At 68.3% G+C, this 113,588-nt stretch carries 113 protein-coding genes, 3 tRNA genes and 1 other RNA gene (1 of these 117 running past the window's edge); 57 read left to right on the top strand and 60 right to left on the bottom strand.

Annotated features, from left to right (window positions below; all coding sequences use genetic code 11):
- Both ABGB18_RS30870 and ABGB18_RS30865 read right to left on the bottom strand, forming a co-directional pair.
- A protein-coding gene (locus tag ABGB18_RS30870; protein WP_347699139.1) for a TetR/AcrR family transcriptional regulator crosses the window boundary here: on the bottom strand, positions 1–82 show its beginning. 515 nt of this gene lie to the left of the window's left edge; only the first 82 of its 597 coding nucleotides appear in the window; it begins with the start codon at positions 80–82; the stop codon falls past the left edge of the window.
- On the bottom strand, positions 79–594 hold the full coding sequence (locus tag ABGB18_RS30865; protein ID WP_347699138.1) for a GNAT family N-acetyltransferase: 516 nt from the start codon (positions 592–594) through the stop codon (positions 79–81). The genes ABGB18_RS30870 and ABGB18_RS30865 overlap by 4 nt, the downstream gene beginning before the upstream one ends.
- A gap of 58 nt (positions 595–652) precedes the next feature.
- Between ABGB18_RS30865 and ABGB18_RS30860 the strand changes: the two genes are divergently transcribed.
- The 4 genes from ABGB18_RS30860 (at position 653) to ABGB18_RS30845 (ending at position 4,031) form a co-directional block, all read left to right on the top strand.
- Positions 653–1,114, top strand: coding sequence for a helix-turn-helix domain-containing protein (locus ABGB18_RS30860; RefSeq protein ID WP_347699137.1), 462 nt, complete (start codon positions 653–655; stop codon positions 1,112–1,114).
- 42 nt (positions 1,115–1,156) lie between these two features.
- Positions 1,157–1,960, top strand: a complete 804-nt coding sequence (locus ABGB18_RS30855; protein ID WP_347699136.1) for an SURF1 family protein — start codon at positions 1,157–1,159, stop codon at positions 1,958–1,960.
- Positions 1,961–1,970: 10 nt separating this feature from the next.
- Positions 1,971–2,720 carry a tyrosine-protein phosphatase gene (locus tag ABGB18_RS30850; RefSeq protein WP_347699135.1) on the top strand — a complete coding sequence of 250 codons (750 nt, stop codon included), beginning with the start codon at positions 1,971–1,973 and terminating at the stop codon, positions 2,718–2,720.
- A 114-nt stretch (positions 2,721–2,834) separates the two neighbouring features.
- Positions 2,835–4,031, top strand: a complete 1,197-nt coding sequence (locus tag ABGB18_RS30845) for an amidohydrolase family protein (RefSeq protein WP_347699134.1) — start codon at positions 2,835–2,837, stop codon at positions 4,029–4,031.
- A 52-nt stretch (positions 4,032–4,083) separates the two neighbouring features.
- On the opposite strand, the gene ABGB18_RS30840 is transcribed toward ABGB18_RS30845, so the two are convergent.
- From ABGB18_RS30840 to ABGB18_RS30825, 4 genes are all read right to left on the bottom strand, one after another.
- On the bottom strand, positions 4,084–4,431 hold the full coding sequence (locus ABGB18_RS30840; protein WP_347699133.1) for a YkvA family protein: 348 nt from the start codon (positions 4,429–4,431) through the stop codon (positions 4,084–4,086).
- Positions 4,432–4,494: 63 nt separating this feature from the next.
- Entirely contained in the window at positions 4,495–5,916 is a 1,422-nt protein-coding gene (locus ABGB18_RS30835; RefSeq protein WP_347699132.1) for an amidase, read from the bottom strand.
- A gap of 23 nt (positions 5,917–5,939) precedes the next feature.
- Positions 5,940–6,899 (bottom strand): LLM class F420-dependent oxidoreductase, encoded by a 960-nt coding sequence (locus ABGB18_RS30830; RefSeq protein ID WP_347699131.1) that lies wholly within the window; start codon positions 6,897–6,899, stop codon positions 5,940–5,942.
- A 61-nt stretch (positions 6,900–6,960) separates the two neighbouring features.
- Entirely contained in the window at positions 6,961–7,629 is a 669-nt protein-coding gene (locus ABGB18_RS30825; protein ID WP_347699130.1) for a TetR family transcriptional regulator, read from the bottom strand.
- A gap of 175 nt (positions 7,630–7,804) precedes the next feature.
- Here ABGB18_RS30825 and ABGB18_RS30820 point away from each other — a divergent pair, with 175 nt between their 5' ends.
- On the top strand, positions 7,805–8,680 hold the full coding sequence (locus ABGB18_RS30820; RefSeq protein WP_347699129.1) for a hypothetical protein: 876 nt from the start codon (positions 7,805–7,807) through the stop codon (positions 8,678–8,680).
- A 190-nt stretch (positions 8,681–8,870) separates the two neighbouring features.
- Here the strand turns inward: ABGB18_RS30820 and ABGB18_RS30815 are convergent, their stop codons facing one another.
- The 5 genes from ABGB18_RS30815 to ABGB18_RS30795 form a co-directional block, all read right to left on the bottom strand.
- The gene (locus ABGB18_RS30815) at positions 8,871–9,929 is read right to left on the bottom strand and encodes an aspartate-semialdehyde dehydrogenase (protein WP_347699128.1); all 1,059 of its coding nucleotides are present in this window, start codon (positions 9,927–9,929) and stop codon (positions 8,871–8,873) included.
- Complete coding sequence (locus ABGB18_RS30810) at positions 9,926–11,200, bottom strand: aspartate kinase (RefSeq protein ID WP_347699127.1); 1,275 nt, start codon at positions 11,198–11,200, stop codon at positions 9,926–9,928. Before ABGB18_RS30810 ends, ABGB18_RS30815 begins: the two co-directional genes overlap by 4 nt.
- Before the next feature lie 86 nt (positions 11,201–11,286).
- On the bottom strand, positions 11,287–11,817 hold the full coding sequence (locus tag ABGB18_RS30805) for a DUF5063 domain-containing protein (protein ID WP_347699126.1): 531 nt from the start codon (positions 11,815–11,817) through the stop codon (positions 11,287–11,289).
- Positions 11,810–12,409 (bottom strand): recombination mediator RecR, encoded by a 600-nt coding sequence (gene recR / locus ABGB18_RS30800; protein WP_347699125.1) that lies wholly within the window; start codon positions 12,407–12,409, stop codon positions 11,810–11,812. Before recR ends, ABGB18_RS30805 begins: the two co-directional genes overlap by 8 nt.
- Before the next feature lie 2 nt (positions 12,410–12,411).
- On the bottom strand, positions 12,412–12,762 hold the full coding sequence (locus ABGB18_RS30795; RefSeq protein WP_347699124.1) for a YbaB/EbfC family nucleoid-associated protein: 351 nt from the start codon (positions 12,760–12,762) through the stop codon (positions 12,412–12,414).
- Positions 12,763–13,402: 640 nt separating this feature from the next.
- On the opposite strand from ABGB18_RS30795, the gene ABGB18_RS30790 reads away from it, so the two are divergent.
- Positions 13,403–14,839 (top strand): GAF domain-containing protein, encoded by a 1,437-nt coding sequence (locus ABGB18_RS30790; protein ID WP_347699123.1) that lies wholly within the window; start codon positions 13,403–13,405, stop codon positions 14,837–14,839.
- Positions 14,840–15,172: 333 nt separating this feature from the next.
- Here the strand turns inward: ABGB18_RS30790 and ABGB18_RS30785 are convergent, their stop codons facing one another.
- Together ABGB18_RS30785 and ffs are read right to left on the bottom strand one after the other, a co-directional pair.
- Complete coding sequence (locus ABGB18_RS30785) at positions 15,173–17,602, bottom strand: DNA polymerase III subunit gamma and tau (protein ID WP_347699122.1); 2,430 nt, start codon at positions 17,600–17,602, stop codon at positions 15,173–15,175.
- 31 nt (positions 17,603–17,633) lie between these two features.
- Positions 17,634–17,729, bottom strand: an RNA gene (ffs, locus tag ABGB18_RS30780) — signal recognition particle sRNA small type.
- A 98-nt stretch (positions 17,730–17,827) separates the two neighbouring features.
- Between ffs and ABGB18_RS30775 the strand changes: the two genes are divergently transcribed.
- A tRNA-Ser gene (locus tag ABGB18_RS30775) sits at positions 17,828–17,912 on the top strand.
- Between the two features lie 585 nt (positions 17,913–18,497).
- Here the strand turns inward: ABGB18_RS30775 and ABGB18_RS30770 are convergent.
- On the bottom strand, positions 18,498–19,538 hold the full coding sequence (locus ABGB18_RS30770; RefSeq protein ID WP_347699121.1) for a hypothetical protein: 1,041 nt from the start codon (positions 19,536–19,538) through the stop codon (positions 18,498–18,500).
- Positions 19,539–19,827: 289 nt separating this feature from the next.
- A complete protein-coding gene (locus ABGB18_RS30765) occupies positions 19,828–20,697 on the bottom strand; it encodes a hypothetical protein (RefSeq protein WP_347699120.1) in 870 nt (289 codons plus the stop codon).
- A 638-nt stretch (positions 20,698–21,335) separates the two neighbouring features.
- On the opposite strand from ABGB18_RS30765, the gene ABGB18_RS30760 reads away from it, so the two are divergent.
- Both ABGB18_RS30760 and ABGB18_RS30755 read left to right on the top strand, forming a co-directional pair.
- Positions 21,336–21,923, top strand: coding sequence for a helix-turn-helix domain-containing protein (locus ABGB18_RS30760; protein WP_347699119.1), 588 nt, complete (start codon positions 21,336–21,338; stop codon positions 21,921–21,923).
- 20 nt (positions 21,924–21,943) lie between these two features.
- On the top strand, positions 21,944–22,141 hold the full coding sequence (locus ABGB18_RS30755; RefSeq protein WP_347699118.1) for a hypothetical protein: 198 nt from the start codon (positions 21,944–21,946) through the stop codon (positions 22,139–22,141).
- A 189-nt stretch (positions 22,142–22,330) separates the two neighbouring features.
- On the opposite strand, the gene ABGB18_RS30750 is transcribed toward ABGB18_RS30755, so the two are convergent.
- A complete protein-coding gene (locus ABGB18_RS30750; RefSeq protein WP_347699117.1) occupies positions 22,331–22,972 on the bottom strand; it encodes a LysE family translocator in 642 nt (213 codons plus the stop codon).
- Positions 22,973–23,079: 107 nt separating this feature from the next.
- On the opposite strand from ABGB18_RS30750, the gene ABGB18_RS30745 reads away from it, so the two are divergent.
- Both ABGB18_RS30745 and ABGB18_RS30740 read left to right on the top strand, forming a co-directional pair.
- A complete protein-coding gene (locus ABGB18_RS30745) occupies positions 23,080–24,015 on the top strand; it encodes a neutral zinc metallopeptidase (RefSeq protein ID WP_347699116.1) in 936 nt (311 codons plus the stop codon).
- 90 nt (positions 24,016–24,105) lie between these two features.
- A complete protein-coding gene (locus ABGB18_RS30740; RefSeq protein ID WP_242374543.1) occupies positions 24,106–24,402 on the top strand; it encodes a type II toxin-antitoxin system VapB family antitoxin in 297 nt (98 codons plus the stop codon).
- 134 nt (positions 24,403–24,536) lie between these two features.
- Here the strand turns inward: ABGB18_RS30740 and ABGB18_RS30735 are convergent.
- The 4 genes from ABGB18_RS30735 to ABGB18_RS30720 all read right to left on the bottom strand — a co-directional run bounded on the left by ABGB18_RS30735 (position 24,537) and on the right by ABGB18_RS30720 (position 26,138).
- A tRNA-Ser gene (locus ABGB18_RS30735) sits at positions 24,537–24,626 on the bottom strand.
- A 10-nt stretch (positions 24,627–24,636) separates the two neighbouring features.
- A complete protein-coding gene (gene tadA, locus ABGB18_RS30730; RefSeq protein WP_347699115.1) occupies positions 24,637–25,092 on the bottom strand; it encodes a tRNA adenosine(34) deaminase TadA in 456 nt (151 codons plus the stop codon).
- A 42-nt stretch (positions 25,093–25,134) separates the two neighbouring features.
- Positions 25,135–25,611 (bottom strand): tRNA adenosine deaminase-associated protein, encoded by a 477-nt coding sequence (locus tag ABGB18_RS30725; RefSeq protein ID WP_347699114.1) that lies wholly within the window; start codon positions 25,609–25,611, stop codon positions 25,135–25,137.
- 17 nt (positions 25,612–25,628) lie between these two features.
- Complete coding sequence (locus ABGB18_RS30720; RefSeq protein ID WP_347699224.1) at positions 25,629–26,138, bottom strand: tRNA adenosine deaminase-associated protein; 510 nt, start codon at positions 26,136–26,138, stop codon at positions 25,629–25,631.
- Positions 26,139–26,309: 171 nt separating this feature from the next.
- On the opposite strand from ABGB18_RS30720, the gene upp reads away from it, so the two are divergent.
- The 7 genes from upp (at position 26,310) to ABGB18_RS30685 (ending at position 30,776) form a co-directional block, all read left to right on the top strand.
- Positions 26,310–26,948, top strand: coding sequence for a uracil phosphoribosyltransferase (gene upp / locus ABGB18_RS30715; protein ID WP_347699113.1), 639 nt, complete (start codon positions 26,310–26,312; stop codon positions 26,946–26,948).
- Between the two features lie 138 nt (positions 26,949–27,086).
- The gene (locus ABGB18_RS30710; RefSeq protein ID WP_347699112.1) at positions 27,087–27,311 is read left to right on the top strand and encodes a hypothetical protein; all 225 of its coding nucleotides are present in this window, start codon (positions 27,087–27,089) and stop codon (positions 27,309–27,311) included.
- Positions 27,312–27,404: 93 nt separating this feature from the next.
- Positions 27,405–27,563, top strand: a complete 159-nt coding sequence (locus ABGB18_RS30705) for a hypothetical protein (RefSeq protein WP_176993414.1) — start codon at positions 27,405–27,407, stop codon at positions 27,561–27,563.
- Positions 27,560–28,093: a PH domain-containing protein gene (locus tag ABGB18_RS30700; RefSeq protein WP_347699111.1), complete on the top strand. Its 534-nt coding sequence runs from the start codon at positions 27,560–27,562 to the stop codon at positions 28,091–28,093. The genes ABGB18_RS30705 and ABGB18_RS30700 overlap by 4 nt, the downstream gene beginning before the upstream one ends.
- A gap of 96 nt (positions 28,094–28,189) precedes the next feature.
- The gene (locus ABGB18_RS30695; RefSeq protein WP_347699110.1) at positions 28,190–29,533 is read left to right on the top strand and encodes a helix-turn-helix transcriptional regulator; all 1,344 of its coding nucleotides are present in this window, start codon (positions 28,190–28,192) and stop codon (positions 29,531–29,533) included.
- A 101-nt stretch (positions 29,534–29,634) separates the two neighbouring features.
- Positions 29,635–30,309: a FadR/GntR family transcriptional regulator gene (locus ABGB18_RS30690; RefSeq protein WP_347699109.1), complete on the top strand. Its 675-nt coding sequence runs from the start codon at positions 29,635–29,637 to the stop codon at positions 30,307–30,309.
- 8 nt (positions 30,310–30,317) lie between these two features.
- Entirely contained in the window at positions 30,318–30,776 is a 459-nt protein-coding gene (locus tag ABGB18_RS30685) for a MarR family transcriptional regulator (protein ID WP_347699108.1), read from the top strand.
- Here the strand turns inward: ABGB18_RS30685 and dnaN (ABGB18_RS30680) are convergent.
- The 3 genes from dnaN (ABGB18_RS30680) to ABGB18_RS30670 form a co-directional block, all read right to left on the bottom strand.
- Positions 30,754–31,851, bottom strand: a complete 1,098-nt coding sequence (dnaN, locus tag ABGB18_RS30680; protein ID WP_347699107.1) for a DNA polymerase III subunit beta — start codon at positions 31,849–31,851, stop codon at positions 30,754–30,756. The genes ABGB18_RS30685 and dnaN (ABGB18_RS30680) overlap by 23 nt on opposite strands.
- A gap of 81 nt (positions 31,852–31,932) precedes the next feature.
- Complete coding sequence (locus ABGB18_RS30675; protein ID WP_347699106.1) at positions 31,933–32,583, bottom strand: response regulator transcription factor; 651 nt, start codon at positions 32,581–32,583, stop codon at positions 31,933–31,935.
- Positions 32,580–34,013, bottom strand: coding sequence for a histidine kinase (locus ABGB18_RS30670; protein WP_347699105.1), 1,434 nt, complete (start codon positions 34,011–34,013; stop codon positions 32,580–32,582). The genes ABGB18_RS30675 and ABGB18_RS30670 overlap by 4 nt, the downstream gene beginning before the upstream one ends.
- A gap of 109 nt (positions 34,014–34,122) precedes the next feature.
- Between ABGB18_RS30670 and ABGB18_RS30665 the strand changes: the two genes are divergently transcribed.
- Positions 34,123–35,028 carry an ABC transporter ATP-binding protein gene (locus ABGB18_RS30665; protein WP_347699104.1) on the top strand — a complete coding sequence of 302 codons (906 nt, stop codon included), beginning with the start codon at positions 34,123–34,125 and terminating at the stop codon, positions 35,026–35,028.
- Positions 35,025–35,759: an ABC transporter permease gene (locus ABGB18_RS30660; RefSeq protein ID WP_347699103.1), complete on the top strand. Its 735-nt coding sequence runs from the start codon at positions 35,025–35,027 to the stop codon at positions 35,757–35,759. The genes ABGB18_RS30665 and ABGB18_RS30660 overlap by 4 nt, the downstream gene beginning before the upstream one ends.
- A 2-nt stretch (positions 35,760–35,761) precedes the next feature.
- On the opposite strand, the gene ABGB18_RS30655 is transcribed toward ABGB18_RS30660, so the two are convergent.
- Complete coding sequence (locus ABGB18_RS30655; RefSeq protein ID WP_347699102.1) at positions 35,762–36,676, bottom strand: SMP-30/gluconolactonase/LRE family protein; 915 nt, start codon at positions 36,674–36,676, stop codon at positions 35,762–35,764.
- Positions 36,677–36,732: 56 nt separating this feature from the next.
- On the opposite strand from ABGB18_RS30655, the gene ABGB18_RS30650 reads away from it, so the two are divergent.
- The gene (locus tag ABGB18_RS30650) at positions 36,733–37,164 is read left to right on the top strand and encodes an Lrp/AsnC family transcriptional regulator (protein WP_347699101.1); all 432 of its coding nucleotides are present in this window, start codon (positions 36,733–36,735) and stop codon (positions 37,162–37,164) included.
- A gap of 9 nt (positions 37,165–37,173) precedes the next feature.
- Complete coding sequence (soxR, locus tag ABGB18_RS30645; RefSeq protein WP_347699100.1) at positions 37,174–37,668, top strand: redox-sensitive transcriptional activator SoxR; 495 nt, start codon at positions 37,174–37,176, stop codon at positions 37,666–37,668.
- Between the two features lie 78 nt (positions 37,669–37,746).
- Here the strand turns inward: soxR and ABGB18_RS30640 are convergent, their stop codons facing one another.
- Positions 37,747–38,205 (bottom strand): universal stress protein, encoded by a 459-nt coding sequence (locus ABGB18_RS30640; RefSeq protein ID WP_347699099.1) that lies wholly within the window; start codon positions 38,203–38,205, stop codon positions 37,747–37,749.
- A 318-nt stretch (positions 38,206–38,523) separates the two neighbouring features.
- Here ABGB18_RS30640 and ABGB18_RS30635 point away from each other — a divergent pair, with 318 nt between their 5' ends.
- The 5 genes from ABGB18_RS30635 to ABGB18_RS30615 all read left to right on the top strand — a co-directional run bounded on the left by ABGB18_RS30635 (position 38,524) and on the right by ABGB18_RS30615 (position 42,326).
- Complete coding sequence (locus ABGB18_RS30635) at positions 38,524–38,892, top strand: YciI family protein (protein ID WP_347699098.1); 369 nt, start codon at positions 38,524–38,526, stop codon at positions 38,890–38,892.
- 11 nt (positions 38,893–38,903) lie between these two features.
- Entirely contained in the window at positions 38,904–40,154 is a 1,251-nt protein-coding gene (locus ABGB18_RS30630) for a DUF6596 domain-containing protein (RefSeq protein ID WP_347699097.1), read from the top strand.
- 82 nt (positions 40,155–40,236) lie between these two features.
- On the top strand, positions 40,237–40,827 hold the full coding sequence (locus ABGB18_RS30625; protein WP_347699096.1) for a hypothetical protein: 591 nt from the start codon (positions 40,237–40,239) through the stop codon (positions 40,825–40,827).
- 274 nt (positions 40,828–41,101) lie between these two features.
- The gene (locus ABGB18_RS30620) at positions 41,102–41,539 is read left to right on the top strand and encodes a hypothetical protein (protein ID WP_347699095.1); all 438 of its coding nucleotides are present in this window, start codon (positions 41,102–41,104) and stop codon (positions 41,537–41,539) included.
- 355 nt (positions 41,540–41,894) lie between these two features.
- Positions 41,895–42,326, top strand: a complete 432-nt coding sequence (locus tag ABGB18_RS30615; protein ID WP_347699094.1) for a MarR family winged helix-turn-helix transcriptional regulator — start codon at positions 41,895–41,897, stop codon at positions 42,324–42,326.
- Positions 42,327–42,415: 89 nt separating this feature from the next.
- Here ABGB18_RS30615 and ABGB18_RS30610 read toward each other — a convergent pair whose 3' ends face one another.
- The 3 genes from ABGB18_RS30610 to dnaB form a co-directional block, all read right to left on the bottom strand.
- Entirely contained in the window at positions 42,416–42,577 is a 162-nt protein-coding gene (locus ABGB18_RS30610; RefSeq protein ID WP_347699093.1) for a hypothetical protein, read from the bottom strand.
- 56 nt (positions 42,578–42,633) lie between these two features.
- Positions 42,634–43,947, bottom strand: a complete 1,314-nt coding sequence (locus tag ABGB18_RS30605) for a TnsA-like heteromeric transposase endonuclease subunit (RefSeq protein WP_347699092.1) — start codon at positions 43,945–43,947, stop codon at positions 42,634–42,636.
- Positions 43,948–44,167: 220 nt separating this feature from the next.
- Positions 44,168–45,523 carry a replicative DNA helicase gene (dnaB, locus tag ABGB18_RS30600; RefSeq protein ID WP_347699091.1) on the bottom strand — a complete coding sequence of 452 codons (1,356 nt, stop codon included), beginning with the start codon at positions 45,521–45,523 and terminating at the stop codon, positions 44,168–44,170.
- Between the two features lie 284 nt (positions 45,524–45,807).
- Between dnaB and ABGB18_RS30595 the strand changes: the two genes are divergently transcribed.
- Together ABGB18_RS30595 and ABGB18_RS30590 are read left to right on the top strand one after the other, a co-directional pair.
- Positions 45,808–47,109, top strand: a complete 1,302-nt coding sequence (locus tag ABGB18_RS30595; RefSeq protein WP_347699090.1) for an MATE family efflux transporter — start codon at positions 45,808–45,810, stop codon at positions 47,107–47,109.
- Positions 47,110–47,287: 178 nt separating this feature from the next.
- Positions 47,288–48,766: an amino acid permease gene (locus ABGB18_RS30590; protein ID WP_347699089.1), complete on the top strand. Its 1,479-nt coding sequence runs from the start codon at positions 47,288–47,290 to the stop codon at positions 48,764–48,766.
- Here the strand turns inward: ABGB18_RS30590 and ABGB18_RS30585 are convergent.
- The 7 genes from ABGB18_RS30585 to rpsF all read right to left on the bottom strand — a co-directional run bounded on the left by ABGB18_RS30585 (position 48,763) and on the right by rpsF (position 53,556).
- A complete protein-coding gene (locus tag ABGB18_RS30585) occupies positions 48,763–49,506 on the bottom strand; it encodes an amino acid ABC transporter ATP-binding protein (protein ID WP_347699088.1) in 744 nt (247 codons plus the stop codon). The two genes, ABGB18_RS30590 and ABGB18_RS30585, sit on opposite strands and share 4 nt — an antisense overlap.
- Before the next feature lie 175 nt (positions 49,507–49,681).
- Positions 49,682–50,554, bottom strand: a complete 873-nt coding sequence (locus tag ABGB18_RS30580) for an amino acid ABC transporter permease (RefSeq protein ID WP_347699087.1) — start codon at positions 50,552–50,554, stop codon at positions 49,682–49,684.
- Positions 50,555–50,591: 37 nt separating this feature from the next.
- Positions 50,592–51,455, bottom strand: coding sequence for an ABC transporter substrate-binding protein (locus tag ABGB18_RS30575; protein ID WP_347699086.1), 864 nt, complete (start codon positions 51,453–51,455; stop codon positions 50,592–50,594).
- Positions 51,456–51,860: 405 nt separating this feature from the next.
- Positions 51,861–52,307, bottom strand: a complete 447-nt coding sequence (gene rplI, locus ABGB18_RS30570; RefSeq protein WP_090937737.1) for a 50S ribosomal protein L9 — start codon at positions 52,305–52,307, stop codon at positions 51,861–51,863.
- A 14-nt stretch (positions 52,308–52,321) separates the two neighbouring features.
- Positions 52,322–52,558: a 30S ribosomal protein S18 gene (gene rpsR, locus ABGB18_RS30565; protein ID WP_020543048.1), complete on the bottom strand. Its 237-nt coding sequence runs from the start codon at positions 52,556–52,558 to the stop codon at positions 52,322–52,324.
- A 63-nt stretch (positions 52,559–52,621) separates the two neighbouring features.
- The gene (locus ABGB18_RS30560; protein ID WP_347699085.1) at positions 52,622–53,188 is read right to left on the bottom strand and encodes a single-stranded DNA-binding protein; all 567 of its coding nucleotides are present in this window, start codon (positions 53,186–53,188) and stop codon (positions 52,622–52,624) included.
- Between the two features lie 77 nt (positions 53,189–53,265).
- Complete coding sequence (rpsF, locus tag ABGB18_RS30555) at positions 53,266–53,556, bottom strand: 30S ribosomal protein S6 (protein WP_026214314.1); 291 nt, start codon at positions 53,554–53,556, stop codon at positions 53,266–53,268.
- A 200-nt stretch (positions 53,557–53,756) separates the two neighbouring features.
- Between rpsF and ABGB18_RS30550 the strand changes: the two genes are divergently transcribed.
- Positions 53,757–54,065: a hypothetical protein gene (locus tag ABGB18_RS30550; RefSeq protein WP_347699084.1), complete on the top strand. Its 309-nt coding sequence runs from the start codon at positions 53,757–53,759 to the stop codon at positions 54,063–54,065.
- 49 nt (positions 54,066–54,114) lie between these two features.
- Here the strand turns inward: ABGB18_RS30550 and ABGB18_RS30545 are convergent, their stop codons facing one another.
- Complete coding sequence (locus ABGB18_RS30545; RefSeq protein WP_347699083.1) at positions 54,115–54,291, bottom strand: hypothetical protein; 177 nt, start codon at positions 54,289–54,291, stop codon at positions 54,115–54,117.
- 75 nt (positions 54,292–54,366) lie between these two features.
- Here ABGB18_RS30545 and ABGB18_RS30540 point away from each other — a divergent pair, with 75 nt between their 5' ends.
- A complete protein-coding gene (locus ABGB18_RS30540; protein WP_347699082.1) occupies positions 54,367–55,110 on the top strand; it encodes a deoxyribonuclease IV in 744 nt (247 codons plus the stop codon).
- A 139-nt stretch (positions 55,111–55,249) separates the two neighbouring features.
- Here the strand turns inward: ABGB18_RS30540 and ABGB18_RS30535 are convergent, their stop codons facing one another.
- The 4 genes from ABGB18_RS30535 to ABGB18_RS30520 all read right to left on the bottom strand — a co-directional run bounded on the left by ABGB18_RS30535 (position 55,250) and on the right by ABGB18_RS30520 (position 60,744).
- Entirely contained in the window at positions 55,250–56,314 is a 1,065-nt protein-coding gene (locus tag ABGB18_RS30535) for a mannosyltransferase family protein (protein ID WP_347699081.1), read from the bottom strand.
- Positions 56,311–57,633 carry a glycosyltransferase 87 family protein gene (locus ABGB18_RS30530; RefSeq protein WP_347699080.1) on the bottom strand — a complete coding sequence of 441 codons (1,323 nt, stop codon included), beginning with the start codon at positions 57,631–57,633 and terminating at the stop codon, positions 56,311–56,313. Before ABGB18_RS30530 ends, ABGB18_RS30535 begins: the two co-directional genes overlap by 4 nt.
- Positions 57,630–60,209 (bottom strand): transglycosylase domain-containing protein, encoded by a 2,580-nt coding sequence (locus tag ABGB18_RS30525; protein WP_347699079.1) that lies wholly within the window; start codon positions 60,207–60,209, stop codon positions 57,630–57,632. The genes ABGB18_RS30530 and ABGB18_RS30525 overlap by 4 nt, the downstream gene beginning before the upstream one ends.
- Before the next feature lie 148 nt (positions 60,210–60,357).
- On the bottom strand, positions 60,358–60,744 hold the full coding sequence (locus tag ABGB18_RS30520; RefSeq protein ID WP_347699078.1) for a DUF5318 family protein: 387 nt from the start codon (positions 60,742–60,744) through the stop codon (positions 60,358–60,360).
- A gap of 133 nt (positions 60,745–60,877) precedes the next feature.
- Between ABGB18_RS30520 and ABGB18_RS30515 the strand changes: the two genes are divergently transcribed.
- Both ABGB18_RS30515 and ABGB18_RS30510 read left to right on the top strand, forming a co-directional pair.
- The gene (locus ABGB18_RS30515; RefSeq protein WP_347699223.1) at positions 60,878–61,462 is read left to right on the top strand and encodes a PadR family transcriptional regulator; all 585 of its coding nucleotides are present in this window, start codon (positions 60,878–60,880) and stop codon (positions 61,460–61,462) included.
- Positions 61,463–61,475: 13 nt separating this feature from the next.
- Positions 61,476–62,555 carry an inositol-3-phosphate synthase gene (locus ABGB18_RS30510; RefSeq protein ID WP_347699077.1) on the top strand — a complete coding sequence of 360 codons (1,080 nt, stop codon included), beginning with the start codon at positions 61,476–61,478 and terminating at the stop codon, positions 62,553–62,555.
- A 183-nt stretch (positions 62,556–62,738) separates the two neighbouring features.
- Here the strand turns inward: ABGB18_RS30510 and idi are convergent, their stop codons facing one another.
- Positions 62,739–63,323, bottom strand: a complete 585-nt coding sequence (gene idi / locus ABGB18_RS30505; RefSeq protein ID WP_347699076.1) for an isopentenyl-diphosphate Delta-isomerase — start codon at positions 63,321–63,323, stop codon at positions 62,739–62,741.
- Positions 63,324–63,428: 105 nt separating this feature from the next.
- On the opposite strand from idi, the gene ABGB18_RS30500 reads away from it, so the two are divergent.
- On the top strand, positions 63,429–64,718 hold the full coding sequence (locus ABGB18_RS30500; protein ID WP_347699075.1) for an MFS transporter: 1,290 nt from the start codon (positions 63,429–63,431) through the stop codon (positions 64,716–64,718).
- Here ABGB18_RS30500 and ABGB18_RS30495 read toward each other — a convergent pair.
- On the bottom strand, positions 64,698–66,176 hold the full coding sequence (locus ABGB18_RS30495) for a CCA tRNA nucleotidyltransferase (protein ID WP_347699074.1): 1,479 nt from the start codon (positions 66,174–66,176) through the stop codon (positions 64,698–64,700). The two genes, ABGB18_RS30500 and ABGB18_RS30495, sit on opposite strands and share 21 nt — an antisense overlap.
- Positions 66,177–66,256: 80 nt before the next feature.
- Here ABGB18_RS30495 and ABGB18_RS30490 point away from each other — a divergent pair, with 80 nt between their 5' ends.
- The 8 genes from ABGB18_RS30490 to trxA all read left to right on the top strand — a co-directional run bounded on the left by ABGB18_RS30490 (position 66,257) and on the right by trxA (position 75,219).
- The gene (locus tag ABGB18_RS30490) at positions 66,257–66,781 is read left to right on the top strand and encodes a YbaK/EbsC family protein (RefSeq protein WP_347699073.1); all 525 of its coding nucleotides are present in this window, start codon (positions 66,257–66,259) and stop codon (positions 66,779–66,781) included.
- Between the two features lie 50 nt (positions 66,782–66,831).
- Positions 66,832–68,937, top strand: a complete 2,106-nt coding sequence (locus tag ABGB18_RS30485; protein WP_347699072.1) for a DUF6049 family protein — start codon at positions 66,832–66,834, stop codon at positions 68,935–68,937.
- Positions 68,934–70,541, top strand: a complete 1,608-nt coding sequence (gene murJ / locus ABGB18_RS30480; protein ID WP_347699071.1) for a murein biosynthesis integral membrane protein MurJ — start codon at positions 68,934–68,936, stop codon at positions 70,539–70,541. Before ABGB18_RS30485 ends, murJ begins: the two co-directional genes overlap by 4 nt.
- Positions 70,542–70,707: 166 nt before the next feature.
- A complete protein-coding gene (locus ABGB18_RS30475) occupies positions 70,708–72,237 on the top strand; it encodes a protein kinase family protein (protein ID WP_347699070.1) in 1,530 nt (509 codons plus the stop codon).
- A gap of 15 nt (positions 72,238–72,252) precedes the next feature.
- On the top strand, positions 72,253–72,888 hold the full coding sequence (sigM, locus tag ABGB18_RS30470; protein WP_347699069.1) for an RNA polymerase sigma factor SigM: 636 nt from the start codon (positions 72,253–72,255) through the stop codon (positions 72,886–72,888).
- Positions 72,878–73,801, top strand: coding sequence for a hypothetical protein (locus tag ABGB18_RS30465; protein ID WP_347699068.1), 924 nt, complete (start codon positions 72,878–72,880; stop codon positions 73,799–73,801). The genes sigM and ABGB18_RS30465 overlap by 11 nt, the downstream gene beginning before the upstream one ends.
- 160 nt (positions 73,802–73,961) lie before the next feature.
- Positions 73,962–74,894 (top strand): thioredoxin-disulfide reductase, encoded by a 933-nt coding sequence (gene trxB, locus ABGB18_RS30460; protein ID WP_347699067.1) that lies wholly within the window; start codon positions 73,962–73,964, stop codon positions 74,892–74,894.
- Positions 74,895–74,904: 10 nt separating this feature from the next.
- A complete protein-coding gene (gene trxA / locus ABGB18_RS30455) occupies positions 74,905–75,219 on the top strand; it encodes a thioredoxin (protein WP_347699066.1) in 315 nt (104 codons plus the stop codon).
- 116 nt (positions 75,220–75,335) lie between these two features.
- Here the strand turns inward: trxA and ABGB18_RS30450 are convergent, their stop codons facing one another.
- A complete protein-coding gene (locus ABGB18_RS30450; RefSeq protein ID WP_347699065.1) occupies positions 75,336–75,953 on the bottom strand; it encodes a GNAT family N-acetyltransferase in 618 nt (205 codons plus the stop codon).
- Positions 75,954–76,222: 269 nt separating this feature from the next.
- Here ABGB18_RS30450 and ABGB18_RS30445 point away from each other — a divergent pair, with 269 nt between their 5' ends.
- Positions 76,223–77,455, top strand: coding sequence for a PLP-dependent aminotransferase family protein (locus ABGB18_RS30445; protein ID WP_347699222.1), 1,233 nt, complete (start codon positions 76,223–76,225; stop codon positions 77,453–77,455).
- Between the two features lie 146 nt (positions 77,456–77,601).
- Positions 77,602–78,561: a D-alanine--D-alanine ligase gene (locus ABGB18_RS30440; protein WP_347699064.1), complete on the top strand. Its 960-nt coding sequence runs from the start codon at positions 77,602–77,604 to the stop codon at positions 78,559–78,561.
- Positions 78,562–78,723: 162 nt separating this feature from the next.
- On the opposite strand, the gene ABGB18_RS30435 is transcribed toward ABGB18_RS30440, so the two are convergent.
- Entirely contained in the window at positions 78,724–79,974 is a 1,251-nt protein-coding gene (locus ABGB18_RS30435) for an SUKH-4 family immunity protein (protein WP_347699063.1), read from the bottom strand.
- Between the two features lie 276 nt (positions 79,975–80,250).
- Between ABGB18_RS30435 and ABGB18_RS30430 the strand changes: the two genes are divergently transcribed.
- Positions 80,251–81,282 (top strand): beta-eliminating lyase-related protein, encoded by a 1,032-nt coding sequence (locus tag ABGB18_RS30430; RefSeq protein ID WP_347699221.1) that lies wholly within the window; start codon positions 80,251–80,253, stop codon positions 81,280–81,282.
- Positions 81,283–82,218: 936 nt separating this feature from the next.
- Here ABGB18_RS30430 and ABGB18_RS30425 read toward each other — a convergent pair.
- The 8 genes from ABGB18_RS30425 to rpmH all read right to left on the bottom strand — a co-directional run bounded on the left by ABGB18_RS30425 (position 82,219) and on the right by rpmH (position 88,762).
- On the bottom strand, positions 82,219–83,181 hold the full coding sequence (locus ABGB18_RS30425; protein ID WP_347699062.1) for a ParB/RepB/Spo0J family partition protein: 963 nt from the start codon (positions 83,179–83,181) through the stop codon (positions 82,219–82,221).
- 866 nt (positions 83,182–84,047) lie between these two features.
- A complete protein-coding gene (locus ABGB18_RS30420; protein WP_347699220.1) occupies positions 84,048–84,974 on the bottom strand; it encodes a ParA family protein in 927 nt (308 codons plus the stop codon).
- Positions 84,975–85,111: 137 nt separating this feature from the next.
- On the bottom strand, positions 85,112–85,783 hold the full coding sequence (rsmG, locus tag ABGB18_RS30415; protein WP_347699061.1) for a 16S rRNA (guanine(527)-N(7))-methyltransferase RsmG: 672 nt from the start codon (positions 85,781–85,783) through the stop codon (positions 85,112–85,114).
- Between the two features lie 674 nt (positions 85,784–86,457).
- Positions 86,458–86,946: a R3H domain-containing nucleic acid-binding protein gene (locus tag ABGB18_RS30410; RefSeq protein WP_347699219.1), complete on the bottom strand. Its 489-nt coding sequence runs from the start codon at positions 86,944–86,946 to the stop codon at positions 86,458–86,460.
- 20 nt (positions 86,947–86,966) lie between these two features.
- A complete protein-coding gene (yidC, locus tag ABGB18_RS30405; protein ID WP_347699060.1) occupies positions 86,967–87,917 on the bottom strand; it encodes a membrane protein insertase YidC in 951 nt (316 codons plus the stop codon).
- A gap of 4 nt (positions 87,918–87,921) precedes the next feature.
- Positions 87,922–88,203, bottom strand: coding sequence for a membrane protein insertion efficiency factor YidD (gene yidD / locus ABGB18_RS30400; RefSeq protein ID WP_347699059.1), 282 nt, complete (start codon positions 88,201–88,203; stop codon positions 87,922–87,924).
- Entirely contained in the window at positions 88,200–88,562 is a 363-nt protein-coding gene (rnpA, locus tag ABGB18_RS30395; protein ID WP_347699058.1) for a ribonuclease P protein component, read from the bottom strand. The genes yidD and rnpA overlap by 4 nt, the downstream gene beginning before the upstream one ends.
- Positions 88,563–88,624: 62 nt before the next feature.
- Entirely contained in the window at positions 88,625–88,762 is a 138-nt protein-coding gene (rpmH, locus tag ABGB18_RS30390) for a 50S ribosomal protein L34 (RefSeq protein ID WP_020547366.1), read from the bottom strand.
- A 446-nt stretch (positions 88,763–89,208) separates the two neighbouring features.
- Between rpmH and dnaA the strand changes: the two genes are divergently transcribed.
- The 9 genes from dnaA (at position 89,209) to ABGB18_RS30345 (ending at position 100,939) form a co-directional block, all read left to right on the top strand.
- Positions 89,209–90,795, top strand: coding sequence for a chromosomal replication initiator protein DnaA (gene dnaA / locus ABGB18_RS30385; protein WP_347699218.1), 1,587 nt, complete (start codon positions 89,209–89,211; stop codon positions 90,793–90,795).
- A 523-nt stretch (positions 90,796–91,318) separates the two neighbouring features.
- The gene (dnaN, locus tag ABGB18_RS30380) at positions 91,319–92,458 is read left to right on the top strand and encodes a DNA polymerase III subunit beta (protein WP_347699057.1); all 1,140 of its coding nucleotides are present in this window, start codon (positions 91,319–91,321) and stop codon (positions 92,456–92,458) included.
- A gap of 49 nt (positions 92,459–92,507) precedes the next feature.
- Positions 92,508–93,452, top strand: a complete 945-nt coding sequence (gene gnd / locus ABGB18_RS30375; RefSeq protein WP_347699056.1) for a phosphogluconate dehydrogenase (NAD(+)-dependent, decarboxylating) — start codon at positions 92,508–92,510, stop codon at positions 93,450–93,452.
- Between the two features lie 77 nt (positions 93,453–93,529).
- Positions 93,530–94,774, top strand: a complete 1,245-nt coding sequence (gene recF / locus ABGB18_RS30370) for a DNA replication/repair protein RecF (RefSeq protein ID WP_347699055.1) — start codon at positions 93,530–93,532, stop codon at positions 94,772–94,774.
- Positions 94,764–95,264: a DciA family protein gene (locus ABGB18_RS30365; protein WP_347699054.1), complete on the top strand. Its 501-nt coding sequence runs from the start codon at positions 94,764–94,766 to the stop codon at positions 95,262–95,264. Before recF ends, ABGB18_RS30365 begins: the two co-directional genes overlap by 11 nt.
- Before the next feature lie 303 nt (positions 95,265–95,567).
- Positions 95,568–97,511: a DNA topoisomerase (ATP-hydrolyzing) subunit B gene (gene gyrB / locus ABGB18_RS30360; protein WP_347699053.1), complete on the top strand. Its 1,944-nt coding sequence runs from the start codon at positions 95,568–95,570 to the stop codon at positions 97,509–97,511.
- A gap of 21 nt (positions 97,512–97,532) precedes the next feature.
- A complete protein-coding gene (gene gyrA, locus ABGB18_RS30355) occupies positions 97,533–100,031 on the top strand; it encodes a DNA gyrase subunit A (RefSeq protein ID WP_347699052.1) in 2,499 nt (832 codons plus the stop codon).
- A gap of 3 nt (positions 100,032–100,034) precedes the next feature.
- The gene (locus ABGB18_RS30350; protein ID WP_347699051.1) at positions 100,035–100,736 is read left to right on the top strand and encodes a DUF3566 domain-containing protein; all 702 of its coding nucleotides are present in this window, start codon (positions 100,035–100,037) and stop codon (positions 100,734–100,736) included.
- Positions 100,737–100,865: 129 nt separating this feature from the next.
- Positions 100,866–100,939, top strand: a tRNA-Ile gene (locus tag ABGB18_RS30345).
- A gap of 256 nt (positions 100,940–101,195) precedes the next feature.
- Here the strand turns inward: ABGB18_RS30345 and ABGB18_RS30340 are convergent.
- From ABGB18_RS30340 to ABGB18_RS30325, 4 genes are all read right to left on the bottom strand, one after another.
- Positions 101,196–101,999, bottom strand: coding sequence for an integrase (locus ABGB18_RS30340; RefSeq protein WP_347699050.1), 804 nt, complete (start codon positions 101,997–101,999; stop codon positions 101,196–101,198).
- An 822-nt stretch (positions 102,000–102,821) separates the two neighbouring features.
- Complete coding sequence (locus ABGB18_RS30335) at positions 102,822–103,424, bottom strand: response regulator transcription factor (RefSeq protein WP_347699049.1); 603 nt, start codon at positions 103,422–103,424, stop codon at positions 102,822–102,824.
- Positions 103,425–103,442: 18 nt separating this feature from the next.
- Positions 103,443–104,507 (bottom strand): histidine kinase, encoded by a 1,065-nt coding sequence (locus ABGB18_RS30330; RefSeq protein WP_347699048.1) that lies wholly within the window; start codon positions 104,505–104,507, stop codon positions 103,443–103,445.
- A 173-nt stretch (positions 104,508–104,680) separates the two neighbouring features.
- Positions 104,681–104,818, bottom strand: coding sequence for a hypothetical protein (locus ABGB18_RS30325; RefSeq protein ID WP_347699047.1), 138 nt, complete (start codon positions 104,816–104,818; stop codon positions 104,681–104,683).
- 162 nt (positions 104,819–104,980) lie between these two features.
- Here ABGB18_RS30325 and ABGB18_RS30320 point away from each other — a divergent pair, with 162 nt between their 5' ends.
- The 3 genes from ABGB18_RS30320 (at position 104,981) to ABGB18_RS30310 (ending at position 107,706) form a co-directional block, all read left to right on the top strand.
- A complete protein-coding gene (locus ABGB18_RS30320) occupies positions 104,981–105,865 on the top strand; it encodes an ABC transporter ATP-binding protein (RefSeq protein WP_347699217.1) in 885 nt (294 codons plus the stop codon).
- A gap of 63 nt (positions 105,866–105,928) precedes the next feature.
- The gene (locus tag ABGB18_RS30315) at positions 105,929–106,648 is read left to right on the top strand and encodes an ABC transporter permease (protein ID WP_347699046.1); all 720 of its coding nucleotides are present in this window, start codon (positions 105,929–105,931) and stop codon (positions 106,646–106,648) included.
- A gap of 326 nt (positions 106,649–106,974) precedes the next feature.
- Positions 106,975–107,706, top strand: coding sequence for a type II CAAX endopeptidase family protein (locus ABGB18_RS30310; RefSeq protein ID WP_347699045.1), 732 nt, complete (start codon positions 106,975–106,977; stop codon positions 107,704–107,706).
- A 498-nt stretch (positions 107,707–108,204) separates the two neighbouring features.
- Here ABGB18_RS30310 and ABGB18_RS30305 read toward each other — a convergent pair whose 3' ends face one another.
- The 4 genes from ABGB18_RS30305 to ABGB18_RS30290 form a co-directional block, all read right to left on the bottom strand.
- Entirely contained in the window at positions 108,205–109,758 is a 1,554-nt protein-coding gene (locus ABGB18_RS30305) for an alpha/beta hydrolase (protein ID WP_347699044.1), read from the bottom strand.
- Positions 109,759–110,148: 390 nt separating this feature from the next.
- Positions 110,149–110,541 (bottom strand): ester cyclase, encoded by a 393-nt coding sequence (locus ABGB18_RS30300; protein WP_347699043.1) that lies wholly within the window; start codon positions 110,539–110,541, stop codon positions 110,149–110,151.
- Positions 110,542–110,843: 302 nt separating this feature from the next.
- A complete protein-coding gene (locus ABGB18_RS30295; protein WP_347699042.1) occupies positions 110,844–111,731 on the bottom strand; it encodes an SDR family oxidoreductase in 888 nt (295 codons plus the stop codon).
- 797 nt (positions 111,732–112,528) lie between these two features.
- On the bottom strand, positions 112,529–113,134 hold the full coding sequence (locus ABGB18_RS30290; RefSeq protein WP_347699041.1) for a TetR/AcrR family transcriptional regulator: 606 nt from the start codon (positions 113,132–113,134) through the stop codon (positions 112,529–112,531).
- Positions 113,135–113,588: the final 454 nt, after the last annotated feature.

Genomic DNA, 113,588 nt, shown 5'->3' with positions numbered 1-113,588 from the left:
ACACCCCGTCCTGGCTGAACCGGCGGAGGGCGCCCTCGATGATGCGGGTCCGGCCGTCGCGTCCGTTCTTGACACTCTTCACGCTGTCAATGGTGTGCCACCAGAACGTTGTTCCGCAAATAACCCGGCGCGATCGATCATAGCGGTCACCTCGACCGTCCCGGAATCGACCTTCATCTCGGCGTCCGGCCAGAGCCGGCGGATGAGCCGGAGCACCCGGCGGTTCTCCCCCATGACGTCCATGCCCACAGTCCTCGCACCCCGTACGGCGGCCCTGAGCAGCAGCATCTCGACCAGCTCCGGCCCGAGCCCGAACCCCTGCCACCTGTCGGCCACCACCACGGCGATCTCCACGTCGGAGCACTGGCCCAGGTAGCTCATGGCGTGCCCGACGATCTCGCCGCCCGCGGCGGTCGCGACCAGCGCGTCACGGCTCTCGTCCACCGCGATCAGGGTGTGCACCAGCCCGGTCGCGGGGGCGCCGAAGCCGGTGAAGAAGCGCAGCGTCTGCGTCTGCAGCGACAGCCCTGCCAGGAAGCGCCTGATCCGTTCCACGTCGTCCGGACACGCCGGGCGGATCTGAGTTCCATGCATAGACTCAGGTTGCCCGTCATACCTGAGTCTGTCAATGGAACTCAGGTATAATGCTGAGATGAGCGTGTCCTTCCGGGTGGACAATTGTTCGATCGAGCGCACCCTCGACATCGTCGGCGAGAAGTGGACCTTCCTGGTGCTGCGCGAGGCGTTCAGTGGCGTGCGGCGCTTCGCCGACATGCAGGCGATGACCGGCGCCCCCCGCCAGGTGCTCAGCGCCCGCCTGGCCCGGCTGGTCGACGAGGGCCTGCTGCGCAAGGAGCCCTACCGCGAGCCCGGACAACGGCAGCGTGACGAATACCGGCTCACCGAGAAGGGCCGCGACCTCTATCCGCTGCTGGTGGCGCTCATGCAATGGGGCGACAAATACCTGTCCGACGAGGACGGCCCACCGGTCCTGCTGACCCATCGCGACTGCGGCGCGCTCATCGAGCTGCGCTTCCGGTGCGCGGACGGCCACGAGGTGGGCGGCCCCCGCGAGGTGACCCCGCTGCCGGGCGCCGGCCTCAAGACCGCCTAGGCGTTTCCAGGGGCACGGGGTCGGGTGCCTACCCTTGAAGGCGTGTACCGGTTCCTGCTGACGCCCAGATGGCTCGCGCTCCACGTCGTGGTGCTGCTGGTCATCCCCGCTTTCGTGCTGCTAGGGCGGTGGCAGTTCGGCCGTTTCGAGGAGCGCTCGGCCAACAGCGGCCTGGTCACCGCCAACATCGAGGCCGCGCCGGTACCGCTCGACACGCTCGCGGCCCCCGGGCGGCCGGTCCGGCAGGAGGACCGGTTCCGTACGGTCCGGGTGACGGGCACGTACGACCCGGCGCACGCCGTCGTCGTACGCCGGCGCCCCCAGGAGGGCCGCGCCGGCTACTACGTCCTGACCCCGCTCGTCACCGGCCCCGGCACCGCCGTCATCGTCAACCGGGGCTGGGTCAAGGCGGGCGCCACCGCCGACGCGGCGCCCGAGGTGCCCGCTCCCCCCACCGGCCAGGTAACTGTCACCGGGCGGCTACGGTTCAGCGAGACCGAGGACAACAGCGGGATCCGCGACCGCCCCGGGCTGCCGCCCGGCCAGGTGCTGCTGATCAACGCCGACCAGCTCGCGCAGGGGCTGCCGTACCGGCTGGTGGGCGGCTACGTCGAGCTGACCGAGCAGCAGCCGCGACCCGCGGTCGCGCCGGAGCCGGTGCCCGAGCCCGACGTGGGCCCGGGAGGCGGGCTCAACCTGGCCTACGGAGTGCAGTGGTGGCTGTTCATCGGGATCGCCGTCGGCGGGTGGATCCTGCTCATCCGGCGCGAGGTGGCCGAGCGGAAGACCGGCGGCACGTCGAGCGGCGCGCCCACGGATCAGGAGGCCGGGGCCGCCGCCAATTAAGGTGTTGAGGGTGATCCGCCACATTGAGTTCACCAACCTCTGCAACTTTCGCGACGTAGGTGGATATGCCGCCAGGGACGGGCGCACGGTCCGGTGGCAGCGGCTCTACCGTGCCGACTCCCTGGGCTGGCTGGCCGGCGACGACCTGCCGGCCTTCCACGCGCTGCGCGTGCGCACCGTCATCGACCTGCGGCACCCGTACGAGGTCGAGCGGGCCGGGCGGGTCCCGGAAACCGAGGGGCAGCTCTACCACAACCTGCCGATCGAGGGCCGGCGGTGGGACGTCTCCGCCTTCAGCGAGGCGGACGGCGTCGCGAGATACCTGGCCGACCGCTACCTGGAGGTGACCGAGGACGGCATCGACAACCTCAGGACCGCCCTGGAGACGATCTCCCGGGCCGACAGCTCCCCCGTGGTCATCCACTGCGCGGCCGGCAAGGACCGCACCGGGCTGCTCACCGCGCTGATCCTGTCGCTGGTGGGCGTGGGCGAGCACGACATCATCGCGGACTACGCGCTCACCGAGCTGGCCTTCGATCGCTTCGTCGCCGACTGGCGCAGGCGGCATCCCGGCGCGTCCCTGTGGCCCGGGTTCGGCCTCGCGCCCGCCGAGGCCATGCGGTTCTTCCTCACCGACCTCACGCTTCGGCACGGCTCGATCGAGAAATACGTCACAGACGTCCTGAACGTCTCCCCCGCGACCATCACCGAACTCCGCGGCCACCTGCTGACCGAACCGGTCTCGAAGGAGCAGTCATAAGCGTTTCGCGGCCCGGCCCACCCCTGCCTGGGGTCCCCGGTTGGAAGATCTCGGATACCCAACGGATACGTCGCAGCTTGTTCGACGTTATCCCGCCGTCGTACGGTTACACGCGTGACTACGCCGCTGCTCCCCGACCCTGACCCGAGGCGGCGCGACTACGTGATCATCTCCGCCGACGATCACCTGATCGAGCCCCCCGACCTCTTCGAAGGCCGGCTGCCGGAGAAATACGCCGAGGTCGCGCCCAAGGTCGTGGAGACGGAGGCCGGTCACCAGGTCTGGCGCTACGGCGGGGCCACCTATCCGTGCGCCGGCATCGACGTCGGCGCCGGGCTGCCGCGCGAGCAATGGACGCTGGAGCCGATCAGGTTCGAGCACATGCGCCCCGGCTGCCACGACATCGAGGCCCGGGTCCGCGACATGGACGTGGCCGGCATCTGGGCCGCGCTCTGCTTCCCCGGCATGCTGGCCGGGCAGTCCGGCATGCCGTTCGCCAGGACCCGCGACCAGGAGCTGGGTCTGGCCCTGGTCAAGGCGTGGAACGACTGGCACATCGACGTCTGGGCGGGGACCTATCCCGAGCGCGTCATCGGCCTGCAGCTCCCGTGGCTGCCCGATCCCGACGTCGCCGCCAAGGAGATCCGCGCCAACGCGGCCCGGGGCTTCAAGGCCGTCGTCTTCCCGGAGTTCCCGACCCGGCTCCGGCTGCCGTCGATCCACTCTGGCCACTGGGACCCGTTCTTCGCCGCCTGCGAGGAGACCGGCACCGTCGTCGCGCTCCACGCGGGGGACTCGTCGTGGTCGCCCGTGCCCTCACCCGACACACCCATCGAGGCGATCACCACGCTGATGCCGACCAGCGCCATGTTCGCCTGCGCCGACTGGCTCTGGTCGGGACTGCCGCTGCGCTTCCCCGCGCTGCGCATCCTCATCGTCGAGGGCGGCGTGGGCTGGCTGCCGATGCTGGCCGAGCGCGCCGACTACGCTCTCGACCACCCGGTGGCGGGCGAGGCCGCCTGGGAAGGCGGGCTCAAGCCCAGCGAGGTGCTGCGCCGCAACTTCTTCTTCGGCACGCTCGACGACCACGCCCTGTCCGGGGTGCGGCTGGCGGTCGGGCTGGACCACGTGCTGCAGGAGAGCGGCTATCCGCACTCCGACTCGACCTGGCCGGACACCCAGCAGTCCGTGGCACGCAACCTCGGCACGCTGCCGCCCGCCGACATCGCCAGGGTCGCCTACGGCAACGCGGCCCGCCTGTTCGGCCACCCGCTGCCCTCACGCGCCTGGCTGCGGATGGAGGAGATCTAGGCGGGCCTCCCCGGCGCGGCCCGGCGGAGGCCCGGCGGAGGCCCGGCGCGGGCTAGGCGTCCCCGAGGCTGCCCTGGATGATCTTGCGCTCGTGCTCGACGTAGCGCCCGCTCTCGCCGAGCAGCGTTCCCAGCAGCCACAGGAACACGCCGAAGTCATCGGCGACGCCGATCACCATCAGGAAGTCCGGTACGACGTCGATCGGCGACAGGATGTAGACCACACCGAGGCCGAGCAGGGCCAGCCGGCCCTTGCCCAGGCCCGAGTACTGGCCGCGCATGACCGCACCCACCATGCGCGGGACAGCCTTGACCCTCGTCATCAGGCCCGGCGATCCGGGCCTGGTCACCTCGCGATAGGTGCGCCACGCCGCCGCTGCCCGTGCTGCCTTAGCCATCATGAGATCCCCTTACCCCCGGCTCTCACGACATAACGCGTCGGCGGGGTCACGAGTTCCCGGCGGTCAGCCCATCGCCAGGTGCTGGAACGGCCTGGCGCGCTCGACCTGCGCCGCCACCCTGACCAGCAGGTCCTCCCTGCCGAAGGCGGCGACGAGCTGCACGCCGACCGGCAGCCCCGCCTCGGTGGTGTGCAGCGGCAGCGAGATGGCGGGCTGGCCGGTGGCGTTGACCGTCGAGGTGAAGGACACGGCGTGCGCGATCCTGCCGAACGCCACACCGAGGTCGTCGGGCGGGATCCAGCCGAGCCGGAACGGTTCGACCCCCAACGACGGCATCAGCAGCAGGTCGTGGCCCGCGCTCCACCACGCGGCCAGGCGGCGCCGGAACCCGTCGAGCCACTGGATGTCCAGAATGTGCTCGGAGGCGCTGCGCCGGCGGGCCGCGGCCACCATGGCGGCGTTGCGCGGCTCGAGCTCCGCCGGCTCGACGGTCCGGCCGCGCAGCTCGCCCAGGCTGTCGACCTGCGCGGCGAGGTTGGCGGCGACGACGGCGCCGTAGCGCGCCGGAAACCCGGACTCGCCGAGCGCCGCAGGGCCGCCCGGCGTCACGTCGTGGCCGAGCGCCTCCAGCAGAGCGGCGGCCCTGGTGACGGCCTCGGTCACCACGGGCACCGCCGGCACGTCGCCCCGGGGGTGCGCGGTGACGAACCCGATCCGCAGCCGCCCCGGGTCCGCTCCCACCTCGGCGGCCAGCGGGCCCGGCAGCGCGGGAGCGTCGTAGGGATCGCCCGGCCGCAGGCCCGCCACGACGTCGAGCGCCGCCGCCGTGTCGCGTACGGTCCGGCTGATGAACCCCGGGGCCGACATCCCGCTCCAGCCCTCGCCCAGGTCCGGCCCCATGCTCACGCGGCCGCGCGTCGGCTTGAGCCCCACCAGGCCGCACATGGAGGCCGGGATGCGGATCGAGCCGCCCCCGTCGCTGGCGGTGGCCAGCGCCACCATCCCGGCCGCCACCGCCGCCGCGGAGCCGCCACTCGACCCGCCCGCCGAGTACTCCGGATCGTACGGATTGCGCGTCGGCCCGAACGCCAGCGGCTCCGTGGTGATCGTGCTGCCGAACTCGGGGGTGTTCGTCCGCCCCAGGATGACGAACCCGGCCTGGCGCAGCAGCTCGACGCCGTAACCGTCCGCCGCGGCGGCGTCGAGCCCGTCGCGGACGTTCGAGCCCGCGCTGTACGGCTCACCCGCCTGCCGCCACCCGAGATCCTTCAGCAGGATCGGCACCCCGCGGAAGGGCGCGTCCACCGGGATGTCGTCGATCTCGGCCAGCGCCCGCTCGAAGCGGCGGAAGATGACCGAGTTCAGCTCGCCGTCGCGGGCCTCGATGGCGGCGATCGCGGCCTCGGCCGGCTCGCGGGCCGACACCTGCCCGTCTCTGACCGCCCGCGCCTGCGCCACCGCGTCCAGACTCAGAAAGTCGTCCATACGCGCCTTCCTCTGCTCGGGGGCTACGCTCGCGGCGCCAGCTCCCGTACGGCCTGATCGATGGGCACCCCGCCGCCCGGGATGGGTGCGAGGACGGGTGTGTCGAGCCCATTGTCGACGTACTGCTGAATCCTGGCCCGGCAGGTGGCCGCGTCGCCGTGCACGATCAGGGCGTCCACCACCTCATCCGGGATGGCCTTGAGGGCCGCGGGGCGGTCGCCGGCCGCCCACGCCTCGTGCATCGGCCGCAGCACCTCGCCGCGTCCCAGCCAGTCGTGGAAGGCGGCGTAGACGGGCACGGTCAGGTAACTGGCCAGCATCCACCTGCCCAGCTCGCGAACTTTGTCGGTGTCCTCGCTCACGCAGACGAACAGGCGGGCGATCAGCTCGGTGTCCGGTCCGATCTCGGCGCGCACCTGGCGGACGTCCTCGGGCGAGAGCCAGTTGGTGATGGCCCCGTCTGCCTCCGCGGCGGCCAGGCGCAGCATCCGGGGACGCAGCGCGGCCAGCACGATCCTCGGCGGGATCTTGGGCGCCCGCTCCAGCTTGAAACCCTTGATCTCGAACGTCTCGTAGGTCTCCGAGACCTTCTCCCCGGCCAGCGCCTTCCTCAGGAAACGCAGCGTGTCGCGGGTGCGCGCGTACGGCTTGTCGAACGTGCCGGCGTTCCACCGCTCGACGATCGCCGGCGAGGACGCGCCGATGCCCAGCACGAACCGCTCCGGCGCGAGGTCGGCCAGCGTGGCCGCGGACATGGCCAGCAATCCCGGGCCGCGCGTCGAGACCGGCACGATGGCGCTGCCCAGCCTGATCCCCGGCGCCCACTGCGTGGCCATGGCCAGTGGGGTGAACCCGTCGGCCCCGTTGACCTCGGCGGACCAGGCGTCGGTGTAGCCCAGGCCGGGCAACTCCGCGATCAACTCCTGCGACCTCGACAACGAGCGGTCGTAGAAGGGGATGGTCATGCCCCAGTTCTGCGTCATTCACGGCCTCCAGCTCTTCCGCGGCAAGCCCCGCTACCGTACCAACCGCTCGGTATGTCCCCTAGGCACGTAGCTCGTGAACGGCCGCGATGAAGTCCTTCGTGATCCCCCGCAGCCCCGGCAGATGGGACAAGCCGACCAGACGGTCCACCAGCGGCACCGTGACCTCGATCAACCGGTACGTACGGGCACAGCCCGGCGAGGTGTCGTGCACCCAGAACAGCACGATGCCCATGGACAACAGCCAGAGCAGCTCGGGCAGCTCCTCCCGCAACTCGGAGTTCATGCGGTCGCGCGAACCCTCGACGACCTGGCGGTATATGGCGATGGAGGCTTCGCGGGCGGGCGACGACTGGGCGCTGAAGGGGCTCAGCGGGTTGGTCGGCTCGGCCGCGTGCTTGAAGAACTTCACGGCGAACTCGTGATATGGCTCGGAAACGCGTACCCACTCGCGCAGCACCCCGTCCAGCCGGGCCGCGAACGACGACTCGGTGGCCAGCAGGTCTCGACAGGCCGCCTCGTGCTCGGCCTGCGCACGGTCGTAGTACGCCTGTATCAAGGTCTCCTTGCTCTCGAAGTAGTAGTAGGCGTTGCCCACTGACACCCCGGCCTCGGCGGCGATGGCGCGCATGGTGGTCGCGTCGAAGCCGCGCTCCCTGAACAGTCGCAATGCCGTCTCGACGATGACCTCTCGGGTGCTCTCCGATCCGCGGTTTCGGGCTTCGGACACGTTCGTCACTTTACGTCGTGGACGCGCGTTAGGTCATGGAGCCGCACGGTGATCACCGCCACAAGGCAAAGTTGCACCTGCGGCATGAGTTATCTCCTGTGAAAGGTGGGATTGTCGTTTCAGGCGGAAGGGCTATTTTCCGCGAAAAGGCAACGACATGTGGATACGTGGAACAGTGCGCCCCTTCGTGGTCGCACTGCTCGGCATAGAGATCACCATATTTGCCCTGACCTCGGCGGCTTCGGCCGACACCCGCCCCGAAGGGGAGCCGACGCCGAGCGACCTGCACCTGGACAGGTTCCCCGGCTGGCAGTACGCGCCGGAGCCGATGCGGGAGGGCGCCTGGACCATGTACGAGACGTACGGCATGGAGCCGGAGTCGGCACCGTTCTGGGCGCTCCAGCAGGCCCTGGACAACATGGAGGACATCGGGCTGCGACCGACCCGGCCGTGGTCGTCGAGGCCCTGGCACGACGACGTGATCGACGAACGTCCTTACCTGAGCTTCCGCCACCACCCCCCAAGGCGGACGAGAGCCGCCAGATCCACCACAAGCCCCGTTCACCTCGGGGTGGCGGTCATGCCCAAGGTGCGGCCGCCCATGGCTCAGCGGCGCCCTGAGGTCGATCTGGCGCGTGTCACGCCCAGGCGGGCCGCCATGCACATGTCCCACACCACGGCGGCCGGCTGGCTGAGGAGCGCTGGACTGCGTACGACGTCGACCGGCAACTGCGCGAGCCGGCACATGCACCACTGCACCTCGCTCGACTCGGTACGCACGGGCACGATCATCCAGGCCATCGAGTTGAAACGGGCCAGCCGTTGTCCGATCATGGTCACCGGAGGCACGGAGGCGGGGCACGCGCCCGGCCAGTTCAGCCACGGCAACGGCTACAAGCTCGACATCAGCCACAACGACTGCATCGATCGGCATATCAAGAAAAATCACGACAGAGTCGGGACCCGCAGCGACGGCTCCCCGCTCTACCGCTCCGCCTCGGGCACCACGTTCGCCGACGAGAGCGACCACTGGGACATCCTCTTCCGGTGACAGAGCCCGCCGCCAGGGCGCCGAACCGGCCCCGGCGCGGCCCGCCCCACCAGCCGCACACGATGTCCGGCACGGACCGCACAACCCGGCCGCACACGATGTCCGGCACGGACCGCGCCACCCGGCCAACGTGATGTGACGCCGCACCCGACGTACGGCGCCACACCGGCGACGGCTGCCGCTCAAGCCATCAGAACTCGGCAGCGATCAGCTCGGCGATCTCCGCCGCGTTGAGCGCCGCGCCCTTGCGCAGGTTGTCACCGCACACGAACAGATCGAGCGTGTTCGGGAAGTCGATCGCCTGCCGCACGCGGCCCACGTAGGTCGGGTCGGTGCCCACCACGTCCAGCGGCGTCGGGAACACGCCGTTGGCCGGGTCGTCCACGAGGACCACCGTCGGCGCCGCCTCCAGGACGCGGTGCGCGTCGGCGACCGTGATCTCGCGCTCGAACCGGGCGTGCACGGCCAGCGAGTGCGTCGTGATCACCGGCACGCGGACGCAGGTCGCGGAGACCTTCAGGTCCGGGATGCCGAGGATCTTGCGCGACTCGTTGCGGAGCTTGAGCTCCTCGGAGGCCCAGCCGCCGTCCTTGAGCGAGCCGGCCCACGGCACCACGTTGAACGCGATGGGCGCGGGGAACGGCGACTCCTCGGGCAGCTTGTTGGCCAGCACCTTGCGCACGTCGCCGGCCGCCTGCGCGATCGTACGGTCGCCCGCCAGAGCCTCGACCTCGTCGTAGAGCCGCGCCGAGCCCGCCACGCCGGCGCCCGAGACCGCCTGGTAGGAGGCCACGACCAGCTCCGTCAGCGTGAACTCGGCGTGCAGCGCGCCCATGGCCGCCATCATCGACAGCGTCGTGCAGTTGGGGGTCGAGATGATGCCCCGCGGCCGGTCGCGCGCGTCGAGCGGGTTGACCTCGGGCACGACCAGCGGCACGTCGGGCTCCATCCGGAACGTGCCGGACTTGTCGATCACGATCGCGCCGCGCTCGGCCGCGATCGGCACCCAGACGGCCGACACCTCGTCGGGCACGTCGAAGATGGCCACATCGATGCCGTCGAACACCTCGGGCGCGAGAGCCTGCACCACGACGTCCTGGCCGCGCACCTTGAGGACCTTGCCCGCCGAGCGCTGGGAGGCGACGAGACGGATCTCGCCCCAGATGTCCTCGCGCGTCGAGACGATGTCCCGCATGACGGTGCCGACGGCGCCGGTGGCGCCGATCAGGGCGAGACTGGGCCTGCTCATCGTCCGGAACCTCCATAAACCACGGCTTCGACCTGGTCGGCGTCGAGATCGAAGGCGCGGTGGGCGGCCGCCACGGCCGCGTCGACGCCGTCCTGCCCGACGACCACTGAGATGCGGATCTCCGAGGTGGAGATCATCTCGATGTTGACCCCCGCGTCGGCGAGAGCCGCGAAGAACGTCGCCGTGACGCCGGGGTGCGAGCGCATGCCCGCGCCGACCAGCGACACCTTCCCGATCTGGTCGTCGAAGAGCAACGACTCGTAGGCGATGTCGCCCTGGATCTTCTTCAGCGCCGCCAGCGCGGTCGGGCTGTCAGCCGTGGGCAGCGTGAAGGAGATGTCGGTGCGGCCGGTGGCCGCGGCCGACACGTTCTGCACGATCATGTCGATGTTGATCTCGGCGTCGGCCAGCGTTTTGAAGATCGAGGCAGCCTCGCCGACCTTGTCGGGCACCCCGACAACAGTGATCTTGGCCTCGCTCCGGTCGTGCGCGACGCCGGAGATGATCGGCTGCTCCATCTCGGTTCCTTCGCTGTAAGGGTCGGAGACGACCCATGTGCCTTCCTTGGTGCTGAACGAACTGCGCACGTGAATCGGCAGGTCGAACCGGCGCGCGTATTCGACGCACCGCAGATGCAGGATCTTGGAGCCGCAGGCCGCCATCTCCATCATCTCGTCATAGGAGATCCTGGGGATCTTACGGGCCGCGGTCACGATGCGCGGGTCGGCGGTGAAGATGCCGTCCACGTCGGTGTAGATCTCGCAGACGTCGGCCTCCAGGGCCGCCGCGAGCGCCACCGCCGTTGTGTCGGAGCCGCCCCGGCCCAGTGTGGTGATGTCCTTCGTGTCCTGCGAGACGCCCTGGAACCCGGCCACGATCGCGATGTGGGCCTGGTCGATCGCCTCGCGGATGCGGCTGGGCGTCACGTCGATGATGCGCGCCTTGCCGTGCGTCGAGTTGGTGATCACACCTGCCTGTGATCCGGTGAACGAGCGGGCCTCGTGGCCCAGGTTGGCGATGGCCATCGCCAACAGGGCCATCGAGATGCGCTCGCCCGAGGTCAGCAGCATGTCGAGCTCGCGGCCCGGAGGCAGCGGCGACACCTGCTCGGCCAAGTCGAGCAGCTCGTCCGTCGTGTCGCCCATGGCGGAGACGATCACGACCACGTCGTTGCCGGCTTTTTTCGTCGCGACGATCCGCTGCGCGACCCGCTTGATGCAGGACGCGTCGGCGACGGACGAACCACCGTACTTTTGCACAACGAGCGCCACGAGAGTCTCCCGGTCTGGACTATGAGCTGTAAGTCTATCGGGGGCCTCTCATGGGCCTGATGGTTTGTACCAGTATGTGGAACTGGTCAGACGGTGGTGGTCTCCTCTGCCACGTCGAGCCGCGAGTGGGCGGCCAGGGCCTGCAACGCGCGCATCGCGGCGCCGGCGTGATTGCCCCAGGTGTTGAAGTAGGAGTATTGCCACCACCACAGCGCCTCGTACGGACGGCCCGCGTGGTAGTGACGCAGCCCGTGGATGAGGTCGGCGGCGACCGCGGTCAGGTCGTCCGACAGCCGGTAGGGCGTGACGCCGGTGTCCTTGTAGGGGTCGAACACCTCGGCGTAGTCGTCGACCGCCTCCAGCCGCTCGGCCAGGGCGGTGCGCACGCCGTCGATGTCCGGGTCCTCACTCATGGGCGGCTCGTTGTTTCCGGCCAGGATCACGTCCTGGTTCGCACCGAGCTTGGCACCGGCCAGGCTCACCTGGGCGACCTCCACCAGCAGGAGCGACCAGATGGCGTCGCCGCCCTCGCCGCCCGCGACCCTGGTCAGGCCGTCCACGTAGTCTTGCGCGTGCCCGGAGATCTCTTCCGCCAGCGCGCTCCACTGGTCAGACATCCAGCAGCCTCCGTCCTTCGAACGCGCGGCCCAAGGTCACCTCGTCGGCGTATTCGAGGTCACCGCCCACAGGCAGACCGCTGGCCAGTCGTGTCACTTTCACACCCATCGGCTTGACCAGACGGGCAAGGTAGGTCGCCGTCGCCTCGCCTTCGAGGTTGGGGTCGGTGGCGAGGATGAGCTCGGTGACCCGGCCGTCGGCCAGGCGCGTCATGAGCTCCCGAATGCGCAGGTCGTCGGGCCCGACGCCGTCGATCGGGCTGATCGCGCCGCCGAGCACGTGATAGGTGCCGCGGAACTCGCGCGTCCTCTCGATCGCCACGACGTCCTTGGACTCCTCCACGACACAGATCACATGCGTGTCGCGGCGCGGGTCGCGGCAGATGCGGCACTCCTCCTCGGAGGCCACGTTGCCGCACACCCGGCAGAAGCGGACCTTCTCCTTGACCTCAAGCAGCGCGTGGGCCAGCCGCTTGACGTCCGCAGGATCGGCCGCGAGCAGGTGGAACGCGATCCGCTGCGCGCTCTTGGGACCGACGCCGGGTAGCAGGCCCAGCTCGTCGATCAGGTTTTGGACGACCCCTTCGTACATGCCTAGAACCCTGGCAACTGTCCGAGGCCGCCGCCACCCAATCCCTGAGCCAGCGGGCCGAGTTTTTCCTGCTGCAGGTCGGCGGCCGCGCGCACGGCGTCGCGGACAGCCGCGATCACCAGGTCGGCGATCGTCTCGGCGGTGTCCTGTGCGTCGCCGGCGTCGATCACGCTCGGGTCGATCCTGAGCTCGAGCAACTCGCCCGAGCCGTTGACGACGGCCGTGACCAGGCCGCCGCCCGAGGAGCCCTCGATCTGCGCGTCGTTGAGCTCCTGCTGGGCGCTCACAAGCTGCTGCTGCATGAGCTGAGCCTGCTCCAGCAGCTGCTGCAGGTTGACATCCCCTGGGTTCACCGTCGTGCGCTCCTCGTGGCTCCGCGTTCTTGACTGCCACGAGCCTACGGTGTTTGGGCGGCGTCATGTACTGGGGCGTCCCCATGTTTCGCCCTTGGGCCCCTGTTCTGAGCGTGTACCGCATTGTCGTCCGTCGTCGCGGCCGGGGCTCGGTCGCCGTCCCCGGCGGTCGTCTTTGCTGTTACGTGGCCTGTTCTTGAGCCGCCGTTCAGTCCGGTCCGTGTTCGTGCAGGCCCGGTCCGCCGCCGTACGGACCGAATCCGTCATCCGTTCAGGTCAGCCCCACCAGCCCGTTCAGGTCAGCCCCGTCGCCTGTTCAGGTCCGTCCCCCACAGCCGCTCAGACCCTCAGACGTTCAGAAGGGACCCACTGCTCAGACCAGGCTCAGCCGTCGATCCCTCACCAACAGGTCCGGACGGCGGTTGTTTCTGGCCGGGTCTCGGCCCCCCTCCAGTGTCCGAGACCCGGCCAATCACGTCGGACGGAGCGGCCGCACCACGCCGACGTGTTGAGCCAGCACGCTAGCGATCCGAACGTTGCACACAGGTTGCGCTCATTCAAACACCCTCTGCAATCCCCCCGAATCGGTTGCGCGGGCCGCCGACACGACGGATGCTCTTAGCGACTACTTGGAGTGACGATGAGTTACCCCCACCTCGACGCGTACTCCCGACTGCTGCGCGAAGCGCACGAAGCCGCCGCAACCGGTCGGAGCTGGTCAGAGCCACCCCGCCGGCTGATCACAGCCTCCTGGCAGCGTTCGTTGGCGGCAGGAATCGATCCGGAGATCAAGAGCGCGCCGTTGGTCTACGGCCGATCCCAGCTCAAGGACATCCGCGCCACTCATCCGTTGCGGCCCCTGCTGCCGCTGCTCACCCAGGCCCTGTCCGGTGTGGCCAAGGAGACCGGTAACGTGATGATCGTCACAGATTGTGACGGATGCGTGTTGTGGCGGGAAGGCTGCCCCGCGAGCGTGCGCCGCGCCGACCAGATCGGTCTGGCCGCCGGGCACCACTGGGCCGAGCGCAGCGTCGGCACCAACGGCATGGGCACCGCCCTCGCCGCGAACCGTCCCGTTCACGTCTACTCCGAAGAGCACCTCATGCGCGCGCTGCACCTCTGGTCGTGCAGCGCCGCTCCGATCACCGACCCGGACTCGGGCCGCATCATCGGCTGCGTCGACGTCAGCGGCCGGGCCCACACCCTGCACCCGGCCACCGTCGCACTGGTCGCCACCACCGCCAAGCTCGCGGAGACCCAGCTCGCGCTGCGGATGCACGAGCGCGACGAGCGCCTGCGCCACCGCTTCGACTCCCTGCGCGGCGGTCCCGGCGTGCTGCTGTCGGCCACCGGGCGGGTCATCTCCGGCGACCCGGCGGGCGACCTGGGCGGCCGCGTCCACCTCGGCGAGCAGCCGCAGCGCGTCCCCGGCCGGCGCATGATCCTCAGGGACGGCACCGCGGCCCTGCTCGAACCCTTCTCGGACGGCTTCCTCCTGCGCCACACCCCCTCCACCACGGCCCCGACCCTGACCTTGTCGTTCCTCGGCGTGGGCGCGCCCTCGGCCACCTTCGGCGACGCCGACCGGCCCCTCTCACCCCGGCACGCCGAGATCCTCGCGCTCCTGGCCCTGCACCCACACGGGCTGACGGCCGAACAGCTCACGTTCCACCTGTACGGGGACGACGGCAACCCGGTGACGATCCGGGCCGAGATCCATCGGCTGCGGGGGCAGCTCGGGGACGCCATCGCGGCGAAGCCGTACCGGCTGACCTGCCCGGTCGAGGCCGACTTCCTGGAGCTGCGCCGTCACCTGGCGGCGGGGGACCCGCGGTCGCTGGCCCGCGCGTACACCGGGCCGCTGCTGGTGCGCTCGGAGTCCCCGGAGATCCGGCGGGAACGCCACGAGCTGGAGGCCCAGGTCCGGGCCTGCTTGCTGCGGCGGGGGGCGCCGGAGGATTTGTGGGCGTACGCACAGACCCTCAACGGCCGCGACGACTACGAGGTCCTGGAACGCCTCACCGCCCTGTCCCCCACCGACCCCCGAGCCGCCGTCGCCCGTGCGCGTCTGATCTAAAACCTCTAAAACCTTTACGAACCCCACCATTTTTTACGGCAGAGCACGGGAGGGCGCGCTCCCCGCCGTCGCCCTTTCCGGCCCTCACTTCAACGGCCCTCGGCCGCGCAGGTCGAGACCGCGACGTCGCAACCTTGCCCCCCTGGTTGGCATCCCCTGACCACCACGACCGACGCCGACCAGCACACCTGGGACGGCGTCCGCATGCACGACCGGAAAGCATGCACGACCGGAAAGCGAGCACCGCCGAGGAAGCGTGCACGACCGGGAACCCCACACCACCGGGAACCATGCACCGTCGAGGACTCTGCACAAGGCTGGGGCGGGGGCTGGTTACATGTGGTCGATTTCGCCGATTACCTTGGCGCCTAGTTCTCGCTCCAGCAGGGCCATGCCGGAGATCGAGTCCACGTCGGCGTCCTGGTCGTTCAAGGGGTCGACGTCGTCCGAATCGGGGCCCTTGTCGCGGCCGGGGACCTTGTCCGGCCAGGCCGTGGTGCCACTGCGGGCGGCCGGGACGCGGGGACCCGCCTGTGCGGCGGCCTGGGCCGCGGATCGAGCGGCGGCGAGTCCCGAACTCACGGACCCCCCGCCCACCGGTGAACCCCCCGAACCTCCCGCCGCTGGGGCCGCCGGCGAACCGGCCGCGGAACCGCCGGTTTGCTGGACGGCGCTCACCGTGTGCGTGGGGTCCGGGGTGGGCGGGGAGCCTGGGTGGAGGTCGTCGGGGGCGGCCGGCCAGGACTCGTCGGTGGTCTGGGATCCAGGGGGTTGGCCGGGGTCCTGAGCGTCCTGGCCGTCGTCGTGGGATGTGCCGTGTGAAGAGGTGCGTCCCTGAGGGGCCGACGTGGGCTGCTGTGCGCCTGCCGTTCCTTGGGGGCTGGTCGAGCCCTGAGGGCCGGTCGGTCCCTGGCCGTGGCCCGCCGCCGCGGGACCGGCCGCCGCCTGGCCCCCCTGTGGGGTGCTGTGGGAGCGTGCGGGGCCTCGGGAGGCTTGCGAGGCCGGAGCCGGGGAGCCGCCGACGACCGCCTCGACCCGCCACGTGCCGCCGAGCACGTCGCCGAGCGCGGCGGCCACCACGGCGTCCTTGCCGCCGCCCGTGAAGTTCTTCATCGCGCCGACCTGGGTGAAGCCGAGCGTGACCAGTTTGCCTTCCACGCCCACCACCTGGGCGTTGGTGCTCACGTTGGCCCACACCACGATGCTGCGCTGCTTGAGCGCGGCCAGCACGGCGGGCCACTGCGACTGCATGGCCCCCGCCCCGCCAGCTACTGGAGCCCCCGTTGAGTCCTGGGCGCCGCCCGCGCTGGAAGGCGCCTGGGGAGCGGGCTGCGTGCCGCCTCCTTCCTGAGGAGCGCCCGTGGACGTGGAGGGCGAGGGCGGCGGGGAGCCGGGGCGGGCCGGTTCGGGCCAGTCGTCCGTGGACGGCGTGGCGACGGCCGCGCCGGTGGATCCCGACGCTGACCCACCGGCGGCCGCTTCGGCCGGAGAGCCAGGGCGGGACGGGCCGCTCGCCATGCCGGGACGAGGCGTCACGACCGGAGACACGGCGGAGGGGGCGGCGGCCGGAGCGGGCGCGGCGGCGCGGGCGGCCATCTGGGCGACGGCGCCACCGCGTTCGAGGCGTTCGAGGCGGGCCAGCAGGGCGTCCTCGCCCTGCGAGGCGCCTGGGAGCAGCACCCGGGCGCACATCAGCTCCAGGAGCAGGCGCGGCGAGGTGGCGCCGCGCATCTCGGTGAGACCGGCGTTGAAGACCTCGGCCGCCCGGGTGAGCTCGGCGGGGCCCATCGAGGCCGCCTGCTGGACGAGGCGCTCCAGCTCGTCGGCCGGGCGGTCGAGCAGGCCGCTGGACGCCGCCTCGGGAACGTTGGCCAGGATCACCAGGTCACGGAAGCGTTCGAGCAGGTCGGAGGCGAATCGGCGGGGGTCGTGGCCGCCCTCGATGACCCGGTTGACCGCGTGGAAGACCTGGCCGCCGTCTCTGGCCGCGAACGCGTTGACGACCTCGTCCAGCAGGTCGCCATCGGTGTAGCCGAGCAGGGAGACGGCCTTGGCGTAGGTGATGCCGTCGTCCTCGGCTCCCGCGAGGAGCTGGTCGAGGATGGAGAGGGAGTCACGGGCGGAGCCGGCCCCGGCGCGTACGACCAGGGGGAGGGCATTCGGCTCGAAGGGCACGCTCTCCGAAGTGAGGATCTCCTCCAGCAGCGCCTTGAGCGTGGCGGGCGGCATCAGCCTGAACGGGTAGTGGTGCGTACGCGACTTGATGGTGCCGATGACCTTTTCCGGCTCGGTCGTCGCGAAGATGAACTTCAGGTGCGGCGGGGGCTCCTCGACGAGCTTGAGCAGCGCGTTGAACCCCTCGCGGGTCACCATGTGCGCCTCGTCGATGATGTAGATCTTGTAGCGCGCGGAGACGGGGGCGAAGAAGGCGCGTTCGCGCAGGTCTCGGGCGTCGTCCACACCACCGTGCGAGGCGGCGTCGATCTCGATCACATCGAGGTGGCCGGGACCGGTCGGGGCCAGCGCGACACACGACTCGCAGACGCCACAGGGGTCGGGCGTCGGGCCCTGCTCGCAGTTGAGGGAGCGCGCCAGGATGCGGGCGCTGGAGGTCTTTCCACAACCCCTGGGGCCACTGAACAGGTAGGCATGGTTGATGCGGCCCGTGCGCAACGCCTGCCGCAACGGGTCAGTGACGTGTTCCTGTCCCTTGACCTCGGCGAAGGTCCCGGGCCGGTACCTGCGGTAAAGCGCAAGGCTCATGCGACCATCCCGCCTGCGAGGGGGCTCCCAACGAAGAGACCCCCCGCACACCCGCCAGAGCCCGCTTATCCTTGCTGCCTTCCGGCCCTGGGGAGGTTCACAGGATGACGCCGCGCGAGGGGTCCCTGCACAGTCTAGCCGGACCCGGCAGTGCTCGCTCCACCCCCGGAAACCTCGCGGAAAACGTGGTCCGCACACTCCCGGAAGTCCGGTAAGCTCGTCGGCGGAGGATTCGCCTAGTGGCCGAGGGCGCACGCTTGGAAAGCGTGTATAGGGCAACCTATCAGGGGTTCAAATCCCCTATCCTCCGCGCCTGGTTGAGGCAGAAATGACAAAGGGGCCGACCCCATCCAAGTCGGCCCCTTTGTCGTGACCAGCCTCAGTTCGGCTCTCAGTTTGCGTTTCGAGGGCCTCCTGCCTCCCCGATGAGACCGGACCGCCGACCTGCTTGGCCACGGTCTGCAGATCCCGTTGTCACTGGCTCGTCATGCGGCCACCCCTCGCGGCGGCTCGCACCTGCCCGTAGTCCGCCGGCAAGTCGTCTGTGATTCGTGCAGCGCGATCGGTCGCGGTCTTTCTGCAGTTGGCGTGCCTCGGTGTGTCCTGTCTGCTGTTCCTCTTGGCGCTTTCGGAGCAGTGCGATGAGCTGGGCCGGGGGCCGACGGTGTGGCGGCCCCCGGCGCAGCTCGACTCCCTTGGGCGTCGTGAAACATGACACAAAAGCCCAGGAAAGCGACCTTGATCGCTCGGCTGCGGCGATGGAACGCTCAACCGACGTGCCCGAAAATCTCGCGCCATGGCGTCCTGCCTGGGTTTCGACCGCAACCCCAGGCTGCGGATCCGGCGCCATCGGCGCGCCTTGACCGACCCGACGTCTCAAGTCCTTGAGCGGTGTTCATCGGTTCAGGAAATCGACGCGGTCCCTGATGTCGGCGTATTCGTTCTCCGCGTCTTCGCGGATCGCTTCGGGGGTTCTGCCTTCGCGTCGTTCGAGTTGCGTCTCGGCGATGCGGATGATCTCGAGTTGGGGCGCGGCGTCCTCGTCGGGCACTCCCGACATGACGGCCTCGAAGGGACCGAGGCCGGCGGCGAGCAGGTAGAGCAAGTCGCACAGGTCCTTGGCCACCGGACCGATGTAGCCTTCGCTCTCGAACAGGACCACCGGTTGCCGCTCGACCGGAAGCCCCTCATGGACCAGCCAGAAGGCGACCAGCCCGCCGCTGCCGTCCATCCCGAACACGCGGAACTCCCGGTTGGCGTCGTCATCGTCTGTCGCGGACCCGACCGCCTCCGGATCGAAGTGGTCGAACACCTCGAAGTTGAGTTCACCGAGCCCGGCGGCGTACTGGTGGGCGTGCAGTGCCCGCAGGGCCGCCGGGAATTGTTCGTCGGCGTCAGGGGCCGGCCAGGCCGGAATCGCGCGGGCGGCCGGCGTCGCCACCCTCAGGAGTTCCGGGTCGTCTGCGTCGCATTCGTTGAGAGTCAGCAGATACCAGATGAAACGGCCGTCGTCGTAGTACCGCACCTCGAACGTGCTCCGGTCGTCACGATGCAGTACGTGGACCACGTTCCCGTACTCCGCGACCTTGCTCTCCAGCGCCCGTGCGCGCGCCTCCGGCTCGGGCAGCGCGACCGTGAGGCCGTCCCGCACCGTCCCTGGGTAGCACTCCTCGATGTAGACCTTGGTGACGTAGCCGATCACCGGGCCGCGGCCGCGCACCCGGGGGGAGGGGTAGCAGCCGGGGACCCGCACGGTGGCCTGGTAACCGAGCGACCATCCCTGCTCGGGTACGCCCATGCCGTCCCAGCCGTCCCTGTCGGGGAACATCGGTGGCGGGCGGAGACCATGGGTCCGGTGTAACTCGATCAGCCGTGGATCGTCGGTGCGGCAGCCGAGCAGGTCGTTGAGGAGGGCGAAGGGCGGCGAGTTGAGCACAGCGGGATCGTAGGGCCCGGCTGTCCCCGCAGTGCAGCGGAGCTGCAGGAGCGGCTGGCAGCTTCGTGGCGCCCGCACCTGCCATGACCGGGTCCCAAGAGCGGCACATCGGCTGCAGTGCATCGATTGCGTTTGACGCACTGGGCCGAGGCGCTCTGCGGCCGGGTCCGATGGTACGGCGAAGTCGCCGCTGACCTGCACTATCGTTGAGCTGAGTCCGGCACACTGTTCCTGTGCCGGACTCAGCCCACGACCGCGGGCCGCGGCGTAACGGAGCTCGGCCGGTTTCCTAGCTCTTGCTCCAGATCGACGCGATGACGCCGTCCTCGGAGCTCAGGATCTGCGGCGTGTAACCGAGCGCCTTCATCTGGGCCGCCTTGACCGTGTAGGTCAGCTTGGACAGGTTCAGGTACTCCTTCAGGCCGGTCGAGCTGCCCTTGGCCCACACAGTGGTGTAGAGCTTGCCGGGCTCGACGGCCATGAGAACCGGGCGCAGGCCCAGCTTCGCCTTGTCCAGCAGTTCCTTGCCGCGCTCCTGCACGGTCTGGCCCAGCGTCACCTGGACGGTGCCCGCGACGCCGCCGGCCACCCAGACGGCCGCGTAGAGAGGCTTCTCGACCGTGCCGTACACGTCCAGCGACGAGAGGCTGTAACCGGCGCCGGCGAGCTCGGTGTTGACCTTCGTGAAGGTCTCCTTGCTCATGCTCAGCTGGGACTTGGCCAGTTGCGTGGTCTTCTCGAAGACCACGCCGAAGACCGCGCCCGGGCCGGAACCGGTGCCGGAGATCAGCTTGGGCTGGAAGCCCGCCGCCGCCTGCTCCTGGATGCGCTTGGGCAGGTCCATGACCGACAGGCCCTGCAGGACGTTCACCTTGCGGGCGGCGTCCTTGATCCACACGGTCATGTACTGCGGGTTGGCCGCGTTCGTCACGTTCAGTGCCGCGGGGACGTAGCCCTTGCCCCCCAGGTCCTTGACACGCTGGATCAGCTTCGAGCCGCTGAGCGCGTCGAGGGAGAGCCAGTCCAGCGGCTGGTTCTGCACGGTCTGGGCGGTCGTGGCGGGCTGTGCGGCCATCGCCGGGGAGGCAAGGGCCAGCAGGGGCACGGTAGCGGTCGCCACGGCGGCGGTAAGGACGGCCACCTTCTTCGCGTTGCTCATGCTCCTCCTCAAGGAGTTAGGGATTACCCCAATCTGGGGCAAGTGGGGACCATAACAGAGCATGAGTACGTGACAACCTTTAGTTACCGAGATCGTGACAAGGCTGTGTCAAAGCTCCCGACTGACGGGGAAGGCGACCTCTGCCGAGGAACGGGCGGATACCTACGTGGCCGCCGGATCCGACCTGGGCGCGCTCAAGGTCCCCACTCCGCGCGAGCCAAGCGGCAGGCGGCGCCATGCAATGTGCCAGGCACCAGGGCGTTAGGGCCCGGAAGGTGACGCTTGAGGGCGCGGACGAGTGGCGCCCACCTGCGCCCGCCCGGCTGTCGAGGTGGCGCAGGATCGGATGCGTGACGATCAGGTCCGCACGTTTCTAGCCGTGGTGCGGTGCCTTGTTCAGAACGGCGAAGTGTGGGCGGCGATGCCGCATCTGGGGCTCCAGGACGGCGACGGGTACCTCGCGATGACGCAGTCGAGCGGAGAGCCTCCTTCAGCATTGAGAGAACGACGAACCGGTGCTGCCAGCCCGGGCTTTTCTCAGTCGGTATGAGCCACGTGATGCCACCCGAGCCAGATGCGAAGGGAAGTTTGCGCAAATAATATTGCGCAAACTTTCTTTCGCATCTAGGGTGGTCGGTATGCAGCCGCCGGAAAAGACCCATCACGTCACCGACATCGACACCCTCAAGGCGCTGGGCCACCCGCTGCGCATCAAGCTCTACACCGCCCTCTATGTGGCGGGCACGGCCACGGCCTCGCAGTTGGCCGACCAGGTGGACGAGGCGGTTTCCCTGGTCAGCTACCACCTGCGCAAGCTGGCCGCGCACGGCATCATCGAGGAGGCCCCCACCCGGGGAGACGCGAGGGAGCGCTGGTGGCAGGCCACCTCCACCGTGATCAGCACCAGAGACCAGGACTGGCGTGACGCCCCCGAGCGCACGGCCGTGCACACCGCGGTATCGCGCGAGTACGCCCGCCAGCGCACCGAAATGTACGAGAGCTACCTCGACGCCAAGCCCGCCTGGGGTGACGAGTGGCGCAACGTGGCCTTCAGCTCCGGCTATCTGCTGTCCCTGACGGCCGGGGAGCTCGGCGAGCTCCGCGACGAGCTCAACGAACTTCTGGGCAAGTGGCGGGAGCGCGGCAACGCGGCCCGCGAGGCGGGCGAGACGGACGGCCGCGAGAACGTCGCCGTCAACACGTACGGCTTCCCGTTCCGCACCTGACGACCCCTGAGGAAGAGAAGATGATGTATCCCGACGCGTACCTGTACGTCGAGCGGGCACGCGCCCGCGAACTACGTGCCGAGGCGCGACGCCGCCGTCTGGCCCGCGCTCTGAGCCCGCCCCGTGCCCGCGAAGCCTGGCGCACCCGCCTCGGCTGGCTCCTGGTGGAGACGGGCCTGCGGCTGGTGCAGCGCCGCACGCCCGTCGCACACTCGTAGAACGCCAGCGAAGGGGACCCCTCGCCCAGGCCGCACTTCACCAAACCGGGGTGGTCCTGCTCGATCTCGCAGCCCAGCCCCTCGCCATAGAACTTCCTGGCGCGGTCGACATCCCTGACGCCGAGCATGATGGTGCTCACATGACCGCCTACGCGGCCGCCCGGCTGAGCTGACCCCGGCCCCCAACTGTCAGGGGGTCACGATGGCCTTGGATCGGTCAGTGGCCATGATGACGGCGAAGCTGCCGAGGATCGTGCCCGTGACGTACCGCTGGATGCGCACCCAGCCGGGGCGTCGGGCCAGGAAGGCCGCCAGGCTGCCGGCCGTGATCACGATCAGGGCGTTGACCAGCGTGCCGACGGCGATTTGGACGGAGCCGAGCGCGAGGCTCTGCAGCAGTACGTGGCCCATCGACGGATCGATGAACTGCGGGAGCAGCGACAGGTACAGGATGGCGATCTTGGGATTCAGCAGGCAGGTCAGCAGACCCATGGAGAAGAGCTTGCCGGGCCCCTCCACCGGGAGCTCGCGGGGCTGGAAGGCCGACGCGCCGCCGGGCTTGACGGCGTTCCAGGCCAGCCAGAGCAAATATGCGGCACCGGCCAGCTTGAGCCCGGTGTACGCGGCCGGCACGTACGCGAAGACGGCCGTCAGCCCGAGGCAGGTCGCGGTCAGGTAGGTGGTGAAACCCAGGAAGACGCCCGTGAGGGAGATCAGCCCGGAGCGGCGGCCCTGCGTGACCGAGCGCGAGATTAAATAGATCATGTTCGGCCCGGGGGTGAGGACCATGCCCAGCGACACCAGCGCGATGCCGATCAGTCCAACCGTCATACGGGCAGATTAGCCAACATATCTCCAAAAAGGTATTTATATACACACCTTCTGCCACATTGAGTAATCAACCAGCTACAGGGGAGAACTGCGTCGGGGGGGACCGGATGCAGTTCGACGACGACGCGCCACTCGACCCGTCGCAGGTGGAGGACGTACGGGCCGGAGGTTCGCAACCACGCGGCGGCGGCCCGATGCCGGGCGGCGGCTGCATGCTGCCCATCGGCGGACGGGGCGGCGGGTGCTTGATGGTGCTTCTGGCGGTGGCCACCCTGTTCCTGTTCGGGCTCATCCCCACGCCGTTCACCGGGGAGCAGGGCGGCGGACGGCAACCGAGCCCGCCACCGGCGCCCTCCCCGGGCGGCAACCTCGCCGCACGCTGCCGCACCGGTGCCGACGCCGACCAGTCGGAGGACTGCCGCGTCGTCGGCACCGTCAACAGCATCCAGTCCTACTGGCGCCAGGCATTCGAGCAGAACGGCGACAGGACCTACACGCCGGCCAAAACCGTGCTGTTCTCCCAGGCGGTCAACAGCGGCTGCGGCTTCGCCGACTCCGCCGCCGGCCCGTTCTACTGCCCCGCCGACCAGAAGGTCTATCTGGACCTGACCTTCTTCAACACGTTGCAGCGCGACTTCGGCGCCAAGGTCGGGCCGTTCGCCCAGGCGTACGTGATCGCCCACGAGTACGGCCACCACATCCAGAACCAGCTCGGCACCATGGAGAAAATCGGCGGCAACAGGCCGGGCGCCACCGGCTCGTCGGTGCGCCTCGAACTCCAGGCCGACTGCTACGCCGGGGTCTGGGCGCACAACGCGGTCAAGACCGGCTTCTACCAGGAGCCGTTCACCAAGGACGACATCGACCAGGCGTTGAGCGCCGCCGCGGCGGTCGGAGACGACACCATCCAGCGGCGCACCCGGGGCCGCGTCACTCCCGACAGCTTCACGCACGGCACGTCGGAGCAGCGGGAGCGGTGGCTCAGCATCGGGTACGGCAGCGGCGACCCCCAGCGGTGCGACACCTTCTCCGGCGATATCTGACCTCATTCCGGCGGCATCGCGCGACTGTCTGAGCTGCGTCGACGCGTCGTAACAGCGCAAGGAATCGGATTCTCTCCTAAAATCGGGTGGGTGATCTTCAAGCTTGTCGGCGACGGACGTCCTTATCCCGACCACGGTCTGACGCACCGAGAGTGGGCGCAGATCCCGCCACGGCAGGTCCGGCTCGACTCGTTGATCACCACGAAGGCCATGCTGGACCTGCACTCCCTGCTCGCCGCGGACTCCACGTTCTACGGGGATCTCTTCCCGCACGTGGTGCAGTGGCAGGGCGAGCTCTATCTGGAGGACGGCCTGCACCGCGCGTTGCGCGCGGCCCTGCAGCAACGCTCGATCCTGCACGCCAGGGTCCTGGAGCTGCCCAACTGAGACGGCGAAGAGGAGTCGCCCGCCCGGGAACGACAACCTCGGCGTGATCCGCTGGCCCGGCGGCGGATCCGCCACAGAACCCTGGGCTGACCCGCGACACGCGAAAGGGGCCCTCAGAGGGCCCCTTTGGCGGATGGCGGTGGTGGTGGGATTTGAACCCACGGATGAGTTGCCCCATCACACGCTTTCGAGGCGTGCGCCCTCGGCCACTAGGCGACACCACCGCGAATGAGCTTACCGGATCCGCCGAGTGGCGAAGAACCGCTTTAGTACGCCCGCGCACTCTTCGGCGAGCACTCCCATGACGACCTCGGGCCGATGGTTGAGCCGCCGATCCCGTACGACGTCCCACAACGACCCCACGGCCCCGCCCTTCTCGTCCACGGCGCCGTACACCACACGCTCCACCCTGGCCAGCACCGCGGCACCCGCGCACATCGTGCACGGCTCCAGCGTCACCACCAGCGTGCACCCGCTCAGCCGCCACTGCCCGCGCCGCGCGGCCGCCCGCCGCAGCGCCAGCACCTCGGCGTGGGCGGTCGGGTCGGCGGTTGACTCGCGGTCGTTGCCCGCCGCGGCCAGCACGTCACCGAGCGGGTCGAGCACCACCGCGCCCACGGGGATCTCGCCCCTCTCGCCCGCCGCGACGGCCTCCGCCAGGGCCAGGCGCATGGCCTCCTCATGGGTCACCGCACGACCTCGTGGATCACCGCGCGACCCGCTCCCGGCCGGTCACCGCAGCCGGTCGAGCTCGTCCGCGAACGACAGCCGCTCGGCGATCACCGACAGGATGTCGGCGGGCAGCAGGCCCTCCTCCATGCTCAGCTCCAGCAGCTCCTCCGAGCTCACCCCCAGATCGCTGAGCAGGTCGAAGTCCCCGGCCGGGCGCACGCCCAGCCCGTTGCTCTCCTTGTCCGGCGCCACCCCGGCGAACTCGGCGAACAGCTCGCCCAGGCTGTCGGACAGGATGGCGTGCGCGTCGGAGAGGAACACGCGCGGCTCTTCCACGCCCCGATAGCGGGCGATGGCGAACCACTCGTCCTCGACCTCGACACAGAGCAGGGCCAGCTCATCGCCCGACAGGCTCAGGGCCTCCGTGACCGCGTCGCCCAAGTCGTCCACGATCTCGGCACCGCCCAGATCGACCTCGGCGCCGCTCCAACCATCAGAGGTCCTGACAAAAGCCGCAGTGAAGGTGTTGGACGCCATGTCCGCGCTCCAGGGGGTCAGCCGAAGACCGATTCAATGGCACGTTCGAACGGCTCGGAGAAGCCGAGCCGCGCGGCGATGCTGGACAACACGTCCTCGGGCAGGAGATCGATGTCGCCGGAAAGGATGCCCAGCTCCATCTCATCCAACCCGAGATCTGCGAAGATGGACAGATCTCCGGCTGGGAGCACGGTCTCCTCGTCCTGGAGGATCTCGTCGAGCTCCTCCTCGTCGGGAACCGGAACGTCGAGGTAGTGGAGGACCTGCCGCGCGAGCGGGAAGTCCCAGGAGGCGGCGATGTCGGACAGGAAGACGTCCACCCGATCGCCCAGGACCCGCAGTGCCACGAAGAACTCATCGCCCACGGCGACCAGCCCAATCGTGCCGCTCTGACTCGGCTGCTGGCGCAGGGCATGGATGAGCCCCTGCAGGTCGGACGTGAGCGCGACAGGAAGCAGCGCCGCATCCCAGCAGTCGTCCTCGCGATAGACCACGATGGCGAAGTCGAGAGCCTCTTCGTCTGTCATCGCCATCCCCACCCGACCTCTGACACGACAGATATCACCAGCACCCAATAGTTCCAGAACCGGCCACGAGGCGTGTGCCTCTCCGGCCAAATTGTGATCAAAACCAATGACGTGAGGCGCCGGCGGCGGGGTCTGCACGTCCATGTCCCCCACAAGATAGCGTTGTCCCTTATGGAAACCCTCGTCGTCGACCATCCGCTCGTGGCCCACAAGCTGACCACACTGCGCGATGTCCGTACCGACTCCCCCACCTTCCGCAGGCTCGCGGACGAGTTGGTGACGCTGCTGGCGTACGAGGCCACCCGCGACGTGCGGGTCACCGACGTCACCGTCGAGACGCCCGTCGCTCCCGCCCACGGAGTGCGGCTGGCCAAGCCGCACCCGCTGGTCGTGCCCATCCTGCGGGCGGGGCTCGGCATGCTCGACGGCATGACCAGGCTGCTGCCCACGGCCGAGGTCGGCTTCCTCGGCATGATCCGGGACGAGAACACGCTGCAGGCTGAGACATACGCCACACGCCTGCCGGAGGACCTGTCCGGGCGGCAGTGCTTCGTGGTCGACCCGATGCTGGCCACCGGCGGCACGCTGGCGGCGGCGGTGAGCTACCTGTTCGACCGGGGGGCCGTGGACGTCACGGCCATCTGCCTGCTGGCCGCTCCAGAGGGGCTGGCCCACATGGACAAGGTGTTCGCCAACTCGGGCAGGCCGATCCGCGTGGTGACCGCGGCGCTCGACGAGCGGCTCAATGAGAGCGGTTACATCGTCCCCGGCCTCGGCGACGCAGGAGACCGCCTTTACGGCGTCGTCTGAAAAGTCCCGTTTTCCGTCACGCAGAGTCCCGACTCCGTTACATAATGTGGTTGGGTGGGTACGAAAAGCCGGGAAGGCAACTTCCGCATGCGCGTGGGGGAGCACGATGAGCGACATGCCCAGTGCCGAGGTGTCGTGGTGAGCGATCACATTGAGGCCGATCCGACTCCGTACGCGGAGGTGGAGTCGGCGCTGTGCGACGAGTTCGCCGGCGTCCACTCCTCGACCACGGTAACGCGCTGTGTCGAGGCTGCTCACTACGGCGCGCTGGAAGTCACCGGCTACGCCCATCCGAGCCTCGTCGAACGCATCGCGCGCAAGCATCTTCACGTCCTGGCTCTGGTGGCCAGCGAACGTGGCTAACCAAGATCATAACTAACCCGCCAAAGCCACCTTTACCCCGGCACAGGGGTGGGTAATGTATACGGCGGGTGGAGTGGGTACACGGAGGCGACAGTGCAGGTCAAAAAAGTCCTCACATGGGGTGGTATCGCATTTGTGGCGTACTTCCTGCTCGCACGACCAGCCGATGCCGCTGACGCGGTGAGAGGGGCGTTCGACACGATGTTCAACGCGGCCGACTCTCTGGCCCAATTCGTCAACAACCTCGCATGAGACTTGTGACCCACGGGGACTCTGCCCCGTCGTCGGTCAACCGCTACCTCCTCCCGCACGAACAGCAAGTCATCATGGTTCGTCGGCATCCCGCCATCCTGCTGCGTCCGGTCGCCGAGGTCTTCGGCGGCCTGATCCTCGCCGGGCTGCTCAGCAAGTTCTTCGGTGGAGGCGAGACGGGCGGCACGGCGCTCGTCGTCGTCTGGTGGTTGTGGTTGCTGCTGCTGATCCGTTTCGTTTGGAAAGTCGCGGAGTGGTCGGTCGATTACTTTGTGGTGACGTCCAAGCGAATGTTGCTGACCACGGGGCTGATCACGCGCAAGGTCGCGATGATGCCCCTGGGCAAGGTCACCGACATGAGTTTCCAAAGATCTCTGCTTGGGCGCATGCTCGGTTACGGTGAGTTCATCCTGGAGTCGGCCGGTCAGGATCAGGCCCTCTCCAACGTCGAGTACATTCCGTACCCCGAGACGCTCTACCTTGAGGTCTGTCAGATGCTTTTCCCCGGCAAGGACGACGGGGACGATTAATCTTCGCGTGGGGAATTCTTCACGCGGGGATACCAGATTCGGCTACTTCATGCAATCATTGCGTGTTGTTGACCCTTCCCCGCCTTGAGAGATGAGATGCCGAGTCAGGGAACCATCGGTGACCGCGTCCGTGGATTGCGGCTGAACAGGCGGATGTCCCAGGCCCAACTGGCCGGACCCGACCTGTCAGACAGTTATGTCTCGCTCATAGAGTCGGGCAAGCGCACGCCGACTCCTGTTGTCGCGCGGCTCTTGGCCGAACGCCTTGGTTGCACGACTGAGTTCCTCCTGCACGGAATCGAACCGCGACAGCGCATCGACACAGAGCTCGGGCTGCGTCATGCGGAGCTTGAGCTCCAGCACGGCGACCCGGCGATCGCCGCCGACCGGTTCACGGAGATCGTGAAGGCGGCCGACGAGGAAAACGCCATGCTGACCGCGCACGCCCGGTTCGGCAGGGCCCGCGCCCTGGAGGCCCAGGGCCGGCTCGGGCAGGCGGTGGAGGCGTTCGAGCGCCTGCGCAGGGAGGCGGCGGCGCACCCCGAGCGCCTGGCCGACCTGCCGCTCACCATCGCGCTGAGCCGCTGCTACCAGCGGGCGGGCGACCGCCTGCGCGCACGCGACCTGGCCTCCTCCGCCCTGGAGCAGGCCGAGCGGCTGTCGATCACGCAGGGTGAGGTCGCCGTCGACCTGGCCGCCGCGCTCGTCGAGGCGCGGGGCAAGCAGGAAGGCGACTCTCCCGAGCTCGACTACGTCAAGCGGGTGCTGGACACCGCTGACGTCCCACCGGTTGTGGACCGTTCCGGGGAGATTCACGCGTTGTGGCACGCGAGCGCCGCCGCCGCGGCCGGGGAGGACTCGGCGCTGGCTGTTCGCCTTGCTGACGACGCGATCATGGCAGGCCGCTCGACGCGGCTCGCTCTCCAACTCGCCCGGACCGCCATGCACTGGGCCAGGCTGGCCACCGCACCGATCGACGAGGCCGAGCGGCTCGTCGCGGCCGCCTCCCGGGCGTTCGCGGTCCTGCCGGCAACGGCCCGCGAGCACAGCGAGAGCCTGACCGTGCACGCGCGGGTGCGGTTGCGGGCCGGCGACCCGGTGCGCTCGGCGGCGCTGGCCGAGGCGGCGGTGGAGCTGTCCTCCGACCGCCTGGGCACGACGTCCGCCGAGGCCCGCCTGGTGCTGGCCATCGTCGCACTCGACCGCGGCGAGGACGCCACCACGCACCTGCACACCGCCTACGAGCTGCTCGACACGCTCGACCGGCCGGTGTTCGGGTCCGATCGGCAGGCCGCCCGTTGCTGGCGTGAGCTGGGCGACCTCTACGGCCGGATCGAGGCCAAGACCCAGCAGGCAGCCGCCTACCGAAAGGCCCTCGAAGCCGCCGGAGTCCGCTCCGCCATGGCCGGGGTGACGGTGAACGCTACAGTTAACAACTGAAACCTCCGGGGGCTCCAGATTTGGCTTTTCGAGTCTGGAATAATTAGGGTCTACCAGTCATTGACTCATAGGATGATTGGTTTCCCCGGAGGAGGCGGACTGTGAGTCTGCGTACGGCGCAGCGGGCTTCGCTTGTCGACCAGGTGATCGATCAGCTCAAGGAGCAGATCACATCAGGGTCGTGGCGAATGAACGGCAAGATCCCGACTGAGACGGTGCTCGCGGAGCAACTCGGAGTGGGTCGCAACACCGTTCGCGAGGCCGTACGCGCGCTCACGCACGCCGGACTGCTTGAGTGCCGTCAGGGGGACGGCACTTACGTCCGCGCGACCAGCGAGCTCTCCGGGGCCATGCTCAGGCGGCTGCGGCAGGCCGAGCAGCTCGAGATCCTCGAAGTACGCCGTGCGCTCGAGGTGGAGTCCGCCCGCCTGGCCGCCACCCGGCGTACCGACGACGACATCAAGCGCATCGAGGCGGCGCTGGCCGAGCGGGAGCGGGCCTGGGAGATGGACGACCCCGACTTCTTCGTCGAAGCCGACCTGGCCTTCCACATGGCCGTCGCGCACGCCACCCACAACCTGGTGCTCATCGACCTGTTCGAGGACTTCTCGGCGGCACTGCGGGCCAGCATCACCGCGGCCGGGACGTCGTTGAACAAGAGCTACATCCCGCACGACGCGATCGCCCGGGCCATCGCGGCCGGTGACGCGGCGGCGGCGGAGCGGGCCGGGCACGCCTGCATGGAGCACATCCTCATCGCCCTCACGGAGTCCTGACCAGCCGGATGAGCAGAAGCCGGCGCAAGCAGGAGGCGCCCGATCTCGGCATCCTGGCCAGCCGGACCCTTTTCGCGCTGCAGCGCGAGCTGTTCGCCGAGCTGGCCAGGCAGGGGCATCCCGGGCTGGGCCCGCGACACGGGGCGGTGCTGGCGTATCTGGACGAGGCCGGCAGCAGGGCCACCGACCTGGCGACGCGGTCGGGCCGGCACAAGCAGGTGATCGGCACGCTGGTGGACGAGCTGGTCGAGCTCGGTTACGTGGAACGCCGGCCGGACCCGGCCGACCGCCGGGCCAAGCTGGTCGTGCCCACCCCGCGGGGTCTCGATCACATGGCCAGGTCGGACGCCATCATCGCCGAAATGGAGGCGGATCACGCGCAGGCCGTGGGCGAGCCCGCCTACGCCGAGTTCAAGAGCGTCTTCAAGCTGGTCGCCGACCGGATCAGCTCTGGCGGAGAGACATGACCAGGTAGCGGAAGGCGGGCTGGGCGTCGCCCGGCACGTCCTGGATGAGCGCGGGCCGGGTGGGCGACTCCATGTTGATCCTGGCCAGCTCGCTCTCGATGCCCGTCAGCCCGTCGAGCAGGAACTGTGACTGGAAGGCTATCTGGATGTCGTCGCCGCGCAGCTCGCACGGGACCACCTCGGCGCCGCGCCCGATGTCGCCGCCGCCCGCCTGGATCAGCACCTGCCCCTGGCTGAAGGACAGCCGGATCGCGGTGTTGCGCTCGGCCACCAGGGCCACCCGCTTGATCGCGTTGACGAACGGCGTCACCGCCACGTCTGCCCTGATCGACCACTCCGCGGTCAGCCTGGCGCGGTAGTCGATGAACTGCTCGTCGAGCAGCCGCACCGTGGTGCTGCGCCCCACGCTCTCGAACCCGGCCACCCCGTCGCCCATCGCGACCGACACCTCGCCGCCGCGCAACGACTTGGCCACCTCCACCAGCACCCGCGCCGGGACCATGGCGGAGACGGCGAGGCCGGGCTCGGCCGGGCGCCAGACGAAGTCACGGGCGGCGATGCGGTAGCGATCGGTGGCCGCCATCGCCACGGACTCGCCCTCCACGTCGAACCTGATGCCGGTGAGCATGGGCAGCGTGTCGTCGCGGCTGGCCGCGGGCGCGACCTGTCCGACCGCGGAGGCGAACACGCCGCCGCCGACGGCGCCGATGCTCGGCGGCATCGTGGGCATGGTCGGGAAGTCCTCGACCGGCATCGTGATCAGGCCGAACTCAGCGCTCCCGCACGTCAGCACCGCCTCCGGCCCCTCCGTGACGATCTCCACGTCCTCGGCTGGCAGGCTCCGGCTGATCTCGGCCAGCAGCCGGCCGGGGATCAGCACCCGCCCCTCCTCGGCCACGTCGGCGTCGATGTCGGCCCGTGCGGACACGTCGTAGTCGAACGCCGACAGGCTCAGCTCGTCGCCGGCCTCCAGCAGCAGTCCGGACAGGACGGGCGTCACAGGGCGGCTGGGCAGCGCTCGGGCAGCCCACGCCACCGCATCTGCCAGAACATCGCGGTTAACCCGGATTTTCACCTGTTACCACCCCTTCGTCGCGCCGTGCCTCTACGAAAATAGCCGGTACGACCGACAACTACCGGCAGTCGGGGCAGGTGGCTAGCGGCTGTTGAGGTAGGTGAGCACAGCCAGCACGCGGCGGTTGTCGTCGTCGGAGGGGGCCAGGCCGAGCTTGGCGAAGATGGAGGCCGTGTGCTTGGCCACGGCGCTCTCGCTGAGGTAGAGCCGCTGGGAGATCCCCGCGTTGGACCGCCCCTCGGCCATGGCCTCCAGCACCTCGCGCTCGCGCGGGGTGAGCGCGGCCAGCGGCTCGTTTCTGGCGTTGCTGGCCAGCAGCTTGGCGATCACTTCGGGGTCCATGACGGTGCCGCCCTCGGCGACCCGGCGTACGGCGTCGATGAACTGCGTGGCGTTGAAGACCCGGTCCTTGAGCAGGTAGCCGATCGCGCCCGAGCCGTCGGCCAGCAACTCGCGGGCGTAGAGCTGCTCCACGTGCTGGGACAGGACCAGGATCGGCAGCCCCGGCACCTGCTCCCTGGCCGCGAGCGCGGCCTGCAGGCCCTCGTCGGTGAACGTGGGTGGCAGCCGCACGTCCACGATCGAGACGTCGGGCCGCAGCTCCAGCAGCCCTTTGAGCAGCTCGGGACCGGACTCCACGGCGGCGACGACCGTGAAGCCGCGGGCCTGCAGCAGGTGGACCAGCCCGTCGCGCAGCAGGTAGAGATCCTCCGCGATGAGCACCCGGCTCAACCGAACCTCCACGGCCTGACCGGCGCCGGCTGCGGCGTCCCGCACCCCACGTTGTAGGTGGCGGGAATGCGGATGGCCATGAAGTGCATGAAGCCCCCAAGCCCGATCATGAAAAGGATCGTCGGCCACTGCAGGAACTCGGGCAGGTGCAGGGCGAGGAACCAGGACTTCTCCTCGTCTCCGGAGATCTTGAGGAGGCCCGCCACGATACCCTGCGGGAACGTCGGGCACCAGGCGGTGGCCCACAGCGCGATGACCGCGAACAGCTTCCAGCGCGGCAGCGAGGGCCCGCTTTTCGACGTGCGCTCCGGCAGCGCCCGGGGCAGGTCCATGGTCACCGTGGTGGGGCCGCCCGGCGGGCTGTTCAGGGCGAGCACCCCGTCGAAGGCGGCCAGCCGCCGCTCGATGCCGGACAGGCCGCTGCCCTTGGCCGGGTCGGCGCCGCCCATGCCGTCGTCGGTGACCGTGACGCGCAGGTCGGCGCCGCTCGTACTGATGTCGACCGTCGCCGTGCGCGCGTCTCCGTGCCGAGCGGCGTTCGAGAGCAGCTCGCTGACCGCGAAGTAGGCCGCCGCCTCCACCGGCGCCTCCAGCCGGCGCGGCAGGTCGACCGTCACGCTGACCTGCATCGCGCTGTCGATCGCCAGCGCGCGGACGGCGTCGGCGAGCCCGCGCTCGGCCAGCACCGGCGGGTGGATGCCGCGGATGACCCTGCGCAGCTCCGTCAGCGTCTCGGACGAGGACTCCCTGGCCTTGACCAACAGCGCCTTGGCCGCGGCGGGATCGTCGTCGACGAGCGCCTCGACCGCGCCGAGCGTCATGCCGATCGCCACCAGCCTGGCCTGCGCGCCGTCGTGCAGGTCGCGCTCGATCCTGCGCATCTCGGCCGCCTGGGAGTCCGCCGCCAGGTTGCGCGTACGCCTGAGGTGGCTCACCTGCCCGGCCAGCCGGCTGGCGGCGGTGGCGCCGAGCAGCCAGTTGCTCCAGATCGCGTAAGCGCGCAGGCCGAGCCCGGGCGCCAGGATGAACGCGGGCATCAGCAGCGGCTTCACCACCGGTTCGAGCAGCAGCCAGAGACCGTCGCGCCAGGTCGCCGGGTCGGTGAGCAGCCACTTCCACCGGTCGTTCCAGGCCGGCACCCGCGGGGTCCGGTAGAGGGTGCGGTCGGAGCGGTACATGCCGTCCGGCTGCGGCACCGGGGGCGGCGGTGCCGGCAGGTACGGGGCCTCGATGGGCACGTCCGTCCACGCCCGCATCCACCGCCTGTTGAGCTCGGCGAACCTCCTGATCAGCCGGACCAGCGGCGGGAAGAGGAAGACCAGGCCCATGGCGAACGACAGGAACATCATGGGCACCGCGACGATGATCGCGGGGACCTCGACGACGAGCAGGGCGAGCAGCGCGGCGACCTGACCGAACCTTCGGAGCATGTATTCAGTCTGCGGCAGGGCCCGCGGCCCAGTCACTGCACCTAGGTACACCCTTGCTGGGCATCTATCGATATTCCAGGATAGATCGTCCTTTTCTAGCATCCATATTGTGAAAATTATCGAAGTCAGGAATCTGCGCAAGCAGTATCCGGACCACCTGGCGGTCGACGACGTGTCGTTCGACGTGGCGGAGGGTGAGATCTTCGGCATCCTCGGGCCGAACGGCGCCGGCAAGACCACCACCGTGGAATGCGTGGCGGGGTTGCGCGTGCCGGACGCCGGCACCGTACGGGTGGCCGGGCTGGACCCGCGAACCGACCGTGACCGCCTGCGTCGCGTGCTCGGCATGCAACTGCAGAGCGCGACGCTGCCCGACAAGATCAAGGTATGGGAGGCCATGGACCTCTTCGCCTCCTACTATCCCGACCCCGCGGACTGGTCCGAACTGCTCGACCGGGTCGGGCTCACCGGCAAGCGCGGCACCTCCTTCATGAAGCTCTCCGGAGGGCAGCGGCAGCGGTTGTCCGTGGCGCTGGCGCTGGTGGGCCGGCCGCGGGTCGCGGTGCTGGACGAGTTGACCACCGGGCTCGACCCGCAGGCCCGCAGGGACACCTGGGAGCTGGTCGAGCAGGTGCGCGACTCGGGCGTGACGATCGTCCTGGTCACCCACTTCATGGAGGAGGCCGAGCGGCTCTGCGACCGGCTGGCCATCATCGACGCCGGCAAGGTGGTCGCCACCGACTCGCCCGCCGGGCTCATCGCGCAGGTGGGCGCGGAGCAGCGGATCTGGTTCCGGCCGTCGGCGCCGGTCACGGACGACGTGCTGCTGGCGCTCCCCGAGGTGCGCGACGTCGGCAGGAACGGCGCCCGGATCGTGGTGAGCGGCTCGGGCAACCTCGTTCCCGCGCTCGTCCTTGCCCTGGCCCGGCACGAGGTCGTGCCCATGGACCTGCGGATCGAGCAGGCCACCCTCGACGACGCGTTCCTCGCCCTGACCGGGAGGCAGTTCTCATGACGAAGATCCTCTACGTAGAGCTCAAGCTGCACCTGCGCCAGTGGCCGGTCTTGATGTTCGCCATCGGGCTGCCGGTCGCGCTGCTGCTCGGGCTCGGCCTCTCCGTGCCGTCCATGACCCGGCTCAACGAGGCGTCCGGGGAGCGGCCGCTGGACACGCAGATGCCGAGCGCGATGGTGCTCCTGGCGCTGCTGACGCTCGGCTGCAGCGTGCTGCCGGCGGTGCTGTCCACGTACCGCGACCAGGGGGTGCTCCGGCGGATGTCCACCACGCCGGTGCATCCGGCGCGGCTGCTGGCCGCGCAGCTCCTGATCTACCTGGGCATCGCGATGGTGACCACGGCGCTGTTGATCGGGACGGGCTCGCTGGTGTTCGGCACGCAGGCGCCGCGGCAGTGGGTGGGGTTCGTGCTGGTGCTCCTCCTCGGCACGGCCGCGTTGCTGGCGATCGGGCTGGTGATCGGCGCGCTGGCGGCCAACGGCAGGGTCGCCCAGGCCGTCGGCTCGGCGGTGATGTTCCCGCTGATGTTCGTCGGAGGGGTGTGGATACCGCGCGAGGCCATGCCGGACGTGCTGGGCGCCATCAGCGACTTCTCCGTCGCCGGGCCGTTCACGCAGGCGCTCAGGGACACCTGGGCGGGGCACGCGCCGCAGCTCCCGCACCTGGCGGTGATGGCCGCCGGGCTGGCGATCTTCGGTGGGCTGGCCGCGCGGTTCTTCCGGTGGGAGTGAGGCTAGCGGCGGGCCCAGACGGGGCGGGCGCCGGTCACGTTGAGCATCAGAGAGTAGAGCGAGGACGTGGCCGTGATGAACATCCGGTTGCGCTTCGGCCCGCCGAACACCAGGTTGGCCACCGACTCGGGCAGCTTGAGCCGGCCGATCAGGGTGCCGTCCGGGTCGTGGCAGAGCACCGCCCGGCCGGCCGCGGCCCACACCCGGCCGGTGTCGTCGAGCCGCAGACCGTCGAAATTGTCCTGGTCGGTGCCCGCGGCGAAGACCTTGCCGCCCGACAGCACGCCGCCCTCGCCCACGTCGAACACGCGCAGGTGCCGCGCCCGCGTGTCAGCGACGTAGAGCCGCCGCTCGTCGAGAGAGAAGGCCAGGCCGTTGGGCCGGACGAAGTCGTCGGCCACGACGCGGACCTCGCCCGTCACCGGGTCGGCGCGATAGACGTGGCAGCCGTCGATCTCCTGCTCGGCGGCGACGCCCTCGTAGTTGCTGAGGATGCCGTAGGGCGGATCGGTGAACCAGACGGAGCCGTCGGAGTGCACGACCGCGTCGTTGGGGCTGTTGAAGCGCTTGCCCTGCCAGCGGTCGGCGATCACCGTGATCGAGCCGTCGTGCTCGGTGCGGGTGACGCGGCGGGCGCCCTGCTCGCAGGTGATCAACCGACCCTGGCCGTCGAGGGTGTTGCCGTTGGAGTAGCCGGACGGCTGACGGAACGGCCCCACCGCGCCGGTCATCTCGTCCCAGCGCAACATGCGCTCGTTGGGGATGTCGCTCCAGACCAGGAAGCGGCCCGCCGGGAAGTAGACCGGGCCCTCGGCCCAGCGGGCGCCGGCGTGCAGGCGCTCGATGTTGTCGTCGCCGCCGATCGCGGCGAACCGCTCGTCGAGCACCTCGAACTCAGTGGGGATCATCTCCGTCATATCGATCACCATACGCCGTTCTGCATGTGGTGCATATGACCGGATAGGATTTGGCTGTGGATGATGTCGACAGGATGCTGATCGGTCTGCTCCAGGAGGACGCGACCCGGCCGTACGCGGACCTGGGCAGGGCGGTGGGGCTGTCCGGCGGGGCGGCGCACGAGCGGGTGCGCAAGCTGCGCGAGCGCGGGGTGATCCGGCGCACCACGATCGAGGTGGACCAGGCGGCGCTCGGGCGCGAGGTGACGGCATACGTGCTGGTCGACGGGGACACGTGGATGGGCGACAGCGGGGACCGGCTGGCGGCGATCCCGGAGGTCGAGGAGGCCCACGTCATCGCGGGGCCCGCGTCGGTGCTGCTCAAGGTCCGTACGGCGGGCACGAGCGAGTTGCAGGACGTGCTGCGCCAGGTGTTCGGCGTGGAGGGCGTGTCGGGCACGAAGACCATCGTGGTGCTGGAGACGTTCTTCGAGCGATTCCTCAAGTAATCTCAAGGTATGACCGTGGTCGCGTGGAACACCAAGGAGCTGACCGTCGGGCAGCTCGCCGAGCGGAGCGGGGTCGCCGTCTCCGCCCTGCACTTCTACGAGGCCAAGGGCCTCATCAAGAGCCGGCGCACGGCCGGCAACCAGCGCCGCTACAGCCGCGACAGCCTGCGCAGGGTCGCCTTCATCCGGCTCTCCCAGCGCATCGGCATCCCGCTGAAGACCATCAAGGAGGCTTTGACCGAGCTGCCGGACGAGCGCACGCCCACCCGGGACGACTGGGCCCGCCTGTCGGGTGCCTGGCGCAGCGAGCTGGACGACCGGATCGAGCAGCTCATGCGGCTGCGCGACGATCTGACCGACTGCATCGGGTGCGGCTGCCTGTCGCTGGAGTCGTGCCCGGTGGCCAACCCGCGCGACCGGCTGGGTGAGGCGGGGCCGGGTGCGCGACGGCTCGACACCCGGCTGTGCCCGACCCGGGAGCCCTGCGCCCCCGCTGCCTCCTGACGGCTACCGTCCTCCCCTGCGCCCCCGCTGCCTGCTTGCGGCTCCCGTCCTCCCCTGGCACCCCCCGTCGTCCGGCGGCTACGCCTTCTCGGGTGCCTTGGTGGGCGGGACGATGAGGGTGGGGCGGTGCGCGTGGTGCAGCACGTGGTTCGACACGCTGCCGAGCAGCACCGACCTGACCCCGGCCAGGCCGCGCGAGCCGGTGACGATCAGCGTGGCGTCGATCTCGTCCGCCACGTCCACGATGGTCTTCCAGATGGACTCGTTGTCGGCCACCGCCCGGAAGGTGACGTCGGAGATCCCCGACGCCAGCGCCAGCTCGGCACCCTCCTTGGCGTGCTGCTCAGCCTGGGAACGCGCCTCATCCTCGGTGTCCGGGGAGATGCCCGCCGCAGCGATCGGATATTTCCTGAACTGCACCAGCAGCGGCTCCCACACCGTGATCACAACGGTGGGTTCGGCCGAAAGATGCTTGGCGGCGAACTCGATCGCGGCGCGCGAGTCGGCCGAGCCGTCATAGGCGACAAGGATGGTCATGGCGTTTCTCCACTTCGGTCAGTCATGCGATAGAGCGCCGACGCGATCACCCGCCATTCCGTACGCCGATGTCTGCTTGGTCACACCCTCGGCGGCAGGGCCGTGATGACGAGCAGCACGCCGCCGGCCCGCCCCGGGTGCGTTCGGTCACCGCGTGTGGTGTTGCATGGAAAGAGCCTCCTGTTGACCCGGTCGAGTGCCGTCACAACGGGGTCGGAGCCGAACTGGCGGTTCTCGGCATGTCGAGGGCGGCTTTCCCGCTCCGACTCCTCCATGAGGGACGCCGCCCGGGCATCTCACGAGCTGAGGAGAAACACGATGAAATTCCTGCTGATCATGCAGATGAACACGGAGGTCTGGGAGGCCCTGACGGAGGAGGAGCGCCAGGAGGTGATGAGCGGCCACGGGGAGTTCATGAAGAGCATCCAGGAGTCAGGCGAGATGATCAGCACCCACGCGCTCGCCGACTCGTCCAACAGCGCGAGCGTACGCGGGACCGGCGGCGCGCCCGCCGTCACGGACGGCCCCTACCTGGAGTCCAAGGAGTACATGGGGGGCTACTACATGGTCGACTGCGAGAGCCGGGAGCGGGCGATCGAGCTGGCCAAGATGATCCCCGACACCCGGGTCGCCGGGATGGGCGTGGAGGTGCGGCCGGTCATGTTCTCGGCCGGACAGGACATGTGAGCGCTCATCCCGTGAGCACACGTACACCCCTCGAGGACCTGCTGCGCGCTCTCGCGCCGCGGGTCCTCGGCCTGCTCGTCCGCCGGCACGGACAGTTCGGCCAGTGCGAGGACGCGGTGCAGGAGGCGCTGCTGGCCGCCGCCGTACAGTGGCCGGAGCAGGGCACGCCGGACGATCCGGCGGCCTGGCTCATCACCGTGGCCGACCGCCGCCTCACCGACCTGTGGCGCAGCGAGGGAGCGCGGCGGCGGCGCGAGGAGACGGCCGCGGCGCGGGTGCCCGCGGACGAGCTCGTGGTCCGCTCGCCCGGCGAGGACGAGGGGGTCCGGCACCACGACGACACGCTGGCGCTGCTGTTCCTGTGCTGCCATCCGGCCGTCTCCCCCGCCTCGCAGCTCGCGCTCACCCTGCGCGCGGTCGGCGGGCTGAGCACCGCGGAGATCGCGCACGCCTTCCTGGTGCCGGAGTCGACCTTGGCCCAGCGCATCAGCCGGGCCAAGCAGGCGATCAGGAGCAGCGGGGCGACGTTCGAACCGCCCGTGGGGCCACAGCGCGCCGAGCGGCTCCGGGTGGTGCTGCACGTGCTGTACCTGATCTTCAACGAGGGCTACACCGCGACCTCCGGGCCCGACCTGCAGCGTACGGACCTCGCGGCCGAGGCGCTGCGGCTGACCCGGCAGGTCCACCGGCTGCTTCCGGACGACGGCGAGGTGGCCGGGCTGCTGGCGCTGATGCTGCTCACCGACGCCCGCCGCCCGGCCCGCACCACCCGGGACGGCGCCATGGTGCCCCTGACCGAGCAGGATCGCGGCCTGTGGGACCGGGCGGCGATCCAGGCGGGCACCGAACTGATCACGCGGACGATGGCCCGCTCGGCGCTGGGGCCGTACCAGTTGCAGGCGGCGATCGCCGCCGTGCACGCCTCAGCGCCCAGCACCGAGAACACGGACTGGCGGGAGATCCTCATCCTGTACAAGATCCTCGACCGGATCGCGCCCAACCCGATGGTGACGCTCAACCGCGCGGTCGCCACCGCCATGGTGCACGGGCCCCGGGCCGGGCTCGACCTGCTGGAGACGCTGGCGGCGGACAAGCGGGTGGCCGGGCACCACCGGGTCGCCGCGGTGCGCGCGCACCTGCTGGAGCGGTCCGGCGAGCACGCCGCGGCCCAGGAGTGCTATCTGGCGGCGGCGCGCCGGACTTACAGCATCCCGGAGCGTCGCTACCTCGAGTCCCGGGCCGCCCGGCTGGGAGGCACCTGAGCCGCTGGCAGGGTCGCCTCAGGGCAGGAGTAAGGGGCGCCCCTGATGTCCGGGGCAGGCCGGTGAGGCCAGCATCTGATCCATGAAGATCGCCCGCTTCGCGGCCGTGGCCGCGCCGCTTCTCATGCTCGCGTACGGAGTCATCAGACTGGCCGGCAGGATGGACGGCGTGTACGGCCCCGGCCTGGACTGGCAGGCCGCCCACCTGGCGAACCTGGCCGGCCTGGTGCTGCTCGTGTTCCTGGTGCTGGGCATCCGCCGCCTCCTTGCCCCCGGCGTGGGCAGGACGGCCGTCGTCGCCGTCACGCTGGTCGGGGCGGCCACGTCGATCGTGCAGTTCGTGGCCGACATCGCCTGGGGGCTGCTCGCGGCCGACAAGGCCGGGATGAGCGAGTTCAGCCGGCATTTCCGCGCGCTGCCCGGCGTGGATCTCGCCTTCTACCAGGTGGGGCCGCAACTGCTGTACGTCGGTGTGATAGCGCTCACCGGGATGCTGGCCTACCGGAGACTGCTGCCCTGGTGGTGCGTGGGCGTGGTGGTCGTGAGCAGCCTGCTGCCGGTGGTCACGCTGGACCTGCTCCCGGTGGCCGGCGCGGGCTACCTGGTGGCCCTGCTGCCGCTGCGGCAGCGGCTCGGCACGCAGGCGCCGGCGCTCGCCACCCAGCGCGCGTGATCCCGGATGGGCGGTGCCCGCCGCCCCACCGGCCGCGCGGCCACCTGACCGGCCGGCAGCACAGCCGGCTCGGGGGGCAGGTGGAACCGCGGCGTGGGAACGGATGTAGGAACTCAAAGTTCCCGGACAGCTGAGGAGCGCTGACCAGGTAAGAGGGTCGTCGTCTCACGACTTGGCCACCGATGTCGTCTCAACTGGACGAGATTTCCCTCAAACCTGGCCGCGATCGCATGCTGAGCAATGAGCATGAAGGGATCCTAGAGACCAGATCGACATGCGTGACAACTACTCGTTGCGTTCGATGTCAGAAGCCGGCATCCCGCCAGCGGCAGTGTCGGCGCTCAGGATGGCGGGGGCTCCGGCCGCCGGCCCGCCGGAGTGGCCAGCTCCGACGGACCATCTGCTCCAGCACACGCTGCGCGTCTTCGGCGGTCATACCAGCGATGACCGCCAGTTCCTCCGCCGGGTAAGGTTCGCCGCCGTGACGCTCGATCACCGCGCGAATGGCCCCGAAGACGACAAGATCGTGAGTCTCGGAGAAGAGCGGGGCTATGCCGAGGCAGTGGCCGAGAGCGAAGCGAGCCCGATCTCAGCGCACGCGTCGTCATGTTCGGGTATGCCTCCACTGACTGCGATCGCACCGACCACGGCATCGCCGCGCCGGATCAGCCGAGAACCCGCGCCCGCAATGATGGGCACGCCTGCTACCTGATCCATCTGGGCGAACAGTGCAGGCCACGCCTGCTGCAAACGCACCAACTCGCTGCCGTCACGATGGAACAGTGCCACGCTGGACGCCTTCGCCGGGGCAATTCGAGCCGACAGCGGCGGGGCGCCGTCCATGCGATCGACAAGCAGCAAGTGCCCGCCGCCGTCGGCAATCGCGACCGTGACTCGCGCACCGAGTCCAGCGGCATGCTCGCGTACGCGGGCACCTACGGCCCGAGCTTCCTCTGAAGTGAGTGACATGGCTCCACCTTTCAAATCTCTTGGGTCAACCAAGCTTGGTTGACCCAAGAATAGCCGTATTCGTGGGGCGAACCAAGAGTTTGGCTAGACTTCCATGCATGGAGCCGGAGGAAACACCCACACGCCTGCGTAGCAAACCGACCTGGCTCATCAGCAAGGCTGCCCGACAAGCACAGCGGTTCATCGGCGAAGCGATGGCCTCCGTCGACGGTCGCGCCTACCACTTCGCGATCCTCGCCGCGCTCGACGAGTTCGGTCCGGATAGCCAGGTGCGGATCGGCCAACGGTGCGGAATCGACCAGAGCGACATGCACGCCATGCTCAAGGAGCTGACTGAGCAAGGCCACGTTGCGCGCACCCCGGACCCCCATGACCGACGCCGCAACCTGATCACCGTGACCCGATCGGGCCGACGACGGCTCAAAGAACTGGACTCGGCACTCTCAACTGTCCAAGACAACCTGCTCAAAGCCTTGTCGGCCGCCGAACGGGACCATCTCGCCGCACTACTCACCCGCGTTCTCGCGTAGAACGACAAAATCGGGTGCGTCAATGTAACCCTTCTGCCGCTTGTCGATCAGTCGCGGACATCCTCGTATAAGAATGATGCGCAATCTGTTCAAGCTGCTTGCTCGCCAGCGAGGACGAGGAACAGTTCGACGGCGTCGTGGTAGGCGAGGGTGATCATCGCCGACAGCGGTTCTGGGCGCTGGGCTTGCTCGTGGCCTTGCTCGTGGAGAGAGTGGATGAACGCCAGCCTCTTCATGGTGGTCGCGCTCAACGCCGCTGCCAGGGTCGCTCTCCAAGCCGTTTTGACCCTCGGTTCTCGGCCGCACTCTACTGATCGCCTGCGACAGTTTTCGACGCGTTTTCGGAGGTCACGGCGAGTTGAGCGGCCTGGCTCGCAGAGCCTCGAGGACGGGAAGGAATACCCACCTCGCGGGCAAGAGAGTAGAGCGCCCCGGCGCTGACACCGAGCTCCGCTGCAATCTCGGCGAATGGTCGGCGGTGGACGAGGTATTGCTGAGCGACCCAGTCCGGATCTGCTGCGATCGGGGGCCGCCCGGCTCTGATCGGGATACCAGCTTCGGTGAGCAGTGCGGAGATGACACGTTTCGGGAAGCCGGAGAACGCGGCGATGATCTTGATCGACTTTCGTTCAGTGATGTAGAGCTGCTGGAGTCGATCTGCGGGCAACGACTCGCGTGCCTGAGCCATGCGCAAGTGAGCGCTCCATGGTGCCTTCGGCGGTAACGGTCCGGCAGGTGCAGGAGACTGCTCCAACACTCGTCTCACATGGTCGACCGTGGTGCCCAGCCGCTCAGCGGCCGCGCTTGTGGTGAGATCTCCGCTTCGGACGAGCGCGTGCAAGAGATCAAGATCCAACACCTTGTCGTCGTCGGCCGGGAGCGCGATCGCCGAAGCAGGCGGCTCCCAGGTCAAGGGCTCGTCAGCGATGCCGGATCTGTGCAGGAACTCGTCACCGTGGTGGCGTAGCTGCTGGAGGAGCTCTGGAGTGAGGTCAAGGACGAAGGTGGCGTAAGCGGCCCTGTCGGGTGCCCCGGCGATGGCGTAGGCGGACGGGGCACTTGCTGGATCGCTGCCGGTGAGGAGGTGGAACAGAAACCGGCGGGCGTGACGGTGACGCTGGGAGATCCCCGGGAGGGTCAGAGCCTCTGCGCAAATGCGTAACCATGCCTCTCGCGGCAGGAGCTGGGAGTAGTCCAGGTGGCGACGGCGGGTGTAGTCGATGGGGCTTAGGTGACTCGGCTTGACGTCTACCACGAGCGGCGCCTCCCCAGCCGTGGGGATGAGCAAGTAGTCCGGGACGTGTCGGCACCAGGCGCCGTCTATCTGCGCCTTGAGCAGGAACGGCTGGGCGACGATCTTCCGTACGCCACGGTCGAAATCGGCATAGATCAGCCGGGCAAGTTCGAGGCGCGACTCGTAGATCACGTGATCATGATTGGTGGCGCACCAGTAGGTTCCCGAGTAGTGCTTCTGCCCGGCATGCCAGCGAAAGCTCCGCCAGGGCGCGACCGCGCTCCATACGTCTGCGGGCATCTCTGCCCAGGCGCAGTCCTCCTCCGTACGCCCGTCTTCCATACGGAGACTGACCAGCGCGCTGTCGACCTCAGCGTCAACCGCCACGACCCTCTCCCCAGCAGACCAAGGATCACGAATCGCACTAAATCGACCACATAGAGTGACCTAATTATGGACCGACCGTACAATCCAGCGACTACTGCGCCAAGAGGGGCGAACGACAAAGCTGATAGCTATGCCGTCTCAGCATGACGGCCAACTGGCCAGACGGTGGCCTTGGCCACTGAGATTTGGCCAAGATCGATGAGAACCTACAACGGAACTTCTAGTGCTGGGCCATGTCCACGAAGCGGCTGTAGTGGCCCTGGAACGCGACCGTCACCGTGGCGGTGGGACCGTTACGGTGCTTGGCCACGATGAGATCGGCCTCACCCGCCCGGGGCGACTCGCGCTCGTAAGCGTCCTCGCGATGGAGCAGGATGACCATGTCGGCATCTTGCTCGATGCTTCCGGATTCGCGCAGGTCGCTCACTTGGGGGCGTTTGTCCGTGCGCTGTTCGGGGCCGCGGTTGAGCTGGGAGATGGCGATGACGGGGACCTCCAGCTCCTTGGCCAGCAGCTTGATCGCACGGGAGATCTCCGAGACCTCGTTCTGGCGGCTCTCGGTCTTCTTCGGCGAGCTCATCAGCTGGAGGTAGTCGATGACCACGAACCTCAGGTCGTTGCGCTGCTTGAGCCGCCGGCACTTGGCCCTGATCTCCATCATGGACATGTTGGGCGAGTCGTCGATGAACAGCGGCGCCTCGGCCACCTCGCTCATCCGCCGGGCCAGGCGGGTCCAGTCGTCGTCGCCCATGAGACCCGAGCGCATGGCGTGCAGCGCCACCCGGGCCTCGGCGGACAGCAGGCGCATGGTGATCTCGTTGCGGGACATCTCCAGGGAGAAGATAACGGTGGTCATGCCATTCTTGATCGCCGCAGAACGGGCGAAATCCAGACCTAGTGTGCTCTTTCCGATGGCCGGGCGGGCGGCGACGACGATCATCTGGCCCGGGTGCAGGCCGTTGGTGAGCTGGTCGAGGTCCTGGAAGCCGGTGGGCACGCCGACCATCTGGCCGCCGCGGCTGCCGATGGCCTCCAACTCGTCGAGGGCGCCCGGCATGATGTCGGCCAGCGGCGCGTAGTCCTCCGAGGTGCGGCGCTCGGTGACCTTGTAGATCTCCGCCTGGGCGCGGTCCACGAGGTCGTCGACCTCTTCGTTCTGGCCGCCGTAACCGAAGGAGACGATGCGGGTGCCGGCCTCGATGAGGCGGCGGAGGATGGCCTGCTCCCGGACGATCTTGGCGTAGTAGCCGGCGTTGGCGGCCGTGGGGACGACGGCCGTGAGGGTGTGCAGGTAAGCGGCACCGCCCACCCTGGCCATCTCGCCGCGCTTCTGCAACTCGTCGAAGACGGTGACCGCGTCGGCGGGCTCGCCCCGGCCGTAGAGATCGGTGATGATGTCGTAGATCATCTGGTGGGCCGGGCGGTAGAAGTCGTCGGAACGCAGGATCTCCACGACGTCGGCGATCGCGTCCTTGGACAGGAGCATGCCGCCGAGCACGGACTGCTCCGCCTCGATGTTGTTGGGAGGGGTGCGCTCGAAACCCGGGCCGCCACCGGCCTCGTCGTCAATGCTCACCGCGCCCCCTCGAACAACCTCGCAGGCGGTCGCACCACCCCCACTTGTAGCCGACCGGTCTGACAGTTTCGCGGAGTCCGGGGCAGTCGGCAACGCAGCCTGTGGACAACGCTGTGGTCAAGCTGTGCACAGCCGCGCCCAGGGTGTGAAAGGCCTGTGGACGGGGCTGGGGATAACTCTCGCGGATATCCACCGAACCGTCACTGACCTGGTCGAACAGTATCCACCGACTGTGGAGGAAAGAAAGTTGTGCCGACACGCCGAGTAATGGCCATAATAGGCAAATGCCCATTACACCCCGAGACCGGGAGATCCTGCGCCTGGCCGTGCCGGCCTTCGGAGCCCTGGTCGCCGAGCCGCTCTTCCTACTGGCCGACTACGCCATCGTGGGGCACGGGCTGGGCACCACGGCGGTGGGCGCGCTGGGCGTGGCGGGCACGATCCTCACAACTCTGATGAACCTGTGTGTCTTCCTCGCCTACGGCACCACCGCCTCCGTGGCCCGGCTGACCGGCGCGGGTAACCACGCACGGGCCATGCGCAGCGGCGTGGACGGGATCTGGCTGGCGCTGGGCATCGGCGCGGCGCTGATCGTCGTGGGCTGGCCGCTGGCCCCGGCCGTGGTGGAGCTGTTCGGGGCGAGTGCGGGCCAGAGCGCGCAGGCCGTCACCTACCTGCGGATCAGCCTGTTCGGCGCGCCGGGGATGCTGGTCGTGCTGGCCGGCACGGGGGTGCTGCGCGGACTGCAGGACACGGTCACGCCGCTGGTGGTCGCGGTGGGGTCGTTCGCGCTGAACGCGGCGCTCAACGCCTGGTTCGTGCTGGGGCTGGAATGGGGCATCGCCGGGTCCGCTTGGGGCACCGTGCTGGCCCAGACGCTGGGGGCCGCCGTCTATCTCGTCGTGGTGGCCAGGGGCGCGCTGCGGCTGGGGACGCCGCTCGCGCCCGATCTGGCCGGGATCAGGCAGGCGGGTACGGCCGGGATCGCGCTGCTCATCCGTACCTTGTGCCTGCGGATCGTGCTGCTGGCCGCCACCGCGTTCGCCACCAGGATGGGTGAGGGGCAACTGGCCGCGTACGCCATCGCCACGCAGGTGTGGACGCTGCTCGCCTTCGCGCTGGACGCCATCGCCATCGCCGGGCAGGCCATCACCGGGCGCTCGCTCGGAGCGGGAGACACGGCGGCGACCAAGGACGCCACCAAACGCATGGTGCAGTGGGGAGTCTGGTCGGGGGTCGTGCTCGGCGTGCTGGTCGTGGCCGCGCGGCCGGTGCTGCCCGGGCTGTTCGACGCCGACCCCGAGGTCACCGGGCTGCTGCTGGACGTGTTGTGGCCGGTGGCGTTGTTCCAGCCGGTGTGCGGGGTGGTGTTCGTGCTCGACGGGGTGCTGATCGGCGCGGGCGACCAGCGCTACCTGGCCTGGGCCGGGGTGTGGACGACGCTGGCGTACCTGCCGGCCGCCGTGCTCGCCGCCGGCTACGGGGTGGTCGCGCTCTGGTGCGCGCTCGGGGTGTGGATGATCGCCCGGCTGATCACCCTCGTCCGCCGGGCCGCCGGCACCGCCTGGCTGGTTACCGGGGCGTAAATACGGACCGTTACCTGCTACGGGCCGTGACCCAGCGTGAGATGCTCCCTGGCCACCTGCGGTAATCACCGAAGGCGTGAATCCCTCGCTCCGCGACGGCGACCACCGTAATCGTCTCGTGCTTGCTGTTGTCCAGGTGGTGGGACATTGTGAGCGAGTTCCCTGAGCGGGGTGTTCCTTGACCACGATTCTGCGACGACTGCCGCCATCCGAGGCGACCGGGCTGCGGACCGGCGCCCGCCACAGCCTGGCCGAGCTCTACCGCCCACGTGACCTGGTCGTGCTCGGGCTGGGTGTGATGATCGGCGCGGGCATCTTCTCCATCGCCGGCCAGCAGGCCGCCAACACCGCCGGTCCCGGCGTGCTCCTGTCGTTCATGATCGCGGGCATCGCCAGCCTGCTCGCCTGCCTGTGCTACGCCGAGCTGTCCTCCACGATGCCGACCTCCGGCAGCGCCTACACCTTCACGTACGTCATCTTCGGCGAGGTCTGGGCCTGGATCATCGGCTGGGCCCTGATCCTGGAGCTGCAGCTCGCCGCCGCGGTGGTGGCCCGGGCCTGGGGCGGGCTCACGGTCAGGGCGATCTCCAACTTCGGCGTCGAGTTGCCGCACGAGGCGCTGGTCGAGGACCTGCTCGTGTTCGGGGTCCTGGTGGTGCTCACCGGCATCGTGGCGCTGAGCGCGCGGGTCGGGCTGCGCGCCCTGTGGATCATGGTGTCGGCCAAGCTGCTGGCCATCGGCGCGGTCATCGTGGTGGGCCTGCCGCACATCGACGTGGCCAACTTCGGCGATTTCTTCGTTCCGCCCAAGACGTTGCCGTCGGATCCGGCGACCGTGCTGGAGGTGTTCGTCGGGCAGAGCCAGGCGTTCGGCTGGTTCGGGATCTTCGCGGCGGCCTCGGCCATCGCGTTCGCCTACATCGGGTTCGACGTCGTGGCCACCTCCGCCGAGGAGACCGTCAACGCGCCCAGGGCCATGCCCAGGGGCATGATCCGCAGCCTGGTGATCGCCACGGTCATCTACCTCGCGGTGGCGCTGGTCATGGTGGGCATGGTCTCCTACACGAAGATCTCGGGAGACACTCCCCTGTCGAGCGCCTTCCGGGTGATCGGCGTGGACTGGATGGTGCACGTCATCGACGTGGGCGCGGTGCTCGGGCTGACAACCGTGGTCCTGGTGCTGATCGTGGGGCAGACGCGGGTGCTGTTCTCGATGGCACGCGACGGTCTCATCCCGCGTGGGCTCGCCTCGGTCAGCCGCCGCTATCACACGCCCACCCGGGTGACGCTGGTGATCGGGTTCGTCGCGATCATGCTGTCCGAGTTCGTGCCGGTGCTCACGCTGCAGGAGCTCGTGGTGATCGGGGCGCTGTTCGCGTTCGCGTTCGTGGCGGCCGGGGTGATCGTGATGCGGCGGCGCATGCCGTACCTGGAGCGGGGGTTCCGCGTTCCGCTGTCGCCGCTGCTGCCGGCGCTCTCGCTGGTGGCCACACTCTGGCTGATGGTCAACCTGCGGGTGGTGACCTGGGCGTGGTTCGCCCTGTGGATGGCCTTCGGTCTGGTCGTCTATCTCCTGTACGGCCGCCGCCACAGCTTGCTGGCCCACCCCCACCCCCGTTCCGCTCCCGAACCGGCCCGCGGCCGGCACCGCCGCTAGAACCGGCCGGATTCGAGCACGCTACGCAGGAACTCCCTGGTCCTGGGGTGCTCGGGCGCGGTGAAGAGCTGCTCGGCCGGGCCCTTCTCAAGGAGTACGCCGCCGTCCAGGAAGCACACCGTGTCCGAAATATCGCGACAGAAGCCCATCTCATGGGTCGTGAGGATCATCGTCATGCCCGACTCCTTGAGCTCCCTGATGATCCCCAGCACCTCCACCACCAACTGCGGGTCGAGCGCCGAGGTGACCTCGTCGAGCAGCATCAGCCTGGGCTGGGTGGCCAGCGCCCGGATGATCGCCACCCGCTGCTGCTGCCCGCCCGAGAGCTGGTCGGGATAGGCCCGCGCCTTGTCCGCCAGCCCGAACCTGGCCAGCAGCCCGTGCGCCTGCTCCTCTGCCTGTGCCCTGCCCACCCCGTGCACCTGGCGGGGCGCCAGCGTGATGTTGTCCAGCACGGTCATGTGCGGGAACAGGTTGAACGCCTGGAACACGATGCCCAGCCGCTTGCGTACGTGGTCCACGTTGACACGCGGGTCGGTGATCTCCTCGCCGTCGAGGAAGATCGCGCCGTCGTCCACCGTCTCCAGCAGGTTCAGGCAGCGCAGCAGCGTGGACTTGCCCGAGCCCGAGGCACCGATCAGGCTCACCACCTCGTGCGGGCTCACCTCCAGATCGATGCCGCGCAACACGCTGTGACCGTGGAACTCCTTCCACACCCCGTCAACCGTCAGCACACTCATACGCCCTCCTCCGCCGACCGCATGAGCGTGGCCGGACTGAGTCCAACGGGTCGCTCATACGCCCCCACCGTCAGCCGCATGAGTGTCGCCCGACCGTGTCCAATGGGTCGCTCGCTCATGCGTCCCCCGTCGGCCACGTGCGCGTGGCCCGACCGTGTCCCGGTGAGTGGCTCGCTCATGCTCCGCGTCTCCTGCGCGTGCGGGCGGCCAGGTGGTCGGTGAGCCTGGCCATGGGGATGGTGAGCAGGATGAACAGCAGCGCCGAGGCCAGGTAGGGCGTGTAGTTGAACGTGCTGGCGGCGTGGATCTGGGCCTGCCTGAGCGTGTCCAGGGGCCCGATGGTGGCGACCAGCGCGGTGTCCTTCTGCAGGGAGACGAAGTCGTTCAGCAGCGGCGGCACGACCCGGCGGGTGGCCTGCGGCAGCACCACGAACCGCATGGTCCTGCCGTGGCTCAGCCCGAGCGAGCGGGCCGCGGCCACCTGGCTCGGGTGAATGGACTCGATGCCCGAGCGGAACACCTCGGCCACGTACGCGCCGTAGGACAGCGTCAGCGCGATGATGCCCAGCGTCGCCAGGTCCGACGGGATGCCCTGCAACCTGAGCGCGGGCAGTCCGAACCCGATCAGGTAGATGACCAGGATCGTCGGCACGCCACGGAAGATGTCGGTGTAGAGCGTGGCCAGCGCCCGGATCGGGAAGAACGCGGGCGTCCTGATCCCCCTGGCCAGCGCCACCAGCAGACCGACGATCAGGATCAGCGGCTCGGCGATCAGGAAGATCTTGATGTTGAGCAGGAACCCGCTCAGCACGTCCGGCAGCGCCGCGACGAACTGCTCGGCGTTGAAGAACGTCTCCCGCACCCGCGGCCAGCCCGGCGAGCTGGTGAGAAGCCAGCCGACCAGCACGATGAAGACGACCGTCGAAGCGGTGGCGATCGAGGTCGAGCGCCGGGCATGCGACCTGCGGACCTTCTCGCGCCGCAACTGCCGCTCGGACTTGACCCGCCCGCCCGCGTCCTGGTGCCCGGATCCGATGTGCTCGCTCATCACGGGGTGGCCTGCCGGTCGAGGTGCGCCTGCTCGCTCATCGCAGCTCGGGCGCGCCCGCCGCCGAGCCGAGCCACTCCTGCTCGATCTTGGTCAGCTCGCCCTTCGACTTCAGGGCGTCCACGGCCTTGTCCACGCAGCTCTTGAGCGGGCTGCCCTTCTCCATCACCAGCCCGAACTCCTCGGGCGTGCCACCCGTCGAGCTGAACTGACCCACGATCTTGGAGTTCTCCACCTGCGCCGCCGTCACGTAGAAGGCCGTCGGCAGGTCCACGATCAGGGCGTCCACCTGCTTGTTCTTCAGCGCGTTCACGGCGTCGATCTGCTCGTTGTAGACGTTGGGATCCTGCGCCGGAGCGATGACGTTCCGCACCGCTTCGAGCGAGGTCGTGCCCACCTGTACGCCGATCTTCGCGTCCTTCAGCTCCGCCAGGCTCTTCGCCCCCGCGAACTTGCTCCCCTCGACCGCCACGACGGCCTGCTTGACCGTGTAGTAGCCCTTGCTGAAGTCGACCGCCTTGGCCCGCTGGGGCGTGATCGAGACCTGGTTGATGTCGAAGTCGAACTGCTTGTCACCCGGTGCGAACGCCGAGTCGAACTTCACGGTGTTCCACTGCACCTCGGTACGGTCGAAGCCGAGCTCCCCCGCCACCGCGAACGCCACCGCGCTCTCGAACCCCTGACCGTTGCTCGGGTCCTCCTTGAACCACGGCTCGTAAGCGGGCTTGTCGGTGCCGATGGTCAGCTTGCCCGCGTTGACGAGCTGCAACTGATCCTTGGCACAAGCGGTGGACGCGGTCGGGGCCGCCGCACCAACCGTGTCGTCGACCGGTGCGCAGGCGACGACCGCCGCCGCCAATGCGCCGATCGCGAGCAGCATCGAGGGACGGGCCATGGCCATGCCTCCAGGGGAAACGCGCGAAAGAACCACCGCATTCTACGCTGCCCATATAGGAAATAACTCCCCCAGTGTCCGCCTCTTGAGAAGCCCAGGTGCGCGGTCCCCGGAGGACCATGGCAAGGGGGTGCCGGGCGTCCGCCGGCGAGCGGTGCTCAGAGGGCCGTGGCAAGGAGTGCCTGGGATGCCGTGGGTAATTGGGGCCCGAGCAGCCGTGGCGGGTGGTGTCCCGGGTCGCCACGGTGACCGGGCAAGTACGGGCTCGCGTAACGGCGCTCAGCCGGTGAAGGGTCAGAGGCCGTTTCCTGGAGGGCCATCAGCCGCGTGCGGCGGGTGGTGGCGTTGGCAGCGCGTAACAGATGAAAAGGCCCCTCATCCAAAGAGGAGGGGCCTGATCGGGAAAACAGCTCAGCCCGCGACAACCTCAACATCCACGGAAGCAGAAACCTCCGGGTGGAGCTTGACGGTGACCTTGTGGGAGCCGACGCTCTTGATCGGGTTGACGATCTCGATGCGGCGCCGGTCCAGGATCGGGCCGCCGGCGGCCTTGACGGCGTCGGCGATGTCACCCGTGGTGATGGAGCCGAACAGCCGGCCGGACTCCCCCGCCCGGGTGGTCAGGCGCACGCGCAGCGCGCCGATCTGGCCGGCGACCTCCTTGGCGGTGCCCAGGTCGCGGATCTCGCGGGCGTCGCGAGCCTTCCTGATGGTCTCGATCTGCTTCTCGGCGCCGCGCGTCCAGCGCATGGCGTAGCCGCGCGGAATGAGGTAGTTACGGCCGTAGCCGTCCTTGACCTCGACGACATCGCCCGGGGCGCCGAGGCCGGAGACCTCGTTGGTGAGGATGAGCTTCATATCGACAGTCCTCCTTAGCGCGCGGTGCTCGTGTAGGGCAGCAGGGCCACCTCACGGGCGTTCTTGATCGCGGTCGCCACGTCACGCTGGTGCTGGGTGCAGTTGCCCGTCACCCGGCGCGCACGGATCTTGCCGCGGTCGGAGATGAACTTCCGCAGCAGCGCCGTGTCCTTGTAGTCGACGTAGGAGATCTTGTCGTGGCAGAACAGGCAAACCTTCTTCTTGGGCTTGCGCAGTGCCGGCTTGGCCATCGTGGTGCTCCTTTCAGAGCCCCGCTTTCAGAGCGGGAATGGACTCGGACTGTTGGACAGAGTTTAGAAAGGCGGTTCGTCGCTGAAGTCGCCGCCGCCGCCGAAGCCGCCGCCGCCCTGCTGGCCACCGCCACCGAAGCCGCCGCCACCACCGCCGCCGCCGCCCTGGAAGCCACCGCCCTGAGGCGGGGCGGGCGTCGCGGAGGCCCACGGGTCGTCGGCCGGGCCGCCGCCGAAGCCGCCGCCGCCCCCGCCACCCTGGCGGGAAGTGCGGTTGACCTTGGCGGTGGCGTTACGCAGGGACGGGCCGACCTCGTCGACCTCGACCTCGTAAACCGTGCGCTTCTCGCCTTCCTTGGTCTCGTAGGACCGTTGCTTGAGCCGCCCCTGCACGATGACCCGCATCCCACGCTGGAGGCTCTCGGCGGCGTTCTCCGCCGCCTGCCGCCACACGTTGCAGGTCAGGAAGAGGCTTTCGCCGTCTTTCCACTCGTTGGTCTGGCGATCCATGAACCGCGGAGTGGACGCGATGCGAAATCGAGCCACCGCTTGCCCCGTGGGGGTGAAGCGCAGCTCGGGGTCTTCGACAAGGTTGCCGACGATGGTGATTACGGTGTCGCCTGCTGCCATGGCTTGCGCTCGCCTTCCTGCACGCCTTGCTTGGGTTACGGCCCAGAGTACGGGGGGTCCCCGACAAAAGCCGGGACTTAGTGCACGTCCGGCCGGAGGACCTTGGTGCGCAGGATGCCCTCGTTGAGGTTCATCTGCCGGTCGAGCTCCTTGACCGTCGCGGGCTCCGCGGACAGGTCGATGACGGCGTAGATGCCCTCGGACTTCTTGTCGATGTCGTACGCGAGCCTGCGACGACCCCAGACGTCGACCTTCTCCACGGTGCCGCCGTCGTTGCGGACCACGGTGAGGAACTGGTCGAGGGACGGCGCGACGGTGCGCTCATCGAGCGAAGGGTCCAGAATGACCATTACTTCGTAACGACGCATGCGGGACTCCTACCTCCTCTGGACTCTTGCGGTCACGACACTCTGCCGTGACAGGAGGACGCTGTCGTATCTTCCCTGGCGCCCCTTTCGGCACCTGGGGGCGATGGATCACCCATCACAACGCAGCGTGCTCAAGGTTACCAGCCTCGGGTAGATGGGAAGGCCTTTAAGAAACCTAGGGGGTGATGACAGTGCCACACGTGCTTCAACCCTCCGAAAGGGAGCGGTTCAGGCTGACACTCAATACCGACGGACGCGCACATCCGACGGAGAACATCCTGGCCATCGCCACGCTGGCGCTCGGAGTGGTGGCGTTCGTATCGACGTTCTGGCTCGCGGCGCACATGATCTCGGCCTGGGTCGGCACGCTCGGCTTCGGCGTGGGGCTCTATTCCCAGTACATCTCGGCGACCACGCCGCAGCGCTCGCTCAACATCGTCGGCCTGGTCGGCGCCTTCGTGGGGGCCGCCCTCGGCATCGCCCACGGGGGCTTCCTGCCCCATCCATGAGCGACGGCCCCGGCGTGCCGCACCGGGGCCGTTTCCGAGCAGGACATCGCTAGCCGATGTGCAGGTCTATGCCGAGCAGGACCAGGAACCAGAGGAACACCGAGAGCAACGCCTCCGCGACGTCCCTGAGTAGTCCGGGGGTGATGTAGTCGTACACCCAGGCCACGTAGATCCCGATCACAACGTAGATCATCAAGATCAGCGCTCGTAAGCGCCACCGCGTCATCGCTCGTCTCCTCGCTTTGGGGGTGCCCCCGCGACTGCCCCACCGGCGCCGCGGCAAACGGATAGGCTCGCTGACATGGTGCGAATCGGAGCTCACGTCGATCAGGACGACCCCGCCGCTCATGCCGCCGAGGTGGGGGCCGAGGTGGTGCAGTTCTTCCTCGGCGATCCCCAGGGCTACGACAAGCCGGTGCTGCCCGCCAAGCCGGTGGAGGGCGTCGACCTCTACATCCACGCCCCCTACCTGATCAACGTGGCCACCACCAACAACCGGATCAGGATCCCCAGCCGAAAGCTGCTGGAGCAGCACCTCAAGGCGGCCGCGAGCCTCGGCGCCAAGGGCCTGATCGTGCACGGCGGCCACGTCAACAAGAGCGACGACCCGCAGAAGGGGTTCGACAACTGGCGCAAGGTGTTCGAGCGCATGGAGTGCCCGATCCCCGTGCTGATCGAGAACACCGCGGGCGGCGACAACGCCATGGCGCGCAAGCTGGAGCGCATCGCCCGGCTGTGGGACGCGCTCGACGGCTTCGACGTGGGCTTCTGCCTCGACACCTGCCACGCCCACGCCGGCGGCGAGGAGCTGGTCGACCTGGTCGATCGGGTCAGGGCCATCACCGGCCGCATCGACCTCGTCCACTGCAACGACTCGCGCGACGAGTTCGACTCAGGCGCCGACCGCCACGCCAACCTGGGCCAGGGCCGGATCGACCCCGAGGTGATCCTGGCGGTCTGCCGGGCGGCCGGCGCGCCCATCGTGGTCGAGACGCCCGCGGCGGGCCAGGCCGACGACATCGCCTTCCTCAGAAAAAATCTTTGAGGCCGCGCGGACCGGCGCAGGCCCCGGCCACCGGCGTGAACCGGCTGGTCAAGGGCTACTGGGGAAAACTTCTTAGGGAAAACACACAGCCTGTGGATAACTTCCCTGGATTACCGAGACGAAGAAAAGGGTATGGAGCTCAGCCCGCCCACGCGCCGCTGAGGAAGCGGCCGGTGTTGACGAGCGTGAGCGGCCCCGAAATCAGCGCATAGAGCACGATCACCCACGTCCTGCTGGTCGCGACCCTGGCGACCAGCACCCACAGGGGAAACCACAGCAGCAGCGAGCGCGGGATCGACAGGTAGAAGGCGGAGGTCATCAGCGCCCCCGCCTGCAGGCCCGTGTAGACCAGTTCGCTCCACCGGCGCAGCAGGAGCAGCCACACCAGCACGGCGAGCGCCACCACGGCCCCGGCGATCTCCATGCGGAAGGCGACCGCCATGTCGTCGGATCCCAGGGCCGAGCGCCAGGTCGTCCGCCACGCCTCCCACGGCCAGGCGAAGTCCCGCCCCCACCCGGCCTGCTGGGCGTGCTTCCAGGCCAGCCAGTCGCCGGACCGGCCGTACTGGTAATACGAGTACGCCACCAGCGGCAGGAACGGCACGACCAGCCACCCGGCCCGCCGCGGCGACTCCTTGGCCGTGAAGAACTCCACCACCAGCGCGACCGCGAGGAACAACCCGGTGATCCGCACGCAGGCGGCACCCGCGGCCAGCAACGCCGCCGCCGACCACGCGCCCTGCCGGGCCGCCAGCCAGGCCGGGATCGCGAAGGCCAGGAAGAGCGACTCGCTGTAGCCCGCCGCCAGGAAGACCGCCATCGGGAAGGACAGCAGCGCCAGCACCGCCATCCAGCCGTGCGCGCCCTCCACCTCGGCCAGCCGGGCCAGCGCCATCATGGCCACCGCCCCGGCCACCAGCGAGATCAGCAGCCCGGCCGCCGACCAGTCCGGGACGACGAAGTGCACCATCCGCAACATCACCGGGAAACCCGGGAAGAAGGCCGGCAACCCCTCGTCCACCGGCTCGCCGGGCTCGCCGTCGTACCCGTGTTCGGCGATCGTGATGAACAGTTCGGCGTCCCAGTGGCGCCAGCCCGCGACGTATTCGGCGAACGTCGTCCCGAGCAACGTCGCCACCAGCAGTCCGGCGCGCGAGCCCAGCCAGAGCAGCAGAGCGTCCCGCGCGGACGAGCGGGTGATCATCTCAGGATGGACGCCAGCGTGAACCGGTCGCGGGCGTCGTCGAAGACACCGCCCGTCTGGTCGTCGACGTCGGCCTGGCGCACCACGTCCTTGTCGGGGCGCAGGATGTCCCGCACGACGAACGCCATCATGATCGCGATGGTGATGACCCGCCCCCAGACGGCGGTGAAGTAGGTGTCGTCACCGATGCCCAGGTCGTCGCGGCTCAGCGGCGGCTGGGAGAGCAGGTAGAGCCAGATGGCGGCGAAATACCAGACCTCGGCGAGCTGCCACAGCACCAGCGGCTTCCAGTTGGGCCTGGCCAGCACGGCGAACGGCACCAGCCAGAGCACGAACTGCGGCGACCACACCTTGTTCGTCATCATGAAGGCGGCCAGCGCCAGGAAGCAGATCTGGGCCAGCCGTGGCCGGCGCGGCGCGGCGAGCGTGAGCACGGCGATGCCCAGGCACAGCAGCGCCAGCGCCGCCATGCCGAGCGTGCTCACGTCGCCCTGGCCCAGGAACCCCCACCCCTTGTTCTGGAAGAACAGCCACACCGAGCCCCAGTCCACCCCGCGATCGGCGGAGAAGACGTAGAACCTGCGCCAGCCCTCCCAAGCGAAGATCATGAATGGCGCGTTGACCACGATCCACGCGCCCGCCGCCGACCCCATTGTGACAAGGAACGGTCGCCATCTCCCGGTACGCCACGTGAGCAGGAACAACGCGCCCACGAACAGCAGCGGGTAGAACTTCGTCGCGATGGCCAGCCCGAGCAGCACGCCGGCCAGCACCTGCCGGCGCCGCGCCCAGGCCAGCAGCATGCCCATGGACAGCGCGCCCGCGACCAGGTCCCAGTTGATGTAGGCGGCCAGCACGACGGCGGGCGAGATGGCGTACCAGAGCGCGTCCCAGCACCGGGTCGGCCCGGCCACCGCGGCCATCAGCAGGACGCCGGCCACCAGGGAGACGCCGAGCAGGATGACCGTCAGGTCGTAGAACCTGACGGCCTGCGCGCCCACGTCCGTCTCCAGCCACCGGGCGAACCAGCTGATCACCTGCATGACCTCGCCCAGCACGACCGGGTATTCGACCTGCTTGTCGAAGGGCACGTGGGCGAAGTAGGGGTTCTCGGTGGACAGGGCCCGGTCGAAGTAGAGCGGGTAGATGTCGGTGTAGCAGAAGTTGGTGTACGTCGAGACCTGGTCGTTCCAGCCACCGGTGCGGCACGGCAGCCGCACCACGTATGCGAGGCTCGCCCCCAGGGCCGCGATCAGCCCCAGGGGCAGGTACGGAATGGTGCGCGCCACCAGGGGAACGCGCACCTCCGTGCTCGTCACTGCTCTCCGGACCCGGACGACCCTCCGGGGCCGCCCTGTCCGCGATCCGGCGGTCCGTTGCCGTTGCCGCCGTTACCGCCTGGAGCTTCGCCCACGCCGCCCAGACCGCTCAGGCCCTGGTCGTCGACATCGGAGGAGCCCTGCGGGAACTCGCTCTCACGATCGACGTCCGGGGCGTCACCACCGGTGTCGTCACCGCACGGCGGGATGATGCAGTTCTGCTCGCTGTCCCCGAGGTCGAACGGGTCGTCCTCCCCGGTGCTGAACGGGTCGTCCGGGGTCACCGTCGGCTTGGGCGCCGGGCTCGGCACGATGTTCTCCGGCACGCCGTAATCGGCCCTGGTCGGGAACTGCTCGACCGGCAGCCCTTCGTGCGCGAGCAGCATGAACCTGCGCCAGGCCGCCGTGGGCGGACCGGCACCCTCGAAGCCCAGACTGACCTCGAACGGCCGGGTGTAGGGGTTCTGCTGGTTGTACTTGGCGTGCGGCTTGCCGCCCGGGGTCTCCGGACAGTTGGAGTGGATGGGCGGGACGACCTTGCCCGTCTTCGTCCGGCACTCCTCGCGATAGAACCCGACCGCCGTCGAGATCTGCGGCGTGTAGCCGACGAACCAGGCGCCGTTCTCGTCGTTGTTGGTGCCGGTCTTGCCGGCCGCCGGCCGGTTGCCCAGGCCCTGACCCCGCGCGGTGCCGCTCTGCAGCACCGCCTCCATGGCGACCGTGGCGTCGGCGGCCACCTCGGGGTTGACGACCTTCTTGGGCGCGTTCAGCTCGGGATAGGCCACCTTCTGGCCCAGCTTGACCTCTCTCACCACGTGGTACGGACGGTACTGGCCGGCGTTGGCGAAGATCGAGTATCCCGCTGCCTGCTCGACCGCGGTGACCGGGGCGCTGCCGATGGCGAACTGGTAGTGGTGGTCGGTGACGTCCTTCTCCATCCGCTCCTGGTTGAACCCGGCGGCCTCGACCAGGTTCTTCACGTCGTCGATCTGGCCGGGCAGCTTGAACGCCATCGACACGTACGCGGTGTTGACCGACTCCGCGGTGGCCTTGACCACGTCGACCGCCCGGCCCACGTTGTGGCTGTTCCTGAAGCCGCCGGTCTGCTGGCCGGGTAGCTCCTTCGGAACCGTCTCGTTACCCGGAACGAAGCTCTTGAGCGAATATCCGGCCTGCAGCCAGGCCGCCAGGACGTAGGGCTTGAACGCGGAGGCCGCCTGTTTCTTGGAGTCGAAGGGCTCGTTCCACGGGTCCTCGAGGTAGTTGGTGCCGCCGAAGGTCGCCAGGACCTGGCCGGTCTTCGGGTCCACCGCGGCCAGGCTGCCGTGGAACTCCTTGTTCATGCCCTTCATCGTGTCCGTCATGGCGGTCGCGGCGGCTCTCATCAGCTTCTTGTCGAAGGTGGTGTAGATCTTGTAGCCGCCGGTGCGGATCTCGTCCTCGGTCAGGCCGCGGCCCTTGAGCTCCCGTATCACCTCGGTCACCATGTAGCCCTTGAGGCCGCCGTACTCCTCGTTCTTGGACTCCTTGACCGTCTTGGGGAACTTCGCGGTCTTCGGGAGATTGCCGTACTTCTCCGGGAACACCTTGGCCATCGCTTCGACGACCTTGTTGAAGCGGAACTTGAGCCCCGGGGCATCGGGCTCCCAGTTGGGCTGCTGGATGCGCGCCGCGAGGTAGGCGCCCTGCTCGGGCGTCAACTTCGCGGCGGATTTGCCGAAGTAGGCCTTCGCGGCGGCCTCGATGCCGTAGGCCCGGCCGAAGTTGATGGTGTTGAAGTAGGTCAGCAGGATCTGGTCCTTGGACATGGTGTCGTCGAGCTTGACCGCGACGAAGATCTCCATGACCTTGCGCTTGATCGACACTTCCTGGCTGAGGCCGTCGTAGTAGGCCCGGGCCATCTGCTGGGTGATCGTCGAGGCACCCTGCAACTGCTGACCGGACAGCGTCATCCAGGCCGAGCGGAAGATGCCGGAGATGGAGATGCCCGAGTCCTCGTAGAACGTGTCGTTCTCGATGGCTATGGCGCCGTCCTTGACCGAATCACTGATCTTGTTGATGTCGGTGAGGATCTCGCGCCTCATGCCCAGTTTGGTGATGGGCGACTTGTCCCGGTAGTAGAGAGTGCTCGCCTGCGCCAGCGCCTCGGACTGGGTCGCGGTGGGCACCGGGGTGTTGGCGTAGGCCACCATGACCATGCCGAACATGCCGGCCGCGAGCACCACGAACCCGGCCACGACGATCTTCCAGTTCGGCACGAACCTGCGCCAGCCGCCGCGTCCCCTGCCTTCCGGGGAATGCGGGGGTCCCGGGGGCTGCTCGGGGGGCCCGCCGCCCGAGCCCCGCCGGCGCGAGCGCCGCGGCCCGTCGCCGACCATGGTCTCCTGGTTACCCAGCGTGCGCGTGTCCTGGCGCGCGCGCGAGCGCGCCGGCGGCCGGTCGCCGCCATCGACGTATTCGTCGTACGGCTGCGCCGCCATGGCGCCCGTCTGCTCGTAGGCCGCTTCGGGACGGCGCGGAGGCGACCCCGCGCCCCAGCCCGCCTCGTCGTTCTGGGGCGGAGAACCCGGGGGCACAGAACGGGATGAGCCGGACCGGCGGCGCCTTCCACCAGGGCGTGGAGGCTGGCCGGGCCCCTCATGCATGCTGTTACTCACACGTCCTCGCATCGTCATCGGAACAAAACGGCGTTGGGGGCGTGAGGTTCCTCGCCGCCCTCGGTCTTCAAGCTCGGCCGACGAGGTCGGGCGGTCCGTTGCCGAGGACGTACGAAACCGTCAGGTGGTTCCAGGAACAACCTTGGCAGACCTCGACGACGTACACCCGGAACTCATCGTAATCATGAGCCATCGCGACGAGTTCCGACATGACCTTTGCCTGTCCGGCATGCCTCCCGAGGGAGTCGCCGTAGACATAGGTCACATTGGTGACGTTCTCCCTTTCGCAGACCGGGCAGAGACGTTCGGTCGGCTCGCCGAGGTGGCGCGCCGCGCGAAGGAGGTAGGGCTGTGCGTCACAGACGTCGCCGCGTGAGGTGCGTCCATTGCGCAGCGAGCGGACCACCGCCCGTTTCGCGAGGCCGTAATCCACCACCCTCCGCTGTGACCACATGAGCGCCAGACTACGGCTTTTTACCGATTCATCCCAACGACTTGGCAGATTCAATGATTGCAGTGATATAGCGGCGCGACGTATCCTCAGGATGTATCGGCTCGATACATCGACGCGAGAGGGGGCGGTTCCGGTGGCCGGCGGACAGGGCAGGGTCTTGGAGCTGGCCGTGCTCGGGTCGCTGCATGAGACACCACTACATGGCTATGAGCTGCGTAAACGGCTCAACGCCCTGCTGGGGATGTTCCGTGCGTTCTCCTATGGATCGCTTTACCCCTGTCTGCGTTCGCTACTGGCTCAGGGGCTCATCGCGGAGGAGCAACCCGAGCAACCCCCGATCGTCGGCGGCCGATCGAAGATCGTTTACAAGCTGACCGCCGAAGGCAAGGAACGGCTGCAGGACCTGCTGACCCAGGCCGGCCCGTCCGCCTGGGAGGACGAGAGCTTCGGCGTGCACTTCGCCTTTTTCAGGCACACCGAGGCCGAAGTACGCCTGCGCATCCTCGAAGGTCGCCGCAGCCGGTTGGAGGAGCGGCTGGACGCGGTGCGCACGGCGCTGGCGCGCACCAGGGAGCGGCTCGACAGTTACACGCTCGAGCTGCAGCGCCATGGGCTCGAGTCGGTCGAGCGCGAGGTGCGCTGGCTGAACGAGCTGATCGCAACGGAACGTCGGGCTTCGGAAGGGCCCGAGAGAGATACCACGTCAACTGATGAGTAAGGGAGCGAGTGCGATGGGTTCGGTTCGCGTGGCCATTGTCGGTGTCGGCAACTGCGCGTCGTCGCTGGTCCAGGGCGTTCACTACTACAAGGACGCCGACCCGGAGATCCGGGTGCCGGGCCTGATGCACGTGAAGTTCGGCGATTACCACGTCGGCGACGTCGAGTTCGTCGCCGCGTTCGACGTGGATGCCAAGAAGGTCGGCCGTGACCTCTCGGAGGCCATCGTCGCCAGCGAGAACAACACCATCAAGATCACGGATGTGCCGCCCACCGGGGTGACGGTCCAGCGGGGCCACACCTTCGACGGTCTGGGTGAGTATTACCGTGAGATCATCGAGGAGTCCGACGAGGCGCCGGTCGATGTGGTCCAGGTGCTGCGTGACAATCGCGTCGACGTCCTGGTGTCCTACCTGCCGGTGGGCTCGGAGGAGGCCGACCGGTTCTACGCGCAGTGCGCGCTGGACGCCAAGGTGGCGTTCGTCAACGCATTGCCGGTGTTCATCGCCTCCGACCCGGAGTGGGCCGCGAAGTTCACCGAGGCCGGCGTGCCGATCGTCGGTGACGACATCAAGTCGCAGGTCGGCGCCACGATCACGCACCGGGTGCTGGCCAAGCTGTTCGAGGACCGCGGGGTGGAGCTGCTGCGCACGTACCAGCTCAACGTCGGCGGCAACATGGACTTCATGAACATGCTGGAGCGCCAGCGGCTTCTCTCCAAGAAGATCTCGAAGACGCAGTCGGTCACCTCGCAGATCCCGCACGAGATGGCCAAGGCGGACGTGCACATCGGGCCGTCGGACCACGTGCCGTGGCTGGACGACCGCAAGTTGGCGTTCGTACGGCTCGAAGGACGCTCATTCGGCGACACGCCGCTGACCCTGGAGTACAAGCTCGAGGTGTGGGACTCCCCCAACTCGGCCGGGATCATCATCGACGCGGTCCGGGCCGCCAAGATCGCCCTTGACCGGGGGATCGGGGGGCCGATCCTGTCGGCGTCGTCGTACTTCATGAAGTCGCCGCCGAAGCAGTTCTCCGACGACGAGGCCCGGGACTCCGTCGAGAAGTTCATCCGGGGCGAGGTCGAGCGCTGACGCCCTGACCGGGGTCGTGACGAAGGCGCCGCGCCCGGCCGGGCGCGGCGCCTCCCCATGTGTTCGGGCGTCCAGTTTCGGATGTCCGAATCATGGCCTGTCAGATTTTTCGGTCATCGGGTCTTCTCGGATGTCAGGATCGCCCGGCCGGGCGTCGTCCCGACCGCCGTGCCGCCGGCCCGGCTAGAGCCGGGCCGCCGGAGGCAGGGCGGAGTCGGGGGCCGGTTGCCAGGTCATCGGGTCGGCGCCGAGCTCCGTGAGCAGCGGCACCTGCTCCCGGCACCACGGCGAGATCGCCAGCAGCCCTCGCTGCACGCCCTCGACGAACTCCTTCCACGGCATCCACAACACCTCCCCCACCTCCTCGGGGTTGGGCTCCACGGGAGCGTCGGCCGTCACCCGGTAGACCGGGCAGAGCTCGTGCTCGACGATGCCGTTGGCCATCACCGCCCGGTAGGCGAAGGTCGGCAGCATCAGATCGGCGTGCTCGGCGCGCAGGCCGAGCTCGTGGGACAGCCGGCGCAGGACCGCCCTCGCGGGTGGCTCGCCCGGCAGTGGGTGACCGCAGCAGCTGTTGGTCCAGACACCAGGCCAGGTGATCTTGTGATCCGCCCTCCTGGTGAGCAGCACGCGGCCTCCGTGATCGAAGACGTAGCTGGAGAACGCCAGATGGAGCGGGGTCTCACGGCCGTGCACCGACGTCTTGGGGGCGGTGCCGAGCGCATGGCCGTCATCGTCGACCAGCACAACGTGTTCCTCGGTCGTCACGCTATGAAGCGTACGAGATCATCGCCATCAAAGGGAACTTGTTGTTCATCTGCCGCACCAACCTCCGGGCATCCTAGACGACGCCCACAGGGCTAGGCTTGCGGAGTGTCATTCGTCGCCGATCTACGCGTTGTCCTGCGCGGCAGGGATTTCCGGCGGTTGTTCGGCACCCGGCTGACCTCCCAGTTCTCCGATGGGATCTTCCAGTTCGGGGTGGCCGGGTTCGCCTTCTTCAGTCCTGAGAGCCAGACGACCGCGATCCAGGTGGCCGCCGGCCTCGCCGTGCTGCTGCTGCCCTACAGCATTCTGGGACCGTTCGTCGGCGTGTTCATCGACCGCTGGTCGCGGCGGCAGATCCTGATGGTGGCGCCGATCGTGCGCGGCGCGTTGTTGCTGCTCGCCGCGGCGCTGGTCGCCGCCGACGTGCCCGACTGGGCGTTCTACGGGGCGGCGCTCGGCGTGCTCGGGGTCAACAGGTTCTTCCTGACCGCGCTCGGCGCCTCGCTGCCGCACGTGGTGCCCGCCGACCGGCTGATGGCGGCCAACGCGGTCACGCCCACCTCGGGCACGGTGATCACGTTCGTGGGCGCGGGAGCGGGGTTCCTGCTGCGCGAGGTGTTCGGCGGCGACGACCGCGGCGCGGCGCTGCTGCTGATCACCTGCTGCGTGCCGCTCGCGCTGACCGCGCTGATGGCGCGGACCATGGGGCGCGACCTGCTCGGCCCCGAGCCCGACCTCAACCGGCCGCAGGCGCGCGAGGCCATGCGCAACGTCGTGACCGGCCTGGCCGACGGCGCCCGGCACCTCGTGCGGCAGCGCATGGCCGCCGCCACGATGGGCGCGATGGCCACCCACCGGTTCTTCTACGGCATGTCGACCGCGCTGGGCATCATCCTCTACCGCTACTACTTCACCGACGGCGACCCCGAAGCCGCCCTGCGCGGGATCGGCCTGGTGGTGGCCACCTCCGGCGTCGGCTACTTCCTCGCCGTGATCATCACCCCGTACACGACCGAGTGGTTCGGCATCGAGCGCTGGGTGCCGATCGCGCTGGGCGCCTCCGGGGTGCTGGCGGCCGCGCTGGTGCTGCCGTTCCAGGAGTGGGGGCTGCCGGTGGCCGGGTTCGTGCTGGGCGTGTCGGCACAGAGCGTCAAGATCTGCGCCGACACCACCGTGCAGCGCGACGTCCGGGACATCTACCTGGGCCGCGCCTTCTCGATCTACGACATGCTCTTCAACGGCATGTACGTGCTCGCCGCGGCCCTGTCGGCGCTGATCCTCCCGGCGAACGGCAAATCCTACGCCACCGTCGCGATCATCGGGGTCGGCTATGTGGTGGCGGCGTTCGCGTACCGGATGGTCACGGCGCCCTCCTCACGCGCCGAGGTCACCTGACCCCACCTCGTTGGCCCGGGCCCACTCCAGCAGCGCCGCGGTGGCCGCGTCCTTGCCGATCACGCCCTTGTCCAGCCTGATGTCGAGCAGGAACTTGTAGGCCTGCCCCACCACCGGCCCGGGACCCACGCCGAGCACCCGCTGGATCTCGTTGCCGTCGAGCTCGGGCCGGATCTTGGCCAGCTCCTCCTCCTCGGCGAGCCGGGCGATGCGCTCCTCAAGGTGGTCGTAGGTCCGCGACAGCGCCGCCGCCTTGCGCTTGTTGCGCGTGGTGCAGTCGGCCCTGGTCAGCTTGTGCAGCCGGTCCAGCAAGTGCCCCGCGTCGCGCACGTAGCGGCGCACCGCGCTGTCGGTCCACTCCCCCGTGCCGTAGCCGTGGAAGCGCAGGTGCAGCTCGACCAGGCGCGCGACGTCGGAGATCACGTCCTTGGGGAACTTCAGCTCCGTCATCCGCTTCTTGGTCATCTGCGCGCCGACCACCTCGTGGTGGTGGAACGACACCCGGCCGCCCGCCTCGTGACGCCGCGTCTTCGGCTTGCCGATGTCGTGCATGAGCGCCGCCCAGCGCAGGACACGGTCGGGCTTGCCGTCCTCCTCCTGCGCGATGGCCTGCTCGAGCACGGTCAGCGTGTGCTCGTAGACGTCCTTGTGCCGGTGGTGCTCGTCGATCTCCAGGCGCAGCTTGGGCAGCTCGGGCAGCACGTGTCCGGCCAGGCCCGTCTCGACCAGCAGTCGCAGCCCCTCGCGCGGATGGACGCCGCAGACGAGCTTGTCGAGCTCGTCCCGGATGCGCTCGGCCGAGACGATCTCGATGCGCTCGGCCATCGCGCTCATCGCGGCCAGCGCCTGTGCGTCCACCTCGAACCCGAGCTGCGAGGCGAACCGGGCGGCCCGCAGCATGCGCAGCGGGTCGTCGTCGAAGGACCGCTCCGGCGTGCCGGGCGTGCGCAACCGCCCCGCCCGCAGGTCGCTCATGCCGCCGTAGGGGTCGACGAACTCGTGGCCGGGCAGCCGCACCGCCATCGCGTTGACCGCGAAGTCACGCCGCTCCAGGTCGGCCTCCAGCGTCTCGCCGTAGACGACCTCCGGCTTGCGCGACTTCGGATCGTAGGACTCGCTGCGGTAGGTCGTGATCTCGATGAGCCAGTTGCCCTTGCGCAGCCCGACCGTGCCGAAGTCGATGCCGATGGTCCACACGGAGTCGGCCCAGCCCCTGGCGATCTCGAGCACCCGCTCGGGACGCGCGTCGGTGGTCAGGTCGAGGTCGTTGCCGGCACGGCCGAGCAGCAGGTCACGCACCGGACCGCCGACGAGGGCCAGCTCATGGCCCTGCGCCACGAACAGGCGACCGAGCTCGTCGGCCACCGGCGCGATCTTGCGGAACAGGTCGGTCATGGCCCGATGCCGGCTTTCGGTCAGAGTTGAGTCGGACAAACGCGAAGAGTCCTTCCGGAACATATCCCCCGAGCCACATCGGGTCCGGGTTACCGTCGGTCAAGGGACCGTCGGGGGGCATGGAACAAGGCAAGGAGGACTATATGAAGGACGCCCTCGCGATCCATCGCTGGCTCCTCGCACACCAGGTCCATCATGAGATCGTACGCCTTCCGCGTCCCATGACATGCGCGGAAGAGCTGCCGGAAACGCTCTCCGCGGCGCCCGAGAGGTGCCTCATGGTCACGGTGCTCGATGCCGTCACGCGGTTCGGCCACGAGGTCGTCACAGCGGTCACCAGCACGGTCGCCTGCCCGCCCCGGCCCGGTGCCGTCGGCGGCCGGCTCGGCCTGCGCAAGGTGCGACCGGCCTCGACCCACGTGGTCAATTCGGCGACCGACTACGCGGACGGGCTCGTGTGCCCGCTGCTGCTGCCGGAGTCGCTGCCCATGTTCATCGACGACCGGCTGATCGCCGACGACGACCCCGTCTTCACCGCCACCGGCGAGCGGCACACCGCGCTCTCCATCCGGGCGCTCGACCTGCTGGCACTCCTTCCAGGCAAGATGGTCGACCTATGTGGATCACGACCGAGAGGATCTCGTGCGGCGGTCGCACGACGGCACTGAACCCGTACCATTGCGGGCGTGCCTCGTCGTTACCCAGCTCGGGCATCCGCGTGATCCGTAAGGCCACGCTGCTCGTCGCGTTGTCCACCGCGTTGCTCGCCCCGATGATGGCGGCGACGGCGTCGAGCACGGCTGCCACCAAGGTGAGCAGGCAGACGGTCGCCGTGACGATCTCCTCGATCACGCCGGACGTGCCGAGATCACCGACCGATGAGATCAAGTTCTCCGGGACGGTCCGCAACGACACCGGCACCCCCCAGTACAACCTGCGGGTGAGCCTGCGCTACGTGGCGCAGAAATTCACCGACCGCGCCACCATGGCCGCTTACCAGTCCGACGAGAACCCCGCGACACTCCCGTGGAATGTCTCGGACAGCTCGGGCATGGACATCCCGGCGCTGGCCGCCGGCGCGTCGGTGCGCTGGGAGTTCACCGCCACGCCGGTGCAGCTCGGCTACAACTCGTTCGGCGTCTATCCGGTGGCCGTGCAGGTGGCCCAGAACCGCGTGCCGATCATGACCCCGCAGCGCACCTACCTCACGTACGCGCCCCCGACCGTGCCGAAGACGCCGCGCAACCGGCTGGCGATCGCCCTGCCCGTCATCGACCAGCCGCACCGGGCCACCGACGACGCCACGTTCATCGACGACAAGCTGAGCGAGGCGCTCGGCGACCGCGGCCGGCTGGCCGACCTGGCCGAGATCGCCCAGGTCGCGCCCAAGGAAGTCACGTGGTTCATCGAACCCGCGCTGCTCGACGACCTCGACACGATGAAGAGCGCGTACAGGGTCAAGACCAAGGACGGCACGCAGTCCAAACCCGCCAATCCCGCCGCCCAGGAGTGGCTGACGACCATGCGCACCTCGCTGGCCGCCTCGCCCGTGGTCGCGGTGCCGTACGCGGACCCTGACGTGGCGGCGCTCGCGCACCAGGGGCTGGACACGCAGACCGACAAGGCGATGAGGATCGGCGGGGACCTCACCAGGAGGCTGCTCAACCCCGGTGCCAAGACCACCGTCAACTGGCCGCCCGCCGGAGTGCTCGACCCCGACGCGCTCGACCTGCTCTCGGTCAGCGGCGACAAGGTGAACAGGGTCCTGCTCAACGCCACCAACCTGCCGCCGCAGCCGCCCGTCGCCTTCACCCCCGACGCCGCCTCGACGCTCGACTCGGTCAACGGGCCCGTCACCGCGCTGGTCGCCGACCCTGAGCTGAGCCGCCTGTTCGAGCCCGCGTCGTCCACGTCCGTGCTGCTCAGCTCGCAGCGCTTCATCGCCGAGACGGCGATGATCTCCTCCGAGGTCGGCCAGACCTCGCCGAGGTCGCTGGTCATCGCCCCCTCGCGGCGCTGGAACCCGAACCCGACACTCGTCACCTCTCTGTTGGGGGTCGCGCAACGGCTGCCGTGGCTGCGGCTCACCCCGCTGGAGTCGCTCAAGCCGAGCCGGGTGTCGGTCCCGCGGGCCGGCCTGACCTACACCGAGCACGACCGTAAAAACGAGCTGACCGAGAAATACCTCACACCGGTCAAGGACGTCGGGGCGAAGGCGGATCTCACCTCCCTGATCACGGAGCAGAGGGTCCCCTCCGGCTTCGACAAGGCGGTGCTGCGTCTCAGCTCGACGGCCTGGCGCGACCACACGCGGGTGGGCCGCTCGGTGACCAACCAGGTCAAGGCGGCGGTGACCACCAAGACGGACGAGGTCCAGATCACCGGCTCGGGCCCCGACCGGTCACGTGCCATCGCCGGCAGCAACGGAGTCGTGCCGATCAGCGTGCGGAACTTGCTGAGCATCCCCATTCTTCTGTACATCGACGTCAGGTCGAACAACCCCGACCTGCTGCAGGTCGCCTTCCCACAGGACAAGCCGCTGAGGATCGGCGGCAGGCAGAGCGGCACGGTGCAGGTGCCGATGACCGCCACCACTGACGGCGACGCGACCGTGACCGTCCAGCTCAAGACCACCGACGGGCGCCCGTACGGCAAGCCGCAGAAGCTGACCATCCGCACCACCGGCTACACCGGGATCGCCCTGGTGATCGTGGGAGCGGCGCTGACCGTGATGCTGGCCGCCGTGGTGATGCGCGTGCTGCGCCGCCGCTCGGAGCGCAAGCTCGCGCGGGCCGCCAAGAACCGGGAGAGTGAAGCCGTATGAGCCGCATGCTTCGGGCCAGCGCCATCATGGCGGCGGGCACCATGGTGTCCAGGGTCACGGGGTTCGTGCGGACCATGGTGCTCGCCTACGCCATCGGCACGGCGGCCCTGGGTGACTCCTACAACGCGGCGTACGCGATCCCGTACAGCATTCTCGACCTGCTGCTGCTGGGCGTGCTGAGCAGTGTCGTGGTGCCGATGATCGTGCGGGCGCAGCAGCACGACCCCGACGGTGGCCGGGCCTACGAGCAGCGGTTGCTGACGATCTCCACGGTCGCGCTGATCGCGGTGGCGGCGGCGGCCGTGGTCGCCGCCCCGCTGCTCATCGACCTCTACACCGTCTGGGCGCCGGGGAGCAGAAGGTTCGAGGTCGGGGTCACGCTGGCCCGGTTCATCCTGCCGCAGCTCGCCTTCTTCGGAGTCGGCGCGGTGGCGGGCGCCATCCTCAACACGCGCGACCGCTACGGCGCCCCCATGTGGGCCCCCGTGCTCAACAACCTCGTCCAGATCTGCGCCCTGCTGGCCTACGTCGTGGTCGGCACCGGCCGCGGCGACATCAGCAAGGTCACCGACTTCGACCTGGCGCTGCTCGGCCTGGGCACCACGGCCGGCATCGTGGCGCAGGCGGCCGTGCTGATCGTGGCGCTCAAGCGGGTGGGGTTCTCGTTCGTGCCCCGGCTCGACGTGTGGAACGCGCGGCTGGGCGAGATGACCAAGGCCGGCATCTGGACGATCGGCTACGTCGTGGTCACGCAGCTCGGGTTCATGCTGACGACCAACCTGTCGAGCTCGGCGGGCGACGCGGTGCCCGGGCACGGCATCAGCCCGTACACGCTGGCGTTCCAGCTCTTCCAGCTCCCGTACGGCGTCATCGGCGTCTCGGTCATCACCGCGATGCTGCCGCGGATGAGCCGGGCCGTCACCGAGGGGCGCTTCGGAGACGTGCGCGGCGAGTTCGGGTCCAGCGTACGGCTGATCTGCGCGCTGCTGGTGCCGGTGTCGTTGCTGCTCATGGTGCTCGGCCCGGCGATCACCGTGCCCATCTACGGCCACGGCGCCAACACCATCGCCGACGCCGTCTACATCGGCAACGTGCTGCAGGTCTACGGACTGGCGCTGGTGCCGTTCGCGGTGTTCCAGCTCTTGCTGCGGGTTTTCTACAGCTTCGGCGACACGCGGACGCCGGTGTTCGTCGGGGCGGGCACCACGGCGGTCAACGCGGCGCTCATGCTGTTGTTCTACGTATTGTTGCCGGCCCGTTATGTGGTGATGGGGCTGGCGCTGGCGTACGCGATCGCGTACGCGCTGGGTGGGGTCACCGCCTGGTGGCTGGCCAGCCGCCGGGTTCAGGGACTGGGTGGATGGACCATCGGCATGGCGCTGACCAGGATGTACATCGCAGCCCTGCCCACGGCCGTGCTGGGGCTGGCAGCGGTGTGGGTGGTCACGGGGGTGTTCGGCGGGCTAGGGTTCATCAACTCGCTGATCGTTCTGGCCGTCGGCGGGGGCCTGGGATTGCTGCTCTATCTCGGTATTGCGCACAGAATGCGCATCCCTGAGGTCAACTCGATCGTTGGGACGGTCGCCAGGCGGGTAGGCCGGTAAAGAACGCGGCCGGAATCTACTCGGCACTACCATGGAGCTCGACACGCGCGAATGGAAGCAGGAGGGGCGTGGGCGGATCCACCCGGCATAGCGCGCCTTCGTGGGACACGTCCACGCAGGTGAGTGGAGTCATGAATACGCCCGATCGGCCTAGCGGAGTGAGCCTGTGAGCACGTCGGCCGTCGAACCCGGCACCCGCCTCGCCGAGCGCTTCCGGCTCGAGGACCGCGTAAGCGAGTCCGACGGGGCCACCTTGTGGAAGGCCATCGACGAGATCCTCGCGCGTCCCGTCGCCGTGCACACCTTCGGACCGGGCTTCCCGCGCGTCCACGAGGTCGTCACCGCGGCCCGCGCCGCGAGCAGGCTGACCGACCCGCGGCTGACCCAGGTCTTCGACGCCGCCGAGGACGAGAAGGCCTCCTACGTGGTGAGCGAGTGGGTCACCGGCGACACGCTGACCGACCTGCTCGCCTCGGGCCCGCTGGAGCCGGAGCGCGCGGCCGGGCTGGTCGCCGAGGCCGCCGAGGCGCTGGCGCACGCGCACGAGGCGCAGCTCTACCACCTGTGCCTGCGCCCCGCCCACCTGGTGTGGACGACCGGCAACACGGTCAAGGTGCTCGGGGTGGCCGTCGACGCGGCGCTGTCCGGGCTCACCACCGACCAGCCGGCGCTCGACGACGCCGAGGGGCTGGGCCGGCTGCTCTACGCCGGGCTGACCGGTCACTGGCCGGGCGACGAGGAAGAGGGCGGGCTGCCCGCGGCCCCCATGAGCGACGGCCATTTCTGCACGCCCCGGCAGGTCACCGCCGGGGTGCCCGGCTACCTCGACTCGATCACGGTGCGGGCCTGCCTGCCCGAGTCGCGCAGGGGCCAGGGCGCGCTGACCAGCCCGGCGTCGGTGTCCGAGGCGCTGGCCGACGTGGCCAGGCCGATGCCGATCCCGATCGCCTACCCCTCCACCCCCGCGGTGGCCTCCGCCTCGCACACCGAGGGCCTGGACATCGCGCACCGCCAGCATCACCTCACCGTGCCGGCGCCGCCGCTGCCGCCGCACCGCCCGCCGAGCGGCGGCAGCGGCGGCTCGCTCAACCGGGTGCTGATGACCGTGGTGGTGCTGCTGGTGATCGTCGCGGTCGGTGTCGGGGCGTGGACGATCGGCCGCAGCCTGGGCAGTCCGAGCTCTACGGCGACGCCGAGCGCCGGCGGCCCGACCAACTCGGCTTCCGCCCCGGCCGAGGTCGAGGCCGTCGAGCCGGAGCGGGCGCAGGCTTTCGACCCGCTCGGAGGCGGCGGCGAGCAGGACGAGAAGCCGGAGCGGGCCCCGCTGGCCATCGACGGCAAGCCGAGCACGTTCTGGGAGACCGAAGGCTATTCCAACGCCGAGCTCGGCGGACTCAAGAAGGGCGTCGGCCTCCTGCTCGACATGGGCAAGTCCATGCAGATCAGCGACGTGGTGGCTACGCTGGCCGATACGCCGGGCGCGACCGTCGAGCTCAAGGTGGGCGACTCCCCCGATCTTGACTCGCTGAAGACCGTGGCGACCGAGAAGAACGCAGCAGGTAAGACCACCTTGACCCCGGAAGAGGCGACAAGCGGTCAGTACGTTTTGATCTGGTTTACGCGTGTTCCGGCGGATGGAGGCAAGTTTCATGGCACCATCTATGAAGTAGTGGTGCACTCTCCCGGATCGGCATAATCAGGAAACCCTCTTGTGAACTCCCCACCCGAGACACCCTCAGCAGCGGAGCGGCCGGCGGTCACGGACGCCGCGCTGCTGACCGCGCACATCAACGGGGATCCACACGCCTTCAGCGAAATCGTCAAGAGGCACCGCGACCGCATGTGGGCGGTCGCCCTGCGGACGCTCGGTGACCCGGACGAGGCCGCCGACGCCGTGCAGGACGCCTTCGTCTCCGCCTACCGCAAGGCAGCCACGTTTCGCGGCGAGGCGGCCGTCACGACCTGGCTCCACCGCATCGTGGTCAACGCCTGCCTCGACAGGATGCGCCGCAAGTCCGTCCGGCCGGTGGCCGACGACGAGCTCATCGAGGCCGCCGAGCGCGAGACCCCGCTGCCCGACCAGACCCTCGAGCGCGAGGTCTCGATGGAGGTTTCGGCCGCGCTGAAAATGCTGCCCAGCGACCAGCGGGCGGCGCTGGTGCTGGTCGACATGATGGGCTATTCGGTCGAAGACGCAGCTCAAGTGCTCCAGGTGCCCAGCGGCACGGTGAAGAGCAGGTGCGCCCGCGGGCGCGCGAAACTTGCCCCAATTCTTTCGCATCTGCGGAACCGAACGGACCTCAATCGCGTCTCATCCGCGAAGGGAGCAGAACTTCGTGACGGGTGATACGCACTACGATCTGGAAATCCTCGCCGAACTGGCCGAGGGTCTCCTGGACGTCGGCACGGCACGCCAGGTCCGCGAGCATCTCGCGGTCTGTGACCCATGCGGGGAGCTTCTGGCTGACCTTGCGGCGGTTCGCGAGGTGCTCGCGGCGACCCCCACACCGGCCATGCCGATGGGTGTCGCACTGCGCATCGACAGGGCGCTGGCCGCGGAGGCGGAATCCACGCGCGGCGGAGGCGTGGGCCTCGCCGAGCCACCCGACTGGGACGAACTCATGCGGGACGCCCCGTGGGAGCGACCGGTCGAGTTGCCGGCGCGGGTGGTCCCCGAGCCGGTGAGCACGGTTCCGGAGGAGGAGCCCCTGCGTCTCGGGGTGGTCTCCGACGACGGCACCATCGTCCCCGCCAAGCGGAGGGCCAGGCGCCGGTGGGCGGTGCCCGCCGTGGCGGCCGCCGCGGCGGCGGTCGTCGTGGGCACGGCCGTGGTCTCGACCACCCTGCTCGCCACCGGTGGAGGCGAGACCGGCAGCGGCGGCGCCAGTGAGGGCGTCGTGGCCAAGTCCGGGACACCGCCGAGGGCGGAGGTGTCGGCGCGGGCGAGGTCCTACGCGCTGACCGACAGCCGTCACAACTACAGCGACCACGACCTGCGCCAGCCGCTCGAAAGCATGTTCGGCTACGCCACCATAGTGGGTGGCGACGCCTCCGACAACGCGAAGGTCGACAAGTGCGTCAGCCGGGTGGTGGGCCGGTCCAAGCTGCCGACGTACGCGGTCGACCAGGGTCTGTACAACGGCCAGGATGCCCTCATCATCGCCTCCTTGAAGGACAAGGCCGCCCAGACGATGCGCATCGACATCGTTGACCCGTTCAACTGCAAAAACCTACGTAAACCCGCGCTTGGCCGCTGGTAACGCAAAATCCGGTGGCGCAAGTCACTCCAAAGGGCCCGCTTCGGCGGGCTCTTTTCTTTAGGCGTGCTCTGTGTCCCGGCGAGGTGGGTGGGGGCGGGAATCAGGGCGCCCTAGGATCTGTTGACGCCGATGCAACCGCAGACGAGGAAGGCGTGGAGCGTTGAGCGACGTTCGTAACGTGATCATCATTGGGTCCGGCCCGGCGGGTTACACCGCGGCCGTCTACTCCGCGCGCGCCGAGCTCCAGCCGCTGGTCTTCGAGGGCTCGGTGACCGCGGGCGGCGCGCTCATGAACACCACCGACGTGGAGAACTTCCCCGGGTTCCCCGACGGCATCATGGGTCCCGATCTCATGGACAACCTGCGCAAGCAGGCCGAGCGGTTCGGCGCCGAGCTGGTGGCCGACGACGTGATCGAAGTGGACCTGGAGGCCAACCCCAAGGTCGTCAAGACCCACAGCGAGACCTACTACGCCAAGTCCGTCATCCTGGCCATGGGCTCCGGCTACCGCGAGCTGGGCCTGGCCAACGAGAAGCGCCTGTCCGGGCACGGCGTGTCCTGGTGTGCGACCTGTGACGGCTTCTTCTTCCGCAACAAGGACATCGTGGTCGTCGGCGGCGGCGACACCGCGATGGAGGAAGCCACGTTCCTGACCCGGTTCGCCCGGATGGTGACGGTGGTGCACCGCCGCGACTCGCTGCGGGCCAGCAAGATCATGCAGGAGCGTGCCATCGCCAACGAGAAGATCCGCTTCGTCTGGGACTCCGAGGTCGTGGACGTGCTCGGCGACTCCAAGGTCGAGGCCGTGAAGCTGCGCAACGTCAAGACCGGCGAGGAGTGCGAGCTGGCCACGGACGCGCTGTTCCTGGCGATCGGCCACGATCCGCGTACGGACCTGGTCAAGGGCCAGATCGATCTCGACGAGAACGGGTACATCAAGGTGGCCTCCCCGTCCACCGCCACCAACATCGACGGCGTCTTCGCGGCGGGCGACGTCGTCGACCACACCTATCGCCAGGCCATCACCGCGGCCGGCACCGGATGCTCTGCCTCGCTCGACTCCGAGCGCTGGCTGGCCAACACCGAGAAGTAAGGAGCGCACCGTGAAGGCAGTCACCGACGCCACTTTCGAGGCCGACGTTCTCAAGAGCGACAAGCCTGTGCTGGTCGATTTCTGGGCCGAATGGTGCGGCCCGTGCCGTCAGGTTGCGCCGATCTTGCAGGAGATCGCGAGCGAGCACGCCGACAAGCTGGAGATCGTCAAGCTCAACATTGACGAGAACCCGGAGGTTCCGCGCCAGTACGGCGTGCTCCAGATCCCGACGATGAACGTCTACAAGGGTGGAGAGGTCGTGAAGCAGATCATCGGTGCCAAGCCGAAGGCCATGCTGCTGCGCGAGCTCGAGGGCATCATCTAGCACGCCCTGGGGCGCGGCTGTGCGCACTTGACGGCGCGCTTCACCCGACGAGGCCCCCCGCTTCCGGCGGGGGGCCTTCGCGCTCGCAGGGTCCCTTCTTGAGGGCTGAACGACCGTCAGACGGGACGTAGGGCGCGTTCTGGACTCATGGAGCCCAGGAGCCGTTCCAAGGCCACCTCGACGTCCTCACGCCACGAGACGGCGGTCTTCAGTTCAAGCCGGAGCCGCGGGAATCGCAAATGCGGACGAACAGTCTTAAAACCAACAGATAGCAAGTATTCCGCTGGAACGACGCAACTAGGCTCTTCCCACTTGAGGTCGCCAAAAGCTTCAATTGCCTTTACGCCACGCCGTGTCAGGTCTTTGGCCACGCCCTGAATCAGCATCCGCCCCAGCCCGCCACCCGAGAACTCCGGAATGATGTGCGCCGTCATCAGCAGCACCGCGTCGGCGCTGACCGGAGACGTGGGGAAGGACACCGAGCGTGGACTGTAGAGGGGCGGGCTGTAGAGGACGAACCCCGCGGGCACCCCGTCAACGTAGGCAATTTTTCCGCAACTGCCCCACTCAAGCAGCGTGCCGGAGATCCAGGCTTCCTTCTCCAGCCCCGGGTCGCCCGACTTGATGGCGCGTTCGCCGCTGACAGGATCGAGCTCCCAGAACACGCACCGCCGACAGCGGTGCGGCAGATCTTCAAGATTGTCCAGGGTTATGTTGACCAGCCGGCGCGACAACTACCGCCCCTATCGTTGACCCGGAAAAGCGCGCGAAAACCGCGTCCACAGGTGGCATCGTAGCTCAGTGAAGATGGCCTCAGCGGACACCACGACGGTGGAGGTCGGTCACTAACGACATGTCCGGCTGGCGTAATCTGGTATTTCCGCCCGATATGACACCTAGGAGGTGGGCCGTGACGGAAGAGCGGGATCACGGTCAGACACCCGCGACCCAAGGGTCGCGCATCGACGCATACGTCGATCGGTACGCCGCGCGAGCTACCGGGATGGTCGCCTCCGAGATCCGAGCTCTTTTCGCCGTCGCGTCGAGGCCCGAGGTGGTCTCGCTCGCCGGCGGCATGCCGTACGTCACGGCGCTCCCCCTCGACATGGTCGGCGAGCTGGTCTCCGACCTGGTCACCAGGCGTGGCCCGGTCGCGCTGCAGTACGGTTCCGGCCAGGGCGACCCGCACCTGCGCGAGCAGATCTGCGAGGTCATGCGGCTGGAGGGGATTCACGCCGGGGCGAACGACGTCGTCGTCACCGTCGGCTCGCAACAGGCCCTCGATCTGGTCACCCGGATCTTCATCGACCCGGGCGACGTGGTGCTCGCCGAGGGCCCCTCGTACGTGGGAGCGCTAGGTACGTTCGCCGCCTACCAAGCCAAAGTGGTCCACATCGCCATGGACGATCAGGGCATCGTGCCCGAATCCCTGGCCCAGACCATCTACGCGCTGGAGACCGCCGGCGCGCCCATCAAGTTCCTCTACACGATCCCGAACTTCCAGAACCCCGCCGGCGTCACCTTGAACATCGCCCGCCGCCAGCAGGTGCTCGACATCTGCCAGCGGGCCGGGGTGCTCATCATCGAGGACAACCCGTACGGGCTGCTCGGCTTCGACGGCGACCCCATGCGGGCACTGCGGGCCGACAACCCCGACGGGGTGGTCTACCTGGGGTCGTTCTCCAAGACGCTCGCTCCCGGCTTCCGGGTCGGCTGGGCCCTGGCCCCGCACGCCATCCGCGACAAGCTCGTGCTCGCCATGGAGTCGGCGGTGCTGTCGCACTCCTCGTTCACGCAGCTCGCCGTGGGCCAGTACCTGGCCACGCAGCCGTGGGAGGAGCAGATCAAGTCGTTCAGGGAGCTCTACCGCGAGCGCCGCGACGCCCTCCTGGACGCCCTCGACTCCCTCATGCCGCCCGAGGTCACCTGGACCCGGCCCGGCGGCGGGTTCTTCGTGTGGGCGACCCTGCCCGACGGGCTCGACTCCAAGGCCATCCTGCCCAGGGCGGTGGCCGAGCGGGTGGCGTTCGTGCCGGGGACAGGGTTCTACTCCGACGGCAGCGGGGCGCGGCACATGCGCCTGTCGTACTGCTATCCCGAGCCGGATCGCATCCGCGAGGGGGTGCGACGGCTGGCCGGGGTGATCGAGCAGGAGATGCAGCTGCGGGACACGTTCGGGACGGGCTCGATACGCGACCACCAAGGGGTGGACACGCCGGGTCCTGACCTGAAATAGCGCCTTCACTCGGCGGGGCCGGCGTTCTCCTTCGGGACGCCGGCCCCGCTCGTTTTGCCGGTTGGGACACCGGGACGGCCCCCGCACGCACCTTCGGTCCCCGCGCCGGTACGGTTGGACAGCGTGCGATCAGCAGAGGAGATGTGATGAGCGATCTGGGCCACGTGCTCGTGCTGGCCGGGGGCCTCTCCTACGAGCGTGAGGTGTCCCTGCGCTCCGGTCGCCGAGTCAGCGAGGTGCTGCGCGCGGCGGGCATCGACGTGGAGGCCCGTGACACCGACGCCTCCCTCGTGCCCTCGATCCTCGCGGACCCCCCGGACGCGGTGTTCGTGACGCTGCACGGCGGTGCCGGTGAGGACGGGGCGATCCGTTCCGTGCTGGAGCTCCTCAACGTCCCTTATGTGGGGGCCGATCCGGACGCCTGCCGGGTGGCCTTCGACAAGCCCACGGCCAAGGCGGTCGTACGCTCGGTCGGGCTGCGCACGCCGGAGTCGGTCACACTGCCGAAGGAGACGTTCCACGACCTGGGCGCCACCGTGGTGCTGGGCCGCATCGTCGACCACCTGGGCCTCCCTCTGTTCGTCAAGCCCGCTCGGGGCGGGTCGGCGCTGGGGGCCTCGATCGTACGCACGGCTGAGGAGCTACCCGCCGCCATGGTCGGCTGCTTCGCCTACGGCGACACGGCGCTCATCGAGCGGTACGTGGAGGGCGTGGAGGTGGCGGTCTCGGTCGTCGACCTGGGCAACGGCCCGGTGGCGCTGCCTGCCGTGGAGATCGTCCCGGACGAGGGTGTCTACGACTACGCTGCGCGCTACACGGCCGGGCACACGGAGTTCTTCGCCCCCGCCCGCCTGTCCCCGGAGGCGGCCGCGGCCTGCGCGGAGACCGCCGTCACGGCCCACACCGCGCTGGGACTGCGCGACATCTCCCGTACCGACCTCATTGTCGATGACTCCGGCACGCCCTATTTCCTGGAGGTCAACGTGGCACCGGGGATGACGGAGACGTCCCTGCTGCCCATGTCGGCCGAGGCAGCCGGCCAGGACCTCGGCGACCTCTGCAGCACCCTCCTCCAGATCGCCGCCACCCGCTCCCGAGCCTCGTAACCCCTTACTCCTGGTGGGTGCGTACCACCGTCCCTGCGGGCCGGCGGCGGGAAGCCAGCCGTTTTGGGTCACGGTGCGATCCTCGGTCCCTTGGGGTCTCCGGCAGGCGTTCGCCGCACAGCACCGCCGCCGCCATCTCCCGCCCCCGCTGAGGCTTCGGCCCTACCGGCGGACGACGGGACCAAGGATGAAAGTCGTCCCCTCGTTCTCCGGCATCTTCAGCACCAGCCCTGTCTCAGCGAGGGCCTCGGCGATCTCCTCACGGTCGCCTACCCAGCCGAGGTGGAGCTCGCCGGCCAGATCGCCCCGGACGTCGAAGGCGGAGTCATGACTCTGGGTGTTCCAGAAGACGGCCATGGGCGACTCCACGTCCTCGGTTCGCCCGTACACGCGCTCCCAGCAGCCCGACGTGGTGGGCCAGAGAGCAGGCTCGGCAACGTACCCCTTCGCGGCCAGCCGTTCGAAAGCCCGCAGAATCCGGCACAGATCGGAGGGCTCAGCCGCGGCCAGCAAGGTCGCAGTGCCTTCGTCCGGATCGAGGAGTCCACGCTCCGCCGCCAGCAGCCGCTCCATCGCGGCATCGAAATCGAAGTCGTCCTCGTCCTCCGGTTCCTGCTCGGGAAGCCGGATCACGAGCCCCTCCCAGGCGAAGGCCGACTGAATATCCGACGTCATCGAACCCCTCCAGCGCACCTCAACGTCTTGGACCAGAGCCCCCTCCGCCGAGAACGCATCCGAGAAGCCCTCAGGCAGAGCCAGCAGTCCTGACTGACCGGTCGCGGACGCGAACTCCTTGCTGGTGACGTGCCGCCAGCCCTTCTCATCCAGCCGATCAAGGGCCCGGTGGAAGGCCTCGCTGTGCGACTGGGCAGGCGAATACGCCCTCTCCCGCCTGGCCACGTTCCGCCGGTGATGCGCGATCACCATCGCCCACCAGCAGTGCGGATGCCTGAACGCCTCAGGATCGAGCTCCTCAAGCTCAGCGGCGATCTCCGCGAGCCGGGCCCTGTCATCCGCGGGCCGCTCCGCCCAGGGCGAGCTCGTGTACGCACCCAACCGACGAACGAACTCGACGAAGGTCGCAAGCGTGGTGTTCACGACCTCGTACTCGGGCTTCTCGTCACCGTCCCCCAAGGCCAGGAGCACGACTAGTCCCCTGCTCACATCGAGGAAGTACAACAGATCACCGTCGGGCCCGGCTCCGCCGAGGATCAACGCTTGATCGTCCTCGTTCAACGGCTGGACGGAGAACAGCCCGGGCAACCCCTCGGAGATCTCCGTGCAGAAGTGCTCCCCCGCATCCCTGGGCAACCCGATCTCGGTGAGAAGCACGAAATCGTCCTTGGACAACCCAAGCTCCTTCCCCTTCTCGACCTCCAGGGTGACAACGCCCTCCTCCTCAACTGCCGCCATTGCGTCCCCTTCATCAGGTTGAGTTCTTCCGACTGAAAGAACCGTAGTGACCCGACCTCGCCGGCGTCCTTGGATCACCAACACTGATGATCATGCGCACTCCCATCGCGCCCGATCCGCCAGCCGACCCGGTGTGGGCAGCAGCGCGTGCCCAGCAGCCGGCACACGGCCGACCGGGACACCGTCGCATCATCGCTCGCGACAGCTCGGCCAATGGAGGGCCTCGCAAATCCCTCAACGCGGTGAAAGTAGCCTTACGTTGTGCTGAACGATTCGATGTACTCAAAGAGTTTTGCCAGCGACAACCACGCAGGCGTGCACCCGACCATTCTCGAAGCCATTGCCACGGCGAACCACGGAGACGCGCCCGCCTACGGGGACGACAGTTGGACCTCGACGTTCCAGGGCAAGGCCAAGGAAGTGTTCGGCGCGGGCGCGGAGGGCTTCCCGGTGCTCAACGGAGCCGGCGCCAACATGGTCGGCCTGGCCCTCATGCTCGGCCGTTTCGACGCCATCATCTGTGCCGAGAGCGCCCACATCGCCACCCATGAGGCCGGGGCGTCTGAACGCCTGCTCGGCGTGAAGCTCATGACGGTCCCCACCAATGATGGCAAACTCCGGCCGGACGACATCAAGGCGCGCCTGGGCGGGATCGGCAACCCGCACGAATCGCAGCCCACGGTCGTCTCCATCTCCCAGGCGACTGAGGTCGGCACGTGCTACTCCCCCGCCGAGATCGCCGCCCTCGCCGAGACGGCACACGCGGCGGGTCTGCGTCTGCACATGGACGGCGCGAGGCTGGCCAACGCGGCCGCTCATTTGGGCAGCGACCTGAAGGCCATCACGACGGACGCCGGAGTGGACGTCTTCAGCTTCGGCGGCACCAAGAACGGCGCGCTGGCGGCGGAGGCCGTCGTGGTCCTCGATTCCACGCTCAGCCGCGCCGTCCCCTTCCTTCGGCGCCAGTCACTTCAGCTCGCCTCGAAGATGCGCTTCATCTCCGCCCAACTCACCGCCCTGCTGACGGACGACCTCTGGCGGCAGAACGCGGACCACGCCAACCAGATGGCCACCCGCCTGGCCCACGGCCTGGAAGACATCCCCGGCGTCGCCCTGGCCTACCCCGTCCAGTCCAACGCCCTCTTCGCCGTGCTTCCCCAATCCGTCGCCGAGACCCTCCGGCAGCGCTACCTCTTCCACTACTGGGATGAGCCGGCGGGCGTCGTCCGCTGGATGACCGCCTTCGACACCACCGCGGAACACGTCGACGACTTCCTCGACGACCTCCGCAAGGCCGCCACCGCGTAGCTCCAGCGTTCCGCCGCCATGTAGGCCTACCTCCTCACCGTCGCGTAGGCCTACTCCTCTCGCTCCCACCATGCAGCACGCCACGCTCCCGCAGGCACCCCTGGTCTGTTTCACGTGAAACGACAGACCGGCACTCACGAGCGCCCAGGTTGCCCATGACTCCGCCGCGCCTGCGACCATGTAGCCCCACCGCCCCGCCGGAGGCAAAGCCCGCCTGTTTCACGTGAAACAGCGCACCGCGGCCCCATCCAACTCACCCGCCCCCAAGCGACCCTCTCTCACACCTCCCCTTCCCGTCGCCCAATTGCTTGCCGGCCATCCGCCGCACAACGCCGTGCCGCAAGAGACCGCGACCGCCGCCTGCCTACTTGGGGCAAGCGCGCTTCCCCAGGCGAACATCAGAAGCCCGTTCAACCTGGGCAACGACGCGCTGGACTAGCGACGAGGGCTCCCAGCGAGCCCCTCCCGCAAATGTTGAATAGACGCTCAGCCAATGGGCTCCGGTGGTGTCCCACCGGGTGGTGGATAAACGATCCCTTTTGTGCGCTGCTTAGCTTGGCGAACAGGCCTGAGCAGGCGAGGAACTACACCGCTATGCGGGACGTCACCCTGGACCATCCGTGAGGTTCGGGCTACACCCGCTGAGGTCGGCGTGTCACATCAGCGGGGCTGGTGCGGCGGCCTGGGGTCTAGATCCGCCGGCTGGCCGCCACCCCGTCGCCGGCCGTGCTGACGTCGCTCTGTTGCCGACAACGATCGCCGGTTCCCGTCCCCGACAGCCGTTGCCACTTCGCTGTTGCGGTCGGCCGTCGCCTCCTGTTGCTAGCCGTCCGCCCTTGCCCTGTTGCCGCCAGCTCTGGTTGTGAAGCTCTCTGGCGGCGGTCAGGGGAAGGTAGGCGGGTGTTTCACGTGAAACAGAAGGGCGGGGTCGTGAGGTCAGTCTTCGGCTTCTCGCATGGCACGGACGGCTTCTGGAGCCATGGTGCCGATGATTCGCTCCAGGTCGTCTATCGTGGCGAACTCCACCACGATCCGGCCCTTACGGTGCCCCAGGTCGACTTTGACCTTGGTTTCGAAATGGTCTGAGAGGCGGTCGGCGAGGTGGGTCAGGCCGGGGGCGGTGCGTCTGGCCGCTTGGCGTTCGCGAGGGGCTTTCTGGGCCGCCTTCGCGCTGCCCATGGCGACGATCTCTTCTACCGCGCGGACCGAGAGAAGCTCCGCCACGATTCGCTTGGCCAGTTGTATCTGCTCCTCGGCAGAGTCGAGACCGAGGAGGGCACGGGCGTGGCCGGCGCTGATGACTCCGGCGGCGACCGTACGCTGCACGTCAGGCGGGAGGTTAAGGAGACGCAGGGTGTTGGTGATGTGGGAGCGAGAGCGGCCGACCTTCTGCGCCAGTTGCTCATGGGTCGCTTGAAAATCGTCGAGGAGCTGCTGGTATGCGGCGGCCTCTTCAAGGGCGTTCAGCTGCTCGCGCTGAAGGTTCTCAATGAGGGCGTCCCTGAGGAGATCAGTGTCCTGCGTGTTGCGGACGATCGTGGGCACCGGATCCAGGCCCACCTGCTTACAGGCCCGCCAACGCCGCTCCCCCATGATCAACTCGTACCGGCCTCCGCCAACTGGCCGGACAACGATCGGTTGCAGCAAGCCGACCTCGCGGATGGACGCCGCCAACTCCTCCAGGCGCTCGTCATCGAACACCTCGCGCGGCTGGCGTGGGTTCGGGACGATCGCCTTCAGAGCGACCTCCTTGAAGTACGCTCCGGCGATCGGCTGCGGGCCCGAGTCTCCCGTTGAACCGTTCGCAGGAGCTGCCACCGCCCCCGTACCGTCAACGATGGGACCGGTCGGGATGAGCGCCCCGAGTCCCTTGCCCAATCCCCGCCGCTGCTGACTCACTGCGTCTCCTCATCCACCCGGTCGATTCCGGTCACTCCAGGAGAGGTTACCGTTGCGAGCCCGACCGAGTGCCCCCTCGCCACACACCGCCCTGTTTGATTTACACCGACACGGTCACAAACCTGCCCAACCCGTGACCCAGCCCCACTTGTGGCGCTCCACCCGCCGCCGGCAAGTCTCCCCGCACCGACTCCCCCGCTTCCTCGCTCTGGCAACACCACCCTTGGTCCCCGCCGACGCATGCCTCCAGTCCCCGGCGAGAACTCACCCAGGCGCGATTCTGGTCCCCGGCTGGGCTTTCCGAGGCACGCCTCCGATCCGTGGTCGGACCCACCGGCGCGCGATGGATGGGGCCTGGCCCTGTGCGTGGTTCGGGGCGAGCACCGCCGCTCCAACTGTGGGCCGATGATCAGCGACTGCTGGCGGGAGATGGGTGTCGGTGCTCCGAGTTGCGGCGCGCTGGTGTGGGCATGGCGTTGTGCTGCCAGTGGATCCGTCTGTAGACGCCGACAGTGAAGATCCTCAAGATCCCGCTCGAAGCGCGCCGCCGGGCGAGGGCATGACGATTCGCCTTCGGTGGATCCGCCGCTGTTATGTCTGCTGTCGGTGGATCCGGCTGAGTATCGGCGGCGTGGCTCGGAGATGTGCCGTGGATGTTGGTTGGTCGGGAAGCCGTGCCGTCCCTCAGAAGCCCCTCCCCTGACTTGGGGTTGGGGGCCTGGCTATCGGTCATGCCGCAGCGGCCGCCTGGTGTCGCGGACCGCACAGGTGTGGGCTGCGCCGACGACGCGGCCGCCCCGCGGATGGCGATGACGGCCTCGGCGACCAGCGACAGGTCGTCGTCCTCCCTGCCCCGGGGTGAGTCGTCAAGCCACCTTGGCGCGGTGGGCTATCTCACGGGCCGCGTCCATGTACGCCATGGCGCCGCTCGACCCCGGATCGTACGTCATCACCGACTGCCCATAACTGGGCGCCTCCGACAGTCGCACACTCCGCGGGATGACCGTGTTGAGCACCGTGTCCCCGAAGTGGGCCCGGACCTCGTCCGCCACCTGTGAGGCCAGCCGCGTACGGCCGTCATACATCGTCAGGACGATCGTCGACAGGTTCAGCGTCGGGTTGAGGTGGGCCTTGATCAGATCCACGTTCCGGAGCAGCTGGCCGAGACCCTCCAGGGCGTAGTACTCGCACTGGATGGGGATCATGACCTCTTCAGCGGCCACCAGGGCGTTCACCGTCAGCAGACCAAGGGACGGCGGGCAGTCGATCACAATGTAGTCCAGCTCGATCGACTCGAACGCCGCCAGCGCCCGTCGCAAACGGGCCTCCCTGGCCACCAGCGAGACGAGCTCGATCTCCGCGCCCGCCAGGTCGATGGTGGCCGGGGCGCAGTAGAGGTTCGGCATGTCGGGGACCTGCTTGACGATGTCGGCCATCGGCAGGTCGTCCACAAGGACTTGATAAACATCCGGGACGTCACCGCGATGCTCAGTGGACAAGGCTGTGGAGGCATTGCCCTGCGGGTCCAAGTCCACCACGAGGACACGCTGGCCGTGCATGGACAGCGCGGCAGCGATATTCACCGATGTGGTGGTCTTGCCCACGCCACCCTTCTGGTTCGCCACCGCGATCACCCTCGTCTTGGGCGGACGCGGCCAACTGCCGTCCCCGTCACCGGGGCTCTGGGCGGCCGTCTGGGTTGCAGATGTTTCACGTGAAACCACTGAGCTGAGCGCCTCTCGTACCAACGGCGAATCACCGGGGTTCAGGGGGGTCTGGGTCACAATGGCCATCCTTTCAACCAGTGGTGGGCCGGTGCCGGGAATTCGCTGTCGCGACACGCCCATTTCGGGCCAGCCAACCCCGGTTGGACTCTCGGATGGATGGCTTTCCGGCCAGCCAAGACCGCTTGACACGACTGGCACAGCCGTCACCTCCTTCGTCGCCGCCTTGCTCGCTCCGGCGCGCGACCCGCTACCACCCGAACCAATGTTGCAGGCGGCTCGACCTTACCGTGCCCGACGGTCACAAGCTCGGCCGTTCGTGCTCCGCTGGACCGCAATTGAGCCTGTGCCTCAGCGAGCTCTCCGGCTGCGCGCTCCCCCTTCATGGCGATCAGCTCGCCACCCTCCCGGAGCAACGGCATCGCCCACGTCAGGAGCCGGTCGAGCGGCGCCACCGCGCGGGCGCAGGCGACGTCGAACTCGCGCTCCCCCACCAACTCCTCCGCCCGGCCCCGCACCACCTCGACGTTGTCGAGCTTCAGCGCCGCGACGCACTCCTCCAGGAACACGGTACGGCGCAGCAGCGGCTCCAGGAGCGTGACCGTGACATCCTGCCGGACGATCGCCAGCACGATCCCGGGTAGCCCGGCGCCGGACCCGATGTCCACCAGGCGTACGTCCGGCGGCACCGCCTCAGCGACGACCGCGCAGTTGAGCAGGTGGCGATCCCAGATCCGGGGCACCTCCCGCGGACCCAGCAGCCCTCGGACGACGCCGGGGCCGGCCAGCAGCTCGGCGAACGCGTTCGCGCGATCCCAGGCCGGTCCGACGAAAACGTCCCGCGCTATGGCCGGCGGCTCCGGAAGCTCATCGCTCACTGAATGGTGGACCTTTCTGGGGGCTGGTGGCTCATGATCGGCGGCGCCTCACACCGATCGGCGGGGAACGGACGGTGGCGGCGCGGTGCCGGGTGGTGCGGTGATGATCGTGATGGCGGTCAAGGTGGCTGGACAGTGCTTCTGGTGGTGGTGGTCTGGGCTGCTGATCGTGGGCTCCTGCCGGCTCATGGTCCGGCTACGGCGCTACGGAAATGTTCCCCACCCAAGGCTAGAGGTGAGATCACAAGGGAAGACTAGCGGGCTGGACTGAAGGGGACCTTCGAGCGCGCCGTCCTGCGAGCCGGCCGGGTCCCCAATCCCGGGCCTGGCCGATCACCTTCCCATGAGGGTGGTCGGTGGCCCCGTTTTCGGAGCCCAACCATCGCCTCCGGCGCCAGCGGCAATCCTGCCTTGGCAACCCGGCCGGTCGCCCGCTCGACGTGATGAGTCGATCGCCACCCGGAGTCGGTGGGCCCGCCGTGAGGTGGCTTGCCGGTCTGGGGTGGGTTGCGGCCGGGAGTGGTACGGGAGCGTAGGCGAAGGGCATGTGGGACTTTGGGCGTGTATAAGGGCGAAGCAGCAGACGTACGGGGATAAATGACTGTAAAAGTGGAAACGGCCGTCCACCGCGCGCACAAGCGGGCAGACGGCCGTACCGGACGGCGGGACACGCCTCAGGCAGGCAGGACCACCACGTACCGCTGGGGCTCCTCGCCCTCGGACTCGCTGCGGAGCCCGGCGGCCGCCACGGCGTCGTGGACGATCTTGCGCTCGAACGGCGTCATCGGGTGCAGCGACTTCGGCTCGCCCTGCTCCTTGACCTGGTTGGCGATCTCGGTGCTGAGCTTGGTCAGCTCGGCCCGGCGGCGCTCGCGGTAGCCCGCCACGTCGAGCATGAGCCTGGACCGCTCACCCGTCTGCCGGTGCACGGCCAGCCGGGTGAGCTCCTGCAGCGCCTCCAGGACCTCTCCCCCGGGCCCCACCAGCTCCGTGCCCTTGAGCCCCACGACGGAGACCATGGCGCGGTCGCCTTCGACGTCCATGTCGATGTCACCGTCGATGTCGGCGATGTCGAGAAGGCCCTCGACGTAGTCGGCAGCGATCTCGCCTTCCTGCTCTAGCGCGTTGAGATCAGGAGCCTTCTCCTGCTCGGCCTCGGTCATGGCCGGCCTCTCCTTCATGTTCAAGACTTCTTGCTGCCGGTGCGCTTGCTGCGGGACTGGCGGCTTGGCTGCTGCCTGATGATCTTAGGCTCCGGCGGGGGCGGAGGCGCCTGCTCTTCCGGGGTGGCCTTGCGGAGTTTCGCGAACAGGCCAGGCTTGGGCTGGATGGGGATCACGTTGCCCTTGGCGTCATATTGCGGCATGGGATGCCGGCTGTAGAACCAGTGCTGCTGCCCGAGGGTCCACAGGTTGGTGGTGACCCAGTACATGATCAGACCCAGCGGGAAGTTGAGGCTGAAGAAGGCGAACAGCGGCGAGATGTACATCAGGATCTTCTGCTGCTGCGCCATGGGGTTGTCCGGCATCTGGGCCATGGAGCGGGTGACGCTCTGCCGGACGGTGAGGAACGTGGTGGCCGAGCTGATCGCCACGAAGATGCCCAGCACGATCTTGGTCTGTACGACCGTGGCGTCGAAGCCGTGGATCTGCGCCTCGGACATCCAGAAGTTCGCGGGCAGCGGGGCGCCGAAGATGTGCGCCTTCCGGGCGCTGTCGACCAGTGCCTGTGTCATGCCGTACTTCGCGTGGCCGTCGGCCATGTTGTGCAGCACGGTGAACATGGAGATGAAGATCGGGAACTGGGCGACCACGGGGAGGCAGCCGCCGAGGGGGTTGGCGCCGGCTCCCTGGTAGAGCGCCATGACCTCCTGGTTCATGCGCTGCTTGTCATTCTTGTAACGCTTACGCAGCTCCTGAACCTTGGGGGCGAGCTCCTGCATCTTCCTCGACGAGCGCATCTGCTTGAGGAAGAGCGGGAAGATCAGGATCCGCATGAACACGGTCAGCGTGATGATCGTCAACGCCCAGGTCAGCCCGCTGTCCGGGTTGAGGACCGTGCTGTATCCAGTATGGATCCAGATGATGACATGGGCTACGGCTTCGTACAGCCAGCTCAGCCAGGACAGCTCCACCGAGCTATCTCCCTTGCGTTTCGTGGGACCGGACCGGGCGTGGGGGCACCGGGTCTATACCTCCGGGATGGAATGGGTGGCACCGCCCGATGCGCCGGACAGTCAGCCATGTGCCGCGCAATGCTCCATGTACGGCAATCGCCTCGAGTCCATAGGCACTGCACGACGGGTAGAAACGGCAGCGCGGACCGAGCATCGGGCTGATGAAGGCCCGGTAGAACCGGATCGGGATGATCAGCGCCTGAGCGGCGAGGCTCGGCTTCACCCCTTGCGGCTGCTCCGTCATCTTTGTCCACCCGTCGAGGACTCACGCCGCCTGAGCAAACGATCCAACGCGGAATCGAGCTCGGCGGCCAGGTGCTCGAATCGCGCGGACGCGGCCGGTGGATTGGCGCGTACCACCAGCAGGCTACCTCGCGGCAGCCGGTCAAGACGGTCCCGCATCAGGTGTCGGAGCCGTCGCTTGACCTTGTTTCGGGTCACGGCGCCACCGACGGCCTTACTCACCACGAAACCCACCAGGGGTGGGTCTTCCCCCGAAATGGCGAAATGCACCACCAAGGACGGTCGACCAGCGCGCTTGCCGCGTCTGACCGCCGCTTCGAATTCCTCCCCGCGCCGCATGCGGGAATGACGGGACAGCACTGTATACGCCTATCGCCCGCCGGTGACTTGCACCGGCGGGCCTGCGATCGGGCGCGGGACGGTCAGGCCGACAGCTTCTCGCGGCCCTTGCGGCGACGAGAGGCGAGGATGGCGCGACCGGCCCGGGTGCGCATCCGCAGCCGGAAGCCGTGGGTCTTCGCGCGGCGACGGTTGTTCGGCTGGAAAGTACGCTTGCTCACGGGTGGGCTCCAGGCTTGATGATGCGCCCCGGGCGGGCGCCTGACACACATGGATGGCCTGCCATGTAAGCGAGGGCATGCGAAATAGCCGTCGCGTGACAAGCCGACCGTCGTACGTTACGGGCCAGACCCGCCTCAGGTCAAACCAGGCCGGTTATCCACTAATCCACAGGGGAGTTTTCCACGCTCCGGCGGGCGTCCACAGTATGTGCACCCGAGTGCCACTACGCTGTGGACAACGTCTTGAACACGGCTGTGCACATGGATACTGTCGGCCCTTCGGACCCGCCCAAACGCTGTGCACAACCTGTGGACTTCCTGTGGAGGGCCTGGGCACGAAGCTCGGCCGGCGCGTTGTGGACGAAGGGCTCGCCAGTCGGGTCGGGCGGCCGCGCCATGTGGACAAACGATCGCGGGGGGCCGCGACAGGGAGGAGGGGGAACCGCATCATGAACGGTGTCGACCTCGGCACGGTATGGGCGAGGGCCCTGAGCAACTTCCTCGATGAGAACGTGCCCATCCAGCAGCGCACCTGGCTCTCCATGGTGCGCCCGATCGCGCTGGCCAACGACACGATCGTGCTCGGCGTCCCCAACGACTTCGTCAAAGACCTCATCGAGGGCAACAAGCTGCGCCCGCTCGTGGCGCACGCTCTGTCACAGGAGCTCGGCCGGACCATGCGGGTCGCCGTGATGATCGACACAACGGCTCCCGAACAGCCTGAGATCGAGATTCATCAACAGTCTGTGACTCAGAGTTATCCCCAAGGTGTGGAGAGCCGGCCGCGTTACCCACAGCTCCCGCCATCGCAGCACAACCCGGCCTCCGAGCCGCCACAGTTCTATTCTCCACAGGCGGAGCTGCCGCAGATATCCACCGAATATCCACAGCCGGGGTTCGCTTTTGAACAGGCGCAGTCGTACACACCGCCTGTGGAGAAAGCGCCGGAACCGGCGCCGAATCGGTGGGAGGCAAAGAGCAACAAGCCCAGCGAACCCGCCCGGCTCAACCAGAAATACACATTCGAGACATTCGTCATCGGAGCCAGCAACCGGTTCGCCCACGCGGCGGCCGTGGCGGTGGCCGAGTCGCCGGCGAAGGCGTACAACCCGCTGTTCATCTACGGCGACTCGGGGCTGGGGAAGACCCACCTGCTGCACGCGATCGGGCATTACGCCCAGAGCCTGTACGACGGCGCGCGGGTCAGGTACGTGAGCTCGGAGGAGTTCACCAACGACTTCATCAACAGCATCCGCGACCACAAGGCCGACGGGTTCCGCGGCCGCTACCGGGCGATCGACATCCTGCTGGTGGACGACATCCAGTTCCTGGAGGGCAAGGAGCAGACGCAGGAGGAGTTCTTCCACACCTTCAACACGCTGCACAACGCCAACAAGCAGATCGTCATCTCCAGCGACCGCGCGCCCAAGCAACTGATCACGCTGGAGGACCGGCTGCGCAACCGGTTCGAGTGGGGGCTGATCACCGACGTCCAGCCGCCCGAGCTGGAGACCCGGATCGCGATCCTGCGCAAGAAGGCCATCCAGGAGGGCCTGGCCGCGCCGCCCGAGGTGCTCGAATACATCGCCAGCCGCATCTCCACCAACATCCGCGAGCTGGAGGGCGCCCTGATCAGGGTCACCGCCTTCGCCAGCCTCAACCGGCAGGGCGTTGACCTGCAGCTCGCCGAGGTGGTGCTGAAGGACCTGATCACCACGGAGTCCGACTCCGAGATCACCATCGCGGCGATCATGAGCGAGACCGCCAACTACTTCGGCATCAGCCTCGAGGACCTGTGCGGCACCTCGCGCAGCCGGGCGCTCGTGAACGCCCGCCAGATCGCCATGTACCTCACACGCGAACTGACCGAGCTGTCGCTGCCGAAGATCGGCCAGCAGTTCGGCGGCCGCGACCACACCACCGTCATGCACGCCGAGCGCAAGATCCGGTCGCTCATCGCCGAGCGCAAGTCGATGTACAACCAGGTCAACGAGCTGACAATACGGATCAAGCAGACTCAGCGTGGATCTTGATAGTCGTACACAGCCTGTGGAAAACGTTGTGGACCAGCGGAAACGTCGGATGGGCGCGGCCGTACGTACGGCAATGGCCGGAAAAATCCACCCACAAGGGCTGGGGACAACACTGGGGACATCAGGCCCAGATCTGGGGACGACTCGTGGATAACGTGTGGACGGCGTGTGCACAGTCGATCTGGGGCTCCAGAAGGGGCCTCTTTACCCCGTGGATAACCTGTGGAAACCCCGTGGATAACCCGTGGATGAACACACCATGATCTGGGGAAGAGCTGTGCACGAAGATTCGCCATCCCCAGGCGGCCGAGTTCTCCCCAGGCGCCGCCCACACCCTCGGTGGATGAAAATCTGGCTACTGACCAGCCATAACGCTGGTTGTCCACAGTCTCCACAGCCCCTAGTGTGATGACCTCTTATCTCTCTAACAAAGAAACTCAAGACCCATAGAGGGGTTCCCGCGAATCCGAGGTGCGGGAGAGTGAACACTTGAATCAACGACGAACCCAGGAGGCTGATCACCGTGATGTTCCGAATCGAGCGAGACGTCCTCGCTGAGGCGGTGGCATGGACGGCACGCAGCCTCCCGGCGCGCCCGTCGGTGCCCGTTCTCGCCGGCATGCGGCTGGAGGTCACGGAAGAGCAGCAGCTCAAGCTCTCCGGATTCGACTACGAGGTCTCCGCCGAGGTGACGCTTGAGGTCCACACCGGCGAGCCGGGCGTCGTCCTCGTCTCGGGCAAGCTGCTCGCCGAGATCACCCGCGCCCTTCCCGCACAGCCTGTGGACTTCGTGGTGGACGGCGCCAAGGCGGTCGTCACGTGCGGCAGCGCCCGGTTCACCCTGCTGACCATGCCCGTGGAGGACTACCCGTCCCTGCCGGCCATGCCGCCGGCCGCGGGCCGGGTGGGCAGCGACGTGTTCGCCTCCGCCGTCGGCCAGGTCGCCGTCGCCGCGGGCCGGGACGACACGCTGCCGATGCTCACCGGCGTACGGATGGAGATCGAGGGCGACACCGTCACCCTCGCCGCGACCGACCGCTACCGGCTCGCCGTGCGGGAGCTGAAGTGGCAGCCGGGGCAGCCCGACTTCGCGGCCATCGCGATGATCCCCGGCAAGACGCTCGCCGACACCGCCAAGGCGCTCGGCACGACCGGCGCCGAGGTCGAGGTCGCGCTCAGCTCCGCGGGCGGCACCGGAGAGGGCATGATCGGCTTCTCCAGCGCGGGCCGGCGTACCACGACGCGGCTGCTCGACCCCGAGTTCCCCAAATACCGCTCACTGCTGCCCACGGAGTTCTCCGCGCGCGCCGACCTGTCCACAGGCCCGTTCGTCGAGGCGGTCAAGCGTGTGGCACTGGTCGCCGAGCGCAACACGCCCGTACGGCTGGCGTTCAAGAGCGGCGAGGTCGTGCTCGAGGCGGGCAGCGGCGACGAGGCGCAGGCCGTCGAGGCGCTGCCGGTGGACTACGAGGGCGAGGAGATGAACATCGCCTTCAACCACCAGTTCCTGCTGGAGGGGCTGGGCGCCATCGACAGCGACGTGGCGCGGTTGCAGATGACCACGTCCACGAAGCCCGCTATCCTCACGGGTGGCAAGCCTGTGGATGACGGGGCCGTGACGGACTACCGCTACTTGATCATGCCCATCCGCCTGTCAGGCTGAACCTGCCATCGGAGATGATGGAAGCCTGACAAGGGGGTAGTGGGACACCATGCAGATCGGCATGATCGGACTCGGCAAGATGGGCGGCAACATGGCCGAGCGGCTCCGCCGCGGCGGCCACGAGGTCGTCGGCTACGACCGCGATCCGGCGGTCAGCGACGTGAGCGGCCTCAAGGAGCTGGTCGAACGCCTGGAGAAGCCACGGGCGGTCTGGGTCATGGTTCCCGCGGGTAAGCCCACGCAGTCGACCATCGACGACCTCGGCGAGTTGCTCGACGCGGGCGACATCGTGGTCGACGGCGGTAATTCACACTATGTGGATGACCAGAAGCACGCCGGGGAGCTGGCGGAGAAGGGCATCGGCTTCGTCGACTGCGGCGTGAGCGGCGGAGTGTGGGGCCTGCAGAACGGCTACGCGCTCATGTGCGGCGGCGACCAGGCCCACGTGGATCGGCTGATGCCGATCTTCGACACCCTCAAGCCCGAGGGCACGGACGGTTTCGTCCACGCGGGCGACGTCGGCGCCGGCCACTTCGCGAAGATGGTCCACAACGGCATCGAATACGGCATGATGCAGGCGTTCGCCGAGGGCTGGGAGCTGCTCGAGGCCTCCGACGTCGTCAAGGACGTCAAGGGCTCGTTCAGCAGCTGGCGCCACGGCACGGTGATCCGTTCGTGGCTGCTCGACCTGATGGTGCGGGCGCTCGACGACGACGAGCACCTGGAGCAGCTCCGCGGCTACGCGCAGGACTCCGGCGAGGGCCGGTGGACGGTGCAGGCCGCCGTGGACCACGCGGTCCCGCTGCCGGTCATCACCGCCGCACTCTTCGCCAGGTTCGCCTCCCGGCAGGAGGACTCCCCCGCGATGAAGGTGGTCGCGGCGCTGCGCAACCAGTTCGGCGGCCACGCGATCTCCTCGGCGGAGGGCAGCACCGGCAAGGGCGCCGACGCGCCGGGAGCGGACGTCTCGCCGCCTCCCGGGATCCCGCGCTAGCCGTTCCGGATATCGGTTTTCCACAGGAACGCATGCCGGTGACCCCAGTGACCCGTGTGGCGCACTAACCTCGTGGGGTGCATGTCGCCCACCTGTCGCTGACCGACTTCCGGTCCTACGCGTCCGTGGAGTTCGGCCTGGAGCCGGGTGTCACGGCGTTCGTGGGGCCCAACGGCCAGGGCAAGACCAACCTGGTCGAGGCCCTCGGCTACGTCGCGACGCACTCCAGCCACCGGGTGGCCAGCGACGCGCCACTCGTGCGACGGGGCGCCACCCGGGCGATCGTGCGCTGCGTCGTCCACCGCGACGACCGGCGGGCGCTGATCGAGCTGGAGATCAACCCGGGCCGGGCCAACCGCGCCCGGCTCAACCGCTCCCCCGTGTCCAGGCCGCGCGAGGTCGTGGGCCTGCTGCGCACGGTGCTGTTCGCCCCCGAGGACCTGTCACTGGCCAAGGGCGATCCGTCGGAGCGCCGCCGCTTCCTCGACGACCTCCTGGTGGCCAGGGCGCCCAGGTTCGCCGGCGTGCGCGCCGACTACGACCGGGTGCTCAAGCAGCGCGGCGCCCTGCTGCGCACCGCCGCACAGGCCCGCAGAGGCGCCAGGAGCGCCAGACGGGCCGAGCGCGACAACGGGTTCGCCGCGGCGGGCGCGGGCGACGTGCTGAGCACCCTGGAGGTGTGGGACGCCCACCTCGCCCGGCACGGCGCGGAGTTGCTGCGGGCCCGGCTGGAGCTGATCGAGGCGCTGCGCCCGCTGGTCGCCGGAGCCTATGCCGCGCTGGCCCCGTCGAGCGCCGCCGCGACGCTGGCCTACCGCAGCACGTTGTCCACAGGTGGGGATGCCGACGAGGGGCTCCCGGAGCACGAAGCCGCCGGTGAGCGGGGATCTTTCGATACACAGACGTTATCCACAGACTTGGGGAAAACCCTTGAAGAACGTCTCCGGGAGCGGCTATTGGAGGTCCGCTCGGCGGAGCTGGAGCGCGGCGTCACACTCGTCGGCCCACACCGCGACGACCTGATCCTCGGCCTCGGCGACCTGCCCGCCCGGGGCTATGCCAGCCACGGGGAGTCCTGGTCGTTCGCGCTGGCGCTCCGGCTGGCCGCCTACGACCTGTTGCGGGCCGACGGCGGCGACCCCGTGCTGATCCTGGACGACGTGTTCGCCGAGCTCGACAGCCAGCGCAGGCGCCGGCTCGCCGAGATCGTCGCCCCGGCCGAGCAGGTGCTCATCACCGCCGCCGTGCCGGACGACGTGCCGGGAGAGCTGACCGGAGCCAGGTTCGACGTCGCAGAGGGGAGCGTGACCCGTGTCCGTTGACGACAACCCCACGGCCAGGGGCGCCGCCATGGCCAGGGAGAAGCTGGCCCAGGCCAAGGCCGACGCGGCCAAACGCGGTCAGCTCCCCCGGCGTGAGCCCAGGCGCAAGGCGGGCGGGGCGCGCAGGGAGAGCGGCGATCCCCAGCTTTTCGGTCGGGCGATCGCCGACCTGCTGGCCGACCGGGGCTGGGAGCGTTCGGCGGCCGTGGGGGCGGTGTTCGGCCGCTGGATCGACATCGTGGGTCCTGACCTGGCCGCACACACCAAGCCCGAGTCCTTCGAGGACGGCGAGGTGCTGGTCCTGGCCGATTCGACCGCCTGGGCGACGCAGGTGCGGCTGCTCGCGCGCACCCTCGTACGCAGGCTCAACGAGGAGCTCGGCACCGGCACCGTGACGAAGGTCAAGGTCAGAGGACCGCAGAATGCTCCGAGGCCCGCCGGGGGGTTGCGGGTGACCGGAAGCCGGGGCCCCGGCGACACCTACGGTTAGGCGCCAAGAGCGATCAGATTGCCGCAGACGCGCGGAGCCCCCTTTCCGGAGGGGGGATGCTTGCCAGGGGGCAAAACGAGCTAGAGGGCATCACAGGCGCGTTCATTGCCACCTTCGGGCTCCAGACCCGGTAAGATGGAGAAGGATTCCGGACACGTCCGCTTGCGTGTCACCCCGGCAGCAAGCCGACTCCCCTGGGTGACCGCGCATCGGGGCACTCACGACGGTGACGGGCACGGTAGGGGCAGCAATGCAGTTTGGTCGCCTCCCCCGCCGCGTGTCCGCGGCAGGAGGATTTCGCAGTTGTCCTACGACGCTAGCTCAATCACCGTACTCGAGGGGCTTGAGGCGGTTCGCAAGCGCCCGGGTATGTATATCGGCTCCACCGGAGAGCGGGGCCTGCATCACCTCGTCACCGAGATCGTGGACAATGCGGTGGACGAGGCCCTGGCCGGGTTCGCCACCAGGATCGACATCACGCTCTTGGCCGACAACGGCGTCCGCGTGATCGACGACGGCCGCGGCATCCCCACCGGCATTCATCCGGTGGAGAAGCGCTCCGCCGTCGAGGTCGTGCTGACCACGCTGCACGCGGGCGGCAAGTTCGACAGCCAGTCCTACGCGGTCTCCGGCGGCCTGCACGGCGTCGGCTCGGCCGTCGTCAACGCGCTGTCCACCGCCCTGGACGTCGAGGTCAAGCAGAACGGCCACTACTGGCGCCAGCGCTACGAGATGTCCAAGCCGCTGGCCCCGCTGGCCAAGGGCGAGGCGACCGACGAGACCGGCACGACCATCACGTTCTGGCCGGACGCCGAGGTCTTCGAGACCACGACCTGGAACTACGAGATGCTCTCGCGGCGCTTCCAGGAGATGGCCTTCCTTAACAAGGGCCTGACGATCACGCTCACCGACGAGCGCCCCGACCACATCAACGGCGAGCCGCACGCCGTCACCTACTTCTACGAGGGCGGCCTGGCCGACTTCGTGCACCACCTCAACGCCAAGAAGGAGCCGGCCCACGCGTCGATCATCTCCTTCGACGAGGAGGGCGACGGCATCGCGGTCGAGATCGCGATGCAGTGGAACAACTCCTACTCCGAGTCCGTCTACACCTTCGCCAACACGATCAACACCGCGGAGGGCGGCACTCACGAGGAGGGCTTCCGCGCGGCGCTGACGACGATCGTCAACCGCTACGCGCGCGAGCAGAAGTTCCTCAAGGAGGGCAAGGACGACAACCTCTCAGGTGAGGACGTCCGCGAGGGCCTGACCGCGATCATCTCGGTCAAGCTGTCCGACCCGCAGTTCGAGGGCCAGACCAAGACCAAGCTCGGCAACACCGAGGCGAAGTCGTTCGTCCAGAAGGCCTGCAACGACCACCTGCGTGACTGGTTCGAGCGCAACCCCGGCGAGGCCAAGGACATCATCAACAAGTCCCTGCAGGCCTCGCGCGCCCGCATCGCGGCCCGCCAGGCCCGCGACCTGACCAGGCGCAAGTCACTGCTCGAGTCGGGCAGCGGGCTGCCGGGCAAGCTGGCCGACTGCCAGTGGAACGACCCGGAGAGATGCGAGCTGTTCATCGTCGAGGGCGACTCGGCCGGTGGCTCGGCCAAGGGCGGCCGCGACTCGCGCTTCCAGGCCATCCTGCCCATCCGCGGCAAGATCCTCAACGTGGAGAAGGCGCGGATCGACAAGGTCCTGAAGAACAACGAGGTCCAGGCGCTGATCACCGCCCTGGGCACCGGGGTGCACGACGAGTTCGACATCTCCAAGCTGCGCTACCACAAGGTCATCCTCATGGCCGACGCCGACGTCGACGGCCAGCACATCAACACGCTGCTGCTGACGCTGCTGTTCAGGTTCATGAGGCCGCTGATCGAGGCCGGCCACGTCTACCTGTCGTGCCCGCCGCTCTACAAGATCAAGTGGGACCGCAAGGGCGAGGACGCCTCCTACGCCTACTCCGACACCGAGCGGGACGCGGTCATCGCCGACGGCATCGCCAACGGCAAGCCCGACCCGCGGCCCCGTGACAACGTACAACGGTTCAAGGGTCTGGGCGAGATGAACGCCGCGCAGCTCTGGGACACCACGATGAACCCGGAGACCCGGCTGCTGCGCCAGGTCACGCTCGACGACGCGGCGCAGGCCGACGACCTGTTCAGCGTGCTCATGGGCGAGGACGTGGAGGCCAGGCGAGACTTCATCATCCGCAATGCGCGCGACGTCCGTTTCCTCGACGTTTAGCCAGAAGAAGGATCATCACCTGTGACGGACGTGAACACCACTCCCCCGGCTGACCGCATCGAGCCGGTGGACATCCAGTCCGAAATGCAGCGCAGTTACATGGACTACGCGATGTCCGTCATCGTGTCCAGGGCGCTGCCGGACGTGCGCGACGGCCTCAAGCCGGTGCACCGGCGGGTGCTCTACGCGATGTACGACGGTGGCTACCGCCCCGACCGCGGCTACTTCAAGTGCGCCCGCGTCGTCGGCGACGTGATGGGCAGCTACCATCCGCACGGCGACACCTCGATCTACGACGCGCTGGTGCGCCTGGCGCAGCCGTGGTCGTTGCGATATCCGCTGGTCGACGGGCAGGGCAACTTCGGCTCGCCCGGCAACGACCCGGCGGCGGCTATGCGCTACACCGAGTGCAAGCTCGCGCCCATCGCCATGGAGATGCTGCGGGACATCGACAAGGAGACCGTCGACTTCCGCCCCAACTACGACGGCAAGTCGCAGGAGCCGGACGTCCTGCCGGCGCGCTTCCCGCAGTTGCTGGTCAACGGCTCGGGCGGCATCGCGGTCGGCATGGCCACCAACATCCCGCCGCACAACCTGCGCGAGGTGGCCGCCGCGGTCAAGTGGGCGCTGGAAAACCCCGAGGCCAGCGACGAGGAGCTGCTCGAAGCGTCGATCAAGCTGGTCAAGGGGCCGGACTTCCCGACCAGCGCGCTGATCGTGGGCCGCCGGGGCATCGAGGACGCCTACCGGACCGGGCGCGGCTCGATCACCATGCGGGCCGTGGTCGAGGTGGAGGAGGACAAGGGGCGGCAGGCGCTGGTCGTCACCGAGCTGCCGTACCAGGTCAATCCCGACAACCTTGCGCTGAAGATCGCCGAGCTGGTGCGGGAGGGCAAGCTCACCGGCATCGCCGACGTACGCGACGAGAGCTCCTCGCGGGTCGGGCAGCGCCTGGTGATCGTCCTCAAGCGGGACGCGGTCGCCAAGGTGGTGCTCAACAACCTCTACAAACACACCCAGCTCCAGGACACCTTCGGCGCCAACATGCTGGCGCTGGTCGACGGTGTGCCGCGTACGCTGCGGCTCGACCAGTTCATCCGGCACTACGTCGCGCACCAGATCGAGGTCATCGTCCGCCGGACGCGCTACCTGCTGCGCAAGGCCGAGGAGCGGGCCCACATCCTGCGCGGCCTGCTGAAGGCCCTGGAGCGGCTCGACGAGGTCATCGCGTTGATCCGGGCCTCGGAGTCCGCGGCGCACGCCCAGCAGGGCCTCATGGGGCTGCTGGAGATCGACGAGGTGCAGGCCCAGGCCATCCTCGACATGCAGCTGCGCAAGCTGGCCGCCCTGGAGCGCCAGGCGATCCAGGACGAGTACGACTCGCTGATGACGCAGATCGCCGAGTACAACGCGATCCTGGCCAGCGAGACCCGGCAGCGGGAGATCATCAACGAGGAACTGGCCGAGATCGTCGGCCGCTACGGCGACGACCGCAAGACCGAGATCGTCGCCTACGACGGCGACATGTCGATCGAGGACCTGATCGCCGAGGACGAGATCGTCGTCACGATCACCCGGGGCGGCTACGCCAAGCGCACCAGGACCGACCTCTACCGGGCGCAGAAGCGCGGTGGCAAGGGCGTACGCGGTGCGCAGTTGCGCCAGGACGACATCGTCGACCACTTCTTCGTCACGACGACGCACCATTGGCTGCTGTTCTTCACGAACAAGGGCCGGGTCTACCGGGTGAAGGCGTACGAGCTGCCGGACGCCGGTCGTGACGCCCGCGGCATGCATCTCGCGAACCTTCTCGCCATGCAGCCCGACGAAACAGTCATGGAAGTCCTCGATCTGCGCGACTACAACGTCGCGCCCTATCTCGTCCTGGCCACCCGCAGCGGGCTGGTCAAGAAGACGCGCCTGTCCGAGTACGACTCCCCCAGATCCGGCGGTCTGATCGCGATCAACCTGCGGGAGGACGACGAGGTCATCGGTGCCCGACTGGTCTCCGAGGATGACGATCTGCTGCTCGTCTCCAAGGGAGCCCAGTCGATTCGCTTCACCGCTTCGGACGAGGCGCTTCGTCCCATGGGACGGGCGACCAGCGGTGTTATCGGTATGAGGTTCCTCGAAGGTGACGAACTTCTTGCCATGAATCGGATCGCGGACGGTCAAGACGTGCTTATCGCCACTAAGGCTGGGTACGCAAAACGGACGCCAGTGGAGCAGTATCCAGTTCAAGGACGTGGCGGTAGGGGTGTGCTGACTGCGAAAATCGTAAGTTCTCGTGGGAAGCTGGTCGGAGCGGTCATGGTCAACCCCGAGGATGAGGTCTTCGCGATCACGTCCGCCGGAGGGGTGATCCGGACGAGTGCCGGTGAGATCAAGCAGTCCGGCCGCCAGACCATGGGAGTGCGATTGATGAATCTCGCTGAAGGCGACAGCGTGGTGGCCCTCGCCCGAAATGCGGAGTCGATGGAGGCTTCGGTGGAGACTGAGGAAGACGGGGGAGGAGAGTAGCTCATGAGCTCCCAAGGTGGGACCGCCAGAACCAAGGCGGTTTCGGGTAACGGACAGCAAGCGAAGAAGGCCAGCGAGACCGAGATCTTCAACGCCGTGGACGACGGTCAGGAGACCTCGCCCGCGCACAGCCGGCCCGTCCTGCCACAGGACGAGCCGGGCCGCACGGCATCGCCCGCGCCGACCCCTCCAGCTCCGGGCTCGGCGGCTCCGGAGGGCAACAACGAGACCGCCATCCACATCCGCCCGTCCTCACTGACCTCAGAGGCTCCGCCGGCCGTGGAGCTGCCCAAGAAGAAGTCCAACGCCGCCTCGGGGGGCCGGCTGCCCCGCAAGGCCCACCTGGTTCTGCGCCGCGTGGAGCCGTGGTCGGCCATGAAGTTCAGCTTCGTGGTCTCCCTGGTCTGCTTCGTGGTGCTGTTCGTGGCGGTGGCCGTCCTGTACGGCGTGCTCTCCGCCCTGGGAGTCTTCGACTCGATCGTGGACCTGGTCAACCAGCTCGGCCAGGGCGAGCAGGGCCAGAGCTCGATCCCGATCGACATCGCCTCCTGGTTCGAGCCGGTGCGCATCCTGGGCTACACGGCGCTGATCGGGGCGGTCAATGTCGTCCTGATCACGGCTCTGTCCACGCTGGGGGCCGTCATCTACAACATCGCCTCTGACCTGGTCGGAGGCGTCGAGGTGACCTTCAGCGAGGCCGAGTAGGCCGACGCTTGCGCCGTGCCGGCCGCTGCGGCACGGCGCAAGCAGCACGCCGGAGGCGGTAAGCTTTACCTCACCCGAACAAGCCGGTTCGCCTCAGCCTTGCGGATGCGATACGGTTCGTGGTGCGGCGGGGCTATAGCTCAGACGGTTAGAGCGCTTCCCTGATAAGGAAGAGGTCCCAGGTTCAAGTCCTGGTAGCCCCACAGTGTTTCACCAGCTCAAGGCTATTTCCTGAAGATCGGGAGATGGCCTTTTGATCGTTTGCCATCAATTTGCCACCAAGATCGTCCGTCACCAGGTGACATAGGTCGATCCACATCGGCACATGGCGTCATCGGGTTACCAGGTGCAAGGTCGCTGTGTGAACACACCGGGGTCGAGGGGGGCCGTTCTTGACCCCGAGACTGCAAGAGCCCTTCAGAATCTCAGCATCAGCACCGGCAGCCATCGTTGGCCCCGTCATGCCTGCCCGAAGTCGGTGCAGTGGGCGATTGTTGCATCGTCCGCCGCCACTGCGTGCTGTGCCTCCGCCTGCCGGACACGGCGAATGATCTCCTCCGGTCCGCTCGACGCCAGGATGGCCATAACCCCTGGCCAGTCGGTGAGCCCGAACCGGTCCACGATGCCGCTGGCGCCATTACTGAGGAGAACGGCGCCGACATGGGTCAGTTCGGAGATCGGACAATTTCCGGTGATGGCCATGTCTGCCGCTCGTGGGTCGTCCTTGGCCACCCAGAAGCCGCCCGGCTGGTTTCGGTTTGAGCGTAGGTTGCTGAGGATCCTGTTGTACTTGTCGCCATCTTCGGCGGCGGCCTTGAGCGCGGGCTCGTACGAGCGGCTGATCACCACCTCCCGGGGATCGGAGACGACGAGCGGCGCACCGCCTGCTTTGTCCAGTACGACGTACGCGTCGCCGAGCACCAGGTACTCGACGAGGCCATCGGACAGGCGCAGGATGGCGACCGCCGCCGACGGGCTTATGCGGTTAGCGACGTCGCAGGTGTCTCGATGATCGTCCGTCACCTGCTCGATGGCATCGGCAAGCACTGCCGGAAGGCTGCGATCTTGTGTGAGTGACAACAGGCCGAGGAGATTGCCTCCCAAACGGCTGGCATACCAGGCTACGCCGTGTCGGCAGATCGATTCCGTGCCGGAAATGCCGGCGCCGTCGGCTAACACCGCCGCCGTCGGCAAGACCCCAGTGAAATCTTCGTTCGCGCGGCCGGCCCGCCCCGCAGCCGCGCTCGCCATCGCCACCCGCATGTACTACCGCCGCTCTTCCGCCGATCAGATCATCCACCATAAACAAATCGCCGAGCCGCCTGGAACCACATCTGCGGGCCCGCGAACACGTCGGGTCCGCACTTCGGCCCTTGATCGATATCCGGCTACGTCATGATCCACAATGGGGTTGGTGTCCTGGTTCGGCAGTTCGTCGCCGTGTCAGGCGAAGCGCTCCGACAATCCCGGCAGGAGCACCACTCCTGGGAAACGATCAAAGAGGCCGCGGGAAGCGATCTTCCTAGCGTCCGCTCCACACCTGGTCAGTGCTATTCGTGAATACCCCAGGGGTGCAACACAGTTCGGCCGGACGCTCTCACTGCCAACCTCCTCTGAGCAGTCCGCCGTCTGCGGTGGCCTCCGCACACCAGCTGGCTGGCGACGGTGAACAGGCGAAGCCGTTGGAGCTAACATTCCACCTGGAATCCGGCGTCGGGGACCATGGTGCCCAGCAGGGTCGCGGGGGTCGTGCTGCATGGCGGGACCGGAGAGCAGGCCGACAAGGTTTCGGACAGGTGGGCGGTCGGGGACGGAATTCGACGATGAGCATCGGTCGTGATGTGTCGTACCGAACAGGGGGTGGGAAGCGTCCGGAGACCGGGTGCGGAGCACGCGGCGGCGGCTGATTCAGGAGGCTCTGGTGGCGTTGATCCTGGAGAAGGGGTGATGGCAGGATCCCTCTTCGCGCTCAGCACGGTCCTGTTGATGCTTCGCCGACGCGATGGCCAGCCGCCGGACGAGCACACCAGGGCCGAGACCGCCGCGAGTCGTTGATCCATGATGGGACATCCCCGTCGTCGGCGCTCACAGCCAGTCGTGTTCCCGCGCGTACCGCGCCGCTTCGTGCCGGGTCCGGGTCTGGGTCTTCTGCATCGCGTTCGAGAGGTAGTTGCGCACCGTGCCTTCCGCCAGGTGGAGCCGGGTGGCGATCTCGGCGGCCGAGTAGCCCTCGCCGGTAGCTCGCAGCACGTCGAGCTCGCGGTCGGTGAGCGGGCAGTCGTCGACGACGGCGAGGGCGGAGACATCGGGGTCGATCCATCGCCTGCCCTCGTGCAGAGTCGTGATGACCGAGACGATGTGCGCCGGTTCCGCGGACTTGCTGACGAAGCCCTGGACTCCGAGTTTCAGTGCCCTGCGCAGCACCCCGGGCCTGGCATGGCGGGTCAGCATGAGGATCACCTGCTCCGGCCGGGCCCTACGGATCTCCGCCACGGCATCGAGGCCGTCCATACCGGGCATCTCCAGGTCGATGACGAGCACGTCGGGCTGGTGTCGCAGCGTGGCCTGAACGGCGGCCTCGCCGGCTCCCGCTTCGGCGAGTATGGTGATCTCGCCCTCTAAGGGGAGCAGCGCCGCCAGTGCTTTGCGCAGGAGTGCCTCGTCGTCGGCGAGTACCACGGTGGTCATCAGTTGTCCTTCCCCGCTTCAGCGGGCAGTGTCCGAGCGACCGTCCGGGAATGCCGCGGCCGTCAGGAATCGCCCGTCCTTCTGCTCCACCGTCAGCTCGCCCCCGTTGCCCGCCACTCGTTCCCTGAGCGTGGCGAGCCCCCGCAGTTCGGGCAGCGGAGCCTCCTGTGCGCCGTCGTTGACGATGGCGATGCCCGACTCCGACAGGGTGATGCGCACCTGTCTGGCCTGGGCGTGTCGCAGGATGTTGGTCGTAGTCTCGCGCAGGACCTGGCCGAGCAGCTCGCCCGCGTGCGCGTCGACCTCGGCCTCACGGTCGACGCGAACGCGGATGCCCGCGGCCTCGAAGAGGTTCTTCGCGTTCTCCAGCTCCGCGGACAGGTTGAGCCGTCGTTGCGCGTTGGCGAGCTCCTTGGTCTGGGTGATGGTGTCGCTGACCAGGGTGTGCACCTCGCGTAGTTCCTGCTCCACCCGTTCGGCGTCGCTGTGCAGCAGCTTCTGGGCCAGCGTGATCTTCAGCTTCACCACGTGCAGCGTGTGGCCCTGGATATCGTGCAGATCGCTGGCGAAACGCATGCGCTCTCGGATGACGGCCAGCTCGGCTTCGCGTTCTCGTGCCTCCTCCAGCTCCGCCACGAGACCGTAGAACCTCTGGTTGGGGAACATGAGGCCGGTCAGCACCGCGGTGACGCCCGCGGGGACGATGACGTACTCGATCAGCACGCCGGAGAGATGTTCCTGTGTCACCAACAGCCGCGCCGCGCCTGTCAGGGCGACGTAGGCGGTCACCCCCAGGGCCGCCCATCCTCGGTGGCGCGGTAGCTGGGGGATGGTCAGGGGGCCCACGATCGAGATGCCGTAGAACGCCGTGTCATTGCCCGTCACCAGCACGCCTAGGGCCCATACGGTCGCGGCGACGATCAGGCAGGGGAGTGCGACGCGGGAGATGTCGCGCGCCGCCCACCATACGAAGGCCACCAGGGCCGCGACCACGCCCAGAGCCAGGACAACGGCCTGCCACCAGGTCCGGGCGTCCGTCGCCACCAGCAGCGCCCCCACGGCGGCGAGCAGCGGGAGGAACATGATGAGATTGAGCCTGCTCAGCCGTCCCTGCGTCGTCTCTGTGTGCCCGGACCTCGGGTGTGATCCTGCCCGAACCGCCTGGGCCGGTCCTCCCCCGGCCCGGGGGTCGTCAGGCCGGGCCGCGGGAGCACCGGAGCGCTCGCCACGATGGGGGCCGTCGCCGTCCACATCGGTCACCGGTTGGGCTCCGGCCACGGCTCCACGCCGCCGGGCGGGAGACCGGCACCGGGGTGGTGGAGGAACGCCGCGCAGGCCGCGAGGCAGACGGTCATGTTGATCGCTAGCGGAATGCGCGGGGCTTCGGTGTCCATGGGTGGCTCTCCGGGATCGAACAACAGAGTTTTTCCAGTATTCTTCCGGTTTCGTGGTGGCGCCAGTGACGCTGCGTCATGCTTTCCGGCAAGAAATGTCATGGCGAGGCCATGACGTGGTCGCACTGCCCGGTGAGCGCGGCGGCTGCTGAGATCGACGGCATGTCCTCGACACCGGTTATCGACGTTGAACGTCTGAACCTCACCTACGGCGACTTCCACGCCGTGAAAGACCTGTCCTTCCATGTGGAGCGCGGGGAGCTCTACGCGCTGCTCGGCACGAACGGGGCGGGTAAGACCTCGACCCTGGAGACCGTCGAAGGCCACCGCACCGCCACCTCGGGCGCCGTGCGGGTCTTCGGGAAGAGCCCGCGAGACCGGCGCGCCGTGCGGCCCAGGATGGGCATCATGCTGCAGGAGAGCGGATTCTCGCCGGACCTGACGGTGAAGGAGTCGGTCCGGCTGATCGGAAAACTCACCCAGCGCACCGACCGGGTCGAACGCGTCCTCGGCATCGTCGACCTCACCCGCAAGGCCGCCACCAAGGTGTCCCAGCTCTCCTGCGGCGAGAAACGGCGCCTGGACTTCGCCACCGCCGTGTACGGAAAGCCCGAGCTGATCTTCCTGGACGAGCCCACCACCGGTTTGGACATCCAGTCCCGAGACGATCTGTGGGACGTCGTGGGCAAGCTGCGCGAAGACGGCTCCACCGTCGTTCTCACCACCCACTACCTGGAAGAGGCGCAGCAGCGCGCCGACCGCATCGGCCTCATGCACAAGGGCGCCTTCTACCGGGAGGGGACCGTCTCCGAGCTGACGCGGATGCTGCCGGCCGCCATCCGCTTCCTTTTCGCGGACCCCGTCCCCGCGCTACCGCTGCAGGCCACGCGCGAGGGTGACGGGAAGGTCCTCATCGAGACCTTCGACCTGCAAAAGGACCTGCACACCCTGCTCCGCTGGGCGCAGGACCACACGGTGGAACTGCGGGAACTTCAAGCTGGACCGACCCGGCTCGACGACGTCTTCCGCGCCCTGGGCAGCGACTAGACCTGCTCCCGGAACTCTCCCCAGGACACTCCCGGAACCCTCCCAAGAAGAAGGACCTTCGCCATGTTCCCGATCGCTCTCAGTGAGCTGGTCCAGATCTTCCGGAATCGGCTGGTTCTGGTCACCAGCCTCATCATGCCCGCGGCGGTCAGCGCGCTCTTCATCTACCAGCACGAAGGCTTCGCGGCCCTGGGCAGCCTTGGATACATCGCGGCGGTGGTCATGTTCACCGTCGGGGCGTTCGGGCTCTACACCACCACGGTCACCACCCTGGCCTCACGCCGGCAGAACCTCTTCCTCAAGCGGCTGCGCTCCACCGCGGCCGGCGACGCCGGCATCCTGGCCGGGCTGCTTCTCCCGATCACCGTCATCTCGCTGGTCCAGGTGGCCGGGATCATGACCGTGCTGGCCGTGGTCACCGGCCGGCCGGACAACGTCCTCCTCCTGGCGGCGGCCGTCCTCGCCATGGTGATCATGATGCTCGGCCTGGGGCTGGCCACGGCGGGACTGACGAACTCTCCCGAGCACGCCCAGGTGACCACGCTGCCCATCAGCCTCGGCACCATCGCCGTGACCAGCTGGGTGGGGATCACCGGCACCGAGGAACTCACCCTGATCAAGCGGCTGCTTCCGGGTGGCTCGGCCACTGAACTGGTCCTCAACGCCTGGAACGGCGGCGTTCCCGTCACGGAATCCCTGATCCTCCTGGTGCCCACGCTGGGCTGGGTCGCCGTCGCCGTCGCGCTGGCCTCCCGGATCTTCCGCTGGGAGCCGCGCCGATGACGACACCCGGCGTGGGGTGTCCCTGGGCGCGGATGATGCAACCAACAGGGTGAGTGTTGTGGATCATTTGTCCTTCGATTCTGATGTGCTGTGACGGCACGGTCCCTCCTTTGTATTCAGACAAGCTCGGCCAGAAGCGAGACAACGCCACGCGGGCCCTCACCGCGGTGATGGGCGACCTGTACAAACCCCGGCCTGACGTCCTGAAAACGCATCGGCCACGCACCACCGGCGGGTCCAGAAGCCGCCTGGCGCCCGTTACCGGCCGGGCACACGCCGGACCCGGCGACACCCATCGAAACCACGAGAACAAGGAGTTCACCACCATGTCGGCTGATCATGTCGATCACCCGCAGCAGCCGGCCCCGACCGGCGCCACTTTTCCGGCGCGACCGGGCTGGCCCGAGATCGTGGTCGGCCTACTCGCGATGGCGGCCGCCACGGCCGTGGCTCCGTTCTTCGGCCCGCTGGGGCTCGGGTTGGACGGGGTGGTGTACGGGCTGACCCTGGCCGCCTGGTCGGGCATCGTCTGCCTCGTCGGCTTCGCCGCGGCCGCACGGATCCGCATCCGCTCCTGGGGCGTCTTCGGCGTGCGCCGCACCTCCTGGCGCTGGATGGGCATCGGCGTGGTCGCGGGCGTGGTCGCGTTCGTGCTCAAGGGCGTGGTGAACTATGCCGTCATCACCCTGCTCTCGTTCGACGCCGATCCCCAGGGCTCGTACTACGACGCGGCCGGCGGCGGCGTGCTGCCCCTGATCCTGACCTTCGCCTTCCTGTCCGTCCTCACCCCCATCGGCGAAGAGTTCCTCTTCCGCGGTGTCGTCACCAACGCCCTGCTGCGCTACGGGCCCGTCGTCGGAGTCCTGTCCAGCTCGGCGATCTTCGCCCTCTTCCACGGCATCAACCTCGCCATGACCACGGCGCTCGTGGTGGGCATCATCGCCGCCGAGGTGATGCGCCGCAGCGGGTCTATCTGGCCCGCGGTGGCCGTCCACGTCGTCAACAACATGGGCCTGCCGCTGTTCGTTCTGATCACCGGAAACACCGGATCTGCCTGATCATCACGTCAGTAACCATGGCTGCTTTTCGTTCGGATGTTCCATCCTCTGAGAAATCTCGCAGTTCAGGCGAACCGGAGGGTCGTCAGTTCCATGTGGGTGTGGGTCCTCGGGTTCGTCTCGACCGGCTTGACCTGTGGGTCTTCCCCATCGTGCTCGGCGTCGGCAAGAAGGTGTTCGACGGCGGTTAGGAGGCGCCAGAGGGCTCGTTCCCGTAGGGGGTGGCGGTTGCTGGTGAACAGCGTCTCCTGCCGGGGCCGCGGGATAGCGCGGTCGCCTTGGCGAGCAGTCGCGCGGCGCGTCAGGCGGGGTTGTCTGGGAAGAGGCCCGTCACCAGCGCAAACGCGGTGGTGGGTCTCTGCTGTTGCGTCCGGCCGCCGTGCGGCCATCACCGGTCTTCGATGGGTACGAGGCGTACATGATGACGGAGCGCAGTGGACCTGGTACCCGCCACCACCCCACTGGTCAATCAGTCGTCGGGGCCTTCCATCTCGCCACTCAAAGCTTGCACCGGGCCCCTACGGCCGGGGACTTGAGGTCGATGAGGTAGGCGGCCACGGCCTCGTTAATGCAGGCGTTGCCGGCCTGGAGGGTGCCGTGCTGCTCGCCCTCGACGGTGAGCAGGCTGCCGCCCAGCGCGTTGGCCAGGTTGATGCCGCCCTCGTGCGGCGTCATGGCGTCGCCCGTGACGGAGACCGTCAGCGTGTCGGGCAGGCCCTGGATGCCCGTGGCATATGGGTAGCCGAGCGTCGGCTTGACGGGCCAGTGCTCGCAGCCGTCGCGCGCCTGCTTGATCGGACGGCCGGGGTCGGTGAACGGCGCCACGTTGAATATCGCCCGGTTCATCGCGGTCTCCTGCTTCGGCGTGTGGCGCTCTTCGTCCAGGCAGTTGATCGTCATCGTGGCCTCGAGCGAGTTGGGGTAGACGCCGTCGGCGGTCCGCTCGTGGTAGATGTCGCGCAGCTTTCGCAGGGTGTCGCCCTTGCCGGCCTTCAGTTCGGCGATGCCCGCGATCGCGGCGGGCCAGATCACCTCGCCGTACATCGCGGCCGTCACCCCCTCGATCGCCTGCACGAACGTCAGCCGGAGCCCGTCGGACGTCGGTGCCGGCCTGTCGATCAGCGGTCGGACGAGTTTCTGGAAGACCTTGGTTGCGCGGTCGGGGTCGGTGCCGAGCGGGCAGTCCGGCTTGGTGGCGCACGACGCGGCCATGCGCTCGAACGAGCGCTGCATCCCGGTGTACTGCTGGACACGTCGCTCGTGGCTGCCCTTCAGCGGATCCATCGCCCCGTCGAGCACCAGCGCGCGGACCTTCTTCGGGAACATCTCCGCGTACACGGCGCCCAGCCGGGTGCCGTAGCTGGCACCCGCGAAAGAGAGCTTCTCATCGCCCAGGGCCTGGCGCAGCACGTCCATGTCCCGCGCGACGTCTCGGGTGCCGACGTGCGCGAGCACCTGCTTGCCGCCGGAGCGCTCGGCGCACTGCTGGAGGAGCCGGCGGGTCTCCTGTTCGGTCCAGTCGTCCACGCCGGCGGGGAACGAGGCGAACTTCGCGTCGCGCTCGCGCTCGGCGTCGGTGTAGCAGTCGAGCGCCGGCTTGGAGGCGCCGACGCCGCGCGGGTCGAACCCGACCATGTGGAAGCGCTCGGTGATCGGCGATGTCGCCCACCCAGCGGCGGTAATGGCGGCGTGCTCCGTGCCAGGGAAGCCGGGGCCGCCGGGGTTCAGCAGGAGCGAGCCGATCGGATCCTTGCCGCGCGCGGCCACGCGCAGGACCGCGATCTCCGCCTGCCTACCCTCCGGGTTCTGGTAGTCGAGTGGCACCTTGAGCCGCGCGCACTCGGCTTTGACGGCCGGCGCGCCCGGCGGCATCTGCGGATCGCAGGGCTTGAACGCCAGCTTCTGCCCGTAGAAGCGGTCCAGGCCGGTGCCGGGGGAGGCTGGTTGCTGACCGGCCTGGAGAGTGTCGGCCCGCCCGCCTGCGCAGACGCTGAGCAGCAGCGTCAGCGCCGCGGCGCCCATGACGACGGCCGGTGTCGTGCGATATGGCATGTGCTTTGTCCCATTGTCGGAGTGATGGGTCAACTGGGGATGAGGGCCGGGCGGGCTCACGTCCGGTGCGCGGCACCGCCCAGGGCGTGGACGTGCATGCGTTAGAGCACGTCGAGTTGCCGCGTACCGCCCGAATGCCGACGAGCATGGTGCCGTCGGGAGCCGCCGAACTGGCGGCGGCACGCTCGTGTTCGACTTCCCGAGCCTCCGTCGCCGGCCCGGGAAGTCGAACGCGATCAGGACCTTGGCCCGAGTCGCGGCCATGATCGCGTGCTATTGCGTCTCTGGCCGTGGCCGGCGCTACCCTTCGGGAACGGGCGGGCTCGCCCGACTGTGCGCGGCGCGCGGACCGTTCTCGGAGGGTGCTATCGCGAGGGCTGGCCCTGGACGTCAGGAGCCCAGCTGACGCTGCACCGCCTGGGCGTCGATCAGATAGTTCATCTCATAGAAGCGCCCATCGCGGACCTTGTGGAAGGAGTACTCGGCATACTCGACCGTGGCGCCGGTGGGGGTCACGCCGAACCACTCCTTCGCGGGCGTGCCCTTGTTGAACAGACGGGCCGCCACGCGATCACCGTCGATGGCGACGTCCTTGACCCGCCAGGTGAAGTCCGGCACGGCATCGCCGTGCCCCTTCAGTTCCGCGATCACGTCGTCCCGCGTGACCGGCTGGCCGTTCTCGATGAGCTCGTCGTGAATGAACTCGGTCATGCGGTGAAACTCATGAGCGTTGAGCGCATCGATGTAGCGCTGGAAAAGTTCGCGCAGTTCAGTATCGGACATGATGGCCTCTCCGTCGCCCTGGATCGAGGGTTGCGTACTCGGATGGGGATGATGTGCGACGCCCTCCCACGATCTCGACGTGGCGGCCGTCGCCGAAGGTAAGAACTCGACTGCAAGTACTTCTATTCTAATCGGTACAAAATCAGACGGGGCACGGTGATGTCCCGTCATGGACGCAGGCGTCTGAAGCAGCGCAACTACACCTCTAGGTCGCGCCCGTCAGCTCTCGTCACACCCCCGCGAGCGTGATGAGGAGCGGGACGAGCAACGCGGTTGCGTTGTTGGCGCCGGAGGGACGCCTCCTACAAGCGGTAGCCGCCGGTGGCGTCGATGACCTGTCCTGTGATCCACCGGGCGTCATGGGAGATGAGGAGGGCGACGACGTCGGCGACGTCGTCGGGCTCGCCGATGCGGCCGAGGGCGTTCTGCGCGGTGATGGCCGCGATGAGGTCGGGGTTGCCGCGCAACCAGGAGGCGTTCATGTCGGTGTCGGTGGTGGCGGGGACGACGGCGTTGGCGGTGATGCGGCGGGGGCCGAGGTGCTGGGCGAGGGGAAGGGTTAGGGCGTCGATAGCGCCCTTTGTCATGGTGTAGCCGATGATGTCGGGGAGTGCGACGCGGGTGGCGGCGGAGGAGATGTTCACGATGCGCCCGCCGTCGGCCAGGCGAGGCAGGGCAGCCTGAATGATCAGGAACGGCGCGGTGGTGTTTATCTGCTGCTGGCGGATGAAGTTCCCGGCATCGAACTCCTCGATGGTGCCGTGCAGGGCGACCCCGGCGTTATTCACCAGCACCCGCACGGGAGCATCGCGCAGCGGGCCCGCAGCCGCGTCGTAGGCGGCCCAGAACGCGGTTCCGGTTTCGGGTGCCGCCAGGTCGGCGGCGAAGGAGAACGCCGCGCCGCCGACCGCGATGATCTTTTCGACGACGCCGGCCGCGGCGGCCGAGTCCTGGCGGTAGTGAACGGCGACGGTGTACCCGTCGGCGGCGAGACGGCCGGCGATGGCCGCCCCGATGCCACGGCTGGCGCCGGTGACGACTGCGATGCGGTCGGACTCATGAGTGTTGAGCGCCTCGATGTTGCGCAGGCCGGTGTCAGACATGATGGCCTTTCTGTCACCCCGGATCGGGGCTGTATTCGGGTGTTGATGACTCGCGACGCCCTTCCACGCTCTGGTCGCGGCGGCCATCGCCGAAGAAGACAACTTCGGCCCTGCGATTTCTATTCCGAGCGGTACATAAGTCGGCATGCCGCTCCGAGACGCGGCATCGCAGCAGCGTCAGTGCAGCGCGCCGGTTGGCTCGCCCGGCGTCGCACGGACATGCGCCGGGCTCCATGACCCGGAAGGAACGGGCCCCGCAGTCCTCCCGCGCTGCACTGCCGACGCGCACGCGCCAGCGGGTCTCCTCACGCCCCGGCGAGGGCGACCGCCGCGCTCACGACGACCGCGATGGGCGACAGCAAAGGCCGCGAGCGCGCGGATGCGGATGAGCACGGCGGCCGCGAAGGCGATGAGGCCCATCGCACCCGATACGACAAGCCCCACGACGCCGGCCACGGCAGCGTTTTCGATGAATGGCAGCAGCACGGCCACGAGGACGAAGGACACCACGTAAACCCCGCCACCAGCCAGGATCTCGGGCTATCCTGGCGCCTTCGGCCGGGTGCGTCTCGTCGAGGTTTCGTCAGGTGTGTCGACGGTCATGGTCTCTCCTCTGTCATTCCCGCGTTGGTCTTTCGACAGGAGAAACCATGTTGTCGGGACACGGTCAAACCTTCGCTCGCATGGCGAGTTCAGCGTGAGCGCGTCAACGGCCGGCCTGGCGGGGCGTCTGCGCCGGATCCGGTCCGGGGCCATCGACCTCGTACTGGCTGGCGATTCGCTGACCGCCGTCGTGTTTCGGCTGCCGTTCGACCGTGGCGGGACCACCTGCCACCGCTGTGATGACTCAGCCCCGGTGTAGAGACTCTGGAGTCGCACGCCCGCTATGGTTGCCAGCTACGCAGCGCCGTGTCGGCGATCTCCTGGAGTTCGTCGTGACCGAGGCCGCCGGCGGCCTGGACGGCGATGCCGAACGCCACCGTCATGATGTATCGGGCCAGTCGCACGGGGTCGGCGTCGCGCGGGAGGTCGCCCTCGTCGACGGCGCGCTGGAAGCGCTCCTCAAGGCGTAGGCCCGCATCGTTCCGCCAGCCGACGAGCAGATCGTGCGCGGGTCGACTTCCATCACTTGACGCCAGCGCGCCCTGCACTGTCAGGCATCCAGGATGGCCTTCGGAAAGGGTCGTGGTCCGAACCGCTCCACGCAGGAGCGCCTCGGCCACCCCTCGTGCGGTCGGCTCCTCCAGGGCACGCGTCGCGTAGGAGGCCGGCCCCTCGGCGTAGCGCTCCAGCGCCCTGCGGAACAGCTGCTCCTTGTTGCCGAAGGCCGCGTACATGCTCGGTTTGGTGATCCCCATGGCCCCGGTAAGATCAGAGAGGGTTGCCCCCTCGTATCCCCGCTTCCAGAACACCTGCATGGCGCGCTCCAGCGCCTCGTCGATGTCGAATTCCCTCGGCCGGCCCATGACAGTACTCCGGGAATCACTCATGCCACAATTGTACTCCTCGGTACTGATCGGCACTGAGCATGCTGGTCATGGCATCGCCGCGACGTTTTCATCGGACCAGCGCCGCTCGCGCGCATGAAAAACTCGCCCGCAGGCGCGGCCGGTCATCAGGTCCTGACCAGGTTCGGCCTCCAGCCAGATGGGTGCCCGCGCGGAACCGCCGACGCAGGCGCTTGTCCTCAGACAGAGCAAGGGCCAAATCCAGGACCAGCGAGCGCTTGGTGTGTATGCAGGTTGTTGGGTGACGGATGGCCACGCCCGCCGATCCGCCGGTGCCGGAGAGGCGGATCAGCGGCGCCGGCCCACCGCCGTGCCATCCGTGAACCGGTTACCAGGCGCCCACCACGAGGCGTCCACCGACGGGGTCGAGGGAGAAAGGACCCGAGGAGGTGTACCACCTACCGGCATAGGCGCCGCCGTTCTTCCACACATGGAA

It is taken from the genome of Nonomuraea sp. B12E4, from assembly GCF_039871825.1.
Taxonomy (GTDB): domain Bacteria; phylum Actinomycetota; class Actinomycetes; order Streptosporangiales; family Streptosporangiaceae; genus Nonomuraea.
Note: the sequence above shows the minus strand (reverse complement) of the source record. Positions and strands in the feature narration are given on the sequence as shown.

Coding starts and splice junctions, on each gene's coding strand:
- ABGB18_RS30300 (WP_347699043.1), bottom strand. CDS start 110,541: ATGTCCGATACTGAACTGCGCGAACTTTTCCAGCGCTACATCGATGCG.
- ABGB18_RS30785 (WP_347699122.1), bottom strand. CDS start 17,602: ATGAGCCTTGCGCTTTACCGCAGGTACCGGCCCGGGACCTTCGCCGAG.
- ABGB18_RS30695 (WP_347699110.1), top strand. CDS start 28,190: ATGCCGAGTCAGGGAACCATCGGTGACCGCGTCCGTGGATTGCGGCTG.
- ABGB18_RS30835 (WP_347699132.1), bottom strand. CDS start 5,916: ATGGACGACTTTCTGAGTCTGGACGCGGTGGCGCAGGCGCGGGCGGTC.
- gnd (WP_347699056.1), top strand. CDS start 92,508: ATGCAGATCGGCATGATCGGACTCGGCAAGATGGGCGGCAACATGGCC.
- ABGB18_RS30860 (WP_347699137.1), top strand. CDS start 653: ATGAGCGTGTCCTTCCGGGTGGACAATTGTTCGATCGAGCGCACCCTC.
- ABGB18_RS30575 (WP_347699086.1), bottom strand. CDS start 51,455: ATGGCCATGGCCCGTCCCTCGATGCTGCTCGCGATCGGCGCATTGGCG.
- ABGB18_RS30585 (WP_347699088.1), bottom strand. CDS start 49,506: ATGAGTGTGCTGACGGTTGACGGGGTGTGGAAGGAGTTCCACGGTCAC.
- ABGB18_RS30595 (WP_347699090.1), top strand. CDS start 45,808: ATGCCCATTACACCCCGAGACCGGGAGATCCTGCGCCTGGCCGTGCCG.
- upp (WP_347699113.1), top strand. CDS start 26,310: ATGGAAACCCTCGTCGTCGACCATCCGCTCGTGGCCCACAAGCTGACC.
- rpsR (WP_020543048.1), bottom strand. CDS start 52,558: ATGGCCAAGCCGGCACTGCGCAAGCCCAAGAAGAAGGTTTGCCTGTTC.
- ABGB18_RS30815 (WP_347699128.1), bottom strand. CDS start 9,929: ATGAGCAGGCCCAGTCTCGCCCTGATCGGCGCCACCGGCGCCGTCGGC.
- ABGB18_RS30685 (WP_347699108.1), top strand. CDS start 30,318: ATGAGCAGAAGCCGGCGCAAGCAGGAGGCGCCCGATCTCGGCATCCTG.
- ABGB18_RS30580 (WP_347699087.1), bottom strand. CDS start 50,554: ATGAGCGAGCACATCGGATCCGGGCACCAGGACGCGGGCGGGCGGGTC.
- ABGB18_RS30760 (WP_347699119.1), top strand. CDS start 21,336: ATGCAGCCGCCGGAAAAGACCCATCACGTCACCGACATCGACACCCTC.
- ABGB18_RS30295 (WP_347699042.1), bottom strand. CDS start 111,731: ATGGCCGCCGCGACCAGAGCGTGGAAGGGCGTCGCGAGTCATCAACAC.
- ABGB18_RS30320 (WP_347699217.1), top strand. CDS start 104,981: ATGTCCTCGACACCGGTTATCGACGTTGAACGTCTGAACCTCACCTAC.
- ABGB18_RS30765 (WP_347699120.1), bottom strand. CDS start 20,697: ATGAGCAACGCGAAGAAGGTGGCCGTCCTTACCGCCGCCGTGGCGACC.
- ABGB18_RS30520 (WP_347699078.1), bottom strand. CDS start 60,744: ATGTGGTCACAGCGGAGGGTGGTGGATTACGGCCTCGCGAAACGGGCG.
- ABGB18_RS30745 (WP_347699116.1), top strand. CDS start 23,080: ATGCAGTTCGACGACGACGCGCCACTCGACCCGTCGCAGGTGGAGGAC.
- ABGB18_RS30620 (WP_347699095.1), top strand. CDS start 41,102: ATGCGTGACAACTACTCGTTGCGTTCGATGTCAGAAGCCGGCATCCCG.
- ABGB18_RS30625 (WP_347699096.1), top strand. CDS start 40,237: ATGAAGATCGCCCGCTTCGCGGCCGTGGCCGCGCCGCTTCTCATGCTC.
- rpsF (WP_026214314.1), bottom strand. CDS start 53,556: ATGCGTCGTTACGAAGTAATGGTCATTCTGGACCCTTCGCTCGATGAG.
- ABGB18_RS30510 (WP_347699077.1), top strand. CDS start 61,476: ATGGGTTCGGTTCGCGTGGCCATTGTCGGTGTCGGCAACTGCGCGTCG.
- ABGB18_RS30310 (WP_347699045.1), top strand. CDS start 106,975: ATGTCGGCTGATCATGTCGATCACCCGCAGCAGCCGGCCCCGACCGGC.
- ABGB18_RS30490 (WP_347699073.1), top strand. CDS start 66,257: ATGAAGGACGCCCTCGCGATCCATCGCTGGCTCCTCGCACACCAGGTC.
- ABGB18_RS30330 (WP_347699048.1), bottom strand. CDS start 104,507: ATGTTCCTCCCGCTGCTCGCCGCCGTGGGGGCGCTGCTGGTGGCGACG.
- soxR (WP_347699100.1), top strand. CDS start 37,174: ATGACCGTGGTCGCGTGGAACACCAAGGAGCTGACCGTCGGGCAGCTC.
- ABGB18_RS30865 (WP_347699138.1), bottom strand. CDS start 594: ATGCATGGAACTCAGATCCGCCCGGCGTGTCCGGACGACGTGGAACGG.
- ABGB18_RS30440 (WP_347699064.1), top strand. CDS start 77,602: ATGAGCGATCTGGGCCACGTGCTCGTGCTGGCCGGGGGCCTCTCCTAC.
- ABGB18_RS30410 (WP_347699219.1), bottom strand. CDS start 86,946: ATGACCGAGGCCGAGCAGGAGAAGGCTCCTGATCTCAACGCGCTAGAG.
- ABGB18_RS30535 (WP_347699081.1), bottom strand. CDS start 56,314: ATGATCACCCGCTCGTCCGCGCGGGACGCTCTGCTGCTCTGGCTGGGC.
- ABGB18_RS30790 (WP_347699123.1), top strand. CDS start 13,403: ATGAGTTACCCCCACCTCGACGCGTACTCCCGACTGCTGCGCGAAGCG.
- ABGB18_RS30290 (WP_347699041.1), bottom strand. CDS start 113,134: ATGAGTGATTCCCGGAGTACTGTCATGGGCCGGCCGAGGGAATTCGAC.
- ABGB18_RS30640 (WP_347699099.1), bottom strand. CDS start 38,205: ATGACCATCCTTGTCGCCTATGACGGCTCGGCCGACTCGCGCGCCGCG.
- murJ (WP_347699071.1), top strand. CDS start 68,934: ATGAGCCGCATGCTTCGGGCCAGCGCCATCATGGCGGCGGGCACCATG.
- ABGB18_RS30560 (WP_347699085.1), bottom strand. CDS start 53,188: ATGGCAGCAGGCGACACCGTAATCACCATCGTCGGCAACCTTGTCGAA.
- rplI (WP_090937737.1), bottom strand. CDS start 52,307: ATGAAGCTCATCCTCACCAACGAGGTCTCCGGCCTCGGCGCCCCGGGC.
- ABGB18_RS30445 (WP_347699222.1), top strand. CDS start 76,223: ATGGTCGCCTCCGAGATCCGAGCTCTTTTCGCCGTCGCGTCGAGGCCC.
- ABGB18_RS30435 (WP_347699063.1), bottom strand. CDS start 79,974: ATGGCGGCAGTTGAGGAGGAGGGCGTTGTCACCCTGGAGGTCGAGAAG.
- ABGB18_RS30720 (WP_347699224.1), bottom strand. CDS start 26,138: ATGACAGACGAAGAGGCTCTCGACTTCGCCATCGTGGTCTATCGCGAG.
- ABGB18_RS30540 (WP_347699082.1), top strand. CDS start 54,367: ATGGTGCGAATCGGAGCTCACGTCGATCAGGACGACCCCGCCGCTCAT.
- ABGB18_RS30725 (WP_347699114.1), bottom strand. CDS start 25,611: ATGGCGTCCAACACCTTCACTGCGGCTTTTGTCAGGACCTCTGATGGT.
- ABGB18_RS30840 (WP_347699133.1), bottom strand. CDS start 4,431: ATGATGGCTAAGGCAGCACGGGCAGCGGCGGCGTGGCGCACCTATCGC.
- ABGB18_RS30315 (WP_347699046.1), top strand. CDS start 105,929: ATGTTCCCGATCGCTCTCAGTGAGCTGGTCCAGATCTTCCGGAATCGG.
- ABGB18_RS30805 (WP_347699126.1), bottom strand. CDS start 11,817: ATGTCTGACCAGTGGAGCGCGCTGGCGGAAGAGATCTCCGGGCACGCG.
- ABGB18_RS30350 (WP_347699051.1), top strand. CDS start 100,035: ATGAGCTCCCAAGGTGGGACCGCCAGAACCAAGGCGGTTTCGGGTAAC.
- ABGB18_RS30750 (WP_347699117.1), bottom strand. CDS start 22,972: ATGACGGTTGGACTGATCGGCATCGCGCTGGTGTCGCTGGGCATGGTC.
- ABGB18_RS30670 (WP_347699105.1), bottom strand. CDS start 34,013: ATGCTCCGAAGGTTCGGTCAGGTCGCCGCGCTGCTCGCCCTGCTCGTC.
- ABGB18_RS30420 (WP_347699220.1), bottom strand. CDS start 84,974: ATGGCCATTGTGACCCAGACCCCCCTGAACCCCGGTGATTCGCCGTTG.
- ABGB18_RS30335 (WP_347699049.1), bottom strand. CDS start 103,424: ATGACCACCGTGGTACTCGCCGACGACGAGGCACTCCTGCGCAAAGCA.
- ABGB18_RS30495 (WP_347699074.1), bottom strand. CDS start 66,176: ATGTTCCGGAAGGACTCTTCGCGTTTGTCCGACTCAACTCTGACCGAA.
- ABGB18_RS30660 (WP_347699103.1), top strand. CDS start 35,025: ATGACGAAGATCCTCTACGTAGAGCTCAAGCTGCACCTGCGCCAGTGG.
- ABGB18_RS30635 (WP_347699098.1), top strand. CDS start 38,524: ATGAAATTCCTGCTGATCATGCAGATGAACACGGAGGTCTGGGAGGCC.
- ABGB18_RS30615 (WP_347699094.1), top strand. CDS start 41,895: ATGGAGCCGGAGGAAACACCCACACGCCTGCGTAGCAAACCGACCTGG.
- ABGB18_RS30655 (WP_347699102.1), bottom strand. CDS start 36,676: ATGACGGAGATGATCCCCACTGAGTTCGAGGTGCTCGACGAGCGGTTC.
- ABGB18_RS30305 (WP_347699044.1), bottom strand. CDS start 109,758: ATGCCATATCGCACGACACCGGCCGTCGTCATGGGCGCCGCGGCGCTG.
- recR (WP_347699125.1), bottom strand. CDS start 12,409: ATGTACGAAGGGGTCGTCCAAAACCTGATCGACGAGCTGGGCCTGCTA.
- ABGB18_RS30545 (WP_347699083.1), bottom strand. CDS start 54,291: ATGACGCGGTGGCGCTTACGAGCGCTGATCTTGATGATCTACGTTGTG.
- ABGB18_RS30700 (WP_347699111.1), top strand. CDS start 27,560: ATGAGACTTGTGACCCACGGGGACTCTGCCCCGTCGTCGGTCAACCGC.
- ABGB18_RS30830 (WP_347699131.1), bottom strand. CDS start 6,899: ATGACGCAGAACTGGGGCATGACCATCCCCTTCTACGACCGCTCGTTG.
- ABGB18_RS30430 (WP_347699221.1), top strand. CDS start 80,251: ATGTACTCAAAGAGTTTTGCCAGCGACAACCACGCAGGCGTGCACCCG.
- ABGB18_RS30325 (WP_347699047.1), bottom strand. CDS start 104,818: ATGGACACCGAAGCCCCGCGCATTCCGCTAGCGATCAACATGACCGTC.
- ABGB18_RS30755 (WP_347699118.1), top strand. CDS start 21,944: ATGATGTATCCCGACGCGTACCTGTACGTCGAGCGGGCACGCGCCCGC.
- ABGB18_RS30340 (WP_347699050.1), bottom strand. CDS start 101,999: ATGCGGGTGGCGATGGCGAGCGCGGCTGCGGGGCGGGCCGGCCGCGCG.
- yidD (WP_347699059.1), bottom strand. CDS start 88,203: ATGACGGAGCAGCCGCAAGGGGTGAAGCCGAGCCTCGCCGCTCAGGCG.